108 protein-coding genes and 3 tRNA genes (2 of these 111 running past the window's edge) are annotated in these 114,455 nt (G+C 59.8%); 47 read left to right on the top strand and 64 right to left on the bottom strand.

Annotated features, from left to right (window positions below):
* The 3 genes from ACR0BK_RS06470 to ACR0BK_RS06460 form a co-directional block, all read left to right on the top strand.
* A protein-coding gene (locus tag ACR0BK_RS06470; protein WP_480476033.1) for a peptide ABC transporter substrate-binding protein crosses the window boundary here: on the top strand, positions 1–1,225 show its 3' portion. The gene continues 482 nt to the left of window position 1, outside the view; the window shows 1,225 of its 1,707 coding nt (coding positions 483–1,707); its start codon lies off the left edge, out of view; the stop codon is at positions 1,223–1,225.
* Positions 1,226–1,318: 93 nt separating this feature from the next.
* Complete coding sequence (locus tag ACR0BK_RS06465; protein ID WP_209504480.1) at positions 1,319–2,326, top strand: ABC transporter permease; 1,008 nt, start codon at positions 1,319–1,321, stop codon at positions 2,324–2,326.
* Positions 2,319–3,299 (top strand): ABC transporter permease, encoded by a 981-nt coding sequence (locus tag ACR0BK_RS06460; RefSeq protein WP_480476031.1) that lies wholly within the window; start codon positions 2,319–2,321, stop codon positions 3,297–3,299. Before ACR0BK_RS06465 ends, ACR0BK_RS06460 begins: the two co-directional genes overlap by 8 nt.
* Before the next feature lie 7 nt (positions 3,300–3,306).
* Here ACR0BK_RS06460 and ACR0BK_RS06455 read toward each other — a convergent pair whose 3' ends face one another.
* From ACR0BK_RS06455 to ACR0BK_RS06430, 6 genes are all read right to left on the bottom strand, one after another.
* Positions 3,307–4,404: an MFS transporter gene (locus ACR0BK_RS06455; RefSeq protein ID WP_480554098.1), complete on the bottom strand. Its 1,098-nt coding sequence runs from the start codon at positions 4,402–4,404 to the stop codon at positions 3,307–3,309.
* A gap of 107 nt (positions 4,405–4,511) precedes the next feature.
* Entirely contained in the window at positions 4,512–5,789 is a 1,278-nt protein-coding gene (locus ACR0BK_RS06450; RefSeq protein ID WP_480493829.1) for a DUF3422 family protein, read from the bottom strand.
* 109 nt (positions 5,790–5,898) lie between these two features.
* On the bottom strand, positions 5,899–6,255 hold the full coding sequence (locus ACR0BK_RS06445) for a VOC family protein (RefSeq protein ID WP_480554097.1): 357 nt from the start codon (positions 6,253–6,255) through the stop codon (positions 5,899–5,901).
* 154 nt (positions 6,256–6,409) lie between these two features.
* On the bottom strand, positions 6,410–7,864 hold the full coding sequence (locus tag ACR0BK_RS06440; RefSeq protein WP_480476023.1) for an NAD(P)(+) transhydrogenase (Re/Si-specific) subunit beta: 1,455 nt from the start codon (positions 7,862–7,864) through the stop codon (positions 6,410–6,412).
* A gap of 13 nt (positions 7,865–7,877) precedes the next feature.
* A complete protein-coding gene (locus tag ACR0BK_RS06435; protein WP_480516346.1) occupies positions 7,878–9,449 on the bottom strand; it encodes a Re/Si-specific NAD(P)(+) transhydrogenase subunit alpha in 1,572 nt (523 codons plus the stop codon).
* Between the two features lie 129 nt (positions 9,450–9,578).
* The gene (locus tag ACR0BK_RS06430; RefSeq protein ID WP_480516344.1) at positions 9,579–10,028 is read right to left on the bottom strand and encodes a methyltransferase family protein; all 450 of its coding nucleotides are present in this window, start codon (positions 10,026–10,028) and stop codon (positions 9,579–9,581) included.
* Positions 10,029–10,200: 172 nt separating this feature from the next.
* On the opposite strand from ACR0BK_RS06430, the gene kynU reads away from it, so the two are divergent.
* A complete protein-coding gene (gene kynU / locus ACR0BK_RS06425) occupies positions 10,201–11,394 on the top strand; it encodes a kynureninase (protein ID WP_480554096.1) in 1,194 nt (397 codons plus the stop codon).
* On the opposite strand, the gene ACR0BK_RS06420 is transcribed toward kynU, so the two are convergent.
* Positions 11,387–11,965 carry a TetR/AcrR family transcriptional regulator gene (locus ACR0BK_RS06420; RefSeq protein ID WP_480554095.1) on the bottom strand — a complete coding sequence of 193 codons (579 nt, stop codon included), beginning with the start codon at positions 11,963–11,965 and terminating at the stop codon, positions 11,387–11,389. The two genes, kynU and ACR0BK_RS06420, sit on opposite strands and share 8 nt — an antisense overlap.
* A 99-nt stretch (positions 11,966–12,064) precedes the next feature.
* Between ACR0BK_RS06420 and ACR0BK_RS06415 the strand changes: the two genes are divergently transcribed.
* Together ACR0BK_RS06415 and ACR0BK_RS06410 are read left to right on the top strand one after the other, a co-directional pair.
* Positions 12,065–12,529 carry a (2Fe-2S)-binding protein gene (locus tag ACR0BK_RS06415; protein ID WP_480516338.1) on the top strand — a complete coding sequence of 155 codons (465 nt, stop codon included), beginning with the start codon at positions 12,065–12,067 and terminating at the stop codon, positions 12,527–12,529.
* Positions 12,530–12,532: 3 nt separating this feature from the next.
* Positions 12,533–14,773 carry a xanthine dehydrogenase family protein molybdopterin-binding subunit gene (locus tag ACR0BK_RS06410; protein WP_480554094.1) on the top strand — a complete coding sequence of 747 codons (2,241 nt, stop codon included), beginning with the start codon at positions 12,533–12,535 and terminating at the stop codon, positions 14,771–14,773.
* Between the two features lie 59 nt (positions 14,774–14,832).
* Here ACR0BK_RS06410 and ACR0BK_RS06405 read toward each other — a convergent pair whose 3' ends face one another.
* The 3 genes from ACR0BK_RS06405 to ACR0BK_RS06395 all read right to left on the bottom strand — a co-directional run bounded on the left by ACR0BK_RS06405 (position 14,833) and on the right by ACR0BK_RS06395 (position 18,456).
* Entirely contained in the window at positions 14,833–15,612 is a 780-nt protein-coding gene (locus tag ACR0BK_RS06405; RefSeq protein ID WP_480516334.1) for a gamma-glutamyl-gamma-aminobutyrate hydrolase family protein, read from the bottom strand.
* A gap of 223 nt (positions 15,613–15,835) precedes the next feature.
* Complete coding sequence (locus tag ACR0BK_RS06400) at positions 15,836–16,261, bottom strand: GlcG/HbpS family heme-binding protein (protein ID WP_480481817.1); 426 nt, start codon at positions 16,259–16,261, stop codon at positions 15,836–15,838.
* A 59-nt stretch (positions 16,262–16,320) separates the two neighbouring features.
* Positions 16,321–18,456: a malate synthase G gene (locus ACR0BK_RS06395; protein ID WP_480554093.1), complete on the bottom strand. Its 2,136-nt coding sequence runs from the start codon at positions 18,454–18,456 to the stop codon at positions 16,321–16,323.
* Between the two features lie 207 nt (positions 18,457–18,663).
* Between ACR0BK_RS06395 and pepN the strand changes: the two genes are divergently transcribed.
* From pepN to ACR0BK_RS06360, 7 genes are all read left to right on the top strand, one after another.
* The gene (gene pepN, locus ACR0BK_RS06390) at positions 18,664–21,216 is read left to right on the top strand and encodes an aminopeptidase N (protein WP_480554092.1); all 2,553 of its coding nucleotides are present in this window, start codon (positions 18,664–18,666) and stop codon (positions 21,214–21,216) included.
* Complete coding sequence (locus ACR0BK_RS06385) at positions 21,213–21,641, top strand: hypothetical protein (protein WP_480554091.1); 429 nt, start codon at positions 21,213–21,215, stop codon at positions 21,639–21,641. The genes pepN and ACR0BK_RS06385 overlap by 4 nt, the downstream gene beginning before the upstream one ends.
* 129 nt (positions 21,642–21,770) lie before the next feature.
* Positions 21,771–23,030, top strand: a complete 1,260-nt coding sequence (locus ACR0BK_RS06380; RefSeq protein WP_480554090.1) for a hypothetical protein — start codon at positions 21,771–21,773, stop codon at positions 23,028–23,030.
* 81 nt (positions 23,031–23,111) lie between these two features.
* A complete protein-coding gene (gene gatB / locus ACR0BK_RS06375; protein ID WP_480554089.1) occupies positions 23,112–24,623 on the top strand; it encodes an Asp-tRNA(Asn)/Glu-tRNA(Gln) amidotransferase subunit GatB in 1,512 nt (503 codons plus the stop codon).
* A 147-nt stretch (positions 24,624–24,770) separates the two neighbouring features.
* On the top strand, positions 24,771–26,027 hold the full coding sequence (gene pepT, locus ACR0BK_RS06370) for a peptidase T (RefSeq protein WP_480516322.1): 1,257 nt from the start codon (positions 24,771–24,773) through the stop codon (positions 26,025–26,027).
* Positions 26,028–26,107: 80 nt separating this feature from the next.
* Positions 26,108–26,539 carry a DUF4177 domain-containing protein gene (locus ACR0BK_RS06365; RefSeq protein WP_480475993.1) on the top strand — a complete coding sequence of 144 codons (432 nt, stop codon included), beginning with the start codon at positions 26,108–26,110 and terminating at the stop codon, positions 26,537–26,539.
* 161 nt (positions 26,540–26,700) lie between these two features.
* Positions 26,701–27,777, top strand: a complete 1,077-nt coding sequence (locus ACR0BK_RS06360) for a PLP-dependent cysteine synthase family protein (protein ID WP_480493815.1) — start codon at positions 26,701–26,703, stop codon at positions 27,775–27,777.
* A 9-nt stretch (positions 27,778–27,786) separates the two neighbouring features.
* On the opposite strand, the gene ACR0BK_RS06355 is transcribed toward ACR0BK_RS06360, so the two are convergent.
* The gene (locus ACR0BK_RS06355) at positions 27,787–28,041 is read right to left on the bottom strand and encodes a BolA family protein (protein WP_209597754.1); all 255 of its coding nucleotides are present in this window, start codon (positions 28,039–28,041) and stop codon (positions 27,787–27,789) included.
* A gap of 106 nt (positions 28,042–28,147) precedes the next feature.
* On the opposite strand from ACR0BK_RS06355, the gene ACR0BK_RS06350 reads away from it, so the two are divergent.
* From ACR0BK_RS06350 to ACR0BK_RS06340, 3 genes are all read left to right on the top strand, one after another.
* Entirely contained in the window at positions 28,148–28,774 is a 627-nt protein-coding gene (locus ACR0BK_RS06350; protein ID WP_480475989.1) for a J domain-containing protein, read from the top strand.
* A 131-nt stretch (positions 28,775–28,905) separates the two neighbouring features.
* Positions 28,906–29,454: an NYN domain-containing protein gene (locus ACR0BK_RS06345; RefSeq protein WP_480475987.1), complete on the top strand. Its 549-nt coding sequence runs from the start codon at positions 28,906–28,908 to the stop codon at positions 29,452–29,454.
* 101 nt (positions 29,455–29,555) lie between these two features.
* Positions 29,556–30,344, top strand: coding sequence for a hypothetical protein (locus ACR0BK_RS06340; RefSeq protein WP_480554087.1), 789 nt, complete (start codon positions 29,556–29,558; stop codon positions 30,342–30,344).
* 166 nt (positions 30,345–30,510) lie between these two features.
* On the opposite strand, the gene ACR0BK_RS06335 is transcribed toward ACR0BK_RS06340, so the two are convergent.
* Positions 30,511–31,401, bottom strand: coding sequence for a Hint domain-containing protein (locus ACR0BK_RS06335; RefSeq protein ID WP_480475983.1), 891 nt, complete (start codon positions 31,399–31,401; stop codon positions 30,511–30,513).
* Between the two features lie 448 nt (positions 31,402–31,849).
* Between ACR0BK_RS06335 and cobS the strand changes: the two genes are divergently transcribed.
* From cobS to ACR0BK_RS06310, 5 genes are all read left to right on the top strand, one after another.
* Positions 31,850–32,836: a cobaltochelatase subunit CobS gene (gene cobS / locus ACR0BK_RS06330; protein ID WP_480475981.1), complete on the top strand. Its 987-nt coding sequence runs from the start codon at positions 31,850–31,852 to the stop codon at positions 32,834–32,836.
* On the top strand, positions 32,837–33,340 hold the full coding sequence (locus ACR0BK_RS06325; protein ID WP_480554086.1) for a hypothetical protein: 504 nt from the start codon (positions 32,837–32,839) through the stop codon (positions 33,338–33,340). It begins immediately after the preceding gene.
* 176 nt (positions 33,341–33,516) lie between these two features.
* Entirely contained in the window at positions 33,517–35,394 is a 1,878-nt protein-coding gene (cobT, locus tag ACR0BK_RS06320; RefSeq protein WP_480554085.1) for a cobaltochelatase subunit CobT, read from the top strand.
* An 81-nt stretch (positions 35,395–35,475) separates the two neighbouring features.
* A complete protein-coding gene (locus tag ACR0BK_RS06315) occupies positions 35,476–37,266 on the top strand; it encodes an aminopeptidase P family protein (RefSeq protein WP_480554084.1) in 1,791 nt (596 codons plus the stop codon).
* 63 nt (positions 37,267–37,329) lie between these two features.
* Positions 37,330–37,671 (top strand): DUF427 domain-containing protein, encoded by a 342-nt coding sequence (locus ACR0BK_RS06310; RefSeq protein ID WP_480475975.1) that lies wholly within the window; start codon positions 37,330–37,332, stop codon positions 37,669–37,671.
* 59 nt (positions 37,672–37,730) lie between these two features.
* Here the strand turns inward: ACR0BK_RS06310 and ACR0BK_RS06305 are convergent, their stop codons facing one another.
* The 19 genes from ACR0BK_RS06305 to ACR0BK_RS06215 all read right to left on the bottom strand — a co-directional run bounded on the left by ACR0BK_RS06305 (position 37,731) and on the right by ACR0BK_RS06215 (position 59,377).
* Positions 37,731–39,416, bottom strand: a complete 1,686-nt coding sequence (locus tag ACR0BK_RS06305) for a chloride channel protein (protein WP_480516306.1) — start codon at positions 39,414–39,416, stop codon at positions 37,731–37,733.
* Positions 39,417–39,515: 99 nt separating this feature from the next.
* The gene (recN, locus tag ACR0BK_RS06300; protein ID WP_480554082.1) at positions 39,516–41,165 is read right to left on the bottom strand and encodes a DNA repair protein RecN; all 1,650 of its coding nucleotides are present in this window, start codon (positions 41,163–41,165) and stop codon (positions 39,516–39,518) included.
* 36 nt (positions 41,166–41,201) lie between these two features.
* Positions 41,202–42,065: an outer membrane protein assembly factor BamD gene (locus ACR0BK_RS06295; protein WP_480554081.1), complete on the bottom strand. Its 864-nt coding sequence runs from the start codon at positions 42,063–42,065 to the stop codon at positions 41,202–41,204.
* Positions 42,066–42,191: 126 nt separating this feature from the next.
* Positions 42,192–43,112 carry a UDP-3-O-acyl-N-acetylglucosamine deacetylase gene (gene lpxC / locus ACR0BK_RS06290; protein ID WP_480516302.1) on the bottom strand — a complete coding sequence of 307 codons (921 nt, stop codon included), beginning with the start codon at positions 43,110–43,112 and terminating at the stop codon, positions 42,192–42,194.
* 213 nt (positions 43,113–43,325) lie between these two features.
* Entirely contained in the window at positions 43,326–44,930 is a 1,605-nt protein-coding gene (ftsZ, locus tag ACR0BK_RS06285) for a cell division protein FtsZ (protein WP_480554080.1), read from the bottom strand.
* Between the two features lie 348 nt (positions 44,931–45,278).
* Complete coding sequence (locus ACR0BK_RS06280; protein WP_480516298.1) at positions 45,279–45,698, bottom strand: hypothetical protein; 420 nt, start codon at positions 45,696–45,698, stop codon at positions 45,279–45,281.
* Positions 45,685–47,019, bottom strand: a complete 1,335-nt coding sequence (gene ftsA, locus ACR0BK_RS06275) for a cell division protein FtsA (RefSeq protein WP_209504922.1) — start codon at positions 47,017–47,019, stop codon at positions 45,685–45,687. Before ftsA ends, ACR0BK_RS06280 begins: the two co-directional genes overlap by 14 nt.
* 8 nt (positions 47,020–47,027) lie before the next feature.
* The gene (locus ACR0BK_RS06270; RefSeq protein ID WP_267363880.1) at positions 47,028–48,035 is read right to left on the bottom strand and encodes a cell division protein FtsQ/DivIB; all 1,008 of its coding nucleotides are present in this window, start codon (positions 48,033–48,035) and stop codon (positions 47,028–47,030) included.
* Positions 48,023–48,946, bottom strand: a complete 924-nt coding sequence (locus ACR0BK_RS06265; RefSeq protein ID WP_480493807.1) for a D-alanine--D-alanine ligase — start codon at positions 48,944–48,946, stop codon at positions 48,023–48,025. The genes ACR0BK_RS06270 and ACR0BK_RS06265 overlap by 13 nt, the downstream gene beginning before the upstream one ends.
* Before the next feature lie 102 nt (positions 48,947–49,048).
* Positions 49,049–49,987, bottom strand: a complete 939-nt coding sequence (murB, locus tag ACR0BK_RS06260; protein ID WP_480554079.1) for a UDP-N-acetylmuramate dehydrogenase — start codon at positions 49,985–49,987, stop codon at positions 49,049–49,051.
* The gene (locus ACR0BK_RS06255) at positions 49,984–50,277 is read right to left on the bottom strand and encodes a hypothetical protein (RefSeq protein WP_209504519.1); all 294 of its coding nucleotides are present in this window, start codon (positions 50,275–50,277) and stop codon (positions 49,984–49,986) included. Before ACR0BK_RS06255 ends, murB begins: the two co-directional genes overlap by 4 nt.
* 24 nt (positions 50,278–50,301) lie before the next feature.
* On the bottom strand, positions 50,302–50,568 hold the full coding sequence (locus tag ACR0BK_RS06250; protein WP_480486286.1) for a DUF2484 family protein: 267 nt from the start codon (positions 50,566–50,568) through the stop codon (positions 50,302–50,304).
* Positions 50,565–50,813 carry a DUF2484 family protein gene (locus ACR0BK_RS06245; RefSeq protein ID WP_480516296.1) on the bottom strand — a complete coding sequence of 83 codons (249 nt, stop codon included), beginning with the start codon at positions 50,811–50,813 and terminating at the stop codon, positions 50,565–50,567. Before ACR0BK_RS06245 ends, ACR0BK_RS06250 begins: the two co-directional genes overlap by 4 nt.
* 75 nt (positions 50,814–50,888) lie before the next feature.
* The gene (gene murC / locus ACR0BK_RS06240; protein WP_480493805.1) at positions 50,889–52,298 is read right to left on the bottom strand and encodes a UDP-N-acetylmuramate--L-alanine ligase; all 1,410 of its coding nucleotides are present in this window, start codon (positions 52,296–52,298) and stop codon (positions 50,889–50,891) included.
* Positions 52,295–53,392, bottom strand: coding sequence for a UDP-N-acetylglucosamine--N-acetylmuramyl-(pentapeptide) pyrophosphoryl-undecaprenol N-acetylglucosamine transferase (locus ACR0BK_RS06235; protein ID WP_480475949.1), 1,098 nt, complete (start codon positions 53,390–53,392; stop codon positions 52,295–52,297). The genes murC and ACR0BK_RS06235 overlap by 4 nt, the downstream gene beginning before the upstream one ends.
* Positions 53,392–54,555, bottom strand: coding sequence for a putative lipid II flippase FtsW (gene ftsW, locus ACR0BK_RS06230; protein WP_480475947.1), 1,164 nt, complete (start codon positions 54,553–54,555; stop codon positions 53,392–53,394). The genes ACR0BK_RS06235 and ftsW overlap by 1 nt, the downstream gene beginning before the upstream one ends.
* A gap of 189 nt (positions 54,556–54,744) precedes the next feature.
* The gene (locus tag ACR0BK_RS06225) at positions 54,745–56,346 is read right to left on the bottom strand and encodes a S8 family serine peptidase (protein ID WP_480516294.1); all 1,602 of its coding nucleotides are present in this window, start codon (positions 56,344–56,346) and stop codon (positions 54,745–54,747) included.
* A gap of 21 nt (positions 56,347–56,367) precedes the next feature.
* Positions 56,368–57,525, bottom strand: coding sequence for a phosphatase PAP2 family protein (locus ACR0BK_RS06220; protein WP_480554078.1), 1,158 nt, complete (start codon positions 57,523–57,525; stop codon positions 56,368–56,370).
* 28 nt (positions 57,526–57,553) lie between these two features.
* Positions 57,554–59,377, bottom strand: coding sequence for an adenylate/guanylate cyclase domain-containing protein (locus ACR0BK_RS06215; RefSeq protein ID WP_480554077.1), 1,824 nt, complete (start codon positions 59,375–59,377; stop codon positions 57,554–57,556).
* Between the two features lie 839 nt (positions 59,378–60,216).
* Here ACR0BK_RS06215 and ACR0BK_RS06210 point away from each other — a divergent pair.
* Entirely contained in the window at positions 60,217–61,398 is a 1,182-nt protein-coding gene (locus ACR0BK_RS06210) for a BaiN/RdsA family NAD(P)/FAD-dependent oxidoreductase (RefSeq protein WP_480554076.1), read from the top strand.
* Positions 61,399–61,421: 23 nt separating this feature from the next.
* Here ACR0BK_RS06210 and ACR0BK_RS06205 read toward each other — a convergent pair whose 3' ends face one another.
* The 9 genes from ACR0BK_RS06205 to mraZ all read right to left on the bottom strand — a co-directional run bounded on the left by ACR0BK_RS06205 (position 61,422) and on the right by mraZ (position 71,098).
* On the bottom strand, positions 61,422–61,796 hold the full coding sequence (locus ACR0BK_RS06205) for a glycine zipper family protein (protein WP_480475937.1): 375 nt from the start codon (positions 61,794–61,796) through the stop codon (positions 61,422–61,424).
* A gap of 109 nt (positions 61,797–61,905) precedes the next feature.
* Positions 61,906–63,303: a UDP-N-acetylmuramoyl-L-alanine--D-glutamate ligase gene (gene murD / locus ACR0BK_RS06200; RefSeq protein ID WP_480554075.1), complete on the bottom strand. Its 1,398-nt coding sequence runs from the start codon at positions 63,301–63,303 to the stop codon at positions 61,906–61,908.
* 149 nt (positions 63,304–63,452) lie between these two features.
* Complete coding sequence (gene mraY / locus ACR0BK_RS06195) at positions 63,453–64,535, bottom strand: phospho-N-acetylmuramoyl-pentapeptide-transferase (RefSeq protein ID WP_480475931.1); 1,083 nt, start codon at positions 64,533–64,535, stop codon at positions 63,453–63,455.
* Between the two features lie 36 nt (positions 64,536–64,571).
* The gene (locus ACR0BK_RS06190) at positions 64,572–65,966 is read right to left on the bottom strand and encodes a UDP-N-acetylmuramoyl-tripeptide--D-alanyl-D-alanine ligase (RefSeq protein WP_480554074.1); all 1,395 of its coding nucleotides are present in this window, start codon (positions 65,964–65,966) and stop codon (positions 64,572–64,574) included.
* On the bottom strand, positions 65,963–67,462 hold the full coding sequence (locus tag ACR0BK_RS06185; protein WP_480516284.1) for a UDP-N-acetylmuramoyl-L-alanyl-D-glutamate--2,6-diaminopimelate ligase: 1,500 nt from the start codon (positions 67,460–67,462) through the stop codon (positions 65,963–65,965). The genes ACR0BK_RS06190 and ACR0BK_RS06185 overlap by 4 nt, the downstream gene beginning before the upstream one ends.
* A gap of 22 nt (positions 67,463–67,484) precedes the next feature.
* Positions 67,485–69,272, bottom strand: a complete 1,788-nt coding sequence (locus tag ACR0BK_RS06180; protein ID WP_480554073.1) for a peptidoglycan D,D-transpeptidase FtsI family protein — start codon at positions 69,270–69,272, stop codon at positions 67,485–67,487.
* Positions 69,269–69,637 (bottom strand): cell division protein FtsL, encoded by a 369-nt coding sequence (gene ftsL, locus ACR0BK_RS06175; RefSeq protein ID WP_480554072.1) that lies wholly within the window; start codon positions 69,635–69,637, stop codon positions 69,269–69,271. The genes ACR0BK_RS06180 and ftsL overlap by 4 nt, the downstream gene beginning before the upstream one ends.
* Complete coding sequence (rsmH, locus tag ACR0BK_RS06170; protein WP_480476928.1) at positions 69,634–70,626, bottom strand: 16S rRNA (cytosine(1402)-N(4))-methyltransferase RsmH; 993 nt, start codon at positions 70,624–70,626, stop codon at positions 69,634–69,636. The genes ftsL and rsmH overlap by 4 nt, the downstream gene beginning before the upstream one ends.
* A gap of 4 nt (positions 70,627–70,630) precedes the next feature.
* Positions 70,631–71,098 (bottom strand): division/cell wall cluster transcriptional repressor MraZ, encoded by a 468-nt coding sequence (mraZ, locus tag ACR0BK_RS06165; protein WP_480475923.1) that lies wholly within the window; start codon positions 71,096–71,098, stop codon positions 70,631–70,633.
* Positions 71,099–72,022: 924 nt separating this feature from the next.
* Between mraZ and ACR0BK_RS06160 the strand changes: the two genes are divergently transcribed.
* Positions 72,023–72,247 (top strand): DUF1127 domain-containing protein, encoded by a 225-nt coding sequence (locus tag ACR0BK_RS06160; protein ID WP_480554071.1) that lies wholly within the window; start codon positions 72,023–72,025, stop codon positions 72,245–72,247.
* 370 nt (positions 72,248–72,617) lie between these two features.
* On the top strand, positions 72,618–72,908 hold the full coding sequence (locus ACR0BK_RS06155; RefSeq protein ID WP_480516272.1) for a DUF1330 domain-containing protein: 291 nt from the start codon (positions 72,618–72,620) through the stop codon (positions 72,906–72,908).
* A gap of 4 nt (positions 72,909–72,912) precedes the next feature.
* Here the strand turns inward: ACR0BK_RS06155 and ACR0BK_RS06150 are convergent, their stop codons facing one another.
* On the bottom strand, positions 72,913–75,309 hold the full coding sequence (locus ACR0BK_RS06150; protein WP_480554070.1) for an ATP-dependent helicase: 2,397 nt from the start codon (positions 75,307–75,309) through the stop codon (positions 72,913–72,915).
* A gap of 180 nt (positions 75,310–75,489) precedes the next feature.
* On the opposite strand from ACR0BK_RS06150, the gene ACR0BK_RS06145 reads away from it, so the two are divergent.
* From ACR0BK_RS06145 to ACR0BK_RS06130, 4 genes are all read left to right on the top strand, one after another.
* Entirely contained in the window at positions 75,490–77,265 is a 1,776-nt protein-coding gene (locus ACR0BK_RS06145) for a sensor domain-containing diguanylate cyclase (protein ID WP_480554069.1), read from the top strand.
* A gap of 39 nt (positions 77,266–77,304) precedes the next feature.
* Positions 77,305–78,432 carry an alpha-hydroxy acid oxidase gene (locus ACR0BK_RS06140; RefSeq protein ID WP_480554068.1) on the top strand — a complete coding sequence of 376 codons (1,128 nt, stop codon included), beginning with the start codon at positions 77,305–77,307 and terminating at the stop codon, positions 78,430–78,432.
* 154 nt (positions 78,433–78,586) lie between these two features.
* The gene (locus tag ACR0BK_RS06135; RefSeq protein ID WP_480516264.1) at positions 78,587–82,024 is read left to right on the top strand and encodes a pyruvate carboxylase; all 3,438 of its coding nucleotides are present in this window, start codon (positions 78,587–78,589) and stop codon (positions 82,022–82,024) included.
* A gap of 78 nt (positions 82,025–82,102) precedes the next feature.
* Complete coding sequence (locus tag ACR0BK_RS06130) at positions 82,103–82,486, top strand: MAPEG family protein (RefSeq protein WP_480475909.1); 384 nt, start codon at positions 82,103–82,105, stop codon at positions 82,484–82,486.
* Between the two features lie 15 nt (positions 82,487–82,501).
* Here the strand turns inward: ACR0BK_RS06130 and ACR0BK_RS06125 are convergent, their stop codons facing one another.
* Positions 82,502–82,654: a hypothetical protein gene (locus ACR0BK_RS06125; protein WP_480475907.1), complete on the bottom strand. Its 153-nt coding sequence runs from the start codon at positions 82,652–82,654 to the stop codon at positions 82,502–82,504.
* A 150-nt stretch (positions 82,655–82,804) separates the two neighbouring features.
* Here ACR0BK_RS06125 and ACR0BK_RS06120 point away from each other — a divergent pair.
* From ACR0BK_RS06120 to ACR0BK_RS06110, 3 genes are all read left to right on the top strand, one after another.
* Positions 82,805–82,879: transfer RNA gene (locus ACR0BK_RS06120), tRNA-Gly, on the top strand.
* A gap of 33 nt (positions 82,880–82,912) precedes the next feature.
* A tRNA-Gly gene (locus ACR0BK_RS06115) sits at positions 82,913–82,987 on the top strand.
* A gap of 81 nt (positions 82,988–83,068) precedes the next feature.
* Complete coding sequence (locus ACR0BK_RS06110; RefSeq protein WP_480554067.1) at positions 83,069–83,929, top strand: GNAT family N-acetyltransferase; 861 nt, start codon at positions 83,069–83,071, stop codon at positions 83,927–83,929.
* Here the strand turns inward: ACR0BK_RS06110 and ACR0BK_RS06105 are convergent.
* Positions 83,926–84,165: an Lrp/AsnC family transcriptional regulator gene (locus tag ACR0BK_RS06105; RefSeq protein ID WP_480482339.1), complete on the bottom strand. Its 240-nt coding sequence runs from the start codon at positions 84,163–84,165 to the stop codon at positions 83,926–83,928. The genes ACR0BK_RS06110 and ACR0BK_RS06105 overlap by 4 nt on opposite strands.
* 154 nt (positions 84,166–84,319) lie before the next feature.
* Between ACR0BK_RS06105 and hisB the strand changes: the two genes are divergently transcribed.
* Complete coding sequence (gene hisB / locus ACR0BK_RS06100) at positions 84,320–84,907, top strand: imidazoleglycerol-phosphate dehydratase HisB (RefSeq protein WP_480554066.1); 588 nt, start codon at positions 84,320–84,322, stop codon at positions 84,905–84,907.
* Positions 84,908–85,546, top strand: coding sequence for an imidazole glycerol phosphate synthase subunit HisH (gene hisH / locus ACR0BK_RS06095; RefSeq protein WP_480493787.1), 639 nt, complete (start codon positions 84,908–84,910; stop codon positions 85,544–85,546). It begins immediately after the preceding gene.
* A gap of 3 nt (positions 85,547–85,549) precedes the next feature.
* Here the strand turns inward: hisH and ACR0BK_RS06090 are convergent, their stop codons facing one another.
* Entirely contained in the window at positions 85,550–85,951 is a 402-nt protein-coding gene (locus ACR0BK_RS06090; RefSeq protein ID WP_209504550.1) for a DUF2147 domain-containing protein, read from the bottom strand.
* A gap of 134 nt (positions 85,952–86,085) precedes the next feature.
* On the opposite strand from ACR0BK_RS06090, the gene hisA reads away from it, so the two are divergent.
* Positions 86,086–86,805, top strand: coding sequence for a 1-(5-phosphoribosyl)-5-[(5-phosphoribosylamino)methylideneamino]imidazole-4-carboxamide isomerase (gene hisA / locus ACR0BK_RS06085; protein ID WP_480493786.1), 720 nt, complete (start codon positions 86,086–86,088; stop codon positions 86,803–86,805).
* Between the two features lie 4 nt (positions 86,806–86,809).
* Here the strand turns inward: hisA and ACR0BK_RS06080 are convergent, their stop codons facing one another.
* Positions 86,810–87,256: a DUF302 domain-containing protein gene (locus ACR0BK_RS06080; protein WP_480493785.1), complete on the bottom strand. Its 447-nt coding sequence runs from the start codon at positions 87,254–87,256 to the stop codon at positions 86,810–86,812.
* Between the two features lie 117 nt (positions 87,257–87,373).
* On the opposite strand from ACR0BK_RS06080, the gene hisF reads away from it, so the two are divergent.
* The 3 genes from hisF (at position 87,374) to ACR0BK_RS06065 (ending at position 89,091) form a co-directional block, all read left to right on the top strand.
* Positions 87,374–88,135 carry an imidazole glycerol phosphate synthase subunit HisF gene (gene hisF, locus ACR0BK_RS06075; protein WP_480476924.1) on the top strand — a complete coding sequence of 254 codons (762 nt, stop codon included), beginning with the start codon at positions 87,374–87,376 and terminating at the stop codon, positions 88,133–88,135.
* Entirely contained in the window at positions 88,132–88,449 is a 318-nt protein-coding gene (locus tag ACR0BK_RS06070) for a phosphoribosyl-ATP diphosphatase (protein ID WP_480475891.1), read from the top strand. Before hisF ends, ACR0BK_RS06070 begins: the two co-directional genes overlap by 4 nt.
* Positions 88,450–88,518: 69 nt before the next feature.
* The gene (locus ACR0BK_RS06065) at positions 88,519–89,091 is read left to right on the top strand and encodes a hypothetical protein (protein ID WP_480554065.1); all 573 of its coding nucleotides are present in this window, start codon (positions 88,519–88,521) and stop codon (positions 89,089–89,091) included.
* Here ACR0BK_RS06065 and ACR0BK_RS06060 read toward each other — a convergent pair.
* From ACR0BK_RS06060 to rlmB, 4 genes are all read right to left on the bottom strand, one after another.
* Positions 89,088–89,558 (bottom strand): CoA-binding protein, encoded by a 471-nt coding sequence (locus tag ACR0BK_RS06060; RefSeq protein ID WP_480554064.1) that lies wholly within the window; start codon positions 89,556–89,558, stop codon positions 89,088–89,090. The genes ACR0BK_RS06065 and ACR0BK_RS06060 overlap by 4 nt on opposite strands.
* A gap of 196 nt (positions 89,559–89,754) precedes the next feature.
* Positions 89,755–90,207: a YHS domain-containing (seleno)protein gene (locus ACR0BK_RS06055; RefSeq protein WP_480475885.1), complete on the bottom strand. Its 453-nt coding sequence runs from the start codon at positions 90,205–90,207 to the stop codon at positions 89,755–89,757.
* Positions 90,208–90,311: 104 nt separating this feature from the next.
* On the bottom strand, positions 90,312–90,593 hold the full coding sequence (locus ACR0BK_RS06050; protein WP_480554144.1) for a hypothetical protein: 282 nt from the start codon (positions 90,591–90,593) through the stop codon (positions 90,312–90,314).
* Positions 90,594–90,608: 15 nt separating this feature from the next.
* Positions 90,609–91,379: a 23S rRNA (guanosine(2251)-2'-O)-methyltransferase RlmB gene (gene rlmB, locus ACR0BK_RS06045; RefSeq protein ID WP_480516251.1), complete on the bottom strand. Its 771-nt coding sequence runs from the start codon at positions 91,377–91,379 to the stop codon at positions 90,609–90,611.
* 116 nt (positions 91,380–91,495) lie between these two features.
* On the opposite strand from rlmB, the gene ACR0BK_RS06040 reads away from it, so the two are divergent.
* Positions 91,496–91,579, top strand: a tRNA-Tyr gene (locus tag ACR0BK_RS06040).
* A gap of 231 nt (positions 91,580–91,810) precedes the next feature.
* Here ACR0BK_RS06040 and ACR0BK_RS06035 read toward each other — a convergent pair.
* The 5 genes from ACR0BK_RS06035 to ACR0BK_RS06015 form a co-directional block, all read right to left on the bottom strand.
* Positions 91,811–92,332 carry a DUF2478 domain-containing protein gene (locus tag ACR0BK_RS06035; protein ID WP_480493779.1) on the bottom strand — a complete coding sequence of 174 codons (522 nt, stop codon included), beginning with the start codon at positions 92,330–92,332 and terminating at the stop codon, positions 91,811–91,813.
* A gap of 70 nt (positions 92,333–92,402) precedes the next feature.
* Entirely contained in the window at positions 92,403–93,068 is a 666-nt protein-coding gene (locus ACR0BK_RS06030) for an NnrU family protein (protein WP_480554063.1), read from the bottom strand.
* A 106-nt stretch (positions 93,069–93,174) separates the two neighbouring features.
* Positions 93,175–95,241: an ABC transporter permease gene (locus ACR0BK_RS06025; RefSeq protein WP_480554062.1), complete on the bottom strand. Its 2,067-nt coding sequence runs from the start codon at positions 95,239–95,241 to the stop codon at positions 93,175–93,177.
* The gene (locus ACR0BK_RS06020; RefSeq protein WP_480475875.1) at positions 95,238–96,287 is read right to left on the bottom strand and encodes a quaternary amine ABC transporter ATP-binding protein; all 1,050 of its coding nucleotides are present in this window, start codon (positions 96,285–96,287) and stop codon (positions 95,238–95,240) included. Before ACR0BK_RS06020 ends, ACR0BK_RS06025 begins: the two co-directional genes overlap by 4 nt.
* A 10-nt stretch (positions 96,288–96,297) precedes the next feature.
* Positions 96,298–97,248 carry an ABC transporter substrate-binding protein gene (locus ACR0BK_RS06015; RefSeq protein ID WP_209504562.1) on the bottom strand — a complete coding sequence of 317 codons (951 nt, stop codon included), beginning with the start codon at positions 97,246–97,248 and terminating at the stop codon, positions 96,298–96,300.
* 417 nt (positions 97,249–97,665) lie between these two features.
* Between ACR0BK_RS06015 and ACR0BK_RS06010 the strand changes: the two genes are divergently transcribed.
* The gene (locus ACR0BK_RS06010) at positions 97,666–98,328 is read left to right on the top strand and encodes a DNA-3-methyladenine glycosylase I (RefSeq protein WP_480554061.1); all 663 of its coding nucleotides are present in this window, start codon (positions 97,666–97,668) and stop codon (positions 98,326–98,328) included.
* A gap of 42 nt (positions 98,329–98,370) precedes the next feature.
* Positions 98,371–99,057, top strand: a complete 687-nt coding sequence (locus tag ACR0BK_RS06005; RefSeq protein ID WP_480554060.1) for a hypothetical protein — start codon at positions 98,371–98,373, stop codon at positions 99,055–99,057.
* On the opposite strand, the gene ACR0BK_RS06000 is transcribed toward ACR0BK_RS06005, so the two are convergent.
* Positions 99,054–99,467: a c-type cytochrome gene (locus ACR0BK_RS06000; RefSeq protein WP_480475867.1), complete on the bottom strand. Its 414-nt coding sequence runs from the start codon at positions 99,465–99,467 to the stop codon at positions 99,054–99,056. The two genes, ACR0BK_RS06005 and ACR0BK_RS06000, sit on opposite strands and share 4 nt — an antisense overlap.
* Positions 99,468–99,564: 97 nt before the next feature.
* Between ACR0BK_RS06000 and ACR0BK_RS05995 the strand changes: the two genes are divergently transcribed.
* Positions 99,565–100,002, top strand: coding sequence for a DMT family transporter (locus ACR0BK_RS05995; RefSeq protein ID WP_267366019.1), 438 nt, complete (start codon positions 99,565–99,567; stop codon positions 100,000–100,002).
* Here ACR0BK_RS05995 and ACR0BK_RS05990 read toward each other — a convergent pair.
* Both ACR0BK_RS05990 and ACR0BK_RS05985 read right to left on the bottom strand, forming a co-directional pair.
* On the bottom strand, positions 99,986–100,672 hold the full coding sequence (locus ACR0BK_RS05990) for an ABC transporter ATP-binding protein (RefSeq protein WP_480516242.1): 687 nt from the start codon (positions 100,670–100,672) through the stop codon (positions 99,986–99,988). The two genes, ACR0BK_RS05995 and ACR0BK_RS05990, sit on opposite strands and share 17 nt — an antisense overlap.
* Positions 100,665–101,960, bottom strand: a complete 1,296-nt coding sequence (locus tag ACR0BK_RS05985) for a lipoprotein-releasing ABC transporter permease subunit (RefSeq protein ID WP_480554059.1) — start codon at positions 101,958–101,960, stop codon at positions 100,665–100,667. Before ACR0BK_RS05985 ends, ACR0BK_RS05990 begins: the two co-directional genes overlap by 8 nt.
* Positions 101,961–102,315: 355 nt before the next feature.
* Here ACR0BK_RS05985 and ACR0BK_RS05980 point away from each other — a divergent pair, with 355 nt between their 5' ends.
* The gene (locus tag ACR0BK_RS05980) at positions 102,316–102,675 is read left to right on the top strand and encodes a hypothetical protein (RefSeq protein ID WP_480554058.1); all 360 of its coding nucleotides are present in this window, start codon (positions 102,316–102,318) and stop codon (positions 102,673–102,675) included.
* A 128-nt stretch (positions 102,676–102,803) separates the two neighbouring features.
* On the opposite strand, the gene proS is transcribed toward ACR0BK_RS05980, so the two are convergent.
* Positions 102,804–104,144: a proline--tRNA ligase gene (proS, locus tag ACR0BK_RS05975; RefSeq protein WP_480554143.1), complete on the bottom strand. Its 1,341-nt coding sequence runs from the start codon at positions 104,142–104,144 to the stop codon at positions 102,804–102,806.
* A gap of 167 nt (positions 104,145–104,311) precedes the next feature.
* Here proS and ACR0BK_RS05970 point away from each other — a divergent pair, with 167 nt between their 5' ends.
* The 5 genes from ACR0BK_RS05970 to ACR0BK_RS05950 all read left to right on the top strand — a co-directional run bounded on the left by ACR0BK_RS05970 (position 104,312) and on the right by ACR0BK_RS05950 (position 110,097).
* Positions 104,312–105,676, top strand: coding sequence for an FAD-dependent oxidoreductase (locus ACR0BK_RS05970; RefSeq protein WP_480554057.1), 1,365 nt, complete (start codon positions 104,312–104,314; stop codon positions 105,674–105,676).
* Positions 105,676–106,650 carry an isopenicillin N synthase family dioxygenase gene (locus ACR0BK_RS05965; RefSeq protein ID WP_480554056.1) on the top strand — a complete coding sequence of 325 codons (975 nt, stop codon included), beginning with the start codon at positions 105,676–105,678 and terminating at the stop codon, positions 106,648–106,650. The genes ACR0BK_RS05970 and ACR0BK_RS05965 overlap by 1 nt, the downstream gene beginning before the upstream one ends.
* A gap of 89 nt (positions 106,651–106,739) precedes the next feature.
* A complete protein-coding gene (locus ACR0BK_RS05960) occupies positions 106,740–107,813 on the top strand; it encodes an AI-2E family transporter (protein ID WP_480554055.1) in 1,074 nt (357 codons plus the stop codon).
* The gene (locus ACR0BK_RS05955) at positions 107,814–108,503 is read left to right on the top strand and encodes an HdaA/DnaA family protein (protein ID WP_480516230.1); all 690 of its coding nucleotides are present in this window, start codon (positions 107,814–107,816) and stop codon (positions 108,501–108,503) included.
* A 49-nt stretch (positions 108,504–108,552) separates the two neighbouring features.
* On the top strand, positions 108,553–110,097 hold the full coding sequence (locus tag ACR0BK_RS05950) for a Ppx/GppA family phosphatase (RefSeq protein WP_480554054.1): 1,545 nt from the start codon (positions 108,553–108,555) through the stop codon (positions 110,095–110,097).
* 12 nt (positions 110,098–110,109) lie between these two features.
* On the opposite strand, the gene ACR0BK_RS05945 is transcribed toward ACR0BK_RS05950, so the two are convergent.
* The 6 genes from ACR0BK_RS05945 to scpA form a co-directional block, all read right to left on the bottom strand.
* Positions 110,110–110,484, bottom strand: coding sequence for a hypothetical protein (locus ACR0BK_RS05945; RefSeq protein WP_480554053.1), 375 nt, complete (start codon positions 110,482–110,484; stop codon positions 110,110–110,112).
* Positions 110,485–110,521: 37 nt separating this feature from the next.
* Entirely contained in the window at positions 110,522–111,523 is a 1,002-nt protein-coding gene (locus tag ACR0BK_RS05940) for an endonuclease/exonuclease/phosphatase family protein (RefSeq protein WP_480554142.1), read from the bottom strand.
* Between the two features lie 4 nt (positions 111,524–111,527).
* Positions 111,528–112,208, bottom strand: a complete 681-nt coding sequence (locus tag ACR0BK_RS05935; RefSeq protein WP_209597848.1) for a molecular chaperone DjiA — start codon at positions 112,206–112,208, stop codon at positions 111,528–111,530.
* 45 nt (positions 112,209–112,253) lie between these two features.
* Positions 112,254–112,742: an N-acetyltransferase family protein gene (locus ACR0BK_RS05930; protein ID WP_480516224.1), complete on the bottom strand. Its 489-nt coding sequence runs from the start codon at positions 112,740–112,742 to the stop codon at positions 112,254–112,256.
* Positions 112,739–113,341, bottom strand: coding sequence for a VOC family protein (locus ACR0BK_RS05925; protein ID WP_480554052.1), 603 nt, complete (start codon positions 113,339–113,341; stop codon positions 112,739–112,741). Before ACR0BK_RS05925 ends, ACR0BK_RS05930 begins: the two co-directional genes overlap by 4 nt.
* A 104-nt stretch (positions 113,342–113,445) precedes the next feature.
* Positions 113,446–114,455: the 3' end of a methylmalonyl-CoA mutase gene (gene scpA, locus ACR0BK_RS05920; protein WP_480554051.1), read on the bottom strand. The gene runs 1,117 nt beyond the window's last position; the window shows 1,010 of its 2,127 coding nt (coding positions 1,118–2,127); its start codon lies beyond the right edge, outside the window; its stop codon occupies positions 113,446–113,448.

The raw sequence follows: 114,455 nt of genomic DNA, 5'->3' as shown, positions 1-114,455 counted from the left end.
TGGCCCGTTCATGGGTGGTCAGTCGCCAATTATCCAGATGGCCCAGTTTCAGAACTGCATGGGCTCCAAGGCGCCTGAATGTACAGACCAGAACTTTGGCCCGATCGGAACCGGCCCGTTTGTTGTGGACGAATTCAAGCCAAACGACGTGATCACCATGTCGGCCAACCCGAATTATCGTGACCCAAACAAGCCCGCTTTTGCCACGCTGACCTTCAAAGGTGGCGGTGACGCAACGGCGGCTGGCCGTGCTGTGATGGAAACCGGCGAATTCGACTATGCGTGGAACCTGCAGCTGGCGCCCGAAGTCATCGAGCAGATGAAGGAAGGTGGTAAAGGTACTCCCATCGCGGCATTCGGGACCCTGGTTGAGCGGATCGAAATGAACATGACAGATCCGTCCCCCAGCCTGCCTGAAGGCGAACGTTCAACCGCCAAACATCCGCACCCAGCCTTATCGGAACTGGCTGTTCGCAAGGCCCTGTCGATGGCAATCGACCGTGATCTTCTGGTTGAGATTGGCTACGGTCAAGCCGGTCGCCCGACCTGCAACCTGGTACCGGCCCCGGCATTGTACGCAAGCGACAACACCGAGTGTCTGACGCAGGACATTGACGGCGCGAACCAGATGCTGGATGAAGCCGGCTGGGTGAAAGGCGCTGACGGCGTCCGCGCCAAGGATGGTGTAAGACTGTCGCTGGTCTATCAAACCTCGACCAACGCTGTTCGTCAGGACTTCCAGGCGCTGATCAAGGAATGGTGGAGCCAAATCGGTGTTGAAACCGAGCTGCGCAACATCAACGCGTCGGTCTTTTTCGGCGGTGACCCGGGCAGCCCGGACACATTCCAGCGTTTCTATGCAGACGTTGAAATGTACGCCAACAACTTCGATGGCACCGATCCGGAAAGCTATCTTGCGCAGCACACCTGTGACAAGGCACCCAAGCCGGAAAGCCAGTGGCAGGGTGAGAACATCAACCGTTACTGTGACGCCGAGTATGACAAGCTGGTGGCCGAACTGGGCCGCACCGGTGAGCTTGAAAAGCGTGGCGAAATTGCACGTAAACTCAACGATATGCTGACCAAGGACAGCTATGTCGTGGTTCCGCTGGTTGATCGTGGACGGGTCTCTGCACATTCCAACACGTTGGGTGGCGTGATCCTGAACACTTGGGACAGCGAGCTTTGGAACGTTGCGGACTGGTACCGCAAAACCGGCTCCTAAGCGTTAAACCTGCCAAGCCGCGCCCCGATCTTCGGGGCGCGGTCATTTGCAGGCCGTTCCAACAAGAAGACGCATCAACAAAGGCGCCTTTGAATGCTCAACTTTACAATCAGACGACTGGTGTTGGCGGTGCCCACACTGCTGTTCATCAGCCTCGTCATCTTCCTGCTGCTCGAGCTTGCCCCTGGCGACCCGATGGCACAGGTTCCGCTCACCGTTCCCCCGGAAGTCAAAGAGAAGATGCGCGAGGCGCTTGGCCTCGGCCAGCCGATGCATATCCGGTTCTGGAAATGGATCGTGCAGTTCTTCTGGATAGAACCACAGGTATTGGTCGACTCTGTATTCGGTACAACCTTCTCCGAAGGCGACTTGCGTGTGATTTCGTGGCAGACCCGCTCACCGGTCATGGACATCGTCGTTCAGCGTATCCCGCAGACCCTGTGGGTTGTCGGCACCGCCTATGTGGTCGCCATCCTGATCGCGCTGCCCATCGGCATCTATTCGGCCTACCGCCAGTATTCGTGGTTCGACCAGATGGGCACATTCGTGTCGATGGTTGGCTTTTCCGTTCCACCCTTCTTCTCGGGTGTTCTGGTGATCGTCATATTCTCGGTCCAGCTGGGCTGGTTCCCGTCGATCTATGACACCACGCTGGTGGTCAACAGCTGGGACAGTTTCGTTGTGCAACTCAAACAGATGATCATGCCGGTCATGGTTCTGGCCTTGCAGATTACAGCGCAGCTCAGCCGGTTCATGCGCGCGTCCATGCTGGATAACCTCAATCAGGATTATGTTCGCACCGCCCGCGCCAAGGGTCTCAGCGAATACACCGTGGTCATGGTTCACGTTCTGCGAAACTCGATGATCCCGGTGGTCACCGTGATTGCGCTGGGTATTCCGTCCATCTTTGGTGGCGCCATCATCACCGAGCAGGTGTTCAAAGTGAATGGCATCGGTCAGCTGCTGATCGGAGCGATTCAGGCCAATGATCTGCCGATGGTGCAAACCCTGACCTTCATCTTTGCCGTACTGATCGTGCTGTTCAACCTGATCGCTGACGTACTTTACGGCATTCTGGACCCGAGGATTCGATATGACTGATCATGATCGTACCGATACACTGGTCCCGGACGAAGGATTTGCACCTGCCTCGACAGCCTTGCCAACGGCCGGCGTGATGGAAGAACTGGCCACCCCTCCCCGCAGCCAATGGCGCGATGTGTGGGATCAGTTCAAGACCCACAAAGGCGCAATGGTCGGCGCGATCCTGTTTATCATCATCGTCGCCGGTGTTTATTTGGGCCCGTATCTGTGGAGCATCGACCCAACCCAGATCGATATCCGGTCGCGCAATCAGGGCCCCAGTTGGGCGCATCCCTTTGGCACCGATCAATTGGGTCGCGACATTCTTGCGCGCATGATGTCGGGTGGTCAAACCTCAGTCTCGGTTGGCATAACCGCGATGTTGCTGGCGCTGTTCCTGGGTTCGTTCATCGGCGTTCTGGCAGGATTCTTCAGACGGCTCGATGGGCCGCTGATGCGCCTGACCGACCTGTTTCTGGCCCTGCCCCTGCTGCCTTTGCTGCTGGTCATGATGCTTCTGTTCCGCGAGCCCCTGTCAGCGGCTTTTGGGCTGGAGCGCGGGATATTCATCCTGATCGTCTGCGCCATCGGCATCACCTCATGGATGCCGACTGCGCGGATCGTGCGCGGTGATGTGCTGGCCATCAAGGAACGTGAATTCGTTCTCGCCGCGCGCTCCATCGGCACCAGCAACAGCCAGATCATCACGCGGCATATCCTGCCGAACGTTCTTTCGCCAATCATGGTGTCGGCAACGCTGGGGATTGCGACAGCGATCATCACCGAAAGCGCGCTGTCCTTCCTTGGTTTGGGATTCCCGCCCGACTTCCCGACATGGGGCCGCCTGTTGTTTGATGGTGTCGACTATCTTCAGCAATACCCCGAGCGTGTATTCTGGCCCGGTCTGGCAATCTCGCTGACGGTGCTGAGCGTCAACTATCTGGGTGACGGTCTGCGCGACGCGCTGGATCCCCGCATTCGCGGACGCTGAAACAAGTTTAGTCGGCGCGCCTCAGCGCGCCGGCCAACAGCACGATCAGAACGGCCAATGGCAACAGCACGGCGAACGCCAGACGCAGGCCGAACAGTTCCGCCAAAAATCCGATCAGCGGCGGCCCTATCAATAACCCACCATATCCCAGCGTAGCTACACTTGCGATGGCTTGCCCCGGCGGGACAAGCGGATCGCTGGCTGCACGGCTGAACGCCAGCGGCATGATCACCGCATACCCTATGCCCATCAGCGCAAACCCCGCCAATGCGGGCAAGGGCGCGACCGAAGAAACCACAGCGAAAACGCCCAACGCCGCGCAGATCCCGCCGAACCGGGCCGTCGCAGCGGGACCAAACCGCATAATGACAATCGCGCCTGCTAGGCGAAACGCCACCATCGTCACGGAAAACACGGCATAGCCCAATGCGGCAACACTTTCGGGCGCTCCCGAAATGTCTCGCAGGAAAATCGCGCTCCAGTCTGCGACGGCGCCTTCCCCCAATGCACCGCACATGGCTGCGAATCCGACCAGTATCAGCGCGCCCGAGGGCAAAGCAAAAACCGAGCTTTTTGACCGTTCGGACCGATTCGACGTCCAACGCACCCACGACAAGGCCAGCGCGAAGGCAACAACCGCGCCACCCGCCAATAGGAAATGCACCAGAACCGTCAGCCCCATCTGAACAGCCACGTACCCGCTGAGCGCGCCAAGACCGGCCCCAAGGCTCCACATGGCGTGGAATGACGACATTACAGGTTTGTCATATGCCTGCTCGACCTCGGCGGCCCAGGCATTCATCGCCACATCCATCGATCCGTGAAAGGCGCCAAAAACAAACAAACATAACGCCAGTGCCCAAAACCCGCCAGCAACAGCAAGCAGGACCAGCGACAGCGTGTACAGAACGGCCACAATCCGGGTTATCGCAACTGCGCCATACCGATCCGTCAACCGCCCTGTGACCGGAAACGAACAGACGGCCCCGGCCGCCATAAACAACAACCCGTACCCCAACGCATCATGGGACAGCTCCAACCTGTCGCGCACGGCTGGTATGCGCGAGGCCCAGATTCCGAACAAAGCCCCGTTTAGGATGAACATGGCCGCAACTGCCCGCCATGCCGAGAAAACACCAATCAACAGAGAACCTCGTGCTATCTGCCCGCCTCACCCGTTCTACAGGTTGGGCGCAAATTGGCAATTGCAGCTTAACCCAGGCGTTTGCGGATGCGCCGAACGGCGAACCATACGCCCGCTACAACCGGGATCGTCGCCGCCGCCGTCAGCATTCCCTTGCTTATGCCGGCGGCAGTCAACGGATACAGAAGGTAGCCGACAAGTGAGACCGCGTAATAACTGATGGCCACCACAGAAAGGCCCTCAACCGTGTGCTGCAAGCGCAAGGCAAGATCGGCCCGACGATCCATACTTTCCAACAGGGCCTGATTTTGTGCACTCCGCTCGACGTCCACCCTTGTGCGCAACAACTCACCCGCACGTATGGCCCGGTCAGACAGCGCCTGCAGGCGGCGTTCTGTTGATTTCACGGTACGGATCGCAGGGTCATAACGGCGCATCATGAAATCGGCAAAGCTTTGGCCGCCTTCGAACCTTTCCTCGCGCAGGACATCGATCCGCTGATTGACCAGCGCCTCGTAAGCGCCGGTCGCACCGAATCGGAACGAACTGCGGGCCGATATGGTCTCGAGCTCGGTCGATATGGCCAGCAATTGAGGCAACAGCGCATCTGGTGGGGTGGTGTCATCCGTCATTTCAACCATCAGCTTCGCCAGCTGGGCATCCAGTTCCTCGATCCGGGGGGCCAATTGTTTGACGCGGGCAAAGCCAAGCATCGACATCGCCTTGTATGTCTCGATCTCGCACAGCCGCTGGATGATACGCCCTGTGCGGCGCGTGCCCGTGCCTTCGGTCACGAACAAAGCAAAACGCATGTGACCAGCCGGGTCGATACGGAAATCACTGGCGCAAATTGCCGAAGCATCCAACACCCGCGACACCGCCAGACTTTCAGGTTCGAACCAATCAGCCAGAGCGACCTTTACAGCCGCATCTTCCGGGCGCGGCACCACCCGCATCAGCAGCGAGGTGATCCTCTGGCCCGGGCTGGCCATCAGCCAATCCGGGGGAAAAACTTCGAAATCAGCCGGGTTGAAGGGACGGCCGCTGACGTTCGGCACAATCGCCGTATACGTGACAAACTCAGTGTGCTGCTCCCATTTCAGCCAATGGCGTCCTATCTGCCCGGCATAATGCGTGGCCCCCGGCTGCGGATGTTGCGCCCCATGTCGGTCAAGCAGATCGATCAGATGGGCAATATCCTGACTGCGGTCCCGAGCGACGGCTGCTTCAGGCTTCTTGATCGCAAGAAAGGCGACCGTGCACGGCGTATCGGCGGCCGGAAACGGGCGGGCATGAAGTTCATTTGCCAGCGCATAGCGCAGCGGGTGATCATCGATTGGCGTCATTCCGAGGCTCCAATAGCGGTGTCCGCACTATACGTCACAACTCGGATACATCAATTCTTATTTTATTTCATATACTTACACGAATACAAAGGTATACAAACCGACTATCTCATTGATTTGGCTGCCACAGCTCGATCGGATTTCCCTCCGGATCGTGAAGCCGAGCGAACTTTCCGATCTCGCTGTCCCAGTCTGGGCGGGTCTCAACAGAGATTCCGGCAGCTTCGAGCTGCTGTATCATCGCGCCCAGATCATCGACCCGAAAATTGATCATCCATTGCTGATCCGGGTTTCCGAAATACTCAGTGTCTTTAGCGAAAGGCGCAAACACCGTATACCCTTCGCGCTGCTTCCAGGGCACCGGATCATAGTGGTTTACGCCCAGATGTTCTTCGTACCAGCGGCTCAACGGCTCAGGATCACTGGCCCGAAAGAATACGCCCCCTATACCGTTCACTTTCTGCATGTTTCGCTCCTACCACACGGCATCGAGTATATCACAACCCGCCCGCTTCATCTGGCCATAAATATCCTGGGGGTTTGGGGGCAAAGCCCCCAACAGCACAAAAAAAGAAAAGGGCGCCCAAAGGCGCCCTTTGCAAATGGATCAAACCGGTTAATCACTCGATCATCGGCAGCAGCTTGTCCAGAGACGCTTTGGCGTCGCCATAGAACATGCGGGTATTTTCCTTGAAGAACAGCGGGTTTTCGATACCCGAATACCCTGTACCCTGACCACGTTTTGACACGAAGACCTGCTTGGCCTTCCAGCATTCCAGAACTGGCATACCGGCAATGGGACTGTTGGGATCTTCCTGCGCCGCAGGGTTCACGATGTCGTTCGAGCCGATAACGATGGCCACATCCGTGTCCGGGAAGTCATCATTGATCTCGTCCATTTCCAGAACGATATCATAGGGCACCTTCGCCTCGGCCAGCAGCACGTTCATGTGACCCGGCAAACGACCCGCGACCGGGTGGATCGCGAAACGCACCTCTTTACCTTTGGCGCGCAGCTTACGGACCAGTTCACTGACCGATTGCTGTGCCTGCGCAACCGCCATCCCGTAGCCGGGAATGATGATTACACTGTCGGCATCGTTCAAGGCTGCAGCCACGCCATCAGCCTCAATAGCCACCTGCTCTCCCTCAACAGCCATCTGTTCACCCTGCGGGCCACCAAAGCCGCCCAGGATCACGCTGACAAAGTGACGGTTCATCGCCTTGCACATGATGTAGGACAGGATCGCACCGCTTGAGCCCACCAGCGCGCCGACCACGATCAGCAGGTCATTGCCCAGCGAGAAACCAATCGCCGCCGCGGCCCAGCCCGAATAGCTGTTCAGCATCGACACAACCACTGGCATGTCCGCGCCACCGATGCCCATGATCAGGTGATAACCGATGAACAGAGCGGCCAGGGTCATCAGGATCAGCGGCAACAGCCCGCCAGACGCGGTGTACCAGATCAGACAGATCAGCGAGAGGCCCGCTGCCGCCGCGTTCAGCGCATGACCACCGGGCAGCTTTGTCGCCGCCGAGGTCACTTTGCCCGCCAACTTGCCATAGGCCACGACCGAACCGGTAAAGGTGATCGCACCGATAAAGATACCAAGGAACAGTTCCACGTGCAGGATTGCCAGTTCGGCCGGTGTCTTCTTGGCGATCAGTTTGGCAAATGTGCCCAGATCATGCAGATCCGCCTCTTTCGCCGTATCCGCAATCGCCATGACCTGTGCCACGTTGCCGATTTCAAAATGTGCATTGAAACCCACAAACACAGCGGCCAGACCGACGAGTGAATGCATCGCGGCCACCAGCTGCGGCATCTCGGTCATCTGGACGCGCTGCGCCACGTATTGACCGATCAGACCGCCGCCAATGATCAGCAGGATCGACAGCAGCCACAGGCCAGAACCGGGGCCAACCAGTGTGGCAAAGACCGCCAGCGCCATGCCGACGATGCCGTACCAGACCGCGCGCTTGGCGCTTTCCTGGTTCGACAACCCGCCAAGGGAAAGGATGAACAGAACAGCCGCAACAACGTAGGCGGCAGTGGTGAAGCCAAATTCCATGTGCCCGGCCTCCTTAAGATTTCTGGAACATGGCGAGCATGCGCCGGGTTACGAGGAAGCCGCCGAAAATGTTGATCCCGGCCATGAAGACGGACAGCGCCGCCAGCAGAATGACCAGGAACGACCCCGATCCGATCTGCATCAACGCCCCAACGATAATGATCGACGAGATCGCGTTGGTGATCGCCATCAGCGGCGTGTGCAGGCTGTGCGAGACATTCCAGATCACCTGGAAGCCAACGAAAATGGCCAGCACGAAGACGATGAAATGCTGCATGAAGCTGGCCGGGGCAACCAGCCCCACCAGCAGCATCAGCGCGCCACCAACACCCAAAAGGGTGAACTGCTGCTTGGTCTGCGCCTTGAAGGCCGCAATCTCCTGCGCCTTTTTCTCTTCCGGGGTCAGTTCCTTGACCTCGGGCTTTTTCTGCGCCGCAATCGCCTGAATCTTGGGCGGTGGCGGCGGGAAGGTAATCTCACCCGCATGGGTCACGGTTGCGCCGCGGATCACGTCATCTTCCATGTTGTGATTGATCTGACCGTCCTTCTCGGGCGTCAGGTCAGTCATCATGTGACGGATGTTGGTTGCATAAAGCGACGAGGATTGTGCCGCCATCCGGCTGGGGAAGTCTGTATAACCGATTATGGTCACGCCATTATCGGTTACGACTTTCTCATCCGGCACAGTGCCTTCGACGTTACCGCCACGCTCGGCTGCAAGGTCGATGATGACCGAACCCGGCTTCATCGCCTTGACCATATCCTCCAGCCACAGCTTGGGCGCCGGACGGTTGGGGATAAGGGCGGTGGTGATCACGATGTCCATCTCGGGCGCAAGTTCGCGGAACTTGGCCAGCTGGGCGTTGCGGAATTCTTCCGACTGGACCGAGGCATAACCGCCTGTGGCCGCGCCATCCTGCTGCTCTTCTTCGAAGTCCAGATAGACGAACTCCGCCCCCATCGATTCGACCTGTTCGGCCACTTCAGGGCGCACGTCGAACGCGTAGGTGATCGCGCCCAGCGACGTGGACGTCCCGATTGCGGCCAGACCGGCCACACCGGCCCCAACGATCAGCACCTTGGCAGGAGGAACTTTACCGGCGGCGGTCACCTGACCGGTGAAGAAACGGCCAAAGTTGTTGCCTGCCTCGATCACGGCGCGATAGCCCGCGATATTTGCCATCGACGACAGCGCGTCCATCTTCTGCGCACGCGAGATGCGTGGCACCATCTCCATGGCGATCACGTTGGCGCCCTTGGATTTGGCCAGCTCCATTCCTTCTTCGTTGCCCGCAGGATTGAAGAACGAAATCAGGGTCTTGCCCTTGGTCAACCGTTTCAGTTCGGCCTCAGTCGGGATCCGAACCTTGGCAATGATATCCGCGGTCTTCCACAGCGACGCTGCGGTCTTGACCACCTCAACGCCTACGGCCTCGTATGCGGCATCCGAAAAACCGGCAGCCGCGCCCGCGCCTTTCTCGATCAGGCACTCATAGCCCAGCTTCTGCAATTGCACGGCCGAGTCGGGCGTCATTGCAACCCGGCTCTCACCGTCCAGTATTTCCTTTGGCGTGCCTATCTTCACTGGCAGTCCCCCTAATTTTTACTCTGTCCGAGCGGGTGGTCGGTATTCTTTGTTAAGCAAAGATGTATCCTGCGCAACATTATTTCGCAAGTGCAGCATTTTTTACGTGACATCACGAAATCAGCCACATTAGATCCAACGCCGCGTCTTGCGTTCGTAGCGTGCGAAATCCGTGCGGAACTGCCGGCGCAGGCGGTCTTCTTCCGGCAGGATAAACCGGCGCTCCAGCACCCAGACGAAGACTGGAACCAAAACCAGTGACAACACGGCGTCAAACCGCAGGATCAAACCCGCAAGAATCAGAACGTCACCGACGTAGATCGGGTTTCGACTGCGTTTGTAGATGCCCGTTTGCACCATCGCGGTCGGTGTCTCATGGGGAATGACGGTTGTTTTGTGGCGGCGAAACTCGACAATGGCTAGAACGGCCATCAGAAGGCCGCCGCCGATTAGAACTCCGCTGAGAAGGTCGGTCAGGCCACTCTCAAGAGACAGACCCAGCGCCATGTATCTGGCTTGCGCCCATGCCAGCGCCGCGAAAGCGATCAACCAAACCGGCGGTACATCTATCCAGCGCATTCCAATCCCTCATGAGCGACGACAGTGTCGGGTATATGTCGCTTCTGACCGACGTCCTACCGTTTTTCGGCCAGATTGGCAAAAGACCAGTATGTCGCATCGATAGACAGACATGTCAGGATCGGCTACCCCAAATGCAACAAAAGACGACCACACAAGTGAGTGAACCTTCATGACCGATTTTGCAGCAACCAAAGCCATGTTCGACCTGCCCGAGGGCGTGATTTATCTGGACGGCAACTCGTTGGGTCCGCTGCCTAAAACGGCTGCGTCTCGTGTGCAGAACATGCTGACCGAGGAATGGGGGCAAATGCTGATCACCGGCTGGAACAAGGCCGGTTGGATGGGCCTTCCCACTGGGCTTGGAGATCGAATTGGCCGCCTGATCGGTGCCGAGCCGGGCAGCGTCGTGACCGGCGACACCCTGTCGATCAAGGTTTATCAGGCCGTGTCCTCTGCTCTTGAACTGAACCCGACCCGCAAGGTTGTGCTTTCCGACAATGGGAACTTTCCGTCAGACCTGTACATGGTCGATGGCCTGCTGCGATCCCTTGGGGGCGCATACGAACTGCGCGTCGTCGACCCGCAGGGCGTCGCAGATGCAATCACAGAAGAGGTCGCGGTCCTGATGCTGACCGAAGTGGATTACCGTACGGGCCGGATGCACGACATGAAAGCGCTGACGGAACTGGCCCATGCCAATGGTGTCGTGACGGTTTGGGATCTGGCGCATTCCGCAGGTGCTATCCCCGTTGACCTTGCAGGGTGCAATGCCGATTTCGCAGTCGGGTGCACTTATAAATACCTCAATGGCGGCCCCGGTGCGCCCGCTTTCATTTATGTTGCGCCCCGACTGGCAGATAGTGTGCGCCCGGCCCTGTCCGGCTGGCTGGGGCACGAAGCGCCCTTTGCCTTTGACCTGGACTATCGGCCCGGAAGCGGGATTGAGCGTATGCGCGTTGGAACACCTCCGATCATCCAAATGACCGCACTTTCGGCGGCCATGGATATCTGGGATATGGCCGACATGGCGGATGTGCGCGCCAAATCCATTGAATTGACCGAGCTTTTCATCTGTCGGGTCGAGGCGACCTGCCCCGACTTGCAATTGGACAGCCCGCGTGTTCCCGAGCAGCGTGGCAGTCAGGTTTCATTCCGCTTCAAGGAAGGCTACGCCGCGATGCAAGCGCTGATCGCGCGTGGTGTCGTCGGAGATTTCCGCGCACCTGACACAATGCGGTTTGGTTTCACGCCGCTGTATATCGATGAAAGTGATGTCGAGCGTGCAGTCGGGATTCTGGCGGATGTCATGCAGAACAAGCTTTGGGACACGCCCGAGTACAAATCCCGACAGCGCGTTACCTGATTTCCAGCCCGGCCCCGATCAGGGCCGCCAACTGGTTGGTGCGCCTTTCAAATTCCTCGGCGTCTGACGCAGTCAGCTTGATCCCCTTCAGCGTGACCGTAAGTGTTTTCGCCGTCTCTTCAGGCGTGTCGAACAGGCGAACGCGGCCAGTATCCTGCTCTCGCCTCAGCCATTCGGCATAAAGCGCGGCAAGTTCCCCTTCGCCCCGCTCGACAATATCGATGGCCATGGATTTGGTTGTGTCCAGCATCTCAAGCCCATGCGGCGACGCCAAAATCGCAGCCATACCCTCGGTCTGGGCATGGATCGCCTTCCTGGCAATGTCCGAAACCGAGCCTTCGCCGTTCAACGCCTCGGCCACCGCTACGGTCTTTTCCTCGTAATGCCGTTCGGTCAGCTTGCGAACGATCGCTTCCTTGTTCCTGAAATACAGATAGACCGCTGGCCGCGACATCCCTGCACCGCGCGCAATGTCATCCATCGAGGTCTTGCGGAACCCGTATGCGGAAAAGGCCTGAAAAGCAGATGCTAGGATCGCTTTCTGCCGGGATTCGTCACTCGTATCTTTCATAAGAAAATCTCTGACATTCTTTGTTTAATTTGTCAATTGACATACTGACACTTTACAACCATTATGTCAGCACCTTCCACAGATACAAAAAGGTGCGCCATGGCGACGGCCCTGAAGATTAACGGAACTCCCCATCAGATCGACCTGCCGGATGATGTCCCCCTGCTTTGGGTTCTGAGGGATGAGGTTGGCCTGACCGGCACCAAGTTCGGCTGTGGCGTCGCCGCTTGCGGGGCCTGTACGGTTCATATCGATGGCGAGGCCGTACGCTCATGCCAGGTGGCGCTGTCGAATGTCTGGGGCGAGGTGACCACAATCGAAGGCGTCGGAACGCCAGAAGCGCTGGCTACGATCCAGCAGTCCTGGGCTGATCATCAGGTGGCGCAATGTGGCTATTGCCAGTCGGGCCAGATCATGCAGGCCGCTGCCCTGCTTGCGCAAAACCCTGCGCCCACGGACGCAGAGATCGATGAGGCGATGCAGGGAAACCTGTGCCGCTGTGGCACCTACCCTCGCATCCGGGCCGCGATCCACGACGCAGCATCCAAGTTGAAGGAGGCATAAGAGATGGCTTCTGTTGGCAAAATTTTCCGCCGTACGTTCCTGATCGGCTCAGCCGCAATTGTTGGCGGCGTCGCCTTTGGCGCGTATTATGTCACCCGCCCTGCCCCCAACCCGCTGAAACCGAAAGAAGGTGAAGCGACACTGAACCCCTTCGTGCTGATCGATCAGAATGGCGTCACCCTGTTCGCGCCCCGTGCCGAGATGGGACAGGGCGTGAAAACCACGTGGGCCGCGCTGATCGCCGAAGAACTGGATGTCGATCTGGATCAAATCACCGTCCTGCACGGTCCGGCAGCAACCGCCTATTACAACTCAGCCATGATGGGCGAGGGACTGCCAAACAAGGGCTACGACATCTCGGACTTCCAGCACAACTTAGGTGAAGCACTGGGTGTTCTTGGCAAGGCCCTAAGCCTGCAAGTCACAGGCGGCTCAACCTCGATGAAGGACGGGTTCGAGAGGATGCGGCAAGCCGGCGCTTCGGCCCGTGAAACGCTGAAACGCGCCGCCGCTGATCGGTTGGGGGTCGCGCCCTCAGACCTGAAAACAGCTTCAGGCCATGTCATCGCCCCGAACGGTGACAAGATCGCTTATACCGATCTTGCAGTGGAAGCGTCCGGACTGGAACCCGTCGAGGTACCTTTGCGAGACCCGTCCCAATGGCGTTATCTGGGCCGGACACAACCGCGACTGGACATGATGGGCAAAGTGACAGGCACTGCCGAGTTTGGCATCGATGTTCGCCTGCCCGGTATGAAATTTGCTGCCGTGCGCATGAACCCCAAACTGGGTGGCGCGATGAACAGCTTTGACGACAGTGCTGCAATCTCCATGCCCGGGGTCGAGAAGGTTGTTGATCTGGGCACTGGTGTTGCCGTGATCGCGAACAACACATGGCTGGCCAACCAGGCGGTTGAGGCTGTTGAGATCGACTGGGGCGATGCGCCATATCCACCTGATACGGACGGCATTTTCTCAAAGATTGCCGAGGCGTTTGACGACGCGCCGAACTCGACTATGCGCGACGATGGCGATGTCAGCATGACGCCGGATGGCGCGACCGAGATCACTGCCGAATACCAAGTGCCCTATCTGGCGCACGCCACGATGGAGCCGATGAATGCCACCGCGCTCTATACCGGAGATGCTCTGGAGCTGTGGTGCGGCAATCAGGCCCCAACGCTGATCCGGTTTCGCGCTGCGAATACCGCAAATCTGGACACTGAGGCTGTTCAGATTCACACCACCTATCTGGGGGGTGGGTTTGGCCGCCGGGGTGAGCTGGATTTTGGGGAAATCGCCACCAAGGTCGCGATGGCCGTGCCTGGCATACCGGTCCAGACAACCTGGAGCCGCGAAGAAGACATGCGTCACGACTACTTCCGCCCCGGCGCCATCGCCCGGATGCGCGGCGCTGTTCAGGACGGCAAAGCCGTTCTCATTGACGGCAAGGTTGCGGCACAGTCCTGCACGCAACAGGCGGTCGAGCGTTACACCGGCTTCCCTGGAGGCGGACCCGACAAAGTGCTGGTCGAAGGGTTCTTCAACCAACCTTACGCCGTGCCAAACTACCGGATGAGCGGCCACGTCGCTGATCTGGCTGTCCCGGTAGGCTTCTGGCGTTCGGTCGGCAACAGCCACAACGGCTTTTTCCACGAGACCTTCATGGACGAATTGGCCCATGCCGCAGGGCGCGACCCGCTGGACTTCCGGCTAGAGCTAATGAGAACCGAACACGCCCCGTCTGCCGGATGTCTGGAAGCGGTCAAGGAAATGTCCAACTGGACCGGGAAAACACCTGACGGCGTAGGCCGTGGCGTGGCCTTCACCTACAGCTTCGGCACTCCGGTGGCTCAAGTTATCGAAGTGGTCGACGAAGACGGTGCCATCCGCATCCACAAGGCCTGGATCGCCTGCGACATGGGGCTGGCGCTGGACCCGGAAAATGTCAAGGCGCAGATGTTTGGCGGCATGATGTATGGCCTGTCGGCTGCATGTTTCGGCGCGATCACCTTTGCCGACGGGGAAGTCGAGCAGTTCAACTTCCCTGACTATGACGCCCTTCGTATGCATACCGCGCCACAAGTCGAGGTGCGCGTTCTGGAGACCAATCGCCATATGGGCGGCGCTGGTGAGCCCGGCACGCCCCCCTCGATGCCCGCACTGGGCAACGCCCTGTTTGATCTGACGGGAAAACGCGCGCGCAGCCTACCGCTGGTCAATCAGTTCAACCTGCTGGTCTGATTGCCATTTACCTTCCCCTGCACCGGTCCGTCGCGCGCCCGCGCGGTCCGGTGCCCAAGTCAGGCTGATTTCTGAACTGCCTGACAGGCAATCCCCGCCGCCCATCCCCGCACAGCCATGCCGAAGGCTTCGAACAAGGGGCGTGAAACCGGGTCGTTGATCGCATCCCATTCGGGATGCCATTGCACGGACAGCGTGAATCCGGGCGCGTCCTTGACGTAAATCGCCTCGGGCGTTCCGTCCGGAGCATGCCCATCGATCACCACACGCTGTCCGATGCACTTGATCCCCTGCCCGTGCAGCGTGTTTGTCATGACCTCCTGCGCACCAAACAAGTCGTGGAACACACCATTTTTGGTCAGTTTCACAACATGGCGCAGTGCAAATTTTTCCTCAAGTGTACCATCGGGCGGCATCCGGTGGTTCATCCGCCCCGGCAAATCGCGAATTTCCGGATAGAGCGTTCCGCCCATGGCCACGTTGACCTCTTGAAATCCGCGGCAAATGCCCAGAAACGGCTGACCCCGGTCCACACAGGCCCGAACCAACGGCAAGGTGATTGCGTCACGCGCGCGGTCAAACTCTCCATGCGCCTCGGTTGCAGGTTCACCATATTCTTCGGGATGCACATTGGGGCGGCCGCCGGTCAGAAGGAACCCGTCGCAAACCTCCAGCAACTCCTCAACCGATACATATCGGGGATCGGCGGGGATCAGCAGCGGCAAACATCCCGATACGTTCGCCACAGCGTCAGAGTTCATCGTCCCCCCTGCATGGGTCGGGTATTGATCGTTCATGAGGTATGAGTTGCCGATAATACCAACAACGGGTCGAGACATTCCGCTTTCCTTGTTATTCATCCCCTTGGAAAGGAAGCTAACCGCAGCTTCACAGTCGTGCAAGAATACACCTCCTGCGTGACAGCGCAGGGACGTGTTCAGGGGTGCACAAATTTTCTCCCGACATTCAGTCCAGTCCCGGCACGTTTTCCCAGCACCAAACTTCAAGTTGGGAACATGCGCCAAGTCATTACTTTGACGGAGCTGCTCTCTTTGGTCGGATCTATATCTCTCCGTCCAACCCGGCGGCCTCAATTCCCGCCATCGCAACGGCAGCATCGTTTTCTGACGTGTCGCCGGTCACCCCTACGGCACCGATCACGTCCCCTTTTCGCCCCCGCAGCAAGACCCCGCCCGGAACTGGTACGACCTGCCCGCCATACACTCCGTTTACCGCCGCCATAAAGTAGGCTTGCGCCTCGGCCCGCTGCATCTGTGCCGTGCCCGCCATACCCAGCATGACAGAGCCATACGCCTTGCCATGCGCAATCGCAAAGCGGCCCGGTGCGGCATCATCCTCGCGCTCGAACGCGATGACGTGGCCGCCTGCGTCCAGAACAACCACTGAAAGTGGCTTAAGCTCCATCTCGCGGCCTTTCTCAAGTGCTTTGCGGATAATGGTACGGGCTTTGCGAAGGGAAACTTCCATGTGCATTCCTGTGTCTGCATGTCGAAAGAAGAAAAGGGGGGCGGATCGCCCCCTTCGTTTTACGCTGTGGCCGCCTTCAATTCCAGACGGCGCGCGTGCAGGACCGGCTCGGTGTAGCCCGAGGGCTGCACACGACCTTTGAACACAAGGTCACAAGCCGCCTGAAAAGCGATTCCGTTAAAGCCCGGCGCCATCGGGACATAACCCGGATCACTTGCATTCTGGCGATCCACGACAGCCGCCATTTTCTGCATCGCAGCCATCACCTGTGCCTCGTCGACAATGCCATGATGCAACCAGTTGGCCAGTGCCTGAGACGAAATTCGGCAGGTCGCACGGTCTTCCATCAACCCGATGTCATTGATGTCGGGGACTTTGGAACATCCCACGCCCTGATCGACCCAACGCACGACATAGCCCAGAATGCCTTGTGCATTATTCTCGACCTCGCGCGAGATTTCCGCGTCGCCAAGATTGCGCCCCCCCAGCAGGGGAATGGTCAGCAAATCGTCAAGTGTTCCTCGGGCACCCGCCATTGCGATCTCGTCCTGGCGGGCCAGTACGTTGACCTTGTGGTAATGTGTGGCGTGCAGCGTCGCAGCTGTGGGCGACGGCACCCAGGCGCAGGTCGCACCAGCCAGCGGGTGACCGATCTTGGCCTCAAGCATGTCGCCCATCCGGTCCGGCATCGCCCACATGCCTTTGCCAATCTGCGCCTTGCCTTTCAGGCCACAGGCCAAACCGATATCGACATTGCGGTCTTCATAAGACGCAATCCAGGGCGTGTTCTTGATGTCGCCCTTGGGCAGCATCGGCCCGGCCTCCATCGAGGTATGAATCTCATCCCCCGTCCGGTCCAGGAAACCGGTGTTGATAAAGGCGACGCGCGATTTCGCGGCGCGAATGCACTCTTTCAGGTTTACCGACGTGCGGCGCTCCTCATCCATGATCCCCAGCTTTACGGTGTTGCGCGGCAGACCCAGAATGTCTTCGACCATGTCGAAAATCTCGACCGCAAAGGCAACCTCTTCCGGCCCGTGCATCTTGGGCTTCACAACATAAACCGACCCTTCGACCGAGTTCCCCCCATCCCGTTGCAGGTCATGCATTGCGATCAGAGTGGTGCAGAGTGCGTCCATCAACCCTTCGCCAATCTCGCGCCCTTCGGCGTCCAGAACGGCCGGGTTCGTCATCAGGTGGCCGACATTCCGCACCAGCATCAGCGACCGGCCTTTCAGGGTCGCCTGCTCACCTGTCGGTGTGGTGAAAGTCAGATCCTCTGCCAGCTTGCGGGTAAACGTGGTGTCGCCCTTGGTGACGTCTTCGGTCAGATCACCCTTCATCAGGCCCAGCCAGTTGCCATAGGCAACGACCTTATCCGCCGCATCAACACAAGCGACCGAGTCTTCACAGTCCATAATCGTTGAAAGAGCGGATTCCAGCCGGACGTCTGCTATACCTGCGGGATCAGAGGCGCCGATGGCTCCAGTCGGATCGATCATGATCTGAATATGCAGGCCATTGTTTTTCAGAAGCACAAAAGCCGGCTTGTCTGCCGCGCCACCGAAACCAACAAATTGATCGGGGTTTGCCAGTGCCGGGGAAAGAGCACCTTCTTCGACATGCAGTCCCGACACGTCGGCCCAAGACCCACCAGCCAGAGGTACAGCGTCATCCAGAAAGGCTTTCGCCCATGCAATCACCCGTGCACCGCGCGCCGCATCATACCCACCGCCTGTTGGCAGATCGCCTATCGCATCGGTGCCATAAAGCGCATCATACAAGCTGCCCCATCTCGCATTCGCCGCGTTCAGCGCAAAGCGTGCGTTGGTGATCGGCACAACAAGCTGCGGCCCCGGTGTCAGCGCGATCTCGGGGTCGACATGCGTCGTGTCGATTTGAAACCCGTCGCCTTCCTCGACCAGATAACCGATTTCCTTTAGAAAAGCCTGATAGTCAGTGGGATCAATGCTCTGACCCTTGCGCGCAATATGCCAGCCATCGAGGCGCCCTTGTATTTCGGCCCGCTTGGCCAGAAGCGCGCGGTTTTTCGGCCCCAGTTCAGAAACCAGTCGTGCCAGACCCGCCCAGAAATCCTGCGCCGACACACCCGTACCCGGCAATGCCCGCGTCTCGATAAACTCTGCCAGTATTGGATCGATCTGCAGCCCGCTCAGGGTTTGTCTGCCACTCATCTTCCTGCTCTCCTGCGATTGTGTGCCATTGTATGCGTAAGTGACTTAGGCCGAAAGTTTCCGATAGGCAACTTTCGACTTTGCGTTAGGGTTATTCGGATCGAACGGAAGCTGTTTCAAAAACAACAAGGGAATGGCGGGGGCCAGTTGCAGCTCTGGAACGATGCCCCTAACGTCGCGCCAGACACGAACCGATGCGAGGCCCCCATGCGCGACGCTGCCCCCACCACGATCTTCCTGAAAGACTACACTCCATTTGGTTATCTGCTGGACAGCGTGCACCTGACCTTCGATCTGTCGGCACATGCAACACGGGTCACGTCGCGTATCGCGTTTCGTCCAAACCCCGACGCCTCCGACCGCACCTTTTTCCTGCATGGCGAGGATCTGAACCTGATCCGCGCCTCCATTAACGGAACCGAAGTTTCGCCTGACGTCACGGACAAGGGCCTGACCGCCGATGTCCCCGACGCTCCGTTCATCTGGGAAGCCGAAGTTGAGATCGATCCGGGCAACAACACGGCGTTGGAGGGGCTTTATATGTCGAACGGCATGTATTGCACCCAGTGCGAGGCGGAGGGTTTCCGCAAGATCACATATTACCCGGATCGCCCCGATGTCATGTCCACCTTTACCGTGCGTATCAATGGCGACCTGCCGGTTCTGCTGTCGAACGGCAACCCCTCGGGCAAGGGCGAAGGATGGGCCGAATGGACCGACCCGTGGCCCAAGCCTGCCTATCTGTTTGCGCTTGTCGCTGGGGATCTTGTGGCCCATCCCGACCGGTTCACCACCAGATCAGGCCGGGATGTGGCGTTGAACCTGTGGGTACGCCAGGGGGATGAGGGCAAATGCGCCTTCGGAATGGAGGCGCTGAAGAAGTCCATGAAATGGGACGAAGATGTCTATGGCCGGGAATACGATCTGGACGTCTTCAACATCGTCGCCGTCGATGACTTCAACATGGGCGCGATGGAAAACAAGGGGCTGAACATCTTTAACTCTTCGGCTGTTCTGGCCAGTCCCAAAACCTCGACCGATGCCAATTTCGAACGGATCGAGGCGATCATCGCGCATGAGTATTTCCACAACTGGACGGGCAACCGCATCACCTGCCGCGACTGGTTCCAGCTGTGTCTGAAAGAAGGCCTGACCGTCTTCCGCGATGCACAGTTCACATCCGACATGCGCTCGGCCCCCGTAAAGCGCATACACGACGCCATCGACCTGCGGGCGCGGCAATTCCCCGAGGATAACGGCCCGCTCTCGCACCCGGTCCGGCCCGAAAGCTTTCAGGAGATCAACAATTTCTACACGGCCACCGTTTACGAAAAAGGTGCCGAAGTGATCGGCATGTTGAAACGGCTGGTCGGGGATGAGGCCTATGCAAAGGCGCTGGACCTCTATTTTGACCGCCATGACGGGCAGGCCTGCACGATCGAGGATTGGCTGAAGGTGTTCGAAGACACCACAGGCCGCGACCTGACCCAGTTCAAACGGTGGTACAGCCAATCGGGCACGCCGCGTTTGACCGTATCTGAAGATTGGGCCGACGGGACCTATACCCTGACACTGAAACAGCGCACCGATCCCACACCGGGTCAGGCAGAGAAACTGCCCCAGGTGATCCCGGTCGCTGTTGGCCTGCTGGGGCCAAACGGGGATGAGGTCCGCACGACTGAAGTGCTGGAACTGACAGAGGCTGAGCAGAGCTTTCAGTTCACCGGGCTTGCGACAAGGCCCACAGCTTCGATCCTGCGCGATTTCTCGGCACCGGTCATTCTGGAACACGATCATTCAAACGCCGAACGCGCGTTTCTGCTGGCGCATGACACAGATCCGTTCAACCGCTGGCAGGCTGGCAGATCGCTGGCGCAAAACACCTTGCTGCGGATGATCTTGGACGAGGCAACCCCAGACGCCGATTACCTTGACGGGCTGCTGGCCGTGCTGCGCGACGACACGCTGGACCCGGCCTATCGCGCCTTGATGCTTGGGCTGCCGACGCAATCCGAACTGGCTGCGGCTTTGCATGAACGCGGTCACACGCCAGATCCGATGGCAATCTGGTCGGCGGTCGAAACGCTGCGGCAGGCCACGTCACAGCACGTGCAGGATCTGCTGCCCCGTCTGCACAGCGAGGCGTTGGTGGATGGCCCCTACAGCCCGGATGCCGAGCAATCCGGAAAACGCGCCCTTGGCAGCGCGGCACTTGCGCTGACTTCTCGTCTGGACGGAGGGGCAATGGCGGCCACTGTGTATGCCAAAGCGGATAACATGACCCTGCAACTGACCGCCCTGTCCTGCCTGCTGCGCGCCCGCAAGGGCGAGGCGCAGCTGGCCGCCTTCTATGACCAATGGCAGCATGACCGGCTGGTCATGGACAAATGGTTTGGCTTGCAGGTGACCATGGCCGCACCAGAGGCGACACCGGAAGCAGCGAAGGCATTGACCTGGCATCCCGACTTCAACTGGAAGAACCCGAACAGGTTCCGCGCTGTCATGGGCGCGCTGGCGATGAACCACGCAGGGTTCCACCAGCCGGATGGTGCCGGGTACAGCCTGCTGGCCGATTGGCTGATCCGCCTTGATCCTGTGAACCCGCAAACCACGGCACGGATGTGTTCTGCCTTCCAGACCTGGAAACGGTACGACGCCGGGCGTCAGGACCTGATGCGCGCACAATTGTCCCGCATTGCGGAAACTCCGAACCTGTCGCGCGACACGACGGAAATGGTATCCCGCATCCTCGGCGCATGACACCTTACAGCTTTACCCGTCGCAACCGGAACACGCGAACACTGGTCATTCTGGCAAGCATCTACGCGACCCTGCTGGCTCTGGTCATCCTGTTCGACGCGGCTTGGTGGGTTGTTGGCCTGCTGTCTCTGGCCACCCTCCCAGCGCTATGGGACGTGATCCAGAACACCAGCGCCGGGGTGCAGCTGGACGCGGATGCAGTGTGCTGGTTCACGGGTAATCGTAAGGGCGACATCCCAATGCGGGATATCGACCATTTCCAATTTGACACCCGGTGGGACTTTTCCGTTCGCGTATCCATCGTCCTGAAATCCGGGAAACGAATCCGGCTGCCAGATGAGTCTCTGCCTCCGCATCGGGATCTGGAAGCCATTCTGAAACAGGCAGGTTTTCGCGTAAACCGTCATCATTTCACTGTTTTCTGAAACACTGCGTGATCTACGGACGCATTGGACACAAAAAACAAAGTTTATTGAGCAAATCACTTGAATTGAGCCTGATACCTCGCCAGACTTCAGACTCAGTTAAGTGTTTTTACAGTTTTGAGTTTTACCATGTTTCGGTCGTTAAGGGCGTTGTTTGCCCAGCCCATATCCAATCCCACGGACGCCTCAGAAGATCTGTGCGCAACGAAATCTGCGCTGGCCGCTGCCCTGCCTGAACATGGGCAGCTCAACATTCCTGTGGCGACATCGAATTGCGACAATCTGATTGGACATTCTACAATCGAACATGGGCGCTATCTGGCCAGACAGGATCGCTGGACCGAGTTGTCCGAAGAAATGCGTGCAGCGGATCAGGATCGTGCCGCCGTATCGGATGGTATGCCGATTGCCGATCTTTTGGCGTTCGGGGCCAGATCTGACGTGATTCTGGCTGCGGAACATGCGCTGTCGGACGGCAAGGCCATATCTGATTACGATTTGCTGGGTGGTATTTCGGAACTGGAAGGCGAGTTGTCTGACAATCCTGGTGATCCGATGATCGCTGCCGTTGTGGCGCTGGCCCATATCGATCTGGCCTGGGCCTGGCGCGGGAACGCCAAGGACACGGCCTTGCCGCCCTTGCACCGCTCGCGCTGTGCCGCTCATTTCGACCGGGCCGCTGCGATCCTGCCCAAGTGCAAGGCGGATGCGCCGGACAGCCCTCTGATTGCGGCCGCCGGTTGTGCCCTGTTGGCCGGGCAGCGCAAGTCAAACGCCCGCGTTGCCGATGAGTACGAGCACCTGATCACACTGGACCCGCACAATCAGCGTCACATGCGCGCGATGGGCAGCCATCTTTTGCCCCGGTGGTTCGGCAGCTACGCAGAACTGGAATTACAGGCACTGCGCAATGCCGTCCGGACACAGGATATCTGGGGCGCAGGTGGATATACGTGGGTGCAATTCGATGCCATCGCTTTGGACGAAGAGGCCTGCGCACAGGTCGATGTCGAATATTTCCTTGAAGGATTGCGCGATATCGTCGGTCTGCGCCCTGATCAGCAGATGATCAATATGTTGTCGGCCTATTGTGCAATCACCATTCAGAATGGTCACGGGCTGAACGAAAAAGCAGACAATGTCCGCGCCCAGATGCGCGACACCGCAAACTGGCTGATCCGCGATCACCTGACCGAGCTTCACCCCCTGATCTGGGCCCATGCCGCCAACGGGTTCAACAACTCGGTCCGCATCAACTCGCCCGAGCGGTTTGCTGCGCGCGGTCAGCGCGACGCGCTGCGCGCTATCTCGGATCTGTTCCGGGATGAACTGCGCAGCGGCAAGGATGTAACCTTCACACCGTCTGGTCTGCAGTTTTCCAAGAACTGAACGCGTCAGGATTCCCCCTTGCCCCTAGGCCCTGCCGGGCCTAATACGCAGGCTTAGACTTCTGCGGAAATGAGGCGCGCCATGCTCGACCTGACACACGAAATGCCCAAACCCAAAACCATTGCCGGGGCCAAGCACGATTGGGAACTGGTGATCGGGATGGAGGTGCATGCGCAGGTCTCATCCAATGCCAAGCTGTTCTCGGGCGCGTCCACCAAATTCGGGGCCGAGCCGAACTCGAACGTGGCTTTCGTGGATGCGGCAATGCCGGGGATGCTGCCGGTGATCAACGAGTTCTGCGTGGAACAGGCGGTGCGCACCGGGCTGGGCCTGAAAGCGGATATCAACCTGAAATCGGCCTTTGACCGCAAGAACTATTTCTATCCTGACCTGCCGCAAGGTTACCAGATTTCCCAGCTTTATCATCCTATTGTGGGCGAAGGCGAAGTGCTGGTCGAGATGGGTGACGGCACTGCGCGCATGGTGCGGATTGAACGTATCCACATGGAGCAGGACGCAGGCAAATCGATCCACGACATGGACCCGCACATGTCCTTTGTCGACCTGAACCGGACCGGTGTCTGCCTAATGGAGATCGTCAGCCGCCCTGATATTCGCGGGCCGGAAGAGGCCGCCGCCTATATCGCCAAACTGCGCCAGATCATGCGCTATCTGGGCACCTGCGATGGCAACATGCAGAACGGCAACCTGCGGGCGGACGTCAACGTCTCGATCTGTTTGCCGGGTGCTTATGAGAAGTATCAGGAAACACAGGACTTTTCGCATCTGGGCACCCGTTGCGAGATCAAGAACATGAACTCGATGCGGTTCATCCAGCAAGCCATTGAGGTCGAAGCCCGCCGCCAGATCGCCATTGTCGAAGCCGGTGGCAAGGTCGAGCAGGAAACCCGTCTGTATGATCCGGACAAGGGCGAAACCCGGTCGATGCGGTCCAAGGAAGAAGCGCATGATTACCGTTATTTCCCCGATCCCGACCTGCTGCCGCTGGAGATCGAACAGGCATGGGTGGACGATATCGCCGCCCATCTGCCAGAGCTGCCTGACGACAAAAAAGCGCGCTTTATCAGTGAGTTCGGCTTGACCGACTATGACGCTTCAGTGCTGACTGCTGAAGTGGAATCGGCGGCCTATTTCGAAGAGGTCGCGCAGGGCCGCAATGGCAAACTGGCCGCGAACTGGGTGATCAACGAGCTGTTCGGGCGTCTAAAAAAAGAAGACCACGACATCACGGAGTCGCCGGTTTCTCCGACGCAGCTGGGTGGGATCATCGACCTGATTTCGTCCAATGCCATCTCGGGCAAGATCGCCAAGGACCTGTTTGAAATCGTTTATACTGAAGGCGGTGACCCGGCGCAGATCGTCGAGGATCGCGGGATGAAACAGGTCACCGACACCAGCGCGATCGAGGCTGCACTGGACGAGATCATCGCGGCCAATCCGGCCCAGGTCGAGAAGGCCAAAGTGAACCCGAAACTGGCGGGTTGGTTCGTGGGTCAGGTGATGAAAGCGACCGGCGGCAAGGCCAACCCGAAGGCCGTTAACGATTTGGTCAGCAAGAAGCTGAGCTCCTGAACCTTACAATTTGTACAAGCCTGCCAGTGGCAGTTGTCAGGTTTGTACAAACAGATTTCCACGATTTCTTAAGAAATGGGGTCAGCTCATCGGCTTGACTTCGCCTGTGATTGCACCCTTTCTTCCGACCCAGAGAGGTGAGGTATCATGCAGAACAGATTTGATCAGGAACTCGAAGATCGGCTGGTGCGTTACGCGGCGATCGACAGTCAGAGCGACGAGACCTCGGCGACCACGCCGAGCACACAGATACAGTTCGACATGCTGAACCTGCTGAAGCAGGAACTGACCGAGATCGGCGCAAAGGATGTGACACTGACAGGTGACAGCGTGGTCGTCGCGAGCATCCCCGGCACCGCGCCCGGCCCGACGGTGGGCTTTCTGGCGCATGTGGATACGGCCCCCCAGTTCAATGCAACGGGCGTCAAGCCGCGGGTGATCAAGGGATATAACGGTGGCGACATTTCCTTTCCGGACAATCCGGATTTGGTGTTGTCCCCGGACGAGAACCCCTATCTGGCCGAGAAGATCGGACATGACCTGATCACGGCGTCGGGTACCACCCTGCTGGGCGCGGATGACAAGGCCGGGGTGTCGATCCTGATGACCATGGCGCGGCATCTGATCGAAAACCCGGATATCCCGCACGGGCCTATCCGCATTGCCTTTACCCCGGATGAAGAGATCGGGCGCGGCGTTACCGAACAGCTGCCCAAGGATCTGGGGGCGGATTTCGCCTATACTCTGGACGGTGCCGAAGTGGGCGAGATCGAATATGAAAGCTTCTCGGCCGACCGCGCCGTGATCCGGATCGAGGGGGTATCGATCCACCCCGGACTGGCCAAGGACAAGATGGTGAACGCAGCCCATCTGGCGGCAAAGATCGTGCAGACCTTGCCGCAGGCCACCATGACGCCCGAAACAACCGATGGCCGCGACGGGTTCATCCATGTCACCGACATGAGCGGCGGGTCGTCCGAGATGGAAATCAAGCTGATCCTGCGCGATTTCGAGATGGAGGGCCTTGAGGCGCAACGTGACATCGTGCGGCAGGTCTGTGCGGCCGTACAGGCCACGGAACCGCGCGCGACCATCACCTGCGATATCAGCCACCAGTACCGGAACATGCGCTATTGGCTGGAAAACGACATGACACCGGTTGATCTGGCGCGCGACGCCTGCCGCGAGCTGGGGATCGAGCCGCTGTCGGTGCCGATCCGCGGCGGCACCGACGGGTCGCGCCTGACCGAGTTCGGCACCCCCTGCCCCAACCTGTTCACCGGAATGCAGTGCATTCACGGGCCGCTGGAGTGGATTTCGGTGCAGGACATGGCAGTGGCGACCGAGCTGTGCCTGTCGGTTGTGACCAAGGCGGCACAGGCTAACGGCAATAATCAGGGCTGAAAACCGCCGCTCGGGCGACGGCCCTTTCACCCCGGGGTCAGCGTGGTAAGTTGGCGCGAACAGGTATTTAGGAACACTTGATGCAGCTTTTTGAATACAAGGTCGTCCCCGCGCCGCAAAAGGGCGTGAAAGCCAAGGGCGTGAAAACGGCCGAGGGCCGCTTTGCGGTCTCGGTCGAACAGGTTCTGAACCAGATGGCGCAGGACGGCTGGGAATACCAGCGCGCCGAGCTGCTGCCCAGCGAGGAACGCTCGGGCCTGACCGGATCGACCACAAACTGGCGCAATGTGCTGGTGTTCCGGCGGGTCGTGGCCGAGGAAGTCGATGCGTCGGTGATCGGAGAAGTGCCCGAGTTTGACGATACCCCATTGGCCCAACCGATCCCCGGCCCCGGTGTGGTGGCCGCGCCGAAACCAATCTCGGAAGAAGCGAATGAACCGCCTTTGTCGTTGAAAAGCCGGGACCAGGTTGACCAGGATACGGATACCGCCAATGACAAGAAAGACGCCTGAGACGGATCAGGGTTTGACCTGCGGTCACACCTGAAACACCGTGTGGACTGGAAGTTGAGCAGCCCGCCCGCGGGCGGGTTTGGCGCTGCGGGCGCGATATGTGCTTATCAACCCAGCGAAATCTGTGGCATGTTAACCGGACAACCGGGAGGGGCTTTGAAATGGGTATTCGGCAGACACAGGGGCGGGCACGCCTGTATGACAGCATCCTTGATACAGTCGGCGACACGCCCTGTATCCGGATCAACCGGATCGCGCCGGAGCATGTGACCGTTTATGTGAAGTTCGAAGCGTTCAATCCGGCGGGGTCGGTCAAGGACAGGCTGGCGCTGAATATCATCGAGGCGGCAGAACGGGACGGGCGGCTGAAACCCGGTCAGACGGTTGTCGAGGCGACATCGGGCAATACCGGGATCGGGCTTGCCATGGTCTGTGCGGCCAAGGGATATCCGCTGGTCGTGACGATGGCCGAGAGCTTTTCGGTCGAGCGGCGCAAGCTGATGCGCTTTCTGGGCGCCAAGGTTGTTCTGACCCCCAAGGCACAAAAGGGGTTCGGCATGTATACCAAGGCCAAGGAACTGGCCGAGGAAAACGGGTGGTTTCTGGCCAGCCAGTTCGAGACCGCAGCCAATGCCGATATTCACGAGAATACGACCGCACGGGAAATCCTTGCGGATTTCGAAGGCACGCAGCTGGATTACTGGGTCACGGGATATGGCACCGGCGGCACGGTCGCTGGGGTGTCACGAGTGTTGCGCAAGGAGCGGCCCGATACGAAAATCATCCTGACCGAACCGGCAAATGCCGCCATCGTGTCTTCAGGCTATGTGAATACGCGCAACGACGATCACCAGCCCACCGAAAGCCACCCCAATTTCGAGCCGCACCCGATTCAGGGCTGGACGCCGGATTTCATTCCATGGGTCCTTCAGGAAGCCATCGACAACGCCTATTACGACCAGCTGATCCCTGTTCCGGGGCCGCAAGGGATTGAATGGGCGCGCCGCCTTGCCTCGGAAGAGGGGATATTCACCGGGATCTCGGGCGGGTCGACCTTTGCGGTGGCCATGAATCTGGCGGAAACCGCGGCGCCGGGATCCGTCATGCTGGTGATGCTGCCGGATACGGGCGAGCGTTACCTGTCGACGCCTCTGTTCGAGGGGATCGAAGACGTCATGACGGATGAGGAATATGCGATCTCGGCCTCGACCCCGTCGGCGCAGATGAGCGCGGAATAGGGCGCAGCGTCAGGTTCCGATATCCAGCGCCAGCGCGTGGATGCGGGGCACGATATCGCCCAGCGCCTTGTGCACGGCCCGGTGGCGGGCGACGCGGGATTGACCGGCGAATGCGGCGGCGCGGATGCGGACGTTGAAATGGCTTTCGCCGCCTTCCCTGTGACCTGCATGGCCGCGATGGCTTTCGCTGTCGTCGATCACGTCAAGTTCATGCGGGTCAAAGGCGGCTTGCAGGCGGGTTCTGATTTCGTCGGTCACACTCATTTTTTTGCTCAGCGGCAAAATTTTTGCCGCCCCCCTCTTCTACTTTCGGCTGCTTAGACTAAACTGCTGCCTCCGAGTCGAAAAGATGCGTTCGTGAGGATAGAGCATGGCGAAATCAGACCCCTTCGGATTCGATATGTCCGTTTCCAGCGCCAAGAAAAAGAACCCGCGTGGGCGCCGGGGCATGTCAGGCGCGTCCGAGACCTCGGTCCGGATCTGCGATCACGACGGGTGTGACGAGCCGGGCAAGTTCCGCGCGCCAAAGGCACCGGATGTTCTGGATGACTATTTCTGGTTCTGCCAGCAGCACGTGCGCGAGTATAACCAGAAGTGGAACTTCTTCGATGGCACCACTGAGGCCGAGCTGAACGCGCAACGCTCGAAGGACAAGGTTTGGGAACGTGAGACCAAGCCGATGGGAGACCCGGAGGCGCGCGCCTGGGCCCGTCTGGGCATTGAGGACCCGCATCAGGTTCTGGGCGCCAACAGCACGCAGAACAAGGGGCGCACCTCGGGTGGTGGCGGACGTCGCCTGCCCCCCACTGAACGCCGTGCAATCGAGATTCTGGAAGCCCATGACAGCTGGTCCAAAACCGAAGTGCGCAAGGCGTACAAGAAGCTGATCAAGGTGCTGCATCCGGACATGAACGGCGGCGACCGGTCGCAGGAAGAGCAGTTGCAAGAGGTCGTCTGGGCCTGGGACCAGATCAAGGACAGCCGGAATTTCAAGTAGGGCCGCCGTCAGTCGCCAGCTGTTTACACAGTTTGAACGGATTGTGAGGATGCTGTCTGGAAACCTGTTTCAATTCCCGCAATAGTAGTGGGAATTGAAACAGTGCTTTTCCCGGAGCAACCGCTGTGCGTATGCCTTTCTTTTTGCTGCTTGCCTCACTTTGCGGGCTGGTCGTGGCGCAGTTCTATCCAACCGAGATGGACTGGCTGTTCCTTTTGGCCCTGCTTTGTGTGTTCGCCAGTACGATCCTTCTGATCCGGGCCTGGTTCGGCTGGCGCAGGGCCAACACATGGATCATCGTGGACGGGTCGAACGTGATGCACTGGAAAGACGGCGCACCGGATCTGGCAACGTTGCGGCAGGTTCTGGCCAGCCTGAAGCAAGCCGGGTTCAAACCGGGCGTCGTGTTCGATGCGAACGTCGGGTACAAGGTCGAAGGGGAATACATGAACGACCGGGCGCTGAGCCGCGCCCTGGGCTTGCGGGCCAAGCGGGTCATGGTCGCGCCCAAAGGCACGCCGGCAGATCCGTTGATCTTGCAGGCGGCGCGGGACAGCAAGGCACGTATCGTTACAAATGACATGTTCCGGGACTGGGAGGACGAGTTTCCGGATGTGTTGAAAGCGGGTCGTCTTGTGAAAGGCGGTTTTCGCAAGGATGAGCTTTGGTTTTCGCTTTGACCACGCGACCATAGCTTTACGCATCGATCCGGGTTTCGTAGCGTTCAGGGATGACACTGACGTGGCCTTGCCCCGACAGAACAGTTTTGGATGCAAGGACCGTGGTACGCAAAGAGCAGAAACCACCAAAAGCCAAGATCCCGCTGGATCATCCGTTTTCTGACATCGTCAGCGATGCGTACAGGGTTTTCGCCTATCCAAAGCCGAGCAGTATAGAGGTTTGCGAAGGCTGCTGCATGGACGCCGATATTGAGGCGGATTTCTTCACGCCGTCCATTGCCGAGCTACCCCTGCATTACGTTCAGGATTGGTTCTTCGCCGCTTGTGATCCCGCGGGGATAGCCCGCGAAACATGGGGGTACCTACTGCCCCGGATCCTTGAGATTCTGTCCGTGGACGAAGACCCCGCCAGTGTTGGGCTGGAGGTGAGCCTGAACCGGTTTGAAACCGGTAACCCGGATAACTGGTCACCCGAGGAATGGCAGGTTCTGGACCGGTTCCAGCGTGCATATCTGAAACGTGAGATGACACGGGAACGCGGCTGTCTGGACGATACGCTTTGCATGTTCGCCCTGGCAGGGTGGCCGCTGGAGTCGCTGTTCGAACAGGTCGCCGCAAGCCCGGATACCGAATTGGTGCTGCGTCTGTGGCGCGATTGGTGTGCATATTGTATTCCGGGGCGGGACTCGATCTGGATCACCGCGTTCTGGAACAGCCCCGGCAATACGCGAGCCTTTGAGTTTTACACCTCGGAAGCGATGCACGACAGGATGACCCGCATTGCGTTCGCCGAGGACACTCCGGAGGATATCGCGGAAAAGGCGCTGGCCGTGGCTAGTGTTATCGAGACCCATGCTGATTGGGGCATAGGCGGGTTGAACGGCCCATAATGCCCGTGCCATGCGCGAATGATGTTGGGTCGATGTCCCGGAGGATGAAGGCGTCAAACCTTGTTCGGTTGATCCCCGATTAGCAACTTCTGCACGAATGCAGTAAACAGCGGGGCGTGATCCGGGCGCGCACCAACAGCGGCGCCACGATTTCCGTTATGTGGGCCTAGTCTGCGAACATGTCTCGCAACGCGCGTGCCTCACGCCCGGTCAGGCAGCTTAAGCACGTTTGGGGGTGCGGTCCTGCGTCTGAAAGTAACCCCGGAAAGAGCGCGCGCAGTTCCTCGACATCGTCGCGATGCAGTGATTTCAGCGCCATATCGCCCGGAAACAGGCTTTCGCTTTGCAGGCCGTGCGAGGTGAGGATCACATGTTCGGCGCAGGCGATGTGGTAATATGTCACCGCTTCACCCGTCGTCACCTGCCGGATGGTATCATCGTTGACCAGATGAATGGCCGCGCAGAACACGCTTGGTGCGCCAAAATATAGCTCGGCCCGCCAGCCCCCCAGCACGACCCGGTGTTGCGGAGAAAGGTAAAGATCCCTGTCCGGCAGGCCCTTGCCCATCGCATCGCGCCGGATGCAAACCGGGTTGAATTGGGGCCGGACGCGCAGGATTTGCGCACTGAGCGTTCGTTTGCCGATCCATTCGATGGGCAGCGTGGTCCCACCGGCCACGCAAACCCGATCGCCCACGGCCAGATCTTCGACCGGGCGCGGGCCGCAATCCGTTTCGATCAGGGTGCCCGAGACAAAACAGGGTGGATCGGTCGGGTTCAGATCAACCGGGGTAATCTTCCAGTTGCCTGTGGTCATCGGGCCTGTTGGGTTATTGGCATCCCAGGCGTAGATCTGCCCGCCGACCTGAATGAACTCTCCGGATTCCCCGGTTCCGCGATAGTTTCCCTGGCCAAGATAGGTGTAGGGCTGGAAGGTCGTGCCCCCATCAAACGACACCATCGAACCGCTGATGATCGCGGGTTGTGTCGTGTTCTGGACGATGAGATCGTTCTGGCCCGTCGTATTGACGGTGTGGAGAAGAGCGTTAAATGCCACCGGGAGTCACCGCGGCTTTGCAGGCAATTTCTAACGTCTGCCTGTCATTCGACACGGAGCGACACCCCGGTAAGGCCTGCGCTTGGCATTCCTGCTTCACCAACACCCGATCACTTACAAAACGCCCCATAAGACCATATTATATGCCTGATAAGGTCATCCTCTACAACATGTAGATTGTTGAATACCTACTTGCGTGCAGCCTTTCGGACACATGGTTTGGCGGGTGCGTCCGAATGGCAGCACTGTCATTGTTGATGAACGCGGCTTGATCTGCGTCTTGTACCCATCGCGACCAAGGATCGTCCGCGCGTCAATAGGGCCAGTTTGAAAGAAAAACCTGCTCACCTTTCGGAGCGGGCCGCTTTCCCTTGCCCTTGTCCGCAATATGTTGCACCACACACGGGTTCAAACCCGGTGAGCGGGGCAAAGGATAAGGACAAGGCGCATGGCTGACGGATCGATCGATGTAAACGCAAAACCCACCGAAGATATCTCGGTCCGTGACGTATTTGGCATTGATACGGATATGAAGGTCAAAGGGTTTGCCGAAGCCACCGACCGTGTGCCCGTGATCGACCCGACCTACAAGTTTGACCCCGAGACGACATTGGCGATCCTGGCGGGCTTTGCCCATAATCGCAGGGTGATGATTCAGGGCTATCACGGCACCGGCAAATCGACCCATATCGAGCAGGTCGCCGCCCGTCTGAACTGGCCCGCTGTGCGCGTGAACCTGGACAGCCACATCAGCCGGATTGACCTGATCGGCAAGGACGCAATCAAACTGCGCGATGGCAAGCAGGTGACCGAGTTCCACGAAGGCATCCTGCCCTGGGCCCTGCGCAACCCCGTGGCCATCGTGTTCGACGAATATGACGCGGGCCGCGCCGACGTGATGTTCGTGATCCAGCGGGTGCTGGAACATGATGGCAAACTGACCCTGCTGGACCAGAACGAGATCATCACGCCGAACCCGTGTTTCCGCCTGTTTGCCACTGCAAACACCGTGGGTCTGGGCGATACCACAGGTCTGTATCACGGCACGCAGCAGATCAACCAGGCACAGATGGACCGCTGGTCGCTGGTCTCGACCCTGAACTATCTGAGCCATGACGCCGAGACGATGATCGTGCTGTCGAAGGCGCCGCATTACAACACCGCCGAGGGCCGCAAGACCGTCAGCCAGATGGTCACCGTGGCCGACCTGACCCGGACCGCCTTCATGAATGGCGACCTGTCCACCGTCATGAGCCCGCGGACCGTGATCAACTGGGCGCAGAATGCCGAGATCTTCCGCAACGTGGGCTATGCTTTCCGCCTGTCGTTCCTGAACAAATGCGACGAGTTGGAACGTCAGACCGTGGCCGAGTTCTATCAGCGCTGCTTTGACGAGGAATTGCCGGAAAGCGCGGCGAGTGCGAGCTTGGGCTAATTGGTGATACGACAAACGATAGGTGCAGCGTTAATTTCGTTGCCCTCTCTGGCGCACGCCGAACTATCTTCAAGCGTTTTTCCGACCGGTGCTTCAGAAGTCGAGAAGATCAAACACTGTGTGGCTGTGAACTATGCCAACGCACTAGCTGGACTAGTTGGTTCGGAGATAGCCAACTTGTCCTCTAAGCCACGCGAATACTACTTTGGCGACAAAGTTCAGACCAACCTACCCGCCGACTGGATTCTTGAGGCCATAGGAGAAATGTCGGTTTTAGCAGATGCGCAAAAAGTAGCACTCGGCTGGGAAAAAAACTGGCGAAGCCAAGGCGAAACCTACTGGGCACCGATCAAACTTAACGATGGCGAACCTTACAATGTTCACGAAGGCAGACTTCTCGCTGCCCACACAATTGCATGTGCGGAATTCACGCACGCTATCACTATTAAGTATGGTCGCGGTTTCTACTCGAAAAACACCCAGGAAGTTTCGCTACCTGAGTAACTCCTAACTGGCGAGTGTTTAGATGGGACTGTAGGTTAAATGGGGCAAGTGCATCTGATTGCATAAGAACCTGCTGTAGAGGTGTGCTGGTTCGATGGGAAAAGGGGGTTGGCCCTATGGTCAAGGCCCCGGAATAGCTCTAGGTTGCCGGGACAGAACAAGACCGGACCTGCCTGATGAGCAAACCCAACGACAACCCCGCTGATCCGTTCAAAAAAGCGCTGGCCGAGGCCACCAAGGTCATGGCCAACGACCCTGAGCTGAACATCTCATACACGGTCGACCCATCAGGTCTGTCGGGCGAGGCGATGCGGCTGCCGCAGGTGTCTCGGCGTATGACGCGGGAAGAGGTTCTGCTGGCGCGCGGCACGGCGGATGCGCTGGCCTTGCAGCGCCGGTATCATGATGACGCCACCCATGCGCGCTATGCGCCTCCGGGGGATATGGCGCGGGACTTGTACGAGGCGATGGAGACAGCGCGTTGCGAGGCGATGGGTGCGCGGGATATGCCCGGCACCGCCAGCAACATAGACGTCAAGATCGGGCATGAGGCGATCCGGCGCGGATATGACCAGTGCAAGCAACCTGCCGATGCGCCTTTGTCGGTCGCGGCGGGCTATCTGATCCGGCATCTGGCCACCGGGCGCGATCTGCCGCCTGCGGCCGAGAATATCATGAACCTGTGGCGCGGGTTTATTGAGGAACAGGCCGGTGGCGTCTTGGAGAACCTTGATGACGTGCTGTCGGATCAGGCGGAGTTTGCCAAGTTCGCGCGGCAGATGATCAAGGATCTGGGCTATGGCGATCAGCTGGGCGATGACCCCGACGAGCTGGACGACGATCAGGAAGATCAGGCCGAGGACGACGCCGAGGAACAGCCCGATCCTGACAGCACCGGTCAGGATGATCAGGACGATCAGGACGCGGATGCGACCCCTGAGCAGACACAGGAAGAGCAGCAGGATCAATCTCAGGCGCAGGTCTCGATGGATGAGATGGCCGAGGATGAGCTGGGTGACGAGGCGGAGATGCCGGATGGCGAAGCGCCGCTGGAGCCGCCTGCCCCGCCGCCCGCATCCGAGGCCGACCCGGATTACAAGGTCTATCTGAGCACGCATGATGAAGAGATTGCGGCCGAAGATCTGGCCGAGCCTGCGGAACTGGAACGGCTGCGGGCCTATCTGGATCAGCAGCTTGAACCTTTGAAAGGGGCGGTTTCGCGCCTTGCCAACAAGTTGCAGCGCCGATTGCAGGCGCAACAGAATCGCAGTTGGGAATTCGACCGCGAGGAAGGCATTCTGGATGCGGGCCGTCTTGCGCGCGTTGTGGCAAACCCCACCACACCGCTGAGTTTCAAGGTCGAGAAGGATACCGAGTTCCGCGATACGGTGGTGACGCTGTTGCTGGACAATTCGGGGTCGATGCGGGGGCGTCCGATCTCGATCGCGGCCATTTGTGCCGATGTTCTGGCGCGGACGCTGGAGCGCTGCAATGTGAAGGTCGAGATTCTGGGCTTTACCACGCGGGCGTGGAAAGGCGGACAGGCGCGCGAGGCATGGCTGAACGATGGCCGTCCGCAGCAACCCGGCCGCCTGAACGACCTGCGCCATATCATCTATAAGGGCGCCGATGCCCCATGGCGGCGGGCGCGGCCCAATCTGGGTCTGATGATGAAAGAGGGCCTGCTGAAGGAAAACATCGACGGTGAGGCGCTGGAATGGGCGCATCGCCGGATGATCGCGCGGCGCGAGCAGCGCAAGATTCTGATGGTGATTTCGGATGGAGCTCCGGTTGATGATTCAACGCTGAGCGTGAACCCCGCCAACTATCTGGAGAAGCACCTGCGCGATGTGATTGCCATGGTGGAAAAGCGCAAGATGGTCGAGCTGCTGGCGATTGGCATCGGTCATGATGTGACCCGGTATTACGACCGTGCGGTGACGATCACCGATGTGGAACAGCTGGCTGGTGCGATGACGGAACAACTGGCGGCTTTGTTCGACAGTGATCCACGCGCGCGGGCGCGGGTGATGGGGATGAAAAAGGTTGGCTAGGCTGGCCTTGCCTCCGGCGGGAGTATTTCCCAAAAGATGAAAAGGCGGCGATATCGACCGCCCGGCTGAGGGAGGAGTAGTATGTTCCAGTCCTTTGAGGTGACCGCGCGGCCCGAGCAGGGGCCGCCGCGTCTGGCTGCGTTGCGCGCTGAGCTGGTGCACGAAGGGTTGGACGGGTTTCTGATCCCACGGTCGGATGCGCACCAGGGCGAGTATGTGGCCCCGCGGGATGAGCGTCTGGCCTGGTTGACCGGGTTTACGGGATCGGCCGGGTTCTGTGCTGCGCTGACCGACATGGCTGGTGTGTTCATCGACGGGCGGTATCGCACGCAGGTCAAGGCGCAGGTCGCGGATGTGTTCACGCCGGTGCCGTGGCCTGACGTGAGCCTGAGTGCATGGCTGAAAGAGCAGTTGCCCGGTGGAGGCAAGGTCGGTTTCGACCCATGGCTGCACGCGGCAGGGCAAATCTCGGCCGCGCTTGACGAGCTTGAGGGCACAGGCGTCGAACTGGTGCGCTGCGACAATCTGGTGGACCGGATCTGGGCAGACCAGCCTGAACCGCCGATGCAGGCCGTCAAGGCGCATCCGATCGAGTTTGCGGGTGAAACCGCTGACAGCAAGATTGCCAGACTGGCCGCAGACCTGCGGCAGGCCGGGCGAAAGGCCGCAGTAATCACATTGCCGGATTCGATCATGTGGCTGCTGAACATCCGGGGATCGGATATCGCTTACAACCCCGTGGCCCACGGGTTTGCGATCCTGCATGACGACGGCAGGGTCGATCTGTTCATGTCTGCGGCAAAACTGTTGGACGTGCAGGATCATCTGGACCCGAAGGTAACGGTGCGCAACCCTGCGGAGTTTCTGGATGCGGTGGCAGCGCTGGACGGTGCAGTGCAGGTGGATCCGAGCACGGTGCCGCAGATCGTGGCAGACGCGTTGGGCGATGCCATGGTGGATGGCGGCGACCCCTGTGCCCTGCCCAAGGCCTGCAAGAACCCGGCCGAAATCGCGGGCAGCGCCGAGGCGCATTTGCGCGATGCGGTGGCGGTGGTCGAAACCTTGTGCTGGCTGGACGCACAGCCCCCCGGCAGCCTGTCCGAGACGCAGGTGGTCACGCGGCTGGAAGAAAACCGCCGCAGGGACAATGTGTTGCAGGATATCTCGTTCGATACCATTGCCGGGACAGGCCCGAACGGCGCCATCATGCATTACCGCGTGACGGACGAGACCGACAGCCGGTTGCAGGATGGTCATCTGCTGGTGCTGGACAGTGGCGGGCAATATCTGGATGGCACCACCGATATCACGCGGACGCTTGCCATCGGCACTGTCGGGGCGGAGGAAAAGACCTGCTTCACCCGCGTGCTGAAGGGCATGATTGCCATGTCGATGCTGCGCTGGCCCGCAGGGCTGGCAGGACGCGATATCGAATGCGTGGCCCGCACGCCGCTTTGGGCGGCCGGGCAGGATTTCAACCATGGTGTCGGACATGGTGTCGGGGCCTATCTGAGCGTGCATGAGGGGCCGCAGCGCCTGTCGAAGGTCAGCCATGTCCCGCTGCAACCCGGCATGATCTTGTCGAATGAGCCGGGATATTACCGCGAGGGCGCTTTTGGCATCCGCATAGAAAACCTAGTGGTTGTAGAAGAAGCCCCGGCCCTGCCCGGTGGCGATGCGGAACGCGCGATGCTGTGCTGGCGCACCCTGACATTTGTGCCAATTGACCGCAGGCTGATCATGGTGGATATGTTGACGCCTGACGAACGCGGCTGGCTGAACGCCTATCATCGCGACGTCGCGGAAAAAATCCGCCCAAGGCTGGGACATGACGCGCAACTGTGGTTGGATGCCGCAACTGCGCCGATCTGACACCCGCCTGTTACATAGAACGGGCAGAGGAGAGGCCCCAATACGTCGACGGAAGGAATAGAAATGACTGAGATCACGATCCAAAAAGCACCGGGCAAATGGACTGTCCGTTCGGGCGGTGCGATTCTGGGCGAAACGAGCAACGCGCTGGAACTGCACGAAGGCGACAAAGCTCCGGTGATTTACTTTCCGCGCGGCGATGTTGCGATGGCGTTTCTGGATCAGACCGACAAGGTGACGCATTGCGCCGGCAAGGGCGACGCGACGCATTTTTCCATCGTCAACAAATCCTCGGTGACCGAAAACGCGGTCTGGAGCTATGAAGACCCGATTTCCACCGTGGCCGAGATCAAGGGATACCTGGCGTTTTATCCGGTGGACTCGGTGAAGGTGGAGCAGATTTAGAGGCGCCGGACAGGGTTTCAGCGGAGGCTTCGGGAACGCTTGTCCCGGTCGCGGGCCCCTTACGAATGTTCCTCGGCCGCGGTGGCTGCAAGGGCCCGGTTGTAAGCCTTGAGCGCGTCGACATGGTAGAGCGCGCCAACCGGTGTCTCGGACCCGTCCTGTTCCAGAACGATAACCGGAATGCAGGGAATGTCGTCGCGGTCGAAATAGGGCATCGCGGCCTCAAGCGTGGCGCTGGCCTGAATGCACAGGCCCTGTTTGATCAGGGCTTGCGCCTCGTCCGCAGTGATCGACCGTTGATCCCCAAGCGGACGCATTACCGCCCCGGCACGGAGCATTGCCAGCAGATAGGCCTGCGGCCCGGCGGCCAGATGGACATCGCGGCGTTCCAGCTGGGTCAGGAAGAAGGACCTGTCCACCAGGCGTGAGGCCAGCGCCGTGGACATGGACACACTGACCATAACAGCAAGGCCGATCTGCCAGTCGCCGGTCAGTTCAAACACGATCAGAGTGGTCGAGATCGGGGCACCCAGCACCGCCGCGGCCACCGCGCCCATTCCGGCAAAGGCATAAAGTGTGTGCGTGCCGGACACATCCGGCAGCAGCCCAGTGGCGATCAGTCCGAACGCCAGCCCGGTCAGCGCGCCGATCATCAGGGACGGTGAAAACACCCCACCCCCCATGCGCCCGCCCATGGTGATCGCCACGGCGATTGTCTTGGTCACCGCAAAAAGGATCGCGGTCGTCAGAACCAGATCACCGGTTAAAGCGCGGATCGTAGTCTGGTAGCCCACACCGATGATATGCGGGAACCAGATCGCCATCAGCCCCAGCATCGCGCCGGACACGGCCGGTCGCAGCCAGCCCGGAATGGACAGGCGGTTCTGGATATGGCTGCCGATATCTTCAGCAAAGAAGATCGATCGCATCAGCAGCAGCGCGACAAAGCCGCAGATCAGGCCAAGGATCAGGAAGGCGGGAAGTTCGACATAGAATTGCAGCGATCCGGGCGTTTCCAGCGTGAACTCGGTAACGTCGCCATATTCGAGGCGGTTGATTACCGTTCCGGCGACCGAGGCGATGACGATCGGGGCAAAGGCATGCACGGCGAAGTGGCGCAGCACGACCTCGAGCGCGAACAGGGCCCCGGCGATGGGGGCGTTGAAGCTGGCTGATACGGCGGCGGCGACAGCACAGCCCAGCAGGTCGCGGCCCGTAATCCCGTCGGCATGGATGCGGTTGCTGACCCAGGTGGAAATCACCCCGGCCATATGCACCACGGGGCCTTCGCGGCCCGTTGACCCCCCGGAACTGAGCGTGATCAGCGAGGCAAAGAACGAGGCGATGCCGGCCTTGACCTCGACCCGCCCGTCGGTGATGGCGGACCCTTCGATCACATCAGCGACGGACCTGACGCGCCCGTCATTGGTGAACCGGTTCAGGATCAGGCCCACGACCAGCCCACCGATGATCGGGATGATCAGGATCATGAACCACGGCAGTTTCTCGGCATGGCTGTGCAGCAGCAGGACGTCGTCGGTGTCATAGAGATAGGCCTGCAACGCACGGATGGCTTTGCGGAACCCAAGCGCCATGAAACCGGCAGCGATACCGATGACCAGTGCGATGAACCAGAACTGGATCTGGCTTGGCCCCCGGCGCAGCATCACCCGCCACGCATCCTTGATCGCGGCCAGAGCCTGATTGAGCTGGTTGCGCAGAACGGTGCGGGTCGACTGGGTCATTGGCCCTCGGGGATCATCACGTAACCCTTAGTAAGCCACGGAGCACCCTAATAAAAGTGAGATAGCGACAGTGTGAGGCCAATTCGTGCCACGGGCGCATCAGGCCTGCAGCAGGGCCCGGGCGGCGGCGCGGGCCTCGTCCGTGATGGTGTCGCCCGCCACCATGCGCGCAATCTCGTCCACCCGGTCGGGCTGGGCCAGAGGGATGACGGTGGACAGGGTTTGCCCGTCCGTGACCTGTTTCTGCACCCGCCAGTGATGCGCCGCACGCGCGGCGACCTGCGGAGAATGGGTGACAACCAGCACCTGCCCGCCCTGCGCCAATGACGCGAGTCTGCGCCCGACCGCATCGGCAGTGGCCCCGCCAACGCCGCGATCAATCTCGTCAAAGATCATCGTGCGGGCACTGTCATCGCCCGACAGGCACACTTTGAGCGCCAGCAGGAAGCGGCTGAGTTCACCCCCCGAGGCGATCTTGTTCAGCGGCCCCGCAGGCGCGCCCGGGTTGGTGGCCACGGTAAAGGCCACCGCGTCGGTCCCTTCGGGGCCGGGTTCGGCCGGGGTGAGTTCGGTCCGGAACACCGCGCGTTCCATTTTGAGCGGCGCCAGTTCCGCCATGACGGCAGCGTCCAGCCGCCCGGCAGCCGCCGCGCGGGCCGCGCTGAGGTCGGCGGAAGCATTGTCATAAGCCTTCTGTGCCGCGTCCACGGCGGCACGCCTGTCCGCCAGGTCGGCATCGCCTGCTTCCAACTGGTTGAGGCGGGTGCGCAGAGTGTCGGCAAACGCGCCCAGGTCATCCGGGGCCACGTCATGTTTGCGGGCCAGTGCGCGGATGGCAAACAGGCGTTCTTCGGCCTGTTCCAGTTCCGACGGGTTGAAGTCCAGCGCCTGAAGGCAGGCGTTCACGCCATCCTGCGCCTCGCCCAGTTCAATCATCGCGCGCCCCAGCGCGGCAATCGGTTCGTCCAGCTGACCGCCCGCGTTGCCGGACACGCCTTCCAGCCAGCGGATAGCGTCGGACATCGCCCCTTCGGCACCGTCCCCGGTCAGCATGGCATAGGCGCGGGCGATATCATCGCGGATACGCTCGGCCCCCTGCATCATGCGGCGGCGGGCATCAAGTTCGGCATCCTCACCGGGCTGAGGATCAAGCTGATCCAGCTCGGAAACCGCGTGGCGCAGGAAATCTTCCTCACTTCGGACGGCCGCGAGCGCGGCCTCGGTCTCGGCCAGTGCCTTGCGGGCGCGTGACATGTCGGCCCAGGCCGCACGAACGGATGTCAGCCGGTCCGAGACCCCGGCGAAATCGTCCAGCATGGCCCGGTGGCCGCGCGGGTTCAGCAACCCGCGGTCATCATGCTGGCCGTGCAGTTCGATCAGGGTTTCCGACAGTGCGCGCAGCACATCGCCCGAGCAGCGACGGTCATTGACCCAAGCGGTCTTGCGCCCTTCGGCGGTGTTGATCCGGCGCAGGATCAGCTCATCCCCGCCCGGCAAGCCCGCCTCGGCCAGTATCGCATGTGCGGGATGATCGGCGGAAAGCTCGAACTCGGCCACAACCTCGCCCTGTGCCGCACCCTGCCGTACCAGTTCCGCACGCCCGCGCCAGCCCAGAACAAAGCCCAGCGAATCCAGAAGGATAGACTTTCCCGCGCCGGTTTCACCGGTCAACGCATTCAGGCCCGGCTGAAAACTGAGTTCCAGCCGGTCGATGATCAGCATGTCGCGGATATCAAGGGCGCGCAGCATCGGGTCTTCAGCGTCCCAAGCCTAATGCCATGGCGATTACAACCACTCACCCTTGATGGTCTGACGATAGATCGTGCTGAGCCAGTTGTTGCCACGGCTCTTGAGCTGAAGCCCGCGTGAGGTCAGCAGCTTGTACGCATCGTCATACCATTCCGAGGATTGGTAGTTGTAGCCAAGGATGGCACCTGCGGTTTGCGCCTCATCCAGCAGGCCGAGGGAAAGATAAGCCTCGACCAAACGATAAAGCGCTTCGGCGGTGTGGGACGTGGTCTGGAAATCCTCGACCACGACGCGGAAGCGGTTGATGGCCGCGGCAAAGTGATCCTGACGCAGGTAATAGCGCCCGATCTCCATCTCTTTGCCGGCCAGGTGGTCAAAGGCCAGATCGAATTTCAACACTGCCGAGGTGGCATATTCGCTGTCGGGATAAACCTCGATCACGGTGCGCAGCGATTGCAGCGCCTGAAAGGTCAGCCCCTGATCGCGCCCGACCTCGTCAATCTGGTCGTAATAGCTGAGAGCCAGCAGATACTGGGCATAGGCCGCGTCTTCGTCCGTTGGATAGAAGTCGATATACCGCTGGGCCGCGGCCCGGCTTTCTTCGTAGTTCTTGTCGGAGTGGAACGAGAACGCCTGCATGATCAGCGCACGCTTGGCCCAGTCTGAATAGGGATACAGACGCTCAACCTCGGAGAAATACCATGCCGCGTCATCCGAGCGATTCTGCGACAGTTCGTATTCGCCACGGGTGTAGATCTGTTCCGGTGTGAACCCTTCCAGATTCTGATCCCGGTCCGCGCCCTTGTTGCCGAAAAGGCCGCCCCCGTTACCGCATGCCGTCAAAACTGCTGCCAGAAGAACCGCGCCTGCGAATCTGACTGCCGCTTTGCTGCCAACCATACCGCCCATCCTTGTCGTCTTACTTAATGGGGTTCGCCCCGAATTGAGCCATGGTCTAGCACAGAAAATTCCGGTGCAAAACGCCTTATGCAACATCTGGCGCAAATGTCGTCAGAGTTGATCTGATCAGGCGACTTCGGGAATTTCGTTTACGATCAGGCCCTGCCCCGGCAGGCGTGCGGCCTGTTCCGGCGTGCACAGAACCGGGCGCACCGCGCCGGGCGTTTCAAACAGATTGCGCAGCAATGTGTTGGTCAGCGAATGACCCGACTTGTCGCCCGTGAAACGGCCCAGAATCGGCCCGCCTGCCAGATAGAGGTCACCCAGAGCATCCAGCATCTTGTGGCGCACGGCTTCGTCGACGCGGCGGAACCCGCCGGGCGTCAGAACCTCGCTGCCCTGCACGACCACGGCGTTATCCAGAGTACCGCCCAGGGCCAGCCCGTGTTCGCGCATGGCTTCAACATCAATGCGGCGGCAGAAGGTGCGGCAATCGCTGAGTTCGCGCGCGAACGACCCGTTGCGCATATCCAGCGTCTTGGTCTGGCTGCCGATTGCGCTGTCTTCGAAATCAATGTGGAAATCGATGATCAGCCCATCCGCAGGTGCGATGCTTGCGCTGGCCCCTTCACGCGATGCGGTGACGGTCTTCAGCACCTCATAGGCCAGCACCGGGCTGGCCTGACGGCGCACGCCTCGGGCCATGATGCCGCGTACGAAATCGATCGAAGACCCGTCCATGATCGGAACTTCGGGGCCGTCGATTTCAATCAGTGCGTTGTGAACGCCGCACCCGGCCAAAGCTGCCATGATATGTTCGATGGTGGATACCGACACCCCGGCATCATTCACCAGACGGGTGCAAAGCGGGGTCCGTTCGACCACGTGATAGATCGCCGGGATCATCGCATCGCCCAGATGGATATCCGTCCGTTTGAACCAGATGCCATGACCAGCTGCTGCCGGTTTCAGGATCATGGTCGCAGGCTTGCCGCTGTGCAGCCCGACGCCTTTAAACGTGACCGGAGATTTGAGCGTATGTTGCAAAATGGGCCTCGGCGAGTGGTGTCCAGCCTGCTGGGGCTGTGTTGGACACTCAGTTAAGGAAGCCCGCGTCAAGGCTCAACTCACTCTTTGTAACCGAATGAAACATGTATGTAACAGATCGGCAAAACCCTGCTTACCCGTTCGTAAGCCACTGTTTTAAAAAGAATTAGGGCCGCCAAATGGCGACCCCGTGAGTGGATTTTGTTACCGCGATCAGTTGGCCTGACGGCGCAGGAAGGCTGGAATTTCGATACGATCCTGATCCGGGTCGGCCTCATCGTGAATCGGTGCCGTGGCCTCGGACTGGCGCAGAACGGGCTGCTGACGCGGCGGATGGGCCGGTGTATCAGAGGCGTGCCCGGTCATCCGGTCGATCAGCCGATTGAAGCCAAACCGCGAGCGTTCTTCGGGTTCGTGATGCGAAACCGCCGCTTGCGGGCGGGGCGCTGCGGCGCGCTGAGCTGCCGAGGGAACCTTCTGAACCGCTGCCTGCAAACGCTGGAGCGCTTCGGGCGACGGGGTGCCTGCGACAGGCGCGCGCGGGGCAACAAAAGCCTCGGGCGCCGGTTCTATTTGCTCGGGCTGCGGCTCGAATTCGGCGACGCGCGGCTGATAGGCCGGTGGCGGCAGATCGTCCTCATCCCGTTCATCAAACGGCTGGAACTTCGGCTGGGCGGGCTCTTCCGCGGCTTCAAACAACGAAGGTTCGCGGTCCTCTTCCATCTGCGGCGCGGGCTCTGCCATTTCGGCGGCTGCGGGCGCTTCTTCGCGACCGTATTCTTCGGCCGAAACGGTGCGGGTCAGCGGCTCGGACATCGAGCGGCGCGCGACCGGAATATCAGCCGTTTTTTCGGTGGCGTCGATGCCGGTCGCAACAACCGACACGCGCATGCCGCCTTCCATCGCGGTATCCAGCGTCGAGCCGACGATGATGTTCGCCTCGGGGTCCACTTCCTCGCGGATGCGGTTGGCGGCTTCGTCCAGCTCGAACAGGGTCAGGTCGTGCGAACCGGTGATGTTGATCAGTACACCCTTGGCGCCCTTGAGGCTGATTTCGTCCAGCAGCGGGTTGGCGATGGCTTTTTCCGCCGCCTGAATGGCGCGGTCTTCGCCAGTTGCCTCACCGGTGCCCATCATGGCTTTGCCCATCTCGTCCATCACGGCGCGTACATCCGCAAAGTCGAGGTTGATCAGGCCCGGACGCACCATCAGGTCGGTTACGCCTTTGACACCCTGATACAGGACATCGTCGGCCATCGAGAACGCCTCGGTAAAGGTAGTCTTTTCATTGGCGAGGCGGAACAGGTTCTGGTTCGGAATGATGATCAGCGTGTCGACGACCCTTTGCAGTGCCTCAACACCGTCCTCGGCCTGACGCATCCGCTTGGCACCTTCGAACTGGAAGGGCTTGGTTACGACACCCACGGTCAGCACGCCCAGCTCACGCGCGGCCTGCGCGATGATCGGAGCGGCGCCGGTGCCGGTGCCGCCACCCATGCCCGCGGTGATAAAGCACATATGCGCGCCTGCCAGATGGTCGACGATCTGTTCGATGCTTTCTTCGGCAGCCGCGGCACCCACGGCCGGACGGGCCCCTGCCCCCAAACCTTCGGTGACCTTCACACCCAGTTGCACCCGCGCCGAGGACTGGCTTTGCTGCAGCGCCTGCGCATCGGTGTTGGCGACGACAAAATCGACGCCGTCCAGCTGTTTTTCAATCATGTTGTTGACAGCGTTACCGCCCGCACCGCCAACGCCAAATACTGTAATCCGAGGCTTCAGTTCGTCTTGCCCGGGCATCGAAAGATTCAATGTCATGCTCTGTCCGCCTGTATTTATGTTCCGCCAAAGCGGTATTTTTCTTACCTATCCTTGCTCGATTCTAGCGGGCTGATGCGAAAAGGTCACGTCAAAAATCGCGATTCACCACAAAATATGGAGGAAATAAGGCAGAAACCGGCGGCATTTCGCGGGTACTGCCAGATATAGCGGAAACATCGGCGACCATCACAAGGCAGACGACCCCGGCGCGAGGACTCAGCCGTTCGTCACGCTTTGGTCGACCATCATTTACACTGCGGAAAACTGCTCAGGTCCTGCCGCGAGGCCTCTGCCGGGCCTTGTGGATATCTTGAGGGATAAATCGGCGCGCCGCAACCGGATTTTTCAACTGAGCGGCGCACTTGGACAGTTCAGGCTGGTTTCGGTGATGCTGCGCACCTCCTGGATTTCGCTTTCTGCAAACGAGGCCAGACGCACCATCAGACGGCCTTCGTGCAGGAAGGGCCACCAGCAGACGGGAATACCATCCGGATCATTGTCATAGAGAAAGCAGATCTGACCGTTTGGCGTGGTGATCTGCCCATAGACACAGCCCTGCCCCTCTTGTCGCCAAACCGAAACGTGACGGTTCAGAAATTGCTCGGTCCCGACGAAATAGCCGCTGCGAATCTCATGGAACGTGAGCGTTTTGCCGACGGCGGCATCCAGAAATGCCTCGGGCGTGATGATGGTCTGGGCCGAAACCCATCCCGGCAACAGGGCCGTACACAGCGCGGCCCGTTGCAGGTGTCTACCAATTGTCACGGAACCACCGGACGGCCCGCTTGAACGGGCGCGCGGCGTAGGTATCGACCGGGATTTCGAAATCCCACCATTCGTCCTGCGGGTGCGCCGCAAACAGGCTGAGCCCCACTGAGGACGAGAACGCCGGTCCTGTCGCCGATTGCGGCAGGCCATGCACTCGCAGCGGGCGGCCCAGACGCACGCGTTGACCAAGGATGCGGGTCGCCAGGCCGTCCAGCCCCATGATCTGACTGCCGCCACCGGTCAGAACGATCTGCTGGCTTGGCATGTGTTCAAACCCGGCCGCATCCAGACGCACGCGGACCTCTTCTAGAATTTCCTCGACGCGCGGACGCATGATGCCGATCAGTTCGGCCCGACTGACCGTGCGGCGGTCGTGTTCCCAGTCACCGGTATCGCCGCCGATATCGATCATGTCGCGGTCATCAGCGCCGGTCGCATGAACGCCGCCATTGAACGTCTTGATCCGTTCCGCCACAGCCGCGGGCACACCCAGCCCCATCGAGATATCGGCGGTCACGTGATCGCCGCCCATACGCACGCAATCGGCATAGATCATGTGTTTCTTCATGAAGATCGAAACGCTGGTGGTGCCGCCGCCCATGTCGATACAGGCCGCGCCCAGTTCCTGCTCATCCTCGACCAGCGCGGAAATTCCCGAGACATAAGCCGAGTTTGCAATCCCGGCGAGTTCCAGATCGCAGCGTTTGATACAGCGCACGATGTTCTGAATCGCCATCGCATCGACGGTCAACATGTGCATATCGACCGCAAGGCTTTGACCCATCTGCCCGCGCGGGTCGATCAGGCCCGAGCGGTTGTCGAGCGCAAAGTTGACCGGCTGTGCGTGCAGCACCTCGCGCCCGTCGCCGTAATCCGGCACGTCGCAGGCGTTCAGAACACGGCCCACTTCGGCCTCGGACACCAGTTGGCCATCCAGATCGACCTGCGCGTCCAGCCCGTAAGAGCGCGGGTTGGCCCCCGAGAAACAGGCGATGACGTGATCGACACGGATATCGGCCATCTTCTGCGCCGCCTGAAGCGCGGTGCGGATGGCGCGTTCGGTTTCCTGCATGGCGGTGACTTCGCCAAACTGTACGCCGCGCGAACGTGTCGTTGCGGCCCCGATCACCCGAAACCCCGTCTGCCCCGCCATCGAGCCGATGGTGTTATCTTCACTCAGCCGGCCCGATCCGTCAAAACGCAGAACCAGACAGGCAATCTTGGAACTGCCCACGTCCAGAATCGCGATCACACCGCGTTGCAATGCCTGGCGCCGCATCTGACGCATGGCGCGTTGGGACTGATAAAGATCGGTCATCATGCTCGTTACTGCCCGTTACTCATTGTCACTTTTGTATTCCACCAGTCTTCGCTGGCGGCTTTGGTCATTCGGATGGTGGGACGCTGGCCAAGGCGCATGTCGACCACGGCCACGTCGCGTTCCAGAAGGTCCTGCACCTCGTTCACCGCAAGCACGCGTTCCAGCGCGCGCACCGGGCGTTCGGTCGGCAGCATGATGCGCTGGCCACGGTCCAGGACCAGATCCCAGCGTCGTTCACCCACGCGCACCAGCCCGCGCACACGGTTGCCCAGGCTGCGGGCGGTCTGGAAAATCTCGAGCGCCTGCGCCACATGGGCATCTGCACCCGCGCCCGCGATCAGCGGCAGGTCGGCATGGTCCTTGCGAGAGGTGGTTTCCTTGACATGCGCGCCGGTCTCGTCGAGCAGTTCGAGCCCGTCATGCGTCCGCCAGACAATCACGGGCTGACGCTCGACCACGTTGACCTGAAGGATGCCGCCGGGACGGATGCGGACGGTTGCCGATTTCACCGGATCGAGCCCGGTGATCGTGTCGCGCATCTGTTCGACATCCAGATCCCAGGAACTGATCGGAAAATCCAGAGGCACGACCTCGCGGATATCATCGGACAGGCTGGTGCCTGCCCCGTCGATGGCCATCAGGTTGACCATGAACTCGGGGCGTTCCTGAATAGAGGTGCGAATATCGGCGATATAGGTACCAAGCGCTTCGCGCCGGTCCTGAGAGGCAAAATAGACACCAACTGCCGCAGCAATGGCACAGATCGGCAGGCCAAGCTTGACGCCCAGACGGATACCCGGTGTCAGCATCCAGCGCTGAAGACGATAGCTGAGGCGCGACGGGGCCGGATCGCTGCGGCGTGCGGTGCGGGAAAACACCCGCGCCCCGCGCAGGCGCAGAATGGGCTGGGTGTCATGCGGTTCCGTATCTGCCGAGGCAAAATCGGCATCCGGCCCGGCAAGGGGCTTGGTGCGATGGATTTCCAGAGAGCGGCTGGCGATTAACGGTTGCATGAGGCGTCCTTAACCATCCAGGCGCAGAGCTGACCAAATGTCATGCCCATATGCGCGGCCTGTTCCGGGGCCAGCGAGGTGGGTGTCATGCCCGGCTGGGTATTGGTTTCCAGCAGAAACAGCCCATCAGCACCCGCGCTGTCATCCCAGCGAAAATCGGTGCGGCTGACACCCTTGCAGCCCAAAGCATCATGCGCGCGCAAGGCATAATCCATACAGCGATCAAAGATATCCTGCGGGATATCGGCGGGGACCACGTGCCATGATCCGCCGGGTTTGTACTTGGCGTCATAATCGTACCAGCCGCCATCGGTCATGATCTCGGTCACGGTCAGGGCGCGGTCGCCCATGACGGTCACGGTCAGCTCGCGCCCGGCCACGTATTTCTCGACCATGATCTGGTCGGGCATGTCTTCGGACAGCTGCGGCGGGCCGTTGGCGTTTTCGTGAACGATGTAGATGCCGACACTGGACCCTTCGTTATTGGGCTTGGCCACATAGGGCGGTTCCATCACATGGGCGCGGGTCACTTCGGCCCGCGGGACGATCACACTGGGGACAACGGGCAGACCTTCGGCCTGATAGACGTCCTTGCTGCGTTGCTTGTCCATGGCAAGGGCCGAGGCCAGAACGCCCGAATGGGTATAGGGGATACGCATCCATTCAAGCATCCCCTGCACGCAGCCATCCTCGCCCCAGCGGCCATGCAGGGCGTTGAAAACCACATCCGGCTGAATATCCAACAGGCGCGCATAGAGGTCGGGACCTGCGTCCAGTTCGACCACTTCAAAGCCTTCTCCCACAAGGGCGGCCGCGCATTCGCGCCCAGAGCTGAGAGACACCTCGCGTTCCGCCGAGGGGCCGCCCATCAATACCGCCACTTTGGGGTTTGTCCTGCTCGACATACCCAATGTGCGCCTCAATGTCCCCGGACCTTATGTGGTGGCCCGTACTGCGTTTATGCCTTTGATCCGTCGCCTGAATTTGCCTGTTTTGGTCTGACGGTCGGGGCTTTATTCTTTTAGCGGATCACCGACCCGCATGATTTCCCACTCTAGCGTGATGCCGCTTGTTTCGTAAACCTTTTTTCGCACCTCTTCGCCCAGGCCTTCGAGGTCGTCAGCGGTGGCGGTGCCGGTATTGATCAGGAAGTTCGAGTGTTTCGGGCTCATCTGCGCCCCGCCGCGTGCCGCACCGCGCATTCCGGCATCGTCGATCACTTTCCACGCCTTGAGGTCATGCACGTCATCAGCCTGCCCGGTCGAGGAAAAACCGGCCGGGTTGCGGAAGGTCGATCCGGCGCTGCGGTCCTTGGTGGGCTGGGTTTCGTCACGCTTTTTCAGTTGCGCTTCCATTCGGGCGTGAAGGTCATCGGGATCGCTGGACGGGCCTTCGAACGTGGCCGAAATCAGAACGGCGCCTTCGGGCAGGTCGGACTGGCGATAGCGAAAGTTCAGATCCTCGGGCGTCAGGTCCCGCAGGTCGCCCTGCCGGGTGACAATGGTGGCCTTGCGCAGCACATCCGCTGTGTAGCTGCCATAACAGCCCGCATTCATCCGCACCGCGCCCCCGACCGAGCCGGGGATAGTGCGCAGGAAGGTCAGGTCCACGCCCGCATCCGCCGCCTTGCGCGCAACATGTGCGTCCAGCGCCGCCGCGCCCGCGGTGACGGTATTGCCCTCAACTGAGATGGCGTTGAACCCGCGCCCCAGCCGGATCACAACGGCCCGCAAGCCACCATCGCGCACGATGAGGTTCGAGCCGACCCCCATCGGAAAGACCGGCACATCATCCGGCAGATCGCGCAGGAAGGCCTGCAAGTCTTCGACATCGGCAGGTTGGAACAGATAATCCGCCGGCCCACCAACGCGGAGCCATGTGAGGTCAGACAGGTTGCGCGCTTTGGACAGGCGGCCCCGGACATCGGGAAGAACAGGGGGAAGCAGAGTCATGTAGTCGCGCGCACCGCCAGGCTGCGCCCACCGACCCCGCCCATTATTGCGGCGAAAAGGAAGGGAAGAACACCGGCAGTCAACCAGACCAGCGGGCCGAACGCCTTGTCTTCTTCACCCGTTCCGACACCAGCCAGCACGACGATCAGCCCCAGACCTACCGCGGATGTCAGCCCGATCAGCCACAGAAGGCTGCGCAGGCCAAGCCAGCGGCCCGCCGTAAACCCGGCAGCGGCACCCAGAACGAAGGAAACGAGCGGCAGATAGGCAAATGTGGCGATTGTCGCCATGACAGATCTCCTGAAGTTGGCCGGTTATTCTTTGGCCGCCTTCATGCCCTGCATTTTCGACTTTGTCCAACGGGTCAGATAAATCACCGGCCAGCGCAGCACGGACATGCCCATTGCCAGCACCAGCAGCCCGATCCAGGGGCCGTTTTCATAGGTGACATAGCCGACGATGGGAATGCCCACGATGATCAGGATATAGGCGCGCGTCCAGTGGTTGTCGGTACTGGGGATCAGCGCAAGGATGTTGGCGGCAAAGCCCCACAGGGCCGCCAGAGCGATAGACCATGTCATTCCGCGACCTCGTGCCCTGTCCATTTGCGCCAGTAATACCGGATGGGGTTGCGAAACATCGACACGAACCCGGCAAATGCCGCGACCGACCAGAACCAGCCATGGACATACCCAAGCCACACGACCAGCACTGGTGCGCAGATCAGCAGGACAAACCCCGGCGGGAATTGCAGCCGCATCGGCAACATTGCCACGATGGTGGCGCAGATCACCCAAAGCGCTGCAAAGATCATCGAATAGTCCATTCGCCCCTCCGAGGACACGCGACTGCTGCAGTCAGAGTATCACACTTTTAAGTTGTGCGACAAACAAATGACGCGTCAAACAGCTTGTTTTCTTTGCAATCTCTCGGGCAGGCCATTGGCCCAGGCGCTGATCGTACCGGCCCCGAGGCAGACGACCATATCGCCCGGACGGGCCTGTTCGCGCACGAGGCGCTCAAGGTCGTCTTCATCCAGCAGCGCACGGGCGTGGCGGTGGCCGTGACGGATCAGGCCCTGCACCAGATCGTCGCGCGAGGCACCTTCGATCGGGTCTTCGCCAGCGGCAAAAACCTCGGCAATCGCCACAACATCGGCGTCGTTGAAGCAGGTGCAGAAATCATCAAACAGGTTGGACAGTCGGGAATAGCGGTGCGGCTGATGCACCGCAATCACGCGGCCTTCGGTCGCCTGACGGGCGGCCTTGAGAACGGCGGCGATTTCGACCGGGTGGTGGCCGTAATCGTCGATGATGGTGACACCGTCGATTTCTCCGACCTTTGTAAAGCGACGGTTGACGCCGCCGAAATTGGCCAGCGCATCGCGGATTTCCGCAGCTTTCATGCCCAGATGGCGGGCGACAGCCACAGCGGACAGCGCGTTTGAGACGTTGTGATCGCCGGGCATCGGCAGGGTGCAGCCTTCGATCATCTTGTCTTCGTATTGCAGGTGGATGTCGAAATGCGCCACGCCGCCCTTATAGGTCAGGTTCACAGCCCGCACATCCGCCTGCGCGTTGAACCCATAGGTGCGCACGCGGCGGTCGGTGATGCGGCCGACAAGGGCCTGAACCTCGGCATGATCGGTGCAGCAGACGGCCAGACCGTAGAATGGCAGGTTCGAGACGAATTCGTAAAAGCCGTCGCGCAGCCTGTCGAAATCACCCCAATGTTCCATATGCTCGGGGTCGATATTGGTGACAATGGCAATGGTTGCGGGCAGGCGGTTGAACGAGCCATCGCTCTCGTCGGCTTCGACCACCATCCATTCGCCCTGCCCCATCCGCGCGTTCGATCCATAGGCGTGGATGATGCCGCCATTGATCACGGTCGGATCGAAATCGCCGGCCACCATCAGTTCGGCCATCATGGTCGTCGTGGTGGTCTTGCCGTGTGTTCCGGCAATGGCAATGTTCGAGCGCAGGCGCATCAGTTCAGCCAACATGTCGGCGCGGCGGACAACCGGCAGCCCTCGGGCGCGGGCTTGGTCCAGTTCCGGGTTACCCGGTTTGATCGCGGTCGAGACAACCACAACAGCGGCGTTTTCAAGGTTTTCGGCGCGCTGGCCGACGAAAATCTCGGCTCCCAAACTGGCCAGCCGGTCGGTGATCTTCGAGGCTTTCAAATCGGAGCCCTGCACCTGATACCCCAGGTTCAGCAGCACCTCGGCGATGCCCGACATGCCAATCCCGCCGATGCCCACGAAGTGGATCGGCCCTACGTCCTGCGGCAGTTTGGTTGCTGGGTTCATGTGGTCTCCTTCTGCGCCAGCTGCTCGACCAGAGCGACCAGACGCTGGGTGGCATCGGGCGCCCCGACCGACAGGGCACCATGGGCCATTTTCTGTGCGGCTTCGGGGTTCGTGAGAACCGTGGTGATTTGCTGTGTCAGCGTGGGAACGTCAAGCGCATTTTCCGGGATCATGATGGCCCCGCCGGCCTGGACCAGCCCGCGCGCGTTGGCGGTCTGATGATCCCCGGCGGCGGCAGCAAACGGGATCAGGATCGAAGGGCGACCGATGACCGAGATATCGGCCACGCTGGACGCGCCCGAGCGCGAGATCACAAGCTGCGCATCCGACATGCGGCGGGGAATGTCATCGAAGAAGGGCTGAACGTCGGCGCGGATACCATGATCTTGGTAGAATGCGCTGACCCGTTCGCCATCTTCATCCCGCGCCTGATGCGAGACACGGATATGCGCGCGAAGGTCTTGGGGCAGCGCGGCAATCGCACCGGGCACCATATCGCTGAGGATGCGCGCACCCTGCGAGCCGCCCATCACCAGAACCGACATCGGATAGTCACCCGGCGGGATATACCCGGCGGCGGCGCGGTCCAGAACCGCGGCACGTACCGGGTTGCCAGTGTGGATGCCATGCGCGCCTTCAGGCAGATCCGTCGGCCAGACGCCGCAGGCCACCTGTGCAACGCGGGTTGCAAACAGCTGATTCACGCGGCCCAGTACCCCGTTCTGTTCATGGATCATCCGCGGAACTTTCAGCAGGGTCGCTGCGCCCAGCGCCGGGATCGAGGGATAACCGCCAAAGCCTACGACAACATCGGGTTTGTCGCGCATCATCTGGAAGACCATGCTGGTGACACCACCAGCGATAATCGGGCCAACCATCGCCTTGGCCGCCAGACCGCCACGGGCGAAGGTGGCCGAGGACGCCTCGACAATTTCAGTCGAATGGGGAAAGCCGCCGGTATAGCGCGCACCGCGCGGGTCGGTGGACAGGCGCACGCGCCAGCCCTTGTGCAGCATCGCCTCGGCCAGCGCCTGAGCGGGGAACATATGGCCCCCGGTGCCGCCAGCCGCAATCAACAGGTAAGGGTTCCCCATTATCCTCGTCCGCGCAGAATATCGCCTAGTTCGCCCTGTGGGCGGTTTCGGGTGAAGGCCAGCAGCATGCCGACGGCAATACCGCCTGCAATCAGCGACGAGCCGCCATAGCTGACGAACGGCAAAGTCATGCCTTTGGCGGGCAACAGACGTACCGCAACACCCATGTTGATCATCGCCTGAACGCCAAACATGCAGGCCAGACCGGTACCGGCCAGACGAATGAACATGTCGCGTTCGCGCATCAGCCGCAGCAGCGAGCGCACGACGATCAGCGCATACAGCGCAATGATGATCATGACGAGGATCAGGCCGTATTCCTCGGCCGCGACGGCGATGATGAAATCGGTATGGGCATCGGGCAGTGACCATTTCACCTGCCCTTCCCCCACGCCGACGCCGAACAACCCGCCTTCGCGGATGGCGTTGGTTGCATAGCCAAGCTGGGTGGTCGGATCGACCTCTTGATTCAGAAAGCCGTCGATGCGGCGGGCAAAGTGTTCGGAATTCGAATAGGCCAACATCCCGCCCAGAACGACAACACCGGCCATGCCCAGCAACAGCAGCATCGGGGCCCCGGCCACGAAATACATGACGCCCCAGCCGAACAGGATCAGGCAGGCCTGACCGAAATCGGGTTGCATCACCAACATGGCCACGATGGCCATGCAGAGCGCAAAGGACCACAACCGCCCCGGAGGACCGTTGATTTCCTGCGAGGCGGCCAGCAGCCATGCAGCCACGACGACAAAGCCGGGTTTCAGAAACTCGGACGGTTGCAGCGAGGCAAAGCCCAGTGAATACCAGCGCACCGCGCCTTTGCCGAAATCCGTTCCAAACACCGGCAGGAAGACCAGAGCGACGAAGGCCCCCAGAAAACCCAGAACGGCCAGACGCCGCACCAAGGTTGGAGACATCATCGAGGTCAGCAGCATCGCGATCAGCGCCAATCCGCCAAAGAAGGCCTGGCGCTCGACATAATGGAAGGGATCGAACCCGTTACGACCGGCCAGCGGCGGCGAAGAGGCCAGCCCCAGCAACAGTCCGATGGTAAACAGGATCAGAACGCAGGACATCGTCCAGCGATCGATAGTACGCCACCATTTCGGTAGAATCGGTTCTCCGCGCTGGTCCTGGACCGCGCCATACACCATCTCAGTCATGAGATACCGCCACTCTCTGCCTCGTTAACGCCCCGTTTTCGGGATCTGGCTGAAAGTCTACATGCAATTTGGCGATCAGGCCAGCCTGTTCGCGGGCAAATCGGGATTTCCCGCCCAAGACCCGTGCCGCACACCCGGACCGCCGGTCAGCCGTGTTGCGACGGCCACCGGGCGGAAGGCGGCGGGCTGTCAGACTTTGGTCAGCAGCAGCGGCACATCCAGCAACCCCGCCACACCGAACAGTTCGGCCCTGGGGGGTGGCGTGTAACCGTTGATCGCGTCAGCTTGCAGGGTTCCTGCGGCAGAGGACCAATACCAGTGGGTGTTGTCGAAACGCGTTGCAGATGTTTCGAGGTTCTTGAAGATGGCTTTGATCTGCACACCATTGAGAACATTGGGCGACTTTCGCTGCATCATCGCGATCGCCCCTGCAACGAGGGCCGAGGCCCCCGAAGTTCCGCCGAATTCAGTATAAAGCCCGGCAGGATCATCCACAGCCTTTTTTCGGGTTTCGACAGCCGCGGCAAGGCTGCCTTCGACATAGCCCCGCGGGCCCGGCACATCCAACGTCACCAACCGTTGAGATGCGAAATCGACAATCGGGATCGCGTCACCACTGCCGTCGCGTTTCAGGTGATGTTTCGGGTTTTCCAGATGGAAGTCAGTGGCCGAGGCTGCATCACGGTCCAGACGAATTTGATAGCGGTTGTATATCTCACCGTCATCCGAGGGGGCGGAAACGGTCAGATCAGCAGAGTAGTTCGAATACCCGGACCGGGTGCCATTATAGTTGACGGCCCCCACCGAGATGATCCCGTTGGTTGGATCACCAGACAAGCTGGCAGGATAAATCAACTCGCTTCGACCGTCATTGCCAGCGGCACAGACCACCGGAATTCTCGTGCTGACCCATTTGATGATCTTGTCCAGCGCCGACCATGCCATCGAGATGTCGCGCGCGTCGCCGTCGGGTTCGTCGCGCCTCGTCTCGTGCAGGCGGGTCTTTTCGTGCGAGTCCAGACCCGGATAGAACGGCTCGGTGCCAGTGGCAGGGCGAAATCTATATCCCGGCCAATGAGCAGGGTTCGCGGCATCGCGCGGAAACAGGATGACATGCGCGCCTTTGTGGAGGGCATAAAGAAACGCCGCAATCAATTCTTCCGGGCTGGGCGAGATCGACGTCGTGATCGGAATAATCCTGCTTTTGGGATCGACCCCGTAATACGCCGCGATATTGCCGGTATTGCCGAATTGATCGGCTGCAAAGCTGGTTCCGCAGGCCAGCCCGGCACAGCTGGTGCCGTGCCCGGCATAGCGATCGTCATAGGCATCGATGTAACGTTTGACGCCAAAACCCGACCTCAGCCCGGCAATCACCCGCCGTTCCTGAGAGGTCAGGCCCGGAATGCCCAAGGGGTCCTGAATGCCCGACAGATGTTGCACCTGTTCTTCGATATGCTCGGCCCCTGCCGCAACAGTCGACCGGTCGATGTATTTGACGCCGAACGGGTGGCTGGCCAGATCAAGGGCGTCGTCCCGAATGACCCTGTCCGCCGGAACCGGTCCGGTGTCCGGCGATTTCAGGTTCGGGTGATGCGGGGCCACGCCCATGTCGATCAGGGCGATTTTCGCCTCGGCCAGAGCGGGACCTGTGAAATCCCAGGTCGCGGTATCGATTTCCGGGCAGGTCTCTCCGTCGGCTGGTAGGGGCGCCTTGACGGTCAAGGCTTTGATCGCGACCAGATGCCAGAGATAGTAATAGCGTGCGTAGTCTTCGTTTCCTGCGGTCATTTCGTCACCTCGCGTTGATCCTTAGCCCAGCCATTCGTCTTGTGCTTCGTCCATCAGTTCGTCCAGAACCTCGGTCAGGTAAGCCACGGTTTTTCTGGCCAGACTTCGCCCGGCGGCTGTGTCGCTTGGATAATGCAAACCGGCCCATTCGCGGTTTTCAGCAATCCGCTGGGCGCGGTGGAACAAAGCGACAGCGCCCGGATGTTCGGGGATCAGACGCGAGAACAGTTCGGCAATCGCGAAGGATTGGTAGGAGTGGTTCGAGGGGTAAGCCGCATGATAAGGCACCGGGAGAAAGGGCCGGATCAGCGGCTGGATGATATTGGGTCTGGGCCGGCTGAAGCGGTTCTTGTAGGTCAGGCCGATTTCATTCGTCAGTTCTAGCAGGATCGTCATCAGCGCGCGGGTCGCATCAAAGCCGCCCTTCTCGTCAATGCCCAGCGGACTGAGATATTCATCGATGCCAAAGCCTGCCTGCGCCACGATTTCCTCGCGCCGTGTCGCCTGATTTGACCACTTGAGCCGCCCTTGCAGGATCAGCAGGTATTCAGTTTCCTTCATGCTTTCGTCAGGGCCCGGTGGCGGCAGAAGATCGATATTTTCCCAGACCTTGCCCAGCAATCCGGATGCGGGCAGCATACCGATCCGACACAGATCGCGCATCTCGCGCCAGCCGAAGGAGGCATCGCTGCCGCCGACGTCAAAATCGCTGCGGTTTCTGTTACGATTGCGATTTCTGTTTCGGTTCCGGTTTCTGTTCCGATTGCGGTTTCTGTTGCGGTTTCGGTTCAGTGCGAATGCCGAAGATGCGCTCATCGCGACAGACGCCGCGCCGAGGGCAGAGCGTTTCCCGATCTCTTCGTCTTTCGCACCTTTTACACGGCTGTCAGACCTGAAGGGGTCGATGAATTCTTCGTTCTGCATGAACTCGGTAAGCTCGCGCAGTTTTTCAATATCCAGCAACTCGGGATCCAGATCATGAATGGCATTGAGGTAATCGATGAAGCTTTCCCTCTGCGCGTCGTAAATGAAATTGTCCAACGCCTTTCGATTGTCCCCCGGTGAGGCACCGAGACCACCGGTTCCGGCAAGGTTCATCAGTTTCACCACTTTGCACGAGATCAGCTCACCACGTCGGACCATCATTCCGAAACCGTTGAGCGTGGACACGTAAGACATAAGTAAACCCCCTACTTTTACCCCTACTTCAAGCGTGTTGCGGCAACCCGATCCTGGACAGGCCGCTTTCCATCAGTTGCGCGCTGAACCGTGTTGGCACCGGGAACCGGTCCTGCTGGATGCAGGCCAGCGACATGTCCGGTTCCAGGCTGGTCAACCGCTGCAAGGCGAACTCGCCTCGCTGCCGGTCACCTGCGTGCCCGTAAGCCGCAGCCAGATAGCGCATGACGGTTTTGAACTGCGGCTGAACCTCCATCACGGATTCTCCGAACCTGATGGATTTCTCGAACTCGCCATTGACCAGCGCGGCGACGCAACCGGCCCCGTCGAACAGGTGCCGGTATGGGCTGTGCCGCCCGATAAGCCTTGCCTTCTGCGCGGCTTCAACCGCCAGCGCCGGACGATCCGTGTAGCAATAGAGCATGGCGGCTGAATCCCAGCTCATCGCCCGATAAGGGCTGAGCTCGAGCGCGCGGTCGACCAGATCCTGCGCCACCGAAAACTCTCGGAACACGTAGGAGTGCACGTGGGCGACAAGGCCCAGAACGGTGCCGTTATCCGGGTCAGCCTCGACCGCGCGGCGGGCCAGATCGCGCGCCTGCGCTTCCAGCGCGGCATCCCAGGTACCGTACCGTTCGCCGACCTTGAAGGTCGTGACATAGGCCAGCCACGCCAGATAGACCGGCTTGGGATCAAGCTCGTAAGCCGCCAGAATATCGGCCTCGAGCTGGTCCAGCCCCGGCCCGGTCATGGTCAGCAGGTGATGCACGGCGGCAACGGCGGTTTTCGCCGCGTGATGGGCAGCCGGGTCGCGCATGTGACGCCCGTTCAGCAAGGCCGTCAGCAAGGCGTCGGTGGCATAACTGATGAACGACGTCAGCCCAGAGCAGTTTTGACCCAGAAAGTCACCTTGATCGGCCACTACATTCTGGCTCCAGATCACTTTCCTGTCTTCCGACCGCATTGCTGTGGCGGACACTTGCAACATGCTGCCACAGGTCGAGGCGCGGCATTGCAGGAACAGGTCAGGCCCTGCCGACAAAGGTTCCTGCGGGAACGCAATCTGCGGCACCCGGTAATCCTGAACCTCAAGCGCTTCGGTTTCGGTAAGGGATTTGGACAGCTGTTCCGCAACGATGTTGGACACGAATGCCGCGGTTTCGGAACCACCCCCTACATCCGGAGACAACAGACCGATCACGAAATTCGGGCGCGGTAAGGTGAACGACAGCTGTTCTGACCGGAAAGCCGTTGGGTTGGCGGGAACAGGAACCGGCTGTTCTTTTCCGTCCTTCTCATAGGGGACGTCGATTGTCGCGCGTGCAACTTTAAACAGCTCGAGCGAGGCACCGATATTCTTGAGATTGGGCCGCCCGATCGAGTTGAACAGGAAATCCTGCCGCCCGCGCAGCGCATTGCGCACAACGCTTGAGACCAGAACCTCGCCGGATGACCCGACGCTTTCGATGCGCGCTGCCGTGTTCACGGCGTCACCGATGATCTGCTGGTCAACCTCGAACGTGTCGCCCAGATGTATCCCAATTCGATACCCCTTGGCGTACCGGTCGGGGGCATGGGTCAGGACATCCTGCACCCCCAGCGCAGTTTCGACGGCGGCACGCGCACTTGGAAAGACGGCGCACAGCCCGTCACCGGTCAGGCCGGTCACCCGGCCCCGAAAGCTGTTAACCAGATCGCTGACGCAGTTCAGATCGCGGCGGATTCTGGCCAGCGTTTCAAGCTCGGCCTCGCGGACGGCGGCAGAGTAATCACATGCATCAAGGAACAGGATCGCCCTGAGCCGCGCCTTGGGAAGGTCGCTTGGATTGTTCAAATTCAGATTAATACCCATGATCGTGTCTCGGAACTCTTTAGCTTGTTGAAATGTGCCACCCCGAAAACAGGCGGGCTGGCACGCATCAGAGGCGTGTTGCGATTGCAAATGCAGCCGACGGGTGTGAATGGCGCTGCATTGCGCGGGACGGGCCACGGGCCTGAATGGAAATCACGAGGCATTAATCGGCCCGCTGATGAGATTTGGTTTCTAAAATGCGTTAAGTTCAAAATAATAAGGGTTATTGTATTGTTTTAGTGAACTTCCGTCGACATATTTTTATTTTTGCACATATTTTTCGGTGTAATTTGGCCAATTTACCCGGCATCTGTGGCGCTTGGTGCTTGGCGGGCAAGACGGGCTGATGCGGCAAGACTTCCCGTTAGGAGTGCGCGAGGGCTGACCCCGGTCAAGTCCTTGGCATTGGACCTTCCTGTTGCCGCTGAACCGGGCGGACAGTACGACGCAACAGCGGCTGACAGGTACCGGAAATCGATTCTCCAAAAAGTATCCGAACGTTGCCCGGCCCTCACCGTTTCTGCCGGTCAAGCCAGTCACCACCCTGTTTGGTGGCCCCACATGTGGCGGGATCAGATGCCTTGCACAACCTGAACGGTGCCCCAATTTGATCGGACCCGAACGTAGTTTTCTGCGATCTGCACCCTTCCAGCCCAGCCCCGAAACACCCGCGCAAAATCCCGACAACCAGCCCAAACCGGCCCCCGTGCAAGGGTGTCACCGCCCGCAGGCCCCGATTTTCCGGGAATCATTCACCTGACAACTAAATCCTTTGCCTCAGGCCCGATGCGCCGGGTTTCACCCTTGTCATCGTCGAAAATCCACGCCAAGGGCGGTGCATGAGGTTCGATACGATCATATTGGGCGCCGGAGCGGCAGGCATGATGTGCGCGGCCCGTTGCGGTGGGCGGGTGCTGGTGATCGACCACGCCAAGGCGCCGGGCGAGAAAATCCGCATCTCGGGCGGAGGGCGGTGCAATTTCACCAATATGTATGCAGGCCCGGACAACTTCCTGTCGCAAAACCCGCATTTCTGCAAGTCCGCGCTGGCCCGGTTTACGCAGTGGGATTTTGTCGATCTGGTGAACCGGCACGGCATCGGATGGCATGAGAAAACGCTGGGGCAGTTGTTCTGTGATGGCTCTTCAAAGCAGATCATCCAGATGTTGCTGGACGAGATGAGCCGCGCCGGTGCCGAGCTGTGGGTGCAGACCGCGCTGCGTGATCTGCGCAAGGATGGCACCGGATTCGCGCTGGAGGTCGAGCGTGAGGGGCAGCGCCTGCATCTGACCTGTGCCAATCTGGTATTGGCCACGGGGGGCAAATCCATCCCCAAGATGGGCGCGACCGGGCTGGCCTATGACATTGCCCGGCAGTTTGGCCTGCGGGTGACCGACACCCGCGCGGCGCTGGTGCCATTCACCTTTTCGGATGGCCGGTTCAAGGACCTGTCCGGTGTTTCCCTGCCCGTGCGGCTTTCCAACAAACGCACAAGTTTTGACGAAGCGCTGTTGTTCACCCATCGCGGCCTCAGCGGGCCGTCCGTTTTGCAGCTGTCCTCTTATTGGCGCGAAGGTGAGGAGATCGGCGTGAACCTGATCCCCGAACTGCCCCTGTTCGATCTGCTGCGTGTGCAACGGCAAAACGCCGGGCGCAAGGCGCTGACAACGGAACTGGCGCGGCATCTGCCGTCCCGGCTGGTCGAGTATCTGAGCCAAGTCATTCCGATGTCCGGCAATCTGGCCGATCAGTCGGACGCGAAGCTGTCTGAACTGGTCGCGGCCCTGTCTGACTGGCGGCTGGTACCGTCGGGAACCGAAGGGTATCGCACTGCCGAGGTCACACTGGGCGGAATAGATAACGATGATCTGTCGTCGAAAACGATGGAGGCCAAGGATGTCCCTGGCCTCTATGCGATTGGCGAAGCGGTGGATGTCACCGGGTGGCTTGGCGGCTACAACTTTCAATGGGCGTGGTCATCAGGCCATGCCGCAGGTGTTGCCATTGCCGCCAGACATTAACCTACACTTCCGTTTGCGCGACATTAACCTACGACGTTGTAGCCGCGACCGCGCATGCAGTTGCGCACGATCACTTCCTGGTTCTGGGTGTTGCTGATCGCGCTGGCACCCACACCGACCAGAGCACCAGCGGCCGCCGCGCGACCCAGATCGCTGGCGCTGTTGTCGATAATTGCCGTGGTTGCCGCAGCACCGGCCGCGCCGATGGCGGCAGCGCCTGCGGTGTTGCTGTCCAGCGTCGGGCGGGACCGCGCCAGCGCCTGACAATTGGCCAGATCGGACTGGTAGTTCGGCCCCACAGGCCCGTCGATGATAGGAACATAATTCGCCCCGCTATTGGCACAGGCCCCGGCCAGCGCAACGACGGGAAGGATGGAGAGAATTTTGCGTGCAGACATTTCCGCTTCCTCTTTATTGAACTTAAGGTGACGCAACCTCAATTCCAACAAAGTGTCAATCTGACTGAAAAATGTCCACACGTACCGGCAGGCTGTTGCAGGTGCGGTGTTAGCCCAGCCGTTTTTGCACCTGCGCTGTGAAATCGTCGCCACGCTGTTCGAAATTGTCATATTGATCGAAACTTGCTGCTGCCGGGGCCAGCAGAACGGTCTCGCCCGCCTGTGCATCCGCCATGGCCTGCGCCACTGCCGCCTCCATCGTGGTACAAACCTGTGCGTCGGACGTCAGTTGCATCGCAAAGCCCGCCGCCTCACGACCGATAACATAGGCTTTGATCACCTGATCCGCTGCTGCGTTCAGGGCTGCGACACCGCCTTCCTTTTCAAGGCCGCCACAGATCCATCGGATCTTTTTGAACGCCATAAGCGCTTTCAGGGCGCTGTCGACATTGGTCGCCTTGGAGTCGTTGACATAGGTAACCCCGTCGGCCTCGGCGATGATCTGGCTGCGGTGGGGCAGCCCCGGGAACGAGTGCAGCGCGTCTTCGATCACGCGTGGCGCAAGGCCCAGCGACCGGCAGGCCGCATACGCCGCGCAGGCGTTCTGGTGGTTATGGGCACCGGGAAGGCCCTTGATCGCGCGCAGGTCGATGGACCCGGCCTGCCGCCCCTTGCGGTATTCCGACAAAAACCCCTTGCGCGCGAAGACCTGCCAACCCGGCCCGGTCAGCTTTCGCGTTACCGAGATACGGATCACCCGGTCATCCGCCGGCCCTTCGGCCAGTTGGCCAGCAAGAAAGGCACCTTCGGTTTCATCGATTCCAACGATCGCACGGTCCGGGCCGCCTTCGGCAAACAACCTTCGTTTGGCCGCGAAGTATCCGCCCATGCCACCGTGGCGATCCAGATGATCAGGCGAGAGGTTGGTGAACACCGCCACATCCGGGGTCAGCGCACGGGCCAGTTCCGTCTGATAGCTGGAAAGTTCCAGCACCACGACCGAACCATCGCCACCCGGATCGATATCCAGAACACCGCGCCCGATATTTCCGGCCAGCTGCGCCTCGCGCCCGGCCTCGGTCAGGATGTGATGGATCAGAGCAGCAGTGGTTGATTTCCCGTTCGAGCCGGTGACCGCGATGACCCGTGGTGGAGTGTCATAGTTGCTCCATTCCGGCCCCGCAAAAGAGCGGAAGAACAGCCCGATATCATTGTCCACAGGCACGCCTGCGTCCAAGGCTGCGGCAACCACGGGGTTGGGTTCGGGATAAAGATGCGGAATGCCCGGCGAAACGATGAGCGTGGCAATGGTGTCAAACGCCCCCTGTTTGCGCAGGTCGGCACAGGAGAATCCTTCGCCCTCGGCTATGGCGCGAGCTGTCGGGTTGTCATCCCAGCAGACCGGCTCCGCCCCGCCTGCGCGCAAGGCGCGTGCGGTTGCCAGGCCGGACCGGCCCAATCCCAGAACCGCAACTTTCTGCCCTGAAAAGCCTTTGACCGGGATCATTCTACCCACCTTCTTTGATTTGGATTTGGAGGCCACACTGCACTGAAGAAAATCACAATGACAAGGGGCGTGTCAGGCTCGTGCTGCGGCGCGAGCCGGGCCCAACAGGTGGCAGGAGGGCCGCAGGCCCTTCGAACCTGGCGGGAGCGTTACCGCACCTTCAGCGTTGCCAGACCGATCATCGCCAGAATCAGCGAGATGATCCAGAAGCGGATGACGATGGTAGGCTCGGCCCAGCCCTTTTTCTCATAATGATGATGGATCGGGGCCATCAGGAAGACCCGCTTGCCGGTGCGTTTGAAGTAGAGGACCTGAATGATCACGCTCAGCGCCTCGACCACGAACAGGCCGCCGACGACGGCCAGAACCAGCTCGTGCTTGGTGGCCACGGCAATGGCGCCCAGCGCGCCGCCCAGCGCCAGCGATCCGGTATCGCCCATGAAGACCGCCGCCGGGGGGGCGTTGTACCACAGAAATCCCAGACCCGCACCAAAGAGCGCTGAGGTGAAGATAAAGATCTCACCCGTACCGGGCACGTAATGCACGTCCAGATATTCGGTAAAGTCGACGCGGCCCACCGCATAGGCGATCACGCCCAGCGTCGAGGCGGCGATCATGGCTGGCATGATGGCCAGACCGTCCAGACCGTCGGTCAGGTTTACCGCGTTGGCGGCCCCTACGATCACGACAATCGAGAACGGGATATAGAAGATACCCAGATTGACCAGCGTGTCCTTGAACACCGGCACAGCCAGTTGATTCTGCAACGCTTCGGGGTGGTGCAACGTCGCCCAGAGCGCGGCCAGCACCGCGATGATCACGCCCAAGGCAAGGCGCATCCGCCCCGGAACGCCCTTGGTGTTCTGTTTCGACACCTTGGCATAGTCATCCGCGAATCCAATGGCCGCATAAGACAGGGTCACGAAAAGCACCATCCAGACGTAAGGGTTGTCCAGACGTGCCCAGACAAGGGTCGAGGTCACAAGAGCACCGACAATCAGCAACCCGCCCATTGTTGGCGTGCCTGCCTTGGAAAAATGCCCCTCGGGGCCATCATTGCGGATCGGCTGGCCCTTGCCCTGCTTTCTGCGCAGCACGTTGATCAGGGGCTTTCCGAAGATGAACCCAAAGATCAGTGCCGTCATGAAGGCACCGCCTGCGCGGAAGGTGATATACCGGAAGAGGTTCCAGAAATCCCCGCCATCCGACAGGGCGGTCAACCAGTACAGCATGACAATACCTTTCTCACACGAGGCGCATGGGCGTGATCACCCATCAAGCGCGCCCCCTTGCCCCATTTTGCGCAGACCGTCAACAATCGAGGCCAATCCCATGCTGAGAGAGCCCTTGGCCAGAACAGTATCGCCGTCCCTGACCAGCGACGGCAACCGTCCGGCCATCTCGGCGCTGGTTTCGGACCAGAGACCGCGTTTGGCAGGGGGCAGCGCGTGGTGCAGTGCCCGCATCAACGGGCCGATACAATGCACCTGATCGACATGTGCCATCGCTTCGGCATCGGCCATGGCGGCGTGCATCGCCACTTCCTGTGTGCCCAGCTCTTTCATGTCGCCCAGAATGGCGATGCGGCGTTTGCCTTGTGAGGCAGCGAGTACATCCAGCGCGGCCTCCATCGAGGTCGGGTTGGCGTTATAGCTGTCATCCAGCAGTTCGATCTGCCCGCCGCCGGGCAGAGGAATGCTTTCCCGTACGCCGCGCCCCTTGACCGGGGACCATGCGCGCAGACCTGCGACGGCGTCATCGAGATCAACTCCCAATTCAACGCAGGCTGCCAAGGCCCCCAGCGCGTTCATGGCGAAATGCGTACCGGCAGAGTTCACCTCAAATCGGATTACCTGTTCACCAACGGCTGCCTCGGCTTTCACGGTGTTCGCCGCCTGCTGAACGTCGGTCAGCCGGTAATCCGTTGCGCCTTGGCCGAAATCCACGATTCCGGCCCCCTGCCCAAGCGCCGTTTGGCGCAGGATATCTGCGTGGTCGATATCTGCATTGACGATTGCCGCGCCACCGGGTTCGAGCCCTTCAAAGATCGCTGCTTTTTCATGGGCGATACCAGCGACGGACTCGAAGGCTTCCAGATGCACCGCCGCCACGGTTGTAACCAGCGCCACATGCGGGCGGGCCTGCCGGGCCAGCGGGGCAATCTCGCCCGGATGGTTCATGCCGATCTCGATCACTGCGAATTCAGTGCCACGCGGCATCCGTGCAAGGGTCAGCGGAACGCCCCAGTGGTTGTTGTAACTGGCCACGCTGGCATGGGTTTTGCCTTGTGTTTCGAGGATCACGGCCAGCATTTCCTTGGTCGATGTCTTGCCGACACTGCCGGTCACCCCCACCACACGCGCATTCGTTCTGGCGCGTGCCGCCTGCCCCAAAGCCTCGAGCGCTACCTGCACATCTTCGACGATCAGCAGTGGTGCGTCTGGCGATACGTTATCGGGAATATGCGAGACCAAAGCCGCGCCCGCGCCTTTCTCAAGCGCTTGGGCCACGAATTCATGCCCGTCCCGCGCCGCTTTCAGCGCAACAAACAGATCACCGGGTTGAAGGGTTCGCGTGTCGATGGAGACACCATCAGCGGTCCAATCGGTCGTGACCCGCCCGCCCGTTGCCTGAGCGGCCTCGGATGCTGTCCAGAGCGTCATGCGACCCTCCCGTCCAGCGCGGCGACGGAAATGCTGGCCTGTTCCACATCATCAAAGGGCAGCACCTGATCGCCGACGACCTGCCCGGTTTCGTGGCCCTTGCCCGCAATCAGCAGTGCGTCGCCGGGTTGCAGGGCATCGATGCCGCGCAGAATGGCTTCGGCGCGGTCGCCGACCTCGGTCACGCTGACGTCGCCCGCTGCCTCGAGTGCACCTGCCATGACGGCGGCGCGGATGGCGGCGGGGTCTTCGCTGCGCGGGTTGTCATCGGTGACGAAAACCATATCCGCATAGTTCGAGGCCGCCCTGCCCATCAGCGGGCGTTTCGTGGCATCGCGGTCGCCGCCCGCGCCGACAATGGCAATCAGGCGGCCCATCACATGCGGACGCAGCGCCTTGAGGGCGGTGGCCACGGCGTCGGGGGTGTGCGCGTAATCCACAAAAACTGTCGCGCCGTTGTCGCGGGTTGCGGCCAGCTGCATACGCCCGCGCACGGTGGTCAGATGCGGCAGTGTTTCAAAAACCCGTTCGGGGCTGTCGCCCGCAGCAATCACCAGACCGCAAGCCAGCAGGATGTTTTCGGCCTGGAACCCTCCGATCAGGTTCAGGCGGGTCTGGAAGGTTCGGCCCTGCCACGCAAATCGCAGGTCCTGCCCGGTGGCATCGAACCGCTGGTTGATCAGGCACAGATCGGCGTCGCCCAACCCGACGGTCAGCACCGATTGACCGCGCGCCTCGGCGATCCGGCGGACCCGAGACCCCTTGGGATCGCTCAGATTGATAACCGCGGTGCCATCCTGTGGCAGAACCCGGTCGAACAACCCGGCCTTTGCTGCGAAATACGCTTCAAAAGTCTCGTGGTAATCCAGATGGTCCTGCGTGAAGTTCGAAAACCCGGCAGCGGTCAGGTGCACGCCATCCAGGCGGCGCTGTTCGAGGCCGTGGGACGAGGCCTCCATCGCGGCATGGGTCACGCCGTTTTCGGCGGCTTCCGCCAGACAGCGATGCAGGGTGATCGGCTCGGGCGTAGTATGGGCCAGCGGTGCTGTCCATGCCCCTTCGACACCGGTTGTCCCAAGGTTGACGGCGGCATGGCCCAGTTCGGTCCAGATCTGGCGCACAAAGGTGGCAACCGAGGTTTTTCCGTTTGTTCCGGTGACCGCGACAATGGTCTGCGGCATCGCGCCGAACCACAGGGCGGCGGCCCCGGCCAGCGCCTGACGCGGGTCTTCGACAACCACCAGCGCCGCATCCGACGCCGCAAGTTCAGCTGCTGCGATTCTCGCCCCTTCGGCATCGGTCAGGATGGCGGCGGCCCCCATGCGCAGGGCGTATTGGATGAACGAACCACCATGAACCCGCGTGCCGGGAAGGGCTGCAAACAGGAAACCGTCTTTCACCTCGCGGCTGTCAACGGCCAGCCCGGTGATCTCGGGGTTTACCCCGCCTCGCGCGGTCAGGGCCAGTTGGCTGAGTTTCTTTGACCTTGTGCCCATGACCCACCTCTTGCCGGACAGCCTAGTTTGAGGTCAGCGTTATAGCAGCGCCCGCCTCAGGCTCAAGCCGGGGACGCAAGCCCAGCAGAGGTGCCACGCGACCGATAAGTTCGGCAGCTACAGGCACTGCTGTCCAGCCTGCAGTTCGGCGTTTTTCACCGTAAGCCACGATCGAGGGTTCATCCAGCGTGACGATCAGAACATATTTCGGATCGTAGGCCGGGAAGATCGTTGCGAAAGTGGCGATGACCTTGTCTTCGTAATACCCGCCGCGTGGCTTGGGCTTGTCTGCCGTGCCGGTCTTGCCAGCCACGTCATACCCTTGCACTTCGCCAAAGCTGGCAGTGCCATCCGTCACCACCTTGCGCAGCATTTTCTGCGCCTGACGCGCGGTTCCCTGCGACATCACGCGGGGGCCGTATTGCGGACCGTTCTGGCGCAGGATGGTCGGGCTGACATAGTGCCCGCCATTGGCAATCGCCGCATATCCCGCCGCCAGATGCATCGGGCTGGTTGACAGGCCATGGCCGTAGGAGATGGTCACGGTGCTCAGCTCGCCCCATTTCTTCGGCATCAGCGGCACACCACCCTTGGCTTCGACAATCTCGAACGGAGTCGGTTCGAACATGCCGAGCGCATTAAGAAAGTCCTGCTGCCGCTGCGCACCGATCTGCAACGCCAGACGCCCGGTGCCACGGTTCGAGCTGTGGACGATCACATCCGCCACGCTGATCTTGCCGTAATTCTTGCCGTTAAATTCACCAATCGGGAAGCGCCCGATCTTCATCGGGCCGGATGTATCGATGATGGTGTTCGAGTTTACCAGCCCAAGCTCGACCGCCTGCGCGGCGGTGAAAATCTTGAAGACCGACCCCAGTTCGTACACGCCTTGCACATAGCGGTTGAACAGCGGGCTGTCTGAGGGATCAAACCCCGAGGTCGGCGGGCGCGGACGATCATTGGGATCGAATGAGGGCAGCGAGGCGGCGGATACAACCTCGCCCGTATGCGCATTCATCAGAACCGCCGACGCGCCCTTGGCATTCATGATCTTCATACCGCCATAGAGCACTTGTTCGACCGCGGCCTGAATGGTCAGGTCCAGCGACAGTTGCAGCGGCTTGTTGCCGTTGGCGGGATCGCGCAGATAGTCGTCAAACTGCTTTTCCACCCCGGCCACACCGATCACCTCGGCGGCGCTGACGCCCTCGCGGCCAAAGCCGGAGCCGCCAAGGATGTGCGCGGCCAGCTTGCCATTGGGATAGAGGCGCATTTCGCGCGGGCCAAACAGGATGCCGGGATCACCGATGTCGTGCACGGCCTGTTTCTGTTCGGGCGAGATGCGTTTCTTGATCCACAGGAACTTGCGGTTGCCGGTGAAGTCCTTGACCAGACGCTCTTTATCCAGATCGGGGAAGATCGCGACCAGCTGATCTGCTGCCGCAATCGGGTCGATCATCAGCGGTGGCTGCGCGTAGACGGAATAAGTGTCCAGATTGGTTGCCAGAATGCGCCCTTCGCGGTCGACGATATTGGCGCGCTGCATGGCAATCGCAGCCCCCGGCGCATTGGCCAGCGGCTCCTGCGCCTCGGACGTTGCCAACATACCCATGCGGACGCCAACCACCGTGAAAGCGCAAAAGAAGAACAACCCCAGCACCAGCAGACGCCCTTCGGCGCGGGCGCGGGCGCGGTCTTTCATGTCTTCGTGGCGCTTGCGGATGTTTTCACGCTCGATCGCCTTTGGGTTTTCGCCCCGGGCGCGGGCGTCAAGGATACGGGCCAGTGGGCGAAGGGGCGTGCGCGTCATGGGATCTGCACCTCGGCCAAGGCCTGAATGTCGGTGATGGCCTGCAATTCAATCGGGTCAACGATGGGCAGGTCAGGATCCTCGGCAAAGGCAATCTGGTCGGCGCGCCCGAACTGTTCGGCCCGCAGAGGCAGCAGACCAAGACGTTCAAAATTCAGGTCTGCCAGTTCTCGCAGCCGGTCCGGGCGGTTCAAATAGGCCCATTCGGCGTTCAGGACCGCCAGCCGCACCTGCGCCATGCCGATCTCGCGTTGCAGGGATTGCGTTTCCTTCACCACCTGTTGGGTGCGATAATTCTCCTGATAGGCCCAAAGCGCCAATCCGAACACGGACAGGGCAGTCAACACATACAAAACACTCTTCATCTTGCCCTTCCCCCAAGTTGAGGCGTTCCAATGGCGCGGGCCTCAATTTCCCCCGCCGGAGCATCGGTACGGATCGCAACACGCAGCTTGGCCGAGCGCGCGCGCGGGTTTTCCTGCAATTCCTGTTCGTCGGGCCCCACCGCCTTGCGGGTCTTCAGCGTAAATTGCGGCTGGTCCTGTTCCATCTCGGGCGCATAGCGGTTCGCACGCCCTGTCTTGCCCGCGCGCGACTGAAAGAACCGTTTGACCATCCGGTCCTCGATGGAATGGAAGGTGACAACGGCCAGCTGCCCACCAGGTTTCAGCGCACGTTCGGCAGCCATAAGGCCCTGAAACAGCTCTTCATATTCGGCATTCACCGCGATCCGCAGGCCCTGAAAACTGCGCGTTGCGGGATGCGATTGCCCCGGTTTCGGACGCGGCAGGCAGGATTCGACAATCTCGGCCAGTCGCAGGGTTGTTGTGATCGGCGCCTCGGTTCGTGCCCTGACAATCGCCTTGGCAATCCGGCGGCTGGCGCGTTCTTCGCCATAGTGGAACAGGATATCGGCCAGTTGCGCCTCGGTCGCGGTGTTTACCAGATCGGCGGCGCTTTCGCCTTGCTGGCTCATCCGCATATCCAGCGGACCGTCCTTCATGAAGGAAAACCCGCGCTCGGCCTGATCCAGCTGCATCGAGGACACGCCAAGATCCAGTACAACGCCGTCCAGGTCCTGCGCGTATTCGTCCATGCGCGAAAATACGCCGGGCTGCATCACCAGCCGGTCGCCGTAATCCTGCGCCCAATCTGCCGCCATTTCAAAGGCCAGCGGGTCTCGGTCTACACCGATAACCTTGTCCGCCCCGGCCTCCAACAGCCCGCGCGTGTAGCCGCCCGCGCCAAACGTGCCGTCCAGCCAGATGCCAGTGACCGGCGCAACCGCAGCCAGCAAGGGGCGCAGCAGAACGGGAATATGTGGTTTTTCTGATGAGGACGCAGCGCCGGCCATGCCGTTACGCATCCCCGGTGCCATCTAGGAACTGCATCGGATCAAAATCGTCAGGCAGATCATCCATCCATTCTTCGGTCTTGGCCAGTTCCTCGACCTCGTAGGTCTCGGGTTTCCAGATCTGAAAGGTGTCACCTGCGGCAATAAAGAACGCCTCTCCTTCCAGACCGATCTTGCTGCGCAGCTTGGCGGGCAGCACAAGACGCCCGGTTTCGTCCACGTTGGTCGGGAAGGACTGACCGTGGAACATGCGCTGCAACATCCGCCGCTGCATCGAGCCACGCGGCAAGGCATCGATCTTGGCATCAACCTCGTCAATCGCCTGCATGGTATAACATTCAAGGAACTTGCGGCGGTGGTCGCCATAGACAATCACCAGTTCAGGGTTGTCACCGGGCTGCCAGTTGGGATCGGACGATTCAAGCACACGGCGAAACGAGGCCGGGATCGACACCCTGCCCTTCGTATCCACCTTGTGGTGGCTCTCACCTCTAAACCTGCGCGCCAAGACGACTGTCCCTTTCGCTTGCGCCCCACCTTGAATTCACGGCCCCCCCGGATGAAAAACGGCGGGTTGATCTGCTGCCACTGATCAACCCGCCGCATTGACCCGCTAAGCGGGATGTCCAGCTGCGCGCGCCACCTGGGGGGATGTCTGCTCGCCCGCGCGCCGGATCTCTTGGTTGATGAAAGCGAGATGCCTGTATGAAACCTGAATATTTTTGGTCGGGGTCGTTTGGTGCCCCTGCTGCCTCGTCCTCATCGGATGCATTAGGGATGACATGGGAATTCATGGAAATCAATAGGAAATTTGCGCAGCGTGTCATGAGGAACACGGCCAGAGCGGAATATCATTGAAGGATTCGAGTCCTATGACACCAGTTTTAGCGGATGATGAAAAAGCCACCCCTATATATAGAAAATTCTGCGGCCGAATTTTTTCCCGCGATTTCCCAAGAAATTTGCCTGCTTTTCTTTTGGACTGGAAATATTAGCCCCAAATGCACAATCAGCCCTTCGAATCGTTCAGAATTTCGGATCGCTTTCCGGCAATCTCCCCCACGCGACCACATCGCCCCATGATTTCCCACGAGCGATTTACCCATGCCTTGTCAACATCAGAACGGATATGTTTTGCCCATTTTCCCGCCGAGCGCGCTCAATTCAAAGGCAGGCCGCCGTGAAGAGCCAGATGTCGTCGCAAAAGCTGACCTAGGGTCGACCCCATATTTTCAAGGCGCATCGCGGCAGGAAGAAAAAACTGAGCCAATCTATGCATTTGCTGCATAGCAGCATTGATGTCGTGACCTATTGTGCAATTGCAGCATTTGCCTATCTTCAGTCTCAAGCAAGGGCCGGACGATACCGGCAAGACAAAAAGATACGGATGAAGAGCATGGCAGTCGCAAGCACGCATACAGCAGTAAAGAACGCACCGGCGTTTGGTTTTGCCGCAGTTTTGGAAAACGCAAAGACCCGGTTCGTACGCTATCGCCTGTACCGCCAGACCGTCAATGAACTGTCCGCTCTGTCGAACCGCGAGCTGGCCGATCTTGGCCTGCACCGCTCGATGATCCGCCGCGTTGCCATGCAGGCAGCGAGCGAACAATCCGCGCGATAAGCGCAACACGCATACTGAGATCAGGCCCTTCCTCCTCCCTTAGGGTCTGTAATCAGCGGCAGCGTCTTCCTCCTCCCTGACGTTGCCGCACCTTATACCGGCCTCAACCTGCCGGACACGGATACATCGGGGCTTCCTCCTCCCTGCTCTGATGTTGAAAGCGCGCGGCGATGTCTTCCTCCTCCCTGACATCGCCGCGTCTTCCTCATACCGGGTTCAAACCCGGGTTCGCATACATCAGGGCTCTCCTCCTCCCTGCTCTGATGTTGACAAGACGGCGGTTCCCTCTCCTCCTCCCTGGGAACCGCCGTTTTTTGTTTTTCAGACACTGGTGTAGGATTGCATCCTGACTTCTGATGCGGAGGACGCCATGGCCGCCTATTTCATTGCGCAGATCAACATTCACGACCCCGACGGGTACCAGGGCTATCTGGCAGGTTTCATGCCGATCTTCGACCGCCACGGCGGTCGCCTGCTGACGGTCTCATCCAAACCGGTCGAACGGATCGAAGGCGATTGGCCAGAAGGCGGGATTGTGTTGATGGAGTTTCCGGATCTTGCAGCGGCGAACGCCTGGAAGGACGACCCGGATTACATCGAACTGGCGAAGATCCGAAAGGCCACCGCAACCACCAATCTGGTTCTGGTCGACGGGATATGACGCCTCAGAACGGGACGTCATCCTTGTTGGTCAGAAAACGCGAGACCACTTTCTTGATGCCCGCCTTGTCGAAATCGACCTCGACCTTGTCACCTTCGATCCCGATCACCGCGCCATAACCGAATTTCTGGTGAAACACCCGCTCGCCCAGCGTGAAACTGGCCAGTGCGGTGGCGTCGATCACCGTGTTGCGGCTTTCGCGGGGTTGCGACATGCCATATTGGCCCTGCCGCGCCTGCAGCCGTCTCCAGCCCGGCGAGTTATAGACGTTGGCTTCGGCCGCGCGGGTTTCTATGCCCGCCGTCTGATGACCGCCACCATAAAGGCCCGGAGGTGTCAGCACCTCGACATGGTCCTCGGGCAACTCGTCAATGAACCGTGACGGCATCGAGTTCTGCCATTGCCCGAATACCCGCCGGTTTGCGGCGAAGGAAATCGTACAAACCTCTTCGGCGCGGGTGATGCCGACATAGGCCAGACGGCGTTCTTCCTCGAGTCCTTTGAGGCCGGTTTCGTCCATCGACCGCTGCGAGGGGAACAGCCCGTCTTCCCACCCCGGCAGGAAAACGACGGGAAACTCCAGCCCCTTGGCCGCGTGCAGGGTCATGATCGAGACTTTAGCGCCGTCACCATCCTGCTCATTGTCCATGACCAGGCTGACATGTTCCAGAAACCCTTGCAGGTTTTCGAAATTGTCCAGTTGGTTGACCAGTTCCTTGAGGTTTTCCAGACGCCCCGGCGCTTCGGGGGTCTTGTCGTTCTGCCAATGGGCCGTATAGCCAGATTCGTCGAGAATGATCTGGGCCAGTTCGATATGGGTATGCTCGGGCGCGCCATATCGGATCGGCGAAACCCCATCATCGATAACAGTGTCATCATCGACCTCAATCCGGGGACCGCGTGTCATCGCATTCCACCGGGCCAACCCGTCGATCAATTCGCGCAGCGCTTTGCCGCCCTTGCCCTTGATCAGCCCATTGTCGACTGCGATCCGGGCACCTTCGACCAGAGACACGCCGTTCTCGCGCGCCACAATCTGAATGGCCTGCTGCGCCTTGTCGCCCAATCCGCGTTTAGGCGTATTCACGATCCGCTCGAACGCCAGATCATCCTCGGGGCTGGTCACCAGCCGGAAATAGGCCATGGCATCGCGGATCTCCATCCGCTCGTAGAAACGCGGGCCGCCGATCACCTTATAGGGCAGACCGATGGTCAGGAACCGGTCCTCGAAGGCGCGCATCTGGTGCGAGGCACGGACGAGAATCGCCATCTCATCAAGGTTCATCGGACGGATACCGCGCGTCCCGCCCTGCATCGCGTCGATTTCCTCACCGATCCAGCGGGCCTCTTCCTCGCCATCCCAATGGCCGATCAGGTTGACCTTGTGGCCGTCTTTGGCATCGGTCCAAAGCTCTTTACCCAAACGGCTTTCGTTGCCCCGAATGACGTTGGAAGCCGCCGCCAGAATATGTGGGGTCGAGCGGTAGTTTTGTTCCAGCCGCACCACGTAGGCACCGGGAAAGTCCTTTTCGAACCGCAGGATGTTGCCGACCTCGGCCCCGCGCCAGCCATAGATCGACTGGTCGTCATCGCCCACGCAGCAGATGTTCTTGTGACCCCCGGCCAGCAGCCGCAACCACAGGTACTGGGCAACGTTGGTATCCTGATACTCATCCACAAGGATGTAGCGGAACCAGCGCTGGTATTGTTCCAGAACATCCGGATGGGTCTGAAAAATCGTGACCATGTGCAACAGCAGGTCGCCGAAATCCACCGCATTCAACTCGCGCAGGCGGGTCTGGTATTGGGCATAGAGCTCAATGCCCTTGTTGTTATAGGCCCCGGCATCCGCCACAGGCACCTTGTCGGGCGTCAGCGCACGGTTTTTCCAGTCGTCGATGATCCCCGCCAGCATCCGCGCCGGCCAGCGTTTGTCATCGATATTGGCGGCCCGAACCAATTGCTTGAGCAGGCGCAGCTGGTCGTCGCTGTCCAGAATGGTGAAGTTCGATTTCAGATCGACCAGTTCCGCATGGCGGCGCAGCAGTTTGACGCAAATGGAATGGAAGGTGCCCAGCCATGGCATCCCCTCGGCGGGCTGGCCAAGCAGGCGGCCTACTCGTTCTTTCATCTCGCGCGCGGCCTTGTTGGTGAAGGTCACCGACAGAATCTCGTTCGGGCGCGCGCGCGCTGTGTTGAGCAGATGCGCAATCCGGGCCGTCAGCGCCTTGGTCTTGCCCGTCCCCGCCCCGGCCAGCATCAGAACCGGGCCGTCCAGACGTTCGACCGCGTCACGTTGCGCCGGGTTCAGATCATCCAGATAGGGCGAAGGGCGCACGGCCATAGCCCGCGCCGACAGGGATGCGCCTTCGAAGGCGTCCATTTCGTCAAAACTGCTCATGCCCCCAAACTACGCCGGATGATCGCCGAGGGAAAGAGTTTGTTCACGGCTTGTTCGCAAGGATTTTTCACGTCTTTTTGCATTCAATTCTAAACAAAGATGCCGCTGCCCTGTGGGGCTGTTAACCCTCTGTCAAGTCCTGGCCCGGATGCTGGTTCCATTGCTGCGGGAGTGGAACAGATGGAAGCGACGGAACTGGCGGGCGGGTCGTCACGGCTGAAACTTGTGGGTGTGACCTTGATTCTGATCGCGCTGACAGCGGCAGCGGGATGGGGCATCTATGCTGCCCCTGCCCCGGTTGTAGACCGCATGTTGGAATCGGACCTGCGAAAAGACGCCATGCGGTTAAGCCGTCAGGTCGAAAGCCATCTGAACAATCTGGATGCAACGTTTCGGTTCCATGAGTTAAACGAGCATGACGCGGAATTCCTGATGCTGTTGCCCGAAACCTCGGATATTTATCGGTTCAAGCTGTTTGACGCATCCGGTCAGGTGTTCTGGTCGACCCGTGCAAACGATATTGGGGCCGTGAATACAAAACCTTACTTCCAGTCGGTCGTCGCCGCCGGAAGGGTCTACTACAACCACGAAGAAAAGCCCGCGACAGAGGTTGATTCATTTGACAACGACCCCGCTAAGCGAACCGGCCCGGGCAGCCGCCATGTGGCCGAAGTCTATACGCCGATCACCGTGGATGGCGTATTCCTGGGCGCTATCGAGTTCTATTCGGACATCACCGATCTCAGGACCCTGTTCATTACCCGTGTGCGTTGGTCGTTGGTGTTTCTTAGCGGTGTCGCGCTGCTGGCACTGACCACTGTCATCCTGATTGTCCACCGCACCAACCGCCGCCAGATGCGTGATCTGCGCAAACGGGCCGTGAAAGAACGCGAACTGATGGGAGAGCAGCTTCGCCTGGCGCGCGAGGTGCGCCTGCTGGGCGAGTTGAACGAGTGGTTGCAATCAAGCCGCTCACTGGATGAGCTTTTCGACATGGTGGCCCGCTTTATGACCCATATCCTGCCCGAGGCTGAGGGCAGCGTGTACGTCTATTCCAACTCGCGCGATGTGCTGGACGGATGTGCCAGCTGGAACGGGGGAACGCATAAATCTCATATCCATCCGGAAGGATGCTGGGGTTTGAGGCGCGGCCGGACTTATGAGTTCGGTGCCTCAGAGATCGATTTTGTCTGCGAACATGCCGAACCGCATGACGGACGGCCCTATTTCTGTTTTCCCATTCTGGCCCACGGGGAAACCGTTGGTCTGTTGCATCTGCGTGCAGCTGAGGGGCGTGAAGCCTGTTTCCATAAAAGCCGCAAGCTGGCGCAGCTGTGCGCCGAACAGATCAGCATGGCAATCGCCAATGTCCGTATGCGCGATCAACTGCATGACCAGTCGGTGCGCGACCCGCTGACCGGGCTGTTCAACCGCCGCCACATGACCGAGACATTGCGCAAGGCCATCAGCCGCAGCCAGCAGACCGGCGCAGCGCTGAGCCTGATTGCCGTGGACGTGGACCACTTCAAGAAATTCAACGACACGCACGGTCATGACGCCGGAGACATGGTGTTGCGTGCCGTCGGCGCGGCGCTGGAACAGGGTTGCGACCGGGACGAGATCGCCTGCCGCATCGGCGGCGAGGAATTCATGCTGATCCTGCCCGACAACAGCCCCGAAGATGCCATGACCCGTGCCGAGCAGTTGCGCCAGTCGGTCGAGGCGGTCATTGTCCGCTATGGTGAAAAGGCCCTGCCCCGTATCACAATCTCGGTCGGGGTCGCGCATTACCCCGCCCACGGCACCATGCCGCAGGATTTGATGCGTGCCGCGGATGATGCGCTGTATGTCGCCAAGGACAAGGGGCGCAATCAGGTTCACGTCGCCGCCGGGGCGCTGGAGCAGGCAAGGCGCGTTCCTGCAACGGGTAAACGCCCATCGCCGGAAGCCGCTTGAAAACCTTGCCGAATCGCCCCGCAGGCCGGATCAATCCTTATGGGCCTGCACAGTACCTATCCCGGCATACCCGATCTGAAACGCCGCGCACGCCGTCGGCTGCCGCACTTCGTGTGGGAATATATCGACAGTGGCACCGGGATTGAAACGACGCGGCATCGCAATCGAAAGGCGCTGGATGATGTCCGTCTGAGCCCCTCGATCCTGCATGGGGACCTTGAATTCGATACGTCAGTGAAAATCTTGGGCGGCACCTGTCCTTTGCCCTTCGGTATTGCGCCGATCGGGATGTCCGGTCTGGTCTGGCCTGATGCGGAGCGGTTGCTGGCACAGGCCGCCGCCAAAGCAGGCATTCCCTATTCGCTGTCGACGGTGGCCAGTCAGAGCCCCGAAGACCTGGCCCCCTATCTGGGAGAGAACGCGTGGTTCCAGCTGTATCCGCCAAGGGACCCAGAAATTCGCATGGACATGCTGAACCGGGCGCGCGGGGCCGGATTTCGAACCCTGGTTCTGACCGCTGACGTCCCTGTCGCCTCGCGCAGGGAGCGGCAGACGCGCTCGGGCCTGCGGCAGCCGCCGAAACTGACACCGCGCCTGCTGGTACAGATCGCGCAAAGGCCTGTATGGGCCCTGGGTATGCTGCGCAGCGGTGTTCCGCACATGCGCACGCTAGACAAGTATATCGATGACCCTGGTGATCTGCCGCCGACGGCCCATGTCGGATACCTGCTGCGAACCTCTCCGGATCTGGATTACGTCAAATGGCTGCGCGATCATTGGGAAGGGCCGTTTGTCGCGAAAGGCATCCTGCGCCCCGAGGATGCAGACAGGCTGGATCGGGTGGGTGTGGACGCCCTGTGGGTGTCGAATCACGGGGGCAGACAGTTCGATGCAGCCCCGGCCAGCATCGAGGTTCTTCCCGCGATCCGGAACGCGACCCGCCTGCCGCTGATTTTTGACAGCGGTGTCGAAGGCGGGCTGGATATCCTCCGTGCGCTGTCGCTGGGCGCGGATTTTGTCATGCTGGGGCGTGCTTTTTTGTACGGTCTTGCGGCACTTGGCGCTAAAGGCCCTGCGCATGTGATCGATATCCTGAGGCAGGATCTGCACGCGAATATGGGTCAGATGGGACTGGCCGATCTATGTCAGTTTGAGACGAAACGCTAAATTATTGATGCTGCAACGCGGCATCCCTATAAGTGTGCCGAGGCCAAAGGGCGTTTGCGAGCGATAACATGCCGGTTCTACCCAGAAGAACGGATGTACCTGTGCGTATTCTCCGCCCAATAAGACGCCCAAACACCAAAGACCGGGACCTGATATGACAGACTTCAACAAGATCCTGATCGCCAATCGCGGCGAGATTGCCATCCGCGTCATGCGCGCAGCAAACGAGATGGGCAAACGCACCGTCGCTGTTTACGCTGAAGAAGACAAACTGGGCCTGCACAGGTTCAAGGCGGATGAGGCCTATCAGATAGGCGAGGGCATGGGTCCGGTCGCGGCGTATCTGTCGATTGACGAGATCATCCGCGTGGCCAAGCATTGCGGTGCGGATGCGATCCATCCGGGCTATGGCCTGCTGTCTGAAAACCCCGATTTCGTGGATGCCTGTGTCAAGAACGGCATCACCTTCATCGGCCCCCGGGCCGAGACCATGCGCGCATTGGGCGACAAGGCCAGCGCGCGGCGCGTGGCCATTGCGGCCGGTGTGCCTGTCATTCCGGCCACCGAAGTTCTGGGTGATGACATGGACGCGATCCGCAAGGAGGCCGCCGAGATCGGATACCCGCTGATGCTCAAGGCGTCCTGGGGCGGCGGCGGGCGCGGGATGCGCCCGATCCAGTCGGAGGATGAGCTGGAAGAAAAGGTTCTGGAAGGCCGCCGCGAGGCTGAGGCCGCCTTTGGCAATGGCGAAGGCTATCTGGAAAAGATGATCATCCGTGCCCGCCATGTCGAGGTGCAGATCCTGGGCGACAAGCATGGTGAGATTTATCACCTTTATGAACGCGACTGCTCGGTCCAGCGCCGGAACCAGAAGGTCGTCGAACGCGCCCCTGCCCCGTACCTGAGCGAAGATCAGCGCGCCGAGATTTGCGAACTGGGCCGCAAGATCTGTGCCCATGTGAATTACGAATGCGCGGGCACTGTCGAGTTTCTGATGGATATGGAGACGGGCAAGTTCTACTTCATCGAGGTAAACCCGCGCGTACAGGTCGAACACACGGTCACCGAAGAGGTCACCGGCATCGATATCGTTCAAGCGCAGATCCTGATCGCCGAAGGCAAAACGCTGGCCGAAGCCACCGGTGCCACCAGTCAGGCAGAGGTGCATCTGAACGGTCATGCGCTGCAGACACGGATCACCACAGAAGACCCGCAGAACAACTTCATCCCCGACTACGGGCGTATCACCGCCTACCGCTCGGCCACGGGCATGGGCATTCGTCTGGATGGCGGCACGGCCTATGCGGGCGGGGTGATTACGCGGTATTACGACTCGCTGCTGACAAAGGTCACTGCCTGGGCGCCGACACCCGAGAAGGCGATCAGCCGGATGGACCGCGCCCTGCGCGAGTTCCGAATTCGCGGCGTCAGCACCAATATCGATTTCGTCATCAACCTGCTGAAGCACCCGACCTTCCTGTCGAATGAATACACCACTAAGTTCATCGACACGACGCCGGATCTGTTTGCCTTCAAGCGCCGCCGCGACCGGGGCACCAAGGTTCTGACCTATATCGCCGATATCACGGTGAATGGTCATCCCGAAACCAAGGGCCGCCCCGAACCTCGTGCCGACCTGAAAGTCGCCAAGCCCCCCGCGCCGAAGGCTGAGCCGCGGATGGGCACGCGCAACCTGCTGGAGCAGAAAGGCCCGCAGGCTGTGGCCGACTGGATGAAGGCGCAGCGGCAGCTGCTGATCACCGACACCACCATGCGAGACGGACACCAGTCGCTGCTGGCGACCCGGATGAGGTCGATCGACATGATCAAGGTGGCGCCAACCTATGCCGCGAACCTGCCGCAGCTGTTTTCGGTCGAGTGCTGGGGCGGTGCGACCTTCGACGTGGCCTACCGGTTCCTGCAGGAATGCCCATGGCAGCGACTGCGCGACCTGCGGGAGGCAATGCCGAACCTGATGACGCAGATGCTGCTGCGGGGTGCGAACGGGGTTGGTTACACCAATTACCCCGACAACGTGGTGCAGGAATTCGTGCGCCAGGCATCGAAAAACATTGATGTCTTCCGCGTCTTCGACTCGCTGAACTGGGTCGAGAACATGCGTATTGCGATGGATGCTGTTATCGACAACGGCAAGATCTGCGAGGGCACCGTTTGTTATACCGGCGATATTCTGGATCCTGATCGCGCCAAATATAACCTGAAATACTATGTCGGCATGGCCAAGGAACTGCGCGACGCAGGCGCGCATATTCTGGGTCTGAAGGATATGGCGGGCCTGTTGAAACCAGCCTCGGCCAAGATTCTGATCCGGGCGCTGAAGGAAGAGGTTGGACTGCCGATCCACTTCCACACCCATGACACGGCCGGCATCGCCAGCGCCACCATCCTTGCCGCCTCTGAGGCGGGTGTGGACGCGGTGGATTGCGCAATGGACAGCTTCAGCGGCAACACCTCCCAGGCGACGCTGGGCACCGTGGTCGAGGCCCTGCGCCACACCGACCGTGACACCGGGCTGGACATCAAGGCCATCCGCGAGATCAGCGATTACTTCGAGGCAGTGCGCGGTCAATATGCGGCCTTCGAATCGAGCCTGCAGGCCCCGGCGTCCGAGGTGTATCTGCACGAGATGCCGGGCGGTCAGTTCACCAACCTCAAGGCGCAGGCGCGCAGTCTGGGTCTGGAAGAGCGCTGGCACGAGGTCGCGCAGATGTACGCCGATGTGAACCAGATGTTCGGCGATATCGTAAAGGTAACGCCGTCGTCGAAAGTTGTTGGCGACATGGCCCTGATGATGGTCAGTCAGGGCCTGACCCGCGAACAGGTCGAGGATCCGGCGACAGATGTGGCCTTTCCCGACTCGGTCGTCGACATGATGCGCGGCAATCTGGGTCAGCCTCCGGGAGGATTCCCGAACACCATCATCAAGAAGGTGCTGAAGGACGAGGCCCCCAACACCCAGCGCCCCGGTAAGGACGTGCCTGCCGTCGATCTTGAAGCCACCCGCGCCGAGTTGTCCAAGCAGTTGGAAGGCAAAGAGGTCGATGACGAGGACCTGAACGGGTACCTGATGTATCCCAAGGTGTTTCTGGATTACATGGGCCGTCACCGGATTTACGGCCCGGTCCGCACCCTTCCCACGCGCACCTTCTTCTACGGCATGGAGCCCGGCGAAGAGATCACGGCCGAGATCGACCCCGGCAAGACGCTGGAAATCCGGTGTCAGGCCATCGGCGAGACGGATGAAAAAGGTGAGGTCAAGGTTTTCTTCGAACTCAACGGCCAGCCGCGTGTGATCCGGGTGCCGAACCGGATGGTCACATCAACCACACAGGCGCGCCCCAAGGCCGAGGTCGGCAACCCCGATCATGTCGGTGCGCCGATGCCGGGTGTTGTGGCCACTGTTACCGTCACCGCAGGCCAGCAGGTCAAGGAAGGCGACATGCTGCTGACCATCGAGGCAATGAAGATGGAAACCGGTATCCATGCCGAGCGTGATGCGACGGTCAAAGCCGTGCATATCCAGCCCGGCGGCCAGATTGACGCAAAGGACCTTCTGATCGAACTGGAATAAGCCATAAAACAATCTAATGTTCATCAGGCCGTGCGGGAGACCGCACGGCCTTTTTCTATGATTGAGCGGAGACCCATTATGCTTGCAATCACCCCGATCTATGCGGCCCTGGTCGCAATTCTCTACGTCACACTCAGCGTCAAAGTGATCCTGCAACGACGCAGCGATAAGATCTCGGTCGGGGATGGTGGCAGCAAGCTGATGATCAAGGCGATACGGACACACTCGAACTGCGCCGAATACGCCCCGATTTCCCTGCTGCTGATTGCCATGGTTGAGCTTCAGGGCGCGGCCGGAATATTGGTCCATCTGCTGGGGCTGATGTTGCTGGCGGGGCGTCTTTTGCATGCGTACGGATTTGGGCGAACGCCGCAGATCGTCATCCTGCGGCAGGCCGGCATGAGCCTGACGTTCCTCGCCATTCTGGGGGCGGCTTTCGCAAACCTGATTCTGGCGCTTTAGGCCGTCTGGCGGGTGTTACCCTGCCAGAACGGTTGTTTCGATCTGCGGTGCACCCAGCAGAACCGGTGTGAACTGATCATGTTCATGCAGGTCCGGCTTCAGGATGGCAGCGCCGATCAGAATCATCGCGGCAAGTGTCACGATCTTCAGGTCTGCAACGGATATCATGACGGCACCTCCTGCCTGTGTTTTAATGATTTGCATTACGGGTTGAACGGATCACGGGCCGGATTCCGTCGAAAAGATTTTTCCCGCTTTTTGTGTTTTTCCGCTTGCAGCCCCGCGTGGGAATTTATACATCCCTCCTCACTCAACGGCGCGGGCGTAGCTCAGGGGTAGAGCATAACCTTGCCAAGGTTAGGGTCGGGCGTTCGAATCGCCTCGCCCGCTCCATTGAGAGGTCTTCGGACCACATGTGTATCTGATGCGGGCGTAGCTCAGGGGTAGAGCATAACCTTGCCAAGGTTAGGGTCGGGCGTTCGAATCGCCTCGCCCGCTCCAGATACCAAACCTTCCAAACATGCTGGTTCTTCTGCCCCGGTTGCGGCATTCTGAATGCAATTCGCAACACGGGATGTTCGCATGTCTGATTATGTTATCCGCCCCTTGTCCGCTGATGAGTTGCAGGAGGCTGTGGATTGGGCCGGGCGCGAGGGGTGGAATCCGGGTCGTCACGATGCCGAGTGCTTTCGTACAACTGATCCCGATGGGTTCTTAGGAGGTTTTCTGGATGGCGAATTGATCGCGTCTGTCTCGGCGGTGAACTACGACGATGATTTTGCCTTTTTGGGTTTCTACATCGTCAAGCCAGAATACAGACACCATGGCCACGGGCTTGAGATTGCGCAGCACGCGCTGGCCCACTGTGCCGGGCGCAACATGGGTCTGGATGGCGTGGTCGAGCAGCAGGACAACTACCGGAAATCCGGGTTCACCTTTGCCTATAACAACTACCGCTTTTCAGGGCGGGTTGCAGATATCCTAGGCGCGCTGGCACCGACCGCTGGTGTTGACGTGCTGAGCACCGTTTCAGATGCGTTAAGGGACTATGACCGTCAGCTTTTCCCAGCCCGGCGCGATGCGTTCCTGCATAGTTGGCTGAGCGCAAGCGGCCATGTGTCCCGCGTGTTTACCGAAGACGGGCAGATCAAAGGCTATGCCACGCTGCGCCCCTGTCGGACCGGATACAAGGTCGGGCCACTGTTTGCGGACCGCGCCGACATTGCCGAAGCACTGCTTGCAAGCGTATTAAAAGCTCTGCCCGAAGATCAAAGCGGGCAAGAGGTGTTCATCGACATGCCACAACCCAACAGTGCCGCCTTTGCACTGGCCGACAGGCTGGGCCTTGCGAAAGTGTTCGAAACGGCCCGGATGTATTCCGGCGATCAGCCGGATATCGACCTGAGCCGCATCTATGGCGTGACAACGTTTGAGTTGGGTTAAAACGCCTTGAACGTCATCGTCGTCAGCGAGCGTTCGATATTGGGAATCACCAGCAGGTGTTCGTTGATGAAATGGCCTACATCCTCGGTTTCGGGGATGTAGAGCTTGAGCATCAGATCAAACTCACCACTAGTGGAATAAAGCTCTGAGTGTATTTCGCGCAGCGCGATTTCCTCGGCGACCTTGTAGGTGGTGCCGGGTTTGCAGCGGATCTGGATGAATACGCAGGTGGACATGGCGTGGCCCTGTTGGTTCGTGTTGTCTGCAAGCTGACATGGTGCCGGGCCGGGTGCAATCCCTTGCAACAGTTTGCAGCGATTGCAACGCATGGTCTGGATCAACCGGCCCCACCCCGTCTATAAGCGCGCCTGTAGCAAAAGGAATTCGCCCATGCGCACCGCTTCGATCAGCCGCAAGACCGCCGAAACCGAAATTTCGGTCGAGGTCAATCTGGATGGCACCGGCACCTATGACAATCAGACCGGCGTCGGGTTCTTTGACCATATGCTGGACCAGCTGGCGCGCCACTCGTTGATTGATATGACAATCCGCGCCAAGGGTGACTATCACATCGACGATCACCACACGGTCGAGGATACCGGCATCGCCCTGGGTCAGGCTTTGACACAGGCCCTGGGCGACAAGAAGGGCATCCGGCGCTATGGCGAATGCCATCTACCGATGGATGACGCTCAGGTGCGCTGTGCGCTGGACCTGTCGGGCCGTCCGTTCCTGATGTGGACTGTCGATCTGCCGACGCAAAAGATCGGTACGTTCGACACGGAACTGGTGCGCGAGTTTTTTCAGGCGCTCAGCACCCATGGCGGCATTACCCTGCATATTGACCAGTTGCACGGCTTCAACAGCCACCACATCGCCGAGGCTGCGTTCAAGGCTGTCGCGCGCGCGTTGCGTGATGCGGTTGAGACCGATCCGCGCAAGGCGGATGCGATTCCGTCGACCAAGGGCGCGCTGTAAATGCTGACAGCCATCATCGACTATGAAAGCGGCAATCTGCATTCAGCGGAAAAGGCGTTTCAGCGCATGGCGCAAGAGGTCGGCGCTGGTGACGTTGTCGTCACCTCTGACGCGGATGTGGTTGCGCGTGCGGACCGACTGGTTCTGCCCGGAGATGGCGCTTTCCCGGCCTGTGCCGCCGAGCTGCGCGGCCATAAGGGTATTTATGACGCGATGGTCGAAGCGGTCGAACAGAAGGGCCGTCCGTTTCTGGGTATCTGTGTTGGTATGCAGCTGATGGCAACCAAAGGCCATGAATACACAGAGACCGATGGTCTGGGCTGGGTGGCAGGTGATGTTGTTCGGATCGAACCGTCAGATGCCGCGCTGAAAGTGCCGCATATGGGCTGGAACGATCTGGTTCTGGAAAGCGATCACCCGATCTTTGCCGGGGTGAAATCAGGCGATCACACCTATTTCGTCCATTCCTACCACTTCCGTGTAAGCAACCCGGCGCAGCGGTTGGCTTATGTGGAATATGGGCAGGACGTCACGGCCGTGATTGGCCGCGACACGATGGTTGGGATGCAGTTTCACCCCGAGAAAAGCCAGGATGTTGGCCTGCGCATGCTGGGCAACTTCCTGACCTGGAAGCCCTGAGGCTTACTGAACCCGCGTCCAGGTTTGCCCGCGACAGATCAGGCCGCCCGCCACGCATCCCTTGACGGTCAGCTTGTTCTGGCCGTCCAGTGACATCTTCGAGTTGTAGGTTTTGTCCCGGTCGGGGGCCCAGATTTTACCACTGTCATAGCTGCCGCCCCCTTCGGGAACCATGTCCCAGATGATCTTTTTGCCAAGGTTCTCATATTCCAGCTGCTGGTTGCCATCCGCGTCGAAAGCGCTGTCGATGGTGCCGCAGATCGCACTGCCGCATTCGGAAATCGTCACATGCAGATAGCCACCTGTATCGCCCGGCGCGGTTTTCCACAGGCCGTCAACCGGATCGTCCGCAAAAGCAGCCGTAGCAAGCAGCATCAGGCCCGCTGAAAGAGTAAAAGTTTTCATGATTTTCTCCCTGTTTTGAAGGCAGTCTGACCCGCCGGTGGGCGACGGGCAAGAATGACCCAGCGTCGCGTTGCATCCCCTGCCCTGCTTGTGCGATATCCCGCGCGTGTAACAGTGATATAGGGCCGCCCGACATGATCCTCTACCCCGCCATCGACCTCAAAGACGGCAATGCCGTACGCCTGCTGCGTGGTGAAATGGACAAGGCCACCGTGTTCAACGAAGACCCGGCCGCTCAGGCCCGTGCTTTTGTCGAGGCAGGGTGCGAATGGCTGCATCTGGTCGACCTGAACGGCGCATTCGCAGGCGAGCCGGTCAACGCAGCGCCGGTTGAGGCAATTCTGAAAGCGTGCAAGGTGCCTGCGCAACTGGGCGGCGGCATCCGTGACATGGCCACGATCGAAACCTGGATCGAGAAAGGGCTGGCGCGGGTCATTTTGGGCACTGTCGCTGTCGAAAACCCCGACCTTGTGCGCGAAGCAGCCAAAGCCTTTCCCGGCAAGGTCGCCGTCGGAATCGACGCACGCAACGGCATGGTGGCCACCAAGGGCTGGGCCGAAGAGACCGACGTTCAGGTCACCGATCTGGCCCGTAGTTTCGAAGACGCAGGCGTTGCGGCAATCATCTACACCGATATCAATCGCGACGGTGCCATGCAGGGCCCGAACATCGAAGCGACCGCTGCCCTGGCACAGGCCGTTTCCATCCCGGTGATCGCCTCAGGCGGTGTCAGTTCGCTGGACGACCTGATCGCCCTGCGCGATTGTGGCGTTGCGCTGAACGGCGCGATTTCGGGTCGGGCGCTTTATGATGGCGCGATTGACCTGGCCGAGGCCATCCGCGCCCTGTCGTGATCGGTTATTGCGCGGCTGCGGCGGTCAGCTTGGCCAGCGCACCGCGCATCTTTTCGATGACCGGTGATTTGTCGACATCGTTCAGGTCGTCCAATGTCTCTTTCGGGTCTTCATAGATCAGCCACACCTGGCCATTGGCGTCTTCGTAAGCCTGCACCTTGAGAGGCAGAAACAGCCCGGCACGCGGGTCGATCTGCATGGCTGGCGTACCCAGCGCAGGGTTGCCGAAAATCAGTACCTGATTGGCGGGAATGGGCGTGCCGATCTTTTCCGCCCCGGCCGCGTGGTCGATGCGGGCAAACACGGTTGCGCCTGCATTTCCGACGGCAGCTTCAAGCGCGTCCAGCGCCTCGGCCACGGATTTGTCGGTTTGAACCTTGATCAGATCATCTGCCATAGCGGTCAGCGCGCCTCCGAACGAAAAAACATAAGCCAGAATCAGTCTACGCATATCGATATTCCTTCTGTGAAATTCACCCCAATTCTCACAGATTTGAGACCGCTCACAATCACAAGTCTGGCATCGGCAAGGCTTTGCCGCTAGAGGTGCGCCCGTAAAGGATATCCTATGCTGAAAACCCGGATCATTCCCTGCCTTGATGTTGCTGATGGCCGTGTGGTCAAAGGCGTGAATTTCGTGGGCCTGCGCGATGCGGGCGACCCGGTGGAATCGGCCAAAGCCTATGATGCAGCCGGAGCGGACGAGATCTGCTTTCTCGACATTCACGCGACCCATGAGAATCGCGGCACCATGTTCGATGTGGTACAGCGCACGGCGGAACAGTGTTTCGTGCCGCTGACCGTGGGCGGTGGGGTGCGAACAAAAGACGATGTGCGCGCCTTGCTGCTGGCGGGGGCGGACAAGGTCAGCTTCAACTCGGCCGCGGTTGCCAACCCGGACGTGATTGCCGAAGCGGCAGATCAGTTCGGCAGTCAATGCATTGTCTGCGCCATCGACGCCAAGACCGTCAGCCCCGGCAAGTGGGAAATCTTTACCCATGGCGGGCGCAAACCCACCGGCATTGATGCGGTTGCCTTTGCAAGAGCCGTGGTCGCCAAGGGGGCCGGTGAAATCCTGCTGACCTCAATGGACCGCGACGGCACCAAATCCGGGTTCAACCTGCCGCTGACCCGCGCCATTTCCGACGCGGTAGATGTGCCCGTGATCGCCTCGGGCGGTGTTGGCACTCTGGACCATCTGGTCGAGGGCGTCACCAAGGGCGGCGCAAGCGCCGTATTGGCGGCATCGATTTTCCATTTCGGCGAATACACCATCCGCGAGGCCAAGGAACATATGGTCGCAGCTGGCATCCCCATGAGGTTGACATGAGCATCTTGCACGATCTGGCCGCCACGATCGAGGCACGCAAGGGGGCTGATCCCGACAGCAGCTGGACGGCCAAGCTACTTGCGAAAGGCCCTGAGAAATGCGCCGAGAAATTTGGTGAAGAGGCCATAGAGGCCATCATCGAAGCCGTAAAAGGGGATCAGGTTAAGCTGACCTCGGAAGCGGCGGACGTGTTGTATCACCTTCTGGTCATGCTGGCCGCGCGGGACGTGGCGCTGGATGATGTTCTGGCCGAGCTGGACCGCCGTCAGGGCACCAGTGGGATCGCCGAAAAGGCTGCCCGCCCCAAAGGGTAAGGCCCGGGTTCCGCACTGGCACCTGGACCGTTATACTCGGATGCCAGACTGTCAGGGCGAAGACGCGATATGATCCGAATTTTGATGCTTGTGGCAACCCTTGCCGTCGTCGCTGGCTGCGCCGCGCCGCCGCGCTCGACCGGGGACGAGGTGCAGCGGCTCGCCTCGGAGATTCAGGGCCTTGGCCCGGATATCGACCCAGAGGAGGCCCGACGCGCGGCGAGAATCGCTTACGCCTATACCGCCCAGCTGGTCGAGGAATACCAGATCACAGACCCGCCCCTGATCCATAATATGAAGGTCAACAAGGGGCTGCGCCCGCGTGGGCTGTGCTGGCATTGGGCGGAGGATATCGAGCGGCGGCTGAAACAGGAAAACTTCCGGACGCTGGATCTGCACCGTGCCATCGCAAACGCGGACAACCCGACGCGGATCGACCACAGCACCGCAATCATCAGCCGTAAAGGCGCGACGCTGTATGACGGTGTCGTACTGGACCCGTGGCGTTATGGCGGCGTGTTGTTCTGGTCTCCGCTGGTCGAGGATACCCGGTATGACTGGGTCCCGCGCGACGTGGTGCTGGAAAAGCGGCGGAAGGAACAGGTCGCCCGCTTGAAACCTTACGTCCCCGCCAAACCCTAAAGCTTGGACGAAATGATCCCGGTCGAAAATCCACCCATGCGCAATTCGCCAAACAGGCGCTGATATTCGATTTTGGGGCAGCGGTTCATCACCACATCGACCCCACGGGCCTTGGCCTTTGCCGCCGCTTCGGGGTGTTCCACGCCAATCTGCATCCAGATCGTACCGAGCGACGGAAACGCATCCAGCGCCTCGTCCACAATAGGTGGCACGGCCTCGGACCGCCGGAAAATGTCCACCATGTCCACAGGCTCGGAAATTTCTGACAGGCTGCCGCAAACCGTCTGACCAAACAGGTCTTTGCCCGCGTGGCCCGGATTGACGGGAATCACCTTGAACCCTTTCAGCGACAAATAGCGCGCCACGTAATAGCTGGGTCGCACCGGGTTCATGGAAACGCCGACAACGGCCACCGTCTTGGTGCGTTGCAAAATGGCCTTGAGGTACTGATCGGAATAATCTGGCATGCCCTATCCTTAACAGCGTTCCAAAAAGAAAAAAGCGCCCAAGAAAGCTTGGGCGCCAGTTGTTGGAACGAGGGACAGTGAAATGACCCGCGGCAGTTCCGTTCCGCGGTCACTGTGACATTTAAGCATGGATCTATTAAAAAAAAGAGGGGCAGCGCATTTTTGTGATGACTTTTCACAATTAGCTGAACTTTACCTATCTTCCGTAGAGAATTGCGGGCCAATTTTCTTCGGCCATCGCAATGTACCCTGTTTGATCCTGCTGCCAGATTTCCTCGACCTCGGGCGAATGCGTCAGGTAAAGACGCCCATCGACCACCTGCCACGCATTGGGATCTGTGCTTTTCAGCACGCCCATCGCCATCCCGTACGAGCAATAGCCGCCGAACTGCGGTGCAAAGGCGCGCGGATTGCCCTCGAAGAGCTCACGATTTGTCTGCGATTTGAAATGCCACCGGGCACCTTTCCACATGACCGCATTTTCGGGCACCCCTTTTGAGGGCGCATCGCTGCCAAAATATGACACGGGATCATACCCCGCCAACGCCACACCATCAGTGGCGTAATACACGGGTTTGTCCTGCGCAAATACGGCAGGGGCAAGCAGCACAGTGCTCAGCGAGCAAAGAAGAGTACGTCGGTTCAGCATCGTCACATTGGAATCTGCACATTCAAGACCATCAAGATGCAACTTTTCGCGCTTTTCGAAACCCCTGTTGACGCGGTTGTGAATGAGTGTCCGCCAATTGAAACTTAGTCAAAGACGTCTTCGATCACGTCCCATGCTTCGTCGAACACGCGCGCAAGCATGTTCTTTTTCCTCTTTTTGCGCTTTGTTTTCCGAGGGGCAGTATGAGACACAGCGGCGCGCACCGGTTCGGGTTTGAGTACTTTCCGCACGGGCAACATCTTCAGGTCGTGCAGCGGTGCCCCACAGCTGGAACAGCTAAGCTCGTGCCGTTCCTTGCCTTTCAGGATCAGGGCAGCCCGGGTGCCGCAATAACAGCAGGTCGCGATTTTGGCAGGACCGGGAATGACGCTCTCCTTTATTCAGGGTCGCGATGCATATAAGGCGATTGCCGCAGCATTTGAGACGTTCAGGGAACCAAATCCCCCGGCTGCGTCAATTTTAACCAACTGATCCACGGTTTCCTTTGTCTTCTGCCGCAATCCTGGACCTTCCGCACCCAGCACAAGCGCGACTGGGCGGTTCCGGCCAGTGCCCAAAGCGCCTTCGATTGTCACGTCGGCTTCTCCGTCCAGCCCAAGAACCAGAAAGCCCATGCCCTGAAGCTCGACAATCGCGTCCGAAAGGTTGCGCACCCGCAGATAGGGCTGCCGTTCAAGCGCGCCGCTGGCGGTTTTTGCCAGTGCTCCGGTCTCGGGCGCGGAATGGTGGCGTGTGCCAATCACAGCACTGGCCCCCAGAACTTCGGCCGAGCGCAGAATCGCCCCAACATTGTGCGGGTCGGTGACCCGGTCCAGCAGAATGACACGAGGGTTTTCACGACCGATGCAGTTATCGGCCAGACTACCCCATTCCAACGGCTTGACCTCTAGCGCTGCGCCCTGATGTACTGATCCGGCATCGATGGGGGCAGAAAACTTGCGCGGGTCGACTATCTCGGCCTCGATCCCAGCAAATTCAATAGCTTCCGCCAGTTTATCGCATGCATTCCGCGTCACCATCAGGTGTAGTTTTTGCCGTTTTGGGTTCATCAGCGCATCGCGAACCGCGTGCAGGCCAAACAGCCAGACGGTTTCTGCAGCGGCAGCTTTGCGCGCCTGTTCCTTTTCGACGACCCATTTGGGTTTCTTCATTTCAAGGGCCTCCGGGCCGGGAATTCGGTTTCCTGCGCCAAAGGGAAATTTTCCTGTTGACGCTCCTTTGGTGCGCTAGTAATCACGCCTCCACGTCAGGTGCAACGCCTGACAGTGGGCGACAGGCCGCAAGGTGTGGCAGGGGACTGTAACTCCCTCGCGGAGACGCACGCCTGGTTCGATTCCAGGGTCGCCCACCATCTTTCCAATGTATTTCGAAGATGGTCAGGACGTGTAGTCCGCACTGCTCTGTAATCTGGCAGCTGCGTTATTGCTTTTGGTCTGCCACCATTCTCAGATGCGACAGACCTGATCAGTTTTACAGATCTTAACCCGGGGCTAACGCGACTGGATCGTGGACGAAGGGTTCCGCGTGGTCTTCGCCACCGCATGTCATGACGTTCAGATCAACACGCCGGTCGATTGCCCACCTATTCCGCAGCCGGGCGCATCTGAGCTATGCGGTTGAACCAACGCACGATTTCGTCCAAGTCCGCAGGCAACTCCTCGGCCGCGCCTTCGGCGAAGGCGTTGAACTTTTCGGCGTTCAGCCCGTTCACGCCGACCAGCACCGGAATTTCCAGCGCCAGCGCTTCGCCGATCACCGGGCGAAACCCCCGCCCATCAGACTCATGTTTACCGAATTTGTTGATAATCAACAGGTCCGGCGCGTTCGCAAGCGAGGCGGTCACATACCCAACCGCCTGTTCCAGCGCTGCGGGGTCCAGACGGCAGCCACGGGACTGGGTGCCCAGTGATTGCGAGATACGGATGGTTTCGCCATTAGGCAGCACGCGCACGTCCATATCGCATTTGCTGCTGTCGGCGCATTCCGTGTTTGTTTGCACGACACCGGCCAGTTTCGCGCCGGACGCCAGCAGACGTTCAGCAACAGCACTGAGCAGGCGATCCGTCGCGCCGCGGTCGGTGGTGGTGACATAGGCCAGATGCATCTTGGACCTCTTGTAATTCGATTGTGACGTTTCAAATAGCACGCAAGGCGCTGCCCGACCACTCCCCCAGTCAAGGAAGCGGCGACAGACCAATCACAGGTGCGTGCAGGTGAAGAAGAACCGCATAAGCGGCCAGTGCGGTCAGCCAGACCCAGGGGCGTGGCCAGGGTCGCGGTGAGCGGAGTGAGAACCGCGACGTATTTCGGGACAACCGGACCCATTCAAAGCCCATCTCACGCGATTTACGCCTGTCGATCAGGTCCATGCCCATAACAGAAAATCCGGCAAACAGGCCGAACAGAATCACATGTGACAGGCTTCCATTGGTCAGAAGATGCGCCAAGGACCACAACAGAAGCGCGGCAAGGATCGGGTGGCGGGTGGTGCGCAGAATACCGGGGTGTTCGGGGTCAAAGGACCTATTGCCCATCCCTCCGAATGAAAACGGGTTCTGGATCGCAAGCCCGGTCACAGCCAGCCAGCACACCACGGGCATGATCAGTATCGGCAACCAGCGCAAGACTGCGAACGGCGGAATGACCTCGACATAGGGGGCGTTTGCAGCGGCAACAATCAGCCAGGCCAGCACGGCCAAAGACAGAAGTGAATAGGCCGCGAAATACCCCCGGCGGCCGAGCGTGCCGATCAGCCAGCCCCGCACGGTGGGCCGTACAGGAATTGCATGGCTGAGCAGGAAAACGATGAGTGCTGCAAGAAACAGGCCCCAACCGGTCATGATATTCTCCAAACGTGTTGGGGTCGGTCTAGACTGGGAGGACAGCGACTTCCTTGCCCGAAATCAAGTTGGGTCACAGGGGCGGACGCACCGTCCCTGCCCTGTATTACAGCCCAAGCGCCGCGCGGCGTTCTTCGGCAAAGCCCTGCACGATGCGGTCTGCGATCAGTGCCAGAATCGCCATCGCGGCCCCGGCAGATATGCCCAATCCTACATCCGCCTGACCCAGCGCCAGATAGATCGACTGGCCCAGACCAGTGGTCCCGATCAGTGCCGCGATGACCAGCATGGCGAAGGCGTAAAGGATGGTCTGGTTCAGCCCCAGAAGGATGGTCGGGGCCGCATAAGGCGCCCGCACATCGCGCATGATCTGCCACTCGGTCGCACCGCTTGAAATTGCGGCCTCCATCATCTCATCCGGTGTATTGACCAGCCCGTGCCGCGTGTAGCGGATCATCGGGACAATCGCATAGGCACAGATCGCCAGAAAGGCCGAGAACTCACCAATCTGGAACACCATCAGCACCGGGATCAGGAACACGAACAGGGGGATCGTCTGCAACATATCGCAGATCGGGCGAACCACGTTCCACACAGGCTGCCATACCGCGCTGGCAAGACCGATCAGCCCCCCTGCCAAAGCGCAGGTAAACACCGCTGCACCACTAAGATAGAGCGACAGCAGCGCCCTTTCCCACAGGCCCGAGACGAGGATGGTGCAGAGCAGCCCCACGCAGAGCGCGGCCAGACGCCAGCCCCCGGCGACCCAGCCCAGCGCGGCAGCGCCGGTCAGGACAAAGGGCCACGGCAGGTTCGCGATGCCGGTTTCCAGCATTCCGATCAAGATCAGAACGACCAGCCCGCCAGTCAGCCGCCCGCGCCACGCCATCAAAAGCGCAATTCCGGCACCGGCCGCGAACAGGCCATAGCTCATGCTCGACGTCCACTGGAAACCCCATGTGAAGGGCAGCACCGCCTGATCCAACCCGATCCGAAGCGGTAGCAGTACATAGAACAATGAGTTGTTCTTGAGGGCGTCCAGCCACTGGCCGTTGGCCTGCGTGAACGCGGTCAGGCCGCTGTCCACGACCTCGGCCATCGGGTCCAGCAGGGTCAATTCCGCAGGATTTGGCAACCACGCCCAGAAGGCGGCGGTGAAGACAACAGCAAAACCCAGCATCGCCCAGACAACGCGGCTGTCATAGCGTTTACGCTCGGTCGCCAAAGTACCGCTCATCCGGTCGATCACCACGGCAAAGACCACGATAACCAGACCCGCCATCAGCGATTCGCCGAACTGCGCCTTGCGCATGGTCAGCAGAACCTCCCAGCCGATATCGTTGAACCCACCGATGACGGCGGCGATGATAACCATCGACAATGCGGCCATCAGACATTGGTTCACACCGACCATAATCTGAGTGGTGGCGGCAGGGATTTCGACCTGGAACAGCTGCTGGAACCGAGTGCCGCCAGACATGATGGCCGCCTCTTTGATTTCGGGCTCTACCCGTTCCAATCCCAGCATGACATTGCGCGCCATTGGCGGTGCGGCATAGATGGCCGAAGCAATCAGACCAACAACAGGACCAAATCCAAACAGCAGCAGCAGCGGTGTCAGATAGGCAAAGGTTGGCACCGTCTGCATGATGTCCAGCACGGCCTGCACAAAGGATTTCACCTTTGGCACTTCGTTGGCGAGGATGCCGATGCCGCCCCCAATGACCAGCGCCACAGGGACAGACACGGCGACAAGCGCCAGCGTATTCATGCTTTCGGCCCAATAGCCCGAGGCCAAAACAAAGCTGAGGCCCAGAAAGCCAAGTGCGGCCATGGACAAGCCGCCCAGATACCAGCCCAACGCGGTCACGATCCCGATCAGAATGGGCCATGGCGTTTTGCCCAGCACGAAATTCGCCCAGTTCATTGGGTGGGTCATCAGGTCCGAAAACAGCCGCATTGCCGGTTTGATCAGGTTCAGAAACCAGTCCAGAAACGCGCCAACCCATTGGGTTGCAGGCAGTTCCCACGCGGCGGGCCACTTGACCAGCCACGGGGCGATACCCTCGAGCGCAAGGCAAACTGCACCGACGATAACAGTTATCAGGGCGGCCTTCGCACCTGCCGTCAACTGCGCACTGCGCCGTGTCGGGAGGTCGGTTATGGCGGTCATGTCTCGTCCACCTGAAGAGCTGCGGCCAGATCGGACGGATGCACCGTGCCAACGACATTGCCCGCCTCATCCCGCACGGGCACGGGTTCATACAGCTCCATGCAATGCGCAAGGGCTGCGTCCAGCGTCATCGAGGTGGTGAGGCCGGGATCATCGGGGCCACATTCCGCCTCGCTCCGCATGACCGAGGCGACCTTGGCGTGCTGACCTTTGGCGACATCCTTCGAGAATTCGCGCACGTAATCATCCACCGGGCGCAACACGATATCAGTGGGCGTTCCGATCTGAACAATCTTGCCGTCGCGCATGATGGCGATGCGGTCGGCCAGCTTCAGCGCCTCTTGAATGTCATGGGTGATGAAGACGATGGATTTCTTCAGCGTCGCCTGAATACGCAGGAATTCATCCTGCAACTGGCGGCGGATCAATGGGTCGAGGGCCGAGAACGGTTCATCCAGAAACCAGATATCGGGATTTACAGCGAGGCTGCGGGCAATGCCCACACGCTGACGCTGGCCACCTGAAAGCTGGCGCGGAAAGCTGTCTTCGCGCCCTTCCAGACCGACCAGGGAGATCACCTCCTGCGCGCGCGCCAGCCGTTCCTTCTTGCCCACACCCTGCACGCGCAGCGGATAGGCCACGTTTTCAGAAACGGTCATATGCGGGAACAGGCCGAAATGCTGGAACACCATGCCCAGTTTTTTGCGGCGCAACTCGGTCAGGGCCTTCTTCGAGGCTCCGATGACGTTTTCGCCATCCACCCGAATCTCGCCGCCCGTACCGGGCAGCAGCTGCGAGATGCAGCGGATCAGCGTGGATTTGCCCGAGCCCGACAGACCCATGATGACAAAAAGCTCGCCCTCCTGAACCTCGAAATTGGCATCCTGAACAGCGGGGATCAGCCCCTGTTCCCGAAGGGCGGCGGCAGCCTTGTCGGCGTCATTCCCTGACCGAGACAGCGCGTCGGTCAGGGCTTTGTCAGCGCCGGGGCCAAACACCTGCCAGAGATTCCGGCAGGCGATGGCTGGCATGGTCGTGTCCGTCACTTACGCGGGCTCACTGGGTTGCCGCGTCAACAACCGGACGCCACTTGCCTTCGTTTTCGGCCATCCAAGCGGCGACAACTTCTTCGACCTTTCCGCCGTCAACGTCGATCGCGCCCATCATCGGCTGCTGATCTTCAACCGCCAGCTGATAATTGGTCAGGATTTCAAAGGCTGCTGGCCATTTCTCTTCCATACCGCTCCAGCCGGCCTTGAAGATGCGCGAGGGCGAGAAGTCGCAGTCATTGACAGCGTTCGGGTTCGGGCCCCAGGCCGGATCACTGAAGCACGCTTCTTCACCGGCGGGCAGTTCGACGAACTGAACGTCATAGGCCGACATCGCCCAATGCGGCTGCCAGAAAGTGATCAGCAGCGGCGATTTGCGTTCGGTCGAGGCGCGCAATTCCGCGATCAGCGCCCCTTCGGACCCTGCTGGTACGGCTTTGAACGGCAATTCCAAACCGGTCATGCGATCGGCGCCCGGAGTACCCCAATCGGCCGGGTAGTCGACCAGACGACCACCGGGCAGAGTTTCCGCCGTCGCAAAGACCTGAGCGCAATCTTTCAGCGCTTCCCATGCGGGCAGGCCCGGGCACAGATCGGCCACATGCGCCGGGTATGCGATGCCTTCCTTGGCATCCAGACCCAGATCACCGATTTCAACCACAGTGCCTTCACCGATTTTCTTGGCGTATTCATCGGAAACGTTGGAAGACCAGATTTCCAGTGTCGCGTCGATGTCGCCATCGGCCAGCGCCTGGAACTGGTTCATCATGCCCGCGGTCACATATTCGACGTTGTACCCGGCAGCCTTGAGCATCTCTCCCGCCACATGCGTGGTGACATGCTGGCCGGTCCATTCGTTGATCGCCAATTTGATCGGTTCATCCACGGCACCCATATCCGCCGCCTGCGCTGCGCCTGCAACGCTCAGAGCCATTAGGCTTACACTTAGTTTTTTCATGGACTTAACTCCCTGTCATATTTGTTTTGCCCATCCCGGCAAGGATTCTCCCGCCGGTCTTTCTGTCTGATGACAATGCCATGCCGCAGCATGCACAAATTTGGCTGGAAAAGAACAGTGATCCGTTTCCAAATTGTGGAAAAGATCTTTCTGCCAGATTGTTCCCCCCTCCCGGCTCCCTTTACGCATCCAACCCGGCTTGCCTTGTTCCATTTCGCTAAGACGGGACGTTGACTGACGAGTCAATCAGAAAACATTTTGCCACCTTTTGTCGAGAACTTCTTTCGAAAATCCGCATTTTTCTGCGAATCCGGTTATTCGTTGGGCTGCCTCAAATCTGGACACGGTCAGATTTTTCATTGCCAAACAAGAACAAAAGATAAACATTTATAGTCGGGCAACATCAAGGTTAGACAGATGCGAACGTTTGACGAAATCTTTGAAATCGCAGCCGCGCGCCACGGCGGTCCAGAAGCACTGGGCGCAAAACTGAGCAAACCGAAAACCCCTGCGGAACTGGCAGCGATGCCCGAGGATCGCTGGCTGTCGGTCATCACGAAATGCATCTTTCAGGCTGGCTTCAACTGGAAAGTCATCGAAAACAAATGGGACGGGTTCGAATCAGCCTTTAACGGGTTCGACGTGGGGCGATGCGCGTTCATGGATGATGAGAAGTTTGACACCCTTTTGCAGGATACGCGCATCGTAAGGAATGGAACCAAGATCGCGGCTGTACGGGATAACGCTGCATTCTTGCTTGAACTGCGTGAGGAAGGCGGCGCGGGTAAAGTGTTAGGCGGCTGGCCATCTGATGACTACGTCAACCTTCTGGCAATGCTGGCAAAACGCGGGGCCCGACTGGGCGGCGCTTCGGCGCAGTACGCAATGCGGTTTGCCGGGCGGGACAGTTTCATTCTGTCTCAGGATGTCACCGCCCGGCTGATTGCTGAAGGTGTGATCGACAAGCCTGCCACCTCGAAGAAAGCGATGGAGGCGGTTCAGAACGCCTTTAATACATGGATGGGTCAGTCCGGGCGATCACTTACGGAAATCAGCCGGGTTCTGGCCATGTGTCTGTGAAAACGGTTTGCGGAATACCCGCAGCGGAATAAGATTCAACTTATGGTTCTGCGTGTATTCATTGCTTCACTTTTGTTGCTGGCCGCCTGCGGTCGTGAGTTGACTGAGCAGGAGCGCGATTTTGCGGAAACCATTCAAGGGGAAACCCTGGAACTGGATCACATCCGTCTGGTCGAAGGTGCCCCGGTTACCAACGTGACGTATTTCCGCGAAGAACGCCCGCGACTGGCCTGCCGCGAGCGCATTCTGCCCCCGGTGGACCCCGGGCCGGTGACGGGCAAACCTGCCGCCGTGGCCCTGTTCAACAAAGTCTACTTTGCCCGCGACTGGTATCTGGAGGACTATATGTCGGAATTTCCGGATCAGATGAACCTGCTGGCCGCGATGCTTTTGGCCCATGAGCTGACGCATGTCTGGCAATGGCAGAATCGCCGGACCACGGGTTACCACCCCCTGCGCGCTGCGGCGGAACATGGAGGCCGGAGGGATCCGTATCTGTTCGACCTCGAAACCTCTCCGGATTTTCTGACCTACGGGTTCGAACAGCAGGGCGCGATCGTCGAGGAATACGTGTGCTGTCGCGCATTGGCCCCCCAGGCCAAGCGTACCAAAAGACTGCACGACATGCTGGGCACCCATTTTGATCTGTCGCCCCTGCCGGAACAAGGGCGCGAGCGCCCGGTCCTGATCCCATGGAGCGAAGCCAGGATCGAAGGGATTTGCAGTTAGTTCCGTGCGCGCTGCACGGTTTCCAGATATGCCACCAGATCAACGATCGGCTGGCTGGTCAGGATCGGCTGACCTTCCGGTGTTTTCATGGATGTGTCCTGCCCGTCGAAATAAGGGCCATAGACCGGCATCGGGCTGCCATGGCTGACCAGCGGGTCCCTACCGTCGATGCGGGCGACAACGCGGGCGGTCGGGAACACCCCGCTTTCGCCGGACAATGCGGTCAGATCGGACGGCTGAACAACCAGCACGCTGGCCATCGGCCCCTGCCCGGTTGCGTCAATCCCGTGACAGGTCGCGCAGTAATGCAAATAGAGTTCCTCTCCGGTCGCGGCATCCTGCGCCCAAGCAGCTTGTGCGGCAGCAGCCGAAACCCCGAGAACCAGCATACCGATCGTTGCCTTGAACATCGTATCCTCCTGTCACGATTGACATTTGCAGGGTTGCCCGACAGGCATATGGACGCAATGATCCAGATCAACGAAATAGGTGCAGAGGGTTCGGGCAATGACACAATACGCAGCCATCATGCTGGCCGCCGGATTTGGAATTCCGATACTGGCCGCTCTTAACGCGGCCCTTGGCAAGGTCATCGGATCACCGACAACGGCAGCTGTGGTGCTGTTTGCAATTGCCCTGGCCGCCTCGGTGCTGACCATGCTGTTGTTTCCCGGTTTTGCAGCCTTGTCCAAGGTTGCGCAGGCCCCGAAACACCTGTTGTTCGCTGGCATCCTGATTGCATTCTATGTGTTGTCGATCACCCATGTCGCCCCACATTTCGGCGTTGGAAACGCCGTGTTCTTTGTTCTGTTGGGGCAATTGATCAGTGCGGCGGCAATCGATCACTTCGGCCTGTTCGGCGCGCAGGTGGCACCCCTCACCCTGATGCGGGCGGGTGGTATCGCCGTCATGGCCATCGGTGTTGCGATCACTCAACTGGCCTGAGCACGCCGCCCTCAAGCCGGACCATGCGGTCCATGCGCGCCGCCAGTTCGAGGTTGTGGGTTGCGATCAACGCCGACAATCCCTCGTCCCGCACCAGTGTCATCAGGGCATCGAACACCTGATCCGAAGTATCAGGGTCCAGATTGCCTGTCGGTTCGTCCGCCAGCAAAACACGCGGCGCGTTGGCAAGCGCCCGGCAAAAGGCCACGCGTTGCTGTTCCCCGCCCGACAGCGCCGCAGGGCGGTGACTGGCGCGCGGGGCGACGCCCACACGGTCCAGCAAATCCAATGCCCGTGCCTGAGCAGCTTTTTCGGACGCGCCATTGGCCAGTTGCGGCAATGTGATGTTTTCCAGTGCCGTAAACTCGGGCAGCAGGTGATGGAATTGGTATACGAACCCGATATCCTGCCGACGCAACGCCGTTCTGGTTCGGTCGCCCTTGCCGTTCACATTCTGCCCTCCGATTTCGACGGTTCCGTCGTCAGGCCGATCCAGCAGACCGGCAATGTGCAGAAGCGTCGATTTGCCTGCCCCTGACGGCGCAACCATGGCCACAGCTTCACCTGCGCGCAGTTCGAGGTCGACCCCACGCAGAACCTGCACCTCGCCCGGTGTGCCTTTGAGGTAGGTCTTGGTCAGACCGTTCAGACGCAAGGTGACTTCATTCATAGCGCAGCGCCTCGACCGGGTTCAGCCGCGCCGCGCGGCGGGCGGGGAAATAGGTGACGATGAAAGACAGGCCAAGCGACAGGCACGTCGCCTTGAGCACATCGCTCAGATGCAGTTCGGCCGGCAGAGCGTAGATGCCGCGGATCGACGGATCCCACACGCCACCGCCCATCACGTAGTTCACGAATGAGAAGATCGGATCAATGTAGATTGCAAAGAGGCATCCCAGGATGACCCCCATTGCAGTGCCGATCAGGCCGGTGAACGCACCGCAGATGAAAAAGACACGCAGAACCGATCCTTCGCTCAGGCCGATCGTGCGCAAGATACCGATATCGCGCCCCTTGTTCTTGACCAGCATGATCAGGCCCGAAACGATGTTCATCGCAGCAATCAGAACGAGGATCGACAGGATGATGAACATCACATTATCCTCAACCTCGAGCGCGCGCAGGAAGCCGCCGGATGCGTCCTGCCATGTCCAGATCTGACTGCGCTCGCCCGACGCCTCAAGAATGGGAATCAGGATCGGGCCAAGATCTTCGGGCTTGTCCACCATCACTTCGATCTCATCCGCCACACCTTCACGGTTGAAAAAGCCCTGCGCCTGCGAAAACGGCATGTAGACGCGGGTGCGGTCAATGTCATAGCGACCGGCCGAAAACACATAGACAACGCGATAGGCATTCACGCGCGGTGACGTGCCAAAGGCGGTTTTGACCCCGTTGGGCGAGGTCAGTTTGACCACATCCCCGACAGTGACCCCAATACTGCGGGCCACACCCGATCCAATGGCGATGACATCCTCACCTGTCTGGAAGTCCGACAGGTCCCCCGCCGCCTGTTCCGCCTGCGCGATACCCGGCAAGTCGAGCAGATCGTCTGGTCGGATGCCAAACACCTCGACCCCGCTGCTGCTGTCGCGGTTGGTGATCAGCACCTGCCCCTTCACCAGCGGCGCGGCACGTTCAACACCGGGCACCAGCGCAATGCGGTCAGTGCGTTCGTTGTAGTCGGCAATTGTCCGATCCACCCGGCCCTGCGCGTCAAATTCGCCCGAGGAATAGACTGTCACATGCGCATTGGCGCCCAGAATGGTGCCGACGAATTCAGACCGAAAACCCGAACGGACGGCCAGCGTTGCAATCAGCGCGAACACGGCAAGCGTGATCCCGATCAGAGAGATCCATGTCATCACGCTGACGCCGCCTTCGGCCCTGCGCGCGCGCAGATATCGCCAGGCGATTTTCCATTCAAAAGGGGCAAAGGGCGGGGGTGTCTTGGCCATGCCTGCTCCGGGTTTTCTTGTTTGCGGCGACCCTTTCGGCATTTCGCCCAATGGTCAAGCCGGTTGTCACCCTGAACCGGTTCCTCAGCCTGAATGAGCCGAATCGTTTCGGGACATGACCAAAATACATGTGCAAAACAGGTGTCTTTCAATTCGGGCGCTACACCATGAGTTGTGAAGCGCATCACAGACAGAAGGTGATTGTTTCAGGTATGACGTTAATCATCGCGCATCGTGAGCCACTGAATCGTAAAGGCAACAATAAGTGCGAAATTTTATTACTCTTTTTGATTATTTTCAGAAACTTTGCCACCCTGACCATGGGGGAACACATTTAAAGAGCGGGGGTCGCTCAATGAATTTACAAATTTCAACCAATACTGCGGGTGCAATTTCGACCCGTCAGGCTTCAACAGAATTGGATTGTGAAACCGCAGCCTTGCTGCGCGCGGCCATCCGGCCGATCTTTGTCACCGCGGCAAGCTGGGGCAATTTGGCAGACATCCTGAAAGACAAAGGATATCGTCTGGTTTTCCGGCAAGGCCGGTTGTGTATCACGGATCGGGCAACTGATGCGCGGATTTGCGGATTGCGCTTTCTGGATATCGAGTTTCGCGAACTGATCAGCCGCCTTGGCCGTCCGATTGTTGTGGCGACAGGTGACGGAGCCAACGGAGACGTCCTGGCCGAGCGCCCGACGTCGGATCAAAACTGAGAACCGACCGACTGACGCGGTCGGTATTCAGGTAGCTTGGGAAGGGCCGCCAGGTCTGAGCCTCCGGCACCCCATCCAGATCTCAGGGTGAGTTTCAACACCACCTCGCAGCAGCAACTGATGGTCGCTTATGCGATCCGCTGGTAAATCTCAGCAACTTTGGTAACGGCCGCCTCGGGGCTCAGTTCCTCGTTTTCGCCAGTGCGGCGACAGGTCAGTTCAACCACACCATTCTTCAGACCACGCGGGCCAACCGTGATGCGCCAGGGCAAACCGATCAGGTCCATCGTGGCGAATTTGCCGCCAGCACGTTCATTGCGGTCGTCATAGAGCGGTTCCAGACCCAAAGCCGTCAGCGCCGTGTAGATCTTGTCACAAGCTGCATCGGCTTCGTCATCGCCCTGCTTGAGGTTGACAATACCGCAATGGAACGGGGTCACGCCCTCGGGCCAGATGATGCCTTTATCGTCATGGCTGGCCTCGATGATGGCTCCTACAAGGCGGCTGACACCGATACCATGGCTGCCCATGTGAACCGGAACCGGTTTGCCATCCGGGCCTTGGACAGTTGCGCCCAAGGGATCGGAGTATTTGGTGCCAAAGTAGAAGATTTGGCCCACCTCAATGCCGCGCGCCACGCGGCGGCGTTCTTCGGGGATCTGGTTGAACAGAGCTTCATCGTGGGTTTCATCAGTGCGGGCGTATTTCGAAGTGAACTCTTCCAGAATGGCTTGACACTGTTCGCGGTTGTCATAATCGATTTCACGATCGCCAAAGGTCAGGTCGGTGACGGCGCTGTCATAGAAAACCTCGGATTCACCGGTATCGGCCAGAACCAGAAACTCATGCGTGTCATCGCCACCGATGGGGCCTGAATCGGCGCGCATCGGAATCGCCTGAAGTCCCATCCGTTCATAAGTGCGTAGATAGCTGACCAGATGGCGGTTATAGGCGTGCAGCGCATCTTCCTTGGTCAGGTCGAAGTTGTATCCGTCCTTCATATAGAACTCGCGCCCCCGCATCACGCCAAAACGCGGGCGGATTTCATCGCGGAACTTCCACTGGATCTGGTAGAGCGTCAGCGGCAGGTCCTTGTAGCTGCTGACGTGGCCGCGGAAAATATCGGTCACCAGTTCTTCGGCTGTGGGCGTGAACAGCATGTCGCGGTCATGACGGTCCTTCATCCGCAGCATCTCTTGACCGTAGTCATCATAGCGCCCGGATTCACGCCACAGATCCGCCGACTGGATTATAGGCATCTGAATCGCGATGTGACCGGCCCGCGCCTGTTCTTCGTGGACGATGTTTTCCAGCTTGCGCAGCACTTTGAAGCCCAGCGGCAACCAGGAATATATCCCGGCAGAGGCCTGCTTGATCATCCCTGCACGCAGCATCAGCCGGTGGCTGACGATCTGAGCCTCGGACGGGGTTTCCTTGAGAACGGGCAGAAAGTAACGGCTCAGGCGCATGGACGGACCTTCAAAGGTAAGAATTCGACTGGACAGGTGATTATGCCAAAGCCCCGCCGGGGGCAATCGCGCATTGGTGTTTTCCGACCTTGCGGCAGTCGGTTTTTTGATTGACCCGCCAATCGGGACTGCCATGGTAGCGGAAACGCAAATTCCATGAGGCGCCGATGCAGACCATTCAGGAACCCGCACGCCAAATCCCCGTCATTCATCAAACCGATGTTCTGGTCGTTGGTTCCGGCCCTGCCGGGTTGGCAGCAGCGCTTGCGGCGGCACGTGCGGGGGCCGAGGTATCTTTGGTTGATCGTTTCGGCTGCATGGGCGGCAATATCACTGCCGTCGGCGTCGAAGGATTTGCCTGGTACCGGCACGAGCAAACCGTCGAGGCAGGCGGCATCGGGATGGAGTTTGAAACCCGCGCCAAGGAGATGGGAGCCGCCGTTCCGGAAAGCCAGTCCCTGAGCTATGAGCTGGACAGCGAAGGCTTCAAACTGGTGGCCGACAAGCTGGTCGAAGAAGCGGGCGTGCATCCGATGTTGCATCGGCAATTCGTGTCCCCGATCCTGGAAGGCGACCGGATCACCGGTGTCATCACAGAATCCAAGGCCGGGCGCGAAGCGATTTTGGCCAAGGTCGTCATCGATGCCACCGGCGACGCGGATGTGGCCCATCGCGCGGGTGCGCCGACCCACAAAACTCCGCGCGAGGACATGATGGCGGCTTCGGTCATGTTTCATCTGGCGGGCGTCGACAAGCGAGCCTTTATGGAAGGTGTAAAAGCTGACCCGCAGACCTACAAGGACTGGGGCGGCGGGGGCGAGTGGAACATTGAGACCAGCGGTAAAGAGGACGACATGTTCTCACCCTTCCTGCACAAACCATTCCAACAAGCGATTGATGAGGGGCTGATCCCGCCGCACCTGAATACCATCGCCGGAACCTGGGGCGCGATGCATGACACGGGCGAGCTGACATACATGAACCTCATCCATCTGGCCGAGGTTGACGGCACCGATCCCGACAGCCTGACGCGCGGCGAGATTGAAGGCCGCCGCCAGACCATGCTGGCCATCGAGGCGCTGCGCCGGTTCATGCCCGGTTGCGAAAACGCGCGTTTGCGGAATTTCGGTATGACCATCGGCATCCGCGACACCCGCAAGATCGACGCGGTCTACAACATGACCGAAAACGATGCCCGCCATCAGGGCCGGTTCGAGGATACGATCGGCATCTATCCCGAGTTCATCGACGGCTATGGCATCCTGATCCTGCCAACTACGGGGCGGTATATGCAAATCCCCTATCGGTCGATGCTGCCCAAGGGCATCAAAGGTCTGCTGGTTGCAGGACGCTCACATGGCGCGGACCGGGTGGCGCATGCCGCAACGCGAAATATGGCCTGCTGCGCCGTCATGGGTCAGGGCGCGGGCATTGCCGCTGCGGTCTCACTGAAAAGCAATCAGGAGCTGGACCAGCTGAATCTGGCACCGGTTCGCGTTGAACTACAACGCCAGGGGGTGAGGATTCATTGATGGACAGTATCCCAACGATTGATATCGCGCCTTTGACTGCACCAGGAACCGCAGCCTATGACACAACGGTCCGGCACATCCTTGCGGCCTGTCAGGGGATCGGCTTTTTGTCGATCACCGGGACTGGCATATCCCAGCAAACCGTGGATCAGGTGCGTCAGATCACCCGACAGATCTTTGCCGTCGATGACGCACGAAAATGGGATCAGGCCATCACCCGCGCCAACTATCGCGGCTATATTCCCATGGGGTTTTTCACACCCAATGATGGATCGGGCAAGGCCGACAAATACGAAGGCTACAAACTGCATCACGAGGTTGCGGCTGACGACCCGTTGCGTGAGGTTTGCGCGTTATACGGGCCAAACATCTGGCCTGACGACGTACCCGGTGCGAAAGAGGTCATTCTGGGTTACTGGCGGCAATTGGATCGCGTCACCGATCTGTTGCTGGGCGCGTTAGAGGCAGGGCTGGATCTGAAATCCGACGCGCTGCGCAGTGCATTCCGGGCCCCGGTGACCAACATGACCCTGCTGCATTACCCGCCTCAGGCCGAGGATGAGGCGGGCTATGGCATCCATCCGCACAAGGATACCGACGCCTTGACCATCATTGCCCCCGATCCGGTGGGCGGGCTTGAGGTGCAGACCCGCAGCGGCGGCTGGATCACGCCCGACTGCCCGCCCGGTGGTTTCGTGGTGAATATCGGTGACATGCTGGAGCTGTGGTCGGGCGGGCGGTTGAAATCCACGCCGCATCGGGTTGTGAACCGATCGGGGCGGGAACGGTATTCTTTTCCCTATTTCGCGGTGCCCCGTCACGACATCGTCGTCGCGCCTTTGCTGCCGCCCCTGCCCGGCTTTGACCGTCCGGCGGTTCATTGTGGTCACTGGTCGGCCGAGATTTGGCGCACGAACTGGCCCGATGAGACCGCCACCGAAGACACACCTGAATTGGGAACCTTGCGCGGCTGACCCCTGCAAACCCAAGCGCCATGAACCGCTTGCATCATGGGCTTTGATGCGCCAAGAACACCTGCAAGGGCCTGAACAAGGGGATCGCCATGGCTTTGCCGGTTAAGGATCAGCTGAGATACTGGAGCATCGCCGCTGCGGTTTTCGTGTTGATCCTGTGGGCCCTTGGGGATGTCTTGCTGCCTTTTGTCATCGGCGGGGCCATTGCCTATTTCCTGGATCCGGTCGCTGACCGGCTGGAGCGGTTGAGCCTGTCGCGTATGGCCGCCACGGCAGTCATCACGGTCGTCGGTGTTCTGGGGTTTGTACTGGCAATTCTGATGGTAGTCCCTGCGCTGATCACCCAGTTGCTGGATCTTGTCGATGTACTGCCCGATCTGTTCAAACAGTTGCGCAGTTTCATAGAAAAACAGTTCCCGTCATTGCTTGACCGGGACTCAAGCACGCACGCGATGCTGGTGTCCTTTGGCGAAACGCTGAAATCCAAGACCGGCGACGTTATGCAGACGCTGCTGACCTCGCTGGGCTCCGCGATCAACATCGTTGTTCTGTTGGTCATTGTGCCGGTCGTTGCCGTTTACTTGCTGTTGGACTGGGATCGCATGACCGCCCGCATCGGAGAGCTGCTGCCACGTGACCACGCCCCCATCATCAGGCGGCTGGCCGGAGAGATCGACGCGGTTCTGGCCTCGTTCGTGCGCGGCATGGGAACGGTCTGCTTGATCCTTGGCAGCTATTACGCGGTCGCACTGATGCTTGCTGGCCTGCAATTCGGTCTGATTGTGGGCTTTATCGCGGGCTTGGTCACGTTCATTCCCTATCTGGGCGCCCTTATCGGAGGCTCGCTGGCCATCGGGCTTGCGCTGTTTCAGTTCTGGGGCGACTGGGCTCATATCGGGCTTATCGCGGGTATCTTTGCCATTGGGCAGGTCACCGAGGGCAATTTCCTGACACCCAAGCTGGTCGGCAGCTCTGTCGGGCTGCATCCAGTCTGGTTGCTGCTGGCCCTGTCGGTCTTTGGCGCGCTGTTCGGCTTCGTCGGCATGCTGATCGCTGTCCCGGTCGCCGCGGCATTGGGCGTGTTGGCCCGCTTTGCCACATCGCTATACCTCGACAGCAGATTGTACACTGGTCTTGAAGGTCTGGATCAGGAAACCGAGTAAATGGCCCGACAACTCAGCTTTGATCTGCCCGCCAAAACTGCGCTCGGGCGAGAGGATTTCTTTGTGTCACCGGCCAATGCGCTGGCGGTGGCAATGATCTCGGCCACGTCATGGCCCGGCAACAAGCTGGTACTGAGCGGGCCCTCCGGCGCGGGCAAAACCCATCTGGCCCATGTCTGGGCCGCTGAAACCGGCGGGCGTATCCTTCAGGCCAGAGACCTGCGATATGACGATGTGCCAGACCTGGCGCGTATGCCGATCGCGGTCGAAGACGTGCCTTTGATAGCCGGTGATCTCGAGCAGCAAAAAACGCTGTTCCACCTGCATAACCTTGTTCTGGCCGAGGGGCACCCCTTGCTGATGACCGGCCGTCTTGCACCAAAATTCTGGGAGTTGCCGCTGGCCGACCTGCAAAGCCGGGTCGAAGGTGCCCATCACGTCGCACTGGATCCGCCCGACGACGCATTGCTGGGCGCGGTTCTTGCCAAGCTGTTTGTCGACAGGCAGCTCAACCCCGGCCCCGATGTCATCGCCTATCTTGTCAAGCATATGGACCGGCGGTTTGAAAGCGCAGCCGACGTTGTATCCCAACTGGACCAACTGGCCCTGGCAGAAAAACGCGACATTACACGCGCGCTGGCCATTCGCGTACTGAACACGGCCCCGGATGAGGTCGAGACCAATGATTGACCCGCTGACGTCAATTTCGCATCCTCAAACAGGACAATCTGGAAGGCACATGGATCAGACCGTCGAAACCGATATCCCGGACTGGGGAACAATCGGAAAGCCCCTGTTTGACAAACCGGATGCACGGGCACTAGCCCGCGTCGGGGTTGTCGATGTCGGGTCGAACTCGGTCCGGATGGTCATTTTCGACGGGGCGGCGCGATCACCGGCCTATTTCTACAATGAAAAGGTCATGTGCGAACTGGGGGCGGGCCTGTCCGAAACCGGACGACTGAACCAGCGTGGCCGCGACCGCGCCCTGTCGGCCCTACGACGGTTCCAGCACCTGGCAATGGATCTGGATTTGCCCGGTTTGCATGTTGTGGCCACCGCTGCTGTGCGCGAAGCCTCGGATGGGCCCGAGTTCTGCGATCAGGTGCAGGCTGAAACCGGTTTGCAGGTGGCGATCATTGACGGTGACGAAGAAGCCCGCCTGTCGGCGCAGGGTGTCTTGTTGGGGTGGCCCGGAGCTTATGGACTGATCTGCGATATCGGCGGGTCGTCGATGGAATTGGCCGAAATCGGCGGTGGTCAGGTCGGCCGCCGCGTGACCTCGCCGCTTGGGCCGTTGAAACTGCGTGACATCAAAGGCGGGCGACGTGCGCGAAAAGCGCATATCAAGGAAACGATGGAGGATCTGCGCAATCAGATGGGTCAGCAGCGGGACCGTTTATTTCTGGTCGGCGGCAGCTGGCGTGCCTTTGCGCGGCTGGACATGCTGCGGCGGGGCTATCCGCTGAACGTGCTGCATGAATACCGCATGACCACCAAGCAGGTGCGCGAGACGATCAAATACATCGAAAAACACGATAGCGAAAAGCTGCGTGCTCAGGCGGGCGTGTCCAGCTCGCGCATGGCGCTTATCCCTTATGCGATGGATGTTCTGGCGCGGCTGATCCGCACGTTCAAACCCAAGGATATCGCCATCTCAAGCTATGGTATCCGCGAGGGCTTGTTGTATGAGCAGATGCCGCAGGAAGTGCGCGACCGCGACCCGCTGATCGAAGCCAGCCGGTTCTCGGAAGCAAAGGACGCCCGCCTGCCCGGATTTGGCAGCAATCTCTATGATTTTGTCATCCCGCTGTTCAGATCCGCACCGCCCAGCAGGGTGCGCCTGATCAAAGCGGCCTGCCTGCTGCATGATGTAAGCTGGCGCGCGCATCCCGATTATCGAGCCGAGGTGTGTTTCGACAACGTCACGCGCGCCAATCTTGGTGGCTTGAAGCACTCCGAGCGTGTCTTCATCGGATTGGCACTGCAACACCGCTATCGCAACAAGCGGGAAGGCAACCGGTTCTCTCGGCTTTACGAGTTGCTGGACGAAAATAGCCAGAAACAGGCCGAGATTCTGGGCAAGGCCATGCGCTTTGGCGCGATGCTGTGGATGCACAACGATGCCAATATGGGGCAGCTCAAGTTTTTCCCCAAGAAGCGAGAGCTGGAACTGTATCTGCCCGAAACCGCTGCCCCCCTGTTTAGCGAAGTGGCTGAAGCCCGGCTGAACGCTTTGGCAGCGGCGCTGAAATCTCAGACTCGCGTGATTGTCAAAGGCTGACTCTTGAGCGGGTCAGATATCCGTGGGTCCTTCGGGCACCTCGATATCTTGCTTTTCGGGCTGAGAAGGCTCTTGGGGCGGTTTTCTGCGGATAATGATATCGCCATTGGGCAGGATCTCGGGTGGTTCATAAACACTCCAGTCCTTGACCTCAGCCGCCAGTTCGGCAAGTGCCGGGCCCATCTGCTGCAAGAATGACTGCATTGCCGGGCCAAGCTCTTCCGCCAGACCCAGCAAGTTTTCCAATGCCGGTTCCATTTCCTTGCGCAGACCTTCGAAAAACAGTTCGGCCCCCTGCTCCATCAGGGATTTTTCATTGTCTTCCTGCGCCATCGCAGGCGCGGCAAGGAACATTGAGATCGTACCGATCAGCAAAATGCGTGTCATACCTGACATATAAGGCCCGTGTGGCGGGCTGGAAAGGTCACAGTTCAATATCCAGCGTGACCGGAAAATGATCAGAGGCCGTCAAAAGCGCCTGCCGCAATTCCTGTTCAGTCCAACAGGCGGCATCCTGAAACGGGTGCCAGATACGCCAGGACGGGCGATATGCTTGCAGGTCCGCGGTAATCATTATGTAATCCAGCAAAGCGTCCAGAAATTTGCCTTCCTCAGGACGGGCAAAGCGCGCAGTGGCAGGCACCGGGCCGGGCCGAAACCTGTAGGCTGTGACGGCGTTCGGATCGAACAATCCGGCTTGCAGCAACACCTCGACCGACGAGCGGCCAAAGAGGTGTTCAAACTCATCCAGCCCGGGGCCATCGTTCAGATCGCCCAGCAAAATGACAGGCTGTTTTTGCGCAACATGCCATTCGACGCGCCGTGCAAGCCAGATCGCTTGCGCCAGCTGCTTGCGGCGATTGGCAATCGAGATCCGGATCGCCTCGTCCCGCGATTCGGCACCGTGCGGTGCCTTGGATTTCAGATGTGCCCCGATCAGGCGGATGTTGTGCCCGGCTTGCGTCGTCACCGCCAGTTCCATCGGCGGTTTGGAGAACCGCACGACGTCCTCGGTCGCATCAATATCGAGGTCGATTTTGAACACGCCATCGAACCGGGGGGCTGCCGTATCTGCAATATCTCCCTTGGGGTCATGGCGAACACTCAGCACCGTTCTGTCATAGAGCAATGCCAGTTCCTGATGTGTGTCGTTTGCATAGCCCATCACTGCATCAGACGTGCGCAAGTCGAACGCTTCGGCAAAGGTTTGCAGGGCCCGAACCGTGTTCTGGCGTCTGCCGGTGTTGGGCGCCTCGACGATTACAATCGCATCAGCGTCAATTGCGGTCAGCACCTTGGCAATCGCTTCGACCTGCTGCGCTTTGGTGACGTCGTGCCTGCCAGACCAGCTGTCATCGACGATCAGCCTGTCTTTCTGGTCAAACAGATTGGCGAACCATTCGATATTATAAGTCGCCAGCCGCATCTGATCAGGCCCGCGCGCCGTTGATTTCATCCCAGGCACGATTGATGTCGATCATCTTTTTTTCGGCCAGCCGGATCGCCTCTTCGGGGACACCCCGGGCCATCATGGCGTCGGGGTGCGTTTCCCGAACCAGCTGCCGCCAGACCTTGCGAATATCGGGCAGCGGCATGTCATGCGGAACGCCCAGTACCGTATAAGGATCGTTTGGCGCATCGGGGACAAAACGCGCCCGCAGTGCTTTGAACTGCGCGTCGGTTTGTCCGAAGATCTGGCTGACATCTTCGAGAAATGCGTTTTCGTTCGGATGATAGAAACCGTCCGCCATCGCAATGTGAAAAAGCCCCTCCATCAAGTCACACAGGGTTGTGCTGTCTTCCGAGAACATGCGTGCGATCTTGCGCGCGTAGTCCTGATATCCCGCCACGTCCGTACGGGCCATGTTGAAGACTCGGGCTGCACCTTCCTCATCTTCGCGCGCAATCTGAAACACGTCGCGAAAGGCGGTGACCTCATCACGGGTCACCTGACCGTCTGCCTTAGCCATTTTGGCACCCAGTGCGATGACCGCAATCGTAAAGGCCACGGACCGCTCCGGTGGCGAGCGTAGTTTTTCAAAAACTGCGGTCAGGCTTTCGCCTTGGGCAAGCGCGCTCAGCGCATCGGATATGCGGGTCCAGATCGACATGACCGCACCCTAGCGTCACAATTCGGGACTGTCAGGTGCAACAGGTCATTCAGCACCAAGAATTTTCTGCATCAGCACAAGGTCCAGCCGCTGGCCGAACTTAAAGCCGACTTCGGGCATCACCCCGACTTTCGAATAGCCAAGTGCGGCATGAAACGCCTCAGCCCCCGGATTGGCCGAGGATATGCCCGCGACCAGAACATGAACGCCTTGGGATTGCGCGATTTCCTCCAGCTCTGACATCAACGCACGTCCCACCCCTTTGCCCCACGCATCCGGTGACAGCTGGATCGTATGTTCGCATGTTTGCGCATAACCGGGCCCGGTTCGGAAAGGGCCATATGTGGCAAAGCCGATAACGTGGCTGTCGTGCTCGGCAACCAGATAACCAGGCACGCGTGCCTTGATATCTTCGGCAATCTGGGCGGCGCTGCGCTCGTCCGTCGTGAAAGTGACCAAAGTGTCCCGGATGATCGCATTGGTGATCCGGGCAATGGCTGGTGCATCTGACGCTGTGGCCGGGCGAATGTTCATTCCAGCACCCGAAGCCCATGAGCTGTCTCGATCTCTGCCTGCAAAGCCGCGGGGCCGGTGTCGAACACCACATGATCCAGTTCACCCAGTTGACGGGCCAGTGTCAGGGCGTCGGGGTGATAGACAACCAGGCGTCGCAACCGGCACGCGCTGTCCTGCAACATGTTTGCTGGGTGCAGGTCGCCTTTCCATTCGATAAGGGCGGGAAACAGATTGTCGAACGGCAAGCGCCCCGTTGGCGGAACCGCCATGCGCCATTGCAACGCGCCGCGGGTCAGGTCGATGGGCTGTCCGGTACCATCTGGGAAGATCGACAGCGTGGCCTCGATATCCTCGACCCGGCATATCCAGTTCGTCAAACGCGGGCCGCCCTGAAATTTGTCCAGATCGAACCATCGCGGCCTGCCCGGAGGTTGCGCCTGCGGATCGATGGCAATCGCTTCGAGATAGAGCCCATCCCTGAGACCCAGCAGCCTGTTATGTGTCCCGAATTTTTCGTGTTTCCCACCGGGTTGCAGCGCAACGCCAAGCGCCTGTTCGATATGCGCAGACGCTTCTTCAAGCGTTTCGCCCGCGACGGCCAGATGATCGAGTAACATGCGCACCCTCCTGCGAAAAACGACCGGCCCCGAAGGGATCCGGTCGCATGTTTTCGCCATTGGCGCGGGATCACAAGAGCTTTCGTTGAAAGTCTTGCCTTGGGTCAGGGCCGTGCTTGGCGGATCAGGCGCAGAATGTCCTGAGCGGCCTCGGGAATGTTGGTGCCCGGACCAAAGATGGCTTTAACCCCGTGGTCATATAGGAACTGGTAATCCTGCTGCGGGATCACCCCGCCACAGATCACGATGATATCGTCGGCCCCTGCTTTCTTCAGCTCTTCCACCAGCTGCGGTGCCAGTGTTTTATGCCCCGCCGCCTGCGAGGAAATGCCGACCACATGCACGTCATTGTCCACCGCGTCCTGCGCGGCCTCGGCAGGTGTCTGGAACAGCGGGCCAACGTCCACATCAAAACCGATATCAGCAAAGGCCGTGGCGATAACCTTGGCACCGCGATCATGCCCGTCCTGCCCCATCTTGACCACCAGCAGACGGGGGCGGCGACCCTCGGCCTCGGCAAAGTCCTCGATGGATTTCTGGATCGCGGCAAAGCCTTCGTCGCCCTCATAAGCAGCGCCATAGACACCGGCCAGGGTTTTCACCTCGGCGCGGTGGCGGCCGAATTCTTTCTCCATTGCCATGCTGATCTCTCCTACGGATGCACGGGCGCGGGCGGCTTCGACCGCAGCGGCCAGCAGGTTTCCGCCCTCTTGGGCGGTCTTGGTCAGGGCGTCCAGCGCGGCTTGGCACGCGGCTTCATCACGGGTCGCGCGAATGCGTTCCAGCCGCGCCACCTGCGCCTCGCGAACGGCGACGTTGTCGACATCCAGAATGTCGATCGGGTCTTCCTGTTCCTTGCGGTATTTGTTGACGCCGACGATCACTTCGTCGCCCCGGTCAATCATGGCCTGACGGCGGGCTGCGCTTTCCTCGATGCGCAGCTTGGGCATACCCGAGGCAACGGCCTTGGTCATGCCACCCATTTCCTCGACCTCTTGCATCAGGGCCCAGGCTTTTTCGACCAGTTCATTGGTCAGGCTTTCGACATAGTAAGAACCGGCCAGCGGATCGACCACATCAGTCACACCGGTTTCTTCCTGAAGTACAAGCTGCG

The sequence above is a fragment of the Ruegeria sp. AF1 genome, from assembly GCF_056542125.1.
The sequence above is the reverse complement of the archived record's forward strand: the minus strand, read 5'-3'. Positions and strand labels throughout refer to the sequence as shown.

Coding starts and splice junctions, on each gene's coding strand:
- ACR0BK_RS05955 (WP_480516230.1), top strand. CDS start 107,814: ATGGCCCGACAACTCAGCTTTGATCTGCCCGCCAAAACTGCGCTCGGG.
- ftsZ (WP_480554080.1), bottom strand. CDS start 44,930: ATGACATTGAATCTTTCGATGCCCGGGCAAGACGAACTGAAGCCTCGG.
- ACR0BK_RS05940 (WP_480554142.1), bottom strand. CDS start 111,523: ATGCGGCTGGCGACTTATAATATCGAATGGTTCGCCAATCTGTTTGAC.
- ACR0BK_RS06190 (WP_480554074.1), bottom strand. CDS start 65,966: ATGACGCTCTGGACAGCATCCGAGGCCGCTCAGGCAACGGGCGGGCGG.
- ACR0BK_RS06350 (WP_480475989.1), top strand. CDS start 28,148: ATGGCGAAATCAGACCCCTTCGGATTCGATATGTCCGTTTCCAGCGCC.
- proS (WP_480554143.1), bottom strand. CDS start 104,144: ATGCGCCTGAGCCGTTACTTTCTGCCCGTTCTCAAGGAAACCCCGTCC.
- ACR0BK_RS06105 (WP_480482339.1), bottom strand. CDS start 84,165: ATGTCCACCTGCGTATTCATCCAGATCCGCTGCAAACCCGGCACCACC.
- ACR0BK_RS06070 (WP_480475891.1), top strand. CDS start 88,132: ATGAGCATCTTGCACGATCTGGCCGCCACGATCGAGGCACGCAAGGGG.
- ACR0BK_RS06180 (WP_480554073.1), bottom strand. CDS start 69,272: ATGACGCGCACGCCCCTTCGCCCACTGGCCCGTATCCTTGACGCCCGC.
- ACR0BK_RS06090 (WP_209504550.1), bottom strand. CDS start 85,951: ATGAAAACTTTTACTCTTTCAGCGGGCCTGATGCTGCTTGCTACGGCT.
- ACR0BK_RS05965 (WP_480554056.1), top strand. CDS start 105,676: ATGGACAGTATCCCAACGATTGATATCGCGCCTTTGACTGCACCAGGA.
- ACR0BK_RS06000 (WP_480475867.1), bottom strand. CDS start 99,467: ATGTTCAAGGCAACGATCGGTATGCTGGTTCTCGGGGTTTCGGCTGCT.
- ACR0BK_RS06135 (WP_480516264.1), top strand. CDS start 78,587: ATGACAGACTTCAACAAGATCCTGATCGCCAATCGCGGCGAGATTGCC.
- ACR0BK_RS06160 (WP_480554071.1), top strand. CDS start 72,023: ATGGCAGTCGCAAGCACGCATACAGCAGTAAAGAACGCACCGGCGTTT.
- ACR0BK_RS06010 (WP_480554061.1), top strand. CDS start 97,666: ATGCGAACGTTTGACGAAATCTTTGAAATCGCAGCCGCGCGCCACGGC.
- ACR0BK_RS06205 (WP_480475937.1), bottom strand. CDS start 61,796: ATGTCTGCACGCAAAATTCTCTCCATCCTTCCCGTCGTTGCGCTGGCC.
- ACR0BK_RS06305 (WP_480516306.1), bottom strand. CDS start 39,416: ATGACCCAGTCGACCCGCACCGTTCTGCGCAACCAGCTCAATCAGGCT.
- mraY (WP_480475931.1), bottom strand. CDS start 64,535: ATGCTGTACTGGTTGACCGCCCTGTCGGATGGCGGGGATTTCTGGAAC.
- ACR0BK_RS05945 (WP_480554053.1), bottom strand. CDS start 110,484: ATGACACGCATTTTGCTGATCGGTACGATCTCAATGTTCCTTGCCGCG.
- ACR0BK_RS06410 (WP_480554094.1), top strand. CDS start 12,533: ATGGCTTCTGTTGGCAAAATTTTCCGCCGTACGTTCCTGATCGGCTCA.
- cobS (WP_480475981.1), top strand. CDS start 31,850: ATGGCTGACGGATCGATCGATGTAAACGCAAAACCCACCGAAGATATC.
- ACR0BK_RS06125 (WP_480475907.1), bottom strand. CDS start 82,654: ATGATATCCGTTGCAGACCTGAAGATCGTGACACTTGCCGCGATGATT.
- ACR0BK_RS06385 (WP_480554091.1), top strand. CDS start 21,213: ATGACACCTTACAGCTTTACCCGTCGCAACCGGAACACGCGAACACTG.
- ACR0BK_RS05995 (WP_267366019.1), top strand. CDS start 99,565: ATGACACAATACGCAGCCATCATGCTGGCCGCCGGATTTGGAATTCCG.
- ACR0BK_RS06245 (WP_480516296.1), bottom strand. CDS start 50,813: ATGGACTATTCGATGATCTTTGCAGCGCTTTGGGTGATCTGCGCCACC.
- ACR0BK_RS06080 (WP_480493785.1), bottom strand. CDS start 87,256: ATGCGTAGACTGATTCTGGCTTATGTTTTTTCGTTCGGAGGCGCGCTG.
- hisB (WP_480554066.1), top strand. CDS start 84,320: ATGCGCACCGCTTCGATCAGCCGCAAGACCGCCGAAACCGAAATTTCG.
- ACR0BK_RS05960 (WP_480554055.1), top strand. CDS start 106,740: ATGGCTTTGCCGGTTAAGGATCAGCTGAGATACTGGAGCATCGCCGCT.
- ACR0BK_RS06355 (WP_209597754.1), bottom strand. CDS start 28,041: ATGAGTGTGACCGACGAAATCAGAACCCGCCTGCAAGCCGCCTTTGAC.
- ftsL (WP_480554072.1), bottom strand. CDS start 69,637: ATGAAGAGTGTTTTGTATGTGTTGACTGCCCTGTCCGTGTTCGGATTG.
- pepN (WP_480554092.1), top strand. CDS start 18,664: ATGCGCGACGCTGCCCCCACCACGATCTTCCTGAAAGACTACACTCCA.
- ACR0BK_RS06065 (WP_480554065.1), top strand. CDS start 88,519: ATGATCCGAATTTTGATGCTTGTGGCAACCCTTGCCGTCGTCGCTGGC.
- ACR0BK_RS06130 (WP_480475909.1), top strand. CDS start 82,103: ATGCTTGCAATCACCCCGATCTATGCGGCCCTGGTCGCAATTCTCTAC.
- ACR0BK_RS06315 (WP_480554084.1), top strand. CDS start 35,476: ATGTTCCAGTCCTTTGAGGTGACCGCGCGGCCCGAGCAGGGGCCGCCG.
- ACR0BK_RS06430 (WP_480516344.1), bottom strand. CDS start 10,028: ATGCGCTGGATAGATGTACCGCCGGTTTGGTTGATCGCTTTCGCGGCG.
- ACR0BK_RS05930 (WP_480516224.1), bottom strand. CDS start 112,742: ATGAACATTCGCCCGGCCACAGCGTCAGATGCACCAGCCATTGCCCGG.
- hisH (WP_480493787.1), top strand. CDS start 84,908: ATGCTGACAGCCATCATCGACTATGAAAGCGGCAATCTGCATTCAGCG.
- ACR0BK_RS06110 (WP_480554067.1), top strand. CDS start 83,069: ATGTCTGATTATGTTATCCGCCCCTTGTCCGCTGATGAGTTGCAGGAG.
- ACR0BK_RS06055 (WP_480475885.1), bottom strand. CDS start 90,207: ATGCTGAACCGACGTACTCTTCTTTGCTCGCTGAGCACTGTGCTGCTT.
- ACR0BK_RS05950 (WP_480554054.1), top strand. CDS start 108,553: ATGGATCAGACCGTCGAAACCGATATCCCGGACTGGGGAACAATCGGA.
- ACR0BK_RS06025 (WP_480554062.1), bottom strand. CDS start 95,241: ATGACCGCCATAACCGACCTCCCGACACGGCGCAGTGCGCAGTTGACG.
- ACR0BK_RS06295 (WP_480554081.1), bottom strand. CDS start 42,065: ATGGTTGGCAGCAAAGCGGCAGTCAGATTCGCAGGCGCGGTTCTTCTG.
- ACR0BK_RS06035 (WP_480493779.1), bottom strand. CDS start 92,332: ATGCATCTGGCCTATGTCACCACCACCGACCGCGGCGCGACGGATCGC.
- ACR0BK_RS06420 (WP_480554095.1), bottom strand. CDS start 11,965: ATGAAAGATACGAGTGACGAATCCCGGCAGAAAGCGATCCTAGCATCT.
- ACR0BK_RS06360 (WP_480493815.1), top strand. CDS start 26,701: ATGGGTATTCGGCAGACACAGGGGCGGGCACGCCTGTATGACAGCATC.
- ACR0BK_RS06440 (WP_480476023.1), bottom strand. CDS start 7,864: ATGGAATTTGGCTTCACCACTGCCGCCTACGTTGTTGCGGCTGTTCTG.
- ACR0BK_RS06030 (WP_480554063.1), bottom strand. CDS start 93,068: ATGACCGGTTGGGGCCTGTTTCTTGCAGCACTCATCGTTTTCCTGCTC.
- ACR0BK_RS06455 (WP_480554098.1), bottom strand. CDS start 4,404: ATGTTCATCCTAAACGGGGCTTTGTTCGGAATCTGGGCCTCGCGCATA.
- ACR0BK_RS06270 (WP_267363880.1), bottom strand. CDS start 48,035: ATGCAACCGTTAATCGCCAGCCGCTCTCTGGAAATCCATCGCACCAAG.
- ACR0BK_RS05990 (WP_480516242.1), bottom strand. CDS start 100,672: ATGAATGAAGTCACCTTGCGTCTGAACGGTCTGACCAAGACCTACCTC.
- ACR0BK_RS06400 (WP_480481817.1), bottom strand. CDS start 16,261: ATGGAAGTTTCCCTTCGCAAAGCCCGTACCATTATCCGCAAAGCACTT.
- rlmB (WP_480516251.1), bottom strand. CDS start 91,379: ATGAAGAAACCCAAATGGGTCGTCGAAAAGGAACAGGCGCGCAAAGCT.
- ACR0BK_RS06365 (WP_480475993.1), top strand. CDS start 26,108: ATGCAGCTTTTTGAATACAAGGTCGTCCCCGCGCCGCAAAAGGGCGTG.
- murC (WP_480493805.1), bottom strand. CDS start 52,298: ATGAACCCAGCAACCAAACTGCCGCAGGACGTAGGGCCGATCCACTTC.
- gatB (WP_480554089.1), top strand. CDS start 23,112: ATGCTCGACCTGACACACGAAATGCCCAAACCCAAAACCATTGCCGGG.
- ACR0BK_RS05935 (WP_209597848.1), bottom strand. CDS start 112,208: ATGTCGATCTGGACCCGCATATCCGATGCGCTGAGCGCGCTTGCCCAA.
- ACR0BK_RS06150 (WP_480554070.1), bottom strand. CDS start 75,309: ATGAGCAGTTTTGACGAAATGGACGCCTTCGAAGGCGCATCCCTGTCG.
- ACR0BK_RS05970 (WP_480554057.1), top strand. CDS start 104,312: ATGCAGACCATTCAGGAACCCGCACGCCAAATCCCCGTCATTCATCAA.
- ftsA (WP_209504922.1), bottom strand. CDS start 47,019: ATGACCGATCTTTATCAGTCCCAACGCGCCATGCGTCAGATGCGGCGC.
- ACR0BK_RS06225 (WP_480516294.1), bottom strand. CDS start 56,346: ATGACCGCAGGAAACGAAGACTACGCACGCTATTACTATCTCTGGCAT.
- ACR0BK_RS06185 (WP_480516284.1), bottom strand. CDS start 67,462: ATGGGCACAAGGTCAAAGAAACTCAGCCAACTGGCCCTGACCGCGCGA.
- ACR0BK_RS05985 (WP_480554059.1), bottom strand. CDS start 101,960: ATGGCCAAGACACCCCCGCCCTTTGCCCCTTTTGAATGGAAAATCGCC.
- ACR0BK_RS06005 (WP_480554060.1), top strand. CDS start 98,371: ATGGTTCTGCGTGTATTCATTGCTTCACTTTTGTTGCTGGCCGCCTGC.
- ACR0BK_RS06145 (WP_480554069.1), top strand. CDS start 75,490: ATGGAAGCGACGGAACTGGCGGGCGGGTCGTCACGGCTGAAACTTGTG.
- cobT (WP_480554085.1), top strand. CDS start 33,517: ATGAGCAAACCCAACGACAACCCCGCTGATCCGTTCAAAAAAGCGCTG.
- hisF (WP_480476924.1), top strand. CDS start 87,374: ATGCTGAAAACCCGGATCATTCCCTGCCTTGATGTTGCTGATGGCCGT.
- ACR0BK_RS06310 (WP_480475975.1), top strand. CDS start 37,330: ATGACTGAGATCACGATCCAAAAAGCACCGGGCAAATGGACTGTCCGT.
- ACR0BK_RS06250 (WP_480486286.1), bottom strand. CDS start 50,568: ATGACATGGTCTATCGCTCTGGCGGCCCTGTGGGGCTTTGCCGCCAAC.
- ACR0BK_RS06465 (WP_209504480.1), top strand. CDS start 1,319: ATGCTCAACTTTACAATCAGACGACTGGTGTTGGCGGTGCCCACACTG.
- ACR0BK_RS06060 (WP_480554064.1), bottom strand. CDS start 89,558: ATGCCAGATTATTCCGATCAGTACCTCAAGGCCATTTTGCAACGCACC.
- ACR0BK_RS06215 (WP_480554077.1), bottom strand. CDS start 59,377: ATGGGTATTAATCTGAATTTGAACAATCCAAGCGACCTTCCCAAGGCG.
- murD (WP_480554075.1), bottom strand. CDS start 63,303: ATGATCCCGGTCAAAGGCTTTTCAGGGCAGAAAGTTGCGGTTCTGGGA.
- ACR0BK_RS06460 (WP_480476031.1), top strand. CDS start 2,319: ATGACTGATCATGATCGTACCGATACACTGGTCCCGGACGAAGGATTT.
- ACR0BK_RS06395 (WP_480554093.1), bottom strand. CDS start 18,456: ATGAGTGGCAGACAAACCCTGAGCGGGCTGCAGATCGATCCAATACTG.
- murB (WP_480554079.1), bottom strand. CDS start 49,987: ATGACTCTGCTTCCCCCTGTTCTTCCCGATGTCCGGGGCCGCCTGTCC.
- rsmH (WP_480476928.1), bottom strand. CDS start 70,626: ATGGCCGGCGCTGCGTCCTCATCAGAAAAACCACATATTCCCGTTCTG.
- ACR0BK_RS06015 (WP_209504562.1), bottom strand. CDS start 97,248: ATGAAAAAACTAAGTGTAAGCCTAATGGCTCTGAGCGTTGCAGGCGCA.
- ACR0BK_RS06255 (WP_209504519.1), bottom strand. CDS start 50,277: ATGGCGACAATCGCCACATTTGCCTATCTGCCGCTCGTTTCCTTCGTT.
- ACR0BK_RS06415 (WP_480516338.1), top strand. CDS start 12,065: ATGGCGACGGCCCTGAAGATTAACGGAACTCCCCATCAGATCGACCTG.
- ACR0BK_RS05980 (WP_480554058.1), top strand. CDS start 102,316: ATGAATTTACAAATTTCAACCAATACTGCGGGTGCAATTTCGACCCGT.
- kynU (WP_480554096.1), top strand. CDS start 10,201: ATGACCGATTTTGCAGCAACCAAAGCCATGTTCGACCTGCCCGAGGGC.
- ACR0BK_RS06380 (WP_480554090.1), top strand. CDS start 21,771: ATGTTTCGGTCGTTAAGGGCGTTGTTTGCCCAGCCCATATCCAATCCC.
- ACR0BK_RS06405 (WP_480516334.1), bottom strand. CDS start 15,612: ATGTCTCGACCCGTTGTTGGTATTATCGGCAACTCATACCTCATGAAC.
- ACR0BK_RS06140 (WP_480554068.1), top strand. CDS start 77,305: ATGGGCCTGCACAGTACCTATCCCGGCATACCCGATCTGAAACGCCGC.
- recN (WP_480554082.1), bottom strand. CDS start 41,165: ATGCTGCGCGCCCTTGATATCCGCGACATGCTGATCATCGACCGGCTG.
- ftsW (WP_480475947.1), bottom strand. CDS start 54,555: ATGACTGAGATGGTGTATGGCGCGGTCCAGGACCAGCGCGGAGAACCG.
- ACR0BK_RS06450 (WP_480493829.1), bottom strand. CDS start 5,789: ATGACGCCAATCGATGATCACCCGCTGCGCTATGCGCTGGCAAATGAA.
- pepT (WP_480516322.1), top strand. CDS start 24,771: ATGCAGAACAGATTTGATCAGGAACTCGAAGATCGGCTGGTGCGTTAC.
- ACR0BK_RS06210 (WP_480554076.1), top strand. CDS start 60,217: ATGAGGTTCGATACGATCATATTGGGCGCCGGAGCGGCAGGCATGATG.
- ACR0BK_RS06155 (WP_480516272.1), top strand. CDS start 72,618: ATGGCCGCCTATTTCATTGCGCAGATCAACATTCACGACCCCGACGGG.
- hisA (WP_480493786.1), top strand. CDS start 86,086: ATGATCCTCTACCCCGCCATCGACCTCAAAGACGGCAATGCCGTACGC.
- ACR0BK_RS06220 (WP_480554078.1), bottom strand. CDS start 57,525: ATGTCTTACGTGTCCACGCTCAACGGTTTCGGAATGATGGTCCGACGT.
- ACR0BK_RS06445 (WP_480554097.1), bottom strand. CDS start 6,255: ATGCAGAAAGTGAACGGTATAGGGGGCGTATTCTTTCGGGCCAGTGAT.
- ACR0BK_RS06235 (WP_480475949.1), bottom strand. CDS start 53,392: ATGGGGAACCCTTACCTGTTGATTGCGGCTGGCGGCACCGGGGGCCAT.
- ACR0BK_RS05925 (WP_480554052.1), bottom strand. CDS start 113,341: ATGTTACTCGATCATCTGGCCGTCGCGGGCGAAACGCTTGAAGAAGCG.
- ACR0BK_RS06345 (WP_480475987.1), top strand. CDS start 28,906: ATGCCTTTCTTTTTGCTGCTTGCCTCACTTTGCGGGCTGGTCGTGGCG.